This is a genomic window from Stutzerimonas sp. C6.4V (assembly GCF_058536345.1).
In genome coordinates this window covers 1075343-1190685 of sequence record NZ_JBZUBM010000002.1, presented here as the reverse complement: position 1 = coordinate 1190685, position 115343 = coordinate 1075343, and the positions used below count along the sequence as shown (strand labels likewise).

The window sequence follows — 115343 nt, the reverse complement described above, 5'->3', positions numbered from 1 at the left end:
GGCCTGGTGATTGCGCAAAGCGCCTTTGCCGTAGTCGGAGAGAATGAGCACCTTGACGCCGTCCAGCAGCGCCTCGACCTGAGCCAGCAGCGCAGCGGGGTCCGTATCGAAGGGCTCCTCGAAATCCATCCGCAACAACTGTTGATGACGACTCATCACCCGCAGCTTGATGATCGTCGGCTGATGCTCGATTGATTGGAAGTACGCCCCGACCCCAGCTGCAGCAAGGCTATCGGTAAGACTCTGCCGCGCCTCATCGACCCCGGTTACCCCGACCAATGCCACCGGCGCGCCAAGCGCGGCGATGTTCAGCGCAACGTTGGCGGCCCCTCCCGGCCGATCCTCCACCTGCTCGACCTTGACCACCGGCACAGGCGCCTCGGGCGATATCCGCGAAGTACCGCCATGCCAGTATCGATCGAGCATGACATCGCCAACCACCAGAACGGAGGCTTGGTCGAAACGAGGCATGGACAGTTTCATCAGGGGGCTCCGGAGCAAAAAAAAAAGCGGAGGATCATAACATGACGAACCGCCCAGGCCGACGCAGCGCTGGCTTGGCGGGCATTACCAGCATCGGCCGGCAACAGGCAACGCCAGCTTAAGTCGGCTCGTCACTCTTGAATTGCGTTTCGTGCAAGCGGGCGTATGGGCCGTTGGCCAGGAGCAGCTGCGCATGAGTACCACGCTCGACGATGCGGCCTTGCTCCATCACGAGGATCAGATCCGCCTTCTCGATCGTGCTCAGCCGATGGGCGATGACCAGCGTCGTACGCCCTGCCATCGCATGATCCAGCGCACCCTGGATATGCCGCTCGGACTCGGTATCCAGCGCTGACGTAGCCTCGTCCAGAATCAAAACCGGTGCGTTCTTCAGCAGCGCGCGGGCAATGGCCAGGCGTTGGCGCTGCCCACCGGAAAGCAGCACGCCATTCTCACCGACTGGGGTGTCGTAGCCCTGGGGCATCTGCTGAATGAATTCATCGGCATAGGCATCGCGCGCCGCGCGCTGGATATCTTCAAGCGGTGCGCCCGCCAGATCGCCATAAGCGATATTGTTGGCAACCGTGTCATTGAACAGCGTGACCTGCTGAGTGACCAACGCGATGTGCCGGCGCAGATTGCGCAGGGTGTAATCTTCGATCTCCACTCCGTCGAGCAGGATCTGCCCACGATCATGATGGTAAAAGCGCGGAATCAGGTTGGCCAGGGTCGACTTGCCGCTCCCTGAACGCCCAACCAGCGCCACCATCTGCCCTGGCTCGACGTTGAAACTGACGTCGTACAGCACCTGCTTGTCCGTCCCCGGATAGACGAAGCTCAAATCGCTGACATCCAGTTTCCCGGTTACCTTCTCGCGCTCGAACGTGCCCCTGTCGACTTCTGGCGACTCGTCAAGTTGCTCGAAAATACTTTCAGCTCCGGAAACGCCCTTCTGGATCGTAGAACTCACCTCTGATAGCTGCCGGATGGGTTTGGGCAGCAAACCGGCAAGCGTAATGTAGGCGACCAGATCACCCGCCGAGGCGTCCCCACGCATGTACAGAACCAGGAACATCAGCACTGCCATCGCGCTGTAGATCACCAACTGCAACGTCGGGGTGTAGACCGCATTGGTCTTGACCATGCGCAGCTGCTTGGCGGTGTTGTCGGTACTGGCATCAAAAAAGCGATTTTGCTCATACGACTCGCCACCGAAGCTACGCACCACTCGGTAACCTTGAATCGTTTCGGACGCCACATGGGTAACGTCACCCATCGCGACCTGGATCTTCTTGCTCTGCTTGCGAAATTTCTTGCTGGCACTGGACACCATTACGCCAATGACCGGCAGAATAACGACCATTACTAGTGTCAGCTTCCAGTTCATCCATAACAGCGTGGCGAACAGGAAGATCACCGTCATGCCCTCTCGCACCACCACCTTTATCGCATCGGTTGCTGCGCCGGTCACCATGGTCACGTTATAGGTAATACGCGAAATAAGATGGCCGGAGTTGTGATTGTCAAAATAAGGGTTGGGCAACACGAGCAGGTTGTTGAACAGAGCCACGCGCAGATCGTGCACTAACCCCAACGACACTCTGGCGAGAAAGTAATTACCGAGAAAAGAACCAATACCCTGCATCACCGCAATCAGCACGATTAGCAGCGGCACAGCCTGCAGCAGCTTGAGGTCGGCTAGCCACTCCAGTTCGCTCAGGTGCGGCACCTGAGCGAAAAAGCTTGCATCGGGATTGTTCAGCCCATCGACAAAGAACTTTAGGATGTAGCCGAGCATCGGCTGGGTGGATGCAAAAATCAGAAAACCCAGCAGGCTGACAGCGAACAACTTCCAGTACGGAATCACATAGCGCAGCAAGCGCAAATAAATGCTGAGACCGGATGCCGTGTCAGCGTTCAGGGATGAGCCACTCATAGAGGACTGCACTCGCGCGTTGAAGGGCGGGAATGGTAACACTTCGAGGTAGCTCGCATGCCGATTAGCCCCAGCGCCAATCCCACTGGCAGCCAGGTCAAGAACCATTCGGGTCGAGGCGAATCCCAGAGACTCGCGCCATCGAACAGCAGTGCCATGGTGCAGAACACCCATAGGCCGATAAGCATGTTGCCCAGCGTCGAAGCACGCTCGCGCACTGCTATGACGAAGCTGCGGCCCCAAATCACCAGCCAGAGAATGAGGCCAGGCAGGCCCAGCTCCAAGGCCACATGGGTGAACAGATTATGCGTGTGATCAAACAAATGCCCCAGCGCCTCGACTCGATAGTCGCTTCCCAGTCCCAAGCCCAGCCAGGGCCTATCTGCAATCATCACAACACTCGAAGCAAAGATTTCGGGACGGTATGAGGTGCCTCTGGCGACCACATACTGACCAAACAACCAATAACCGAGGATCGCCGCGACGACGAAAAGAAAGGCCATGATCAAGCCTGCGCGCCCGGCTCGCCAGAGAGGCATCAACAGTACGCTAGCCAACAGCGCGATCCACAATCCTCGGCTCTGAGTCATCACCGTGAATGTAAACAGCATCAATAGCCCGGCCGCCCAGACAAGACGCATCGCTGTCCGCTTGGGAGGCAGACATGCCCACCATATCAACGCCATTCCGGCCACATAGCCTCCGATAATCGGATGGTCAAGCAGGCCGAGCCCAACAATCCGCCACTCCCAAGGCATGCCCACTATGCCGTAGTGGTATACAAGGGCTGCTAACGCAGCGAATGCCAGCCCAAAGCCAGCCCATTGCAGCACAGCGGTCATACGATAAGGTACGCCCCCCACCAAGAGCAGGCCCAGCAGGAAGCACACGACATAGAGCAACCGCTTGGCTTCACGTGCGGGCTCGTCGGCAGCGGTCCATATCACGCTGAGTGCACTCCACACGAGCAAAGCAAACAGGGCTGATAAGAGGGGTTTTTCAAGCCGCCAGACGTCAAGGAGATACTGCCTCCGAGACCAGGACATCCATAAAGCCGGAAGCCAGAACAAAACTATCAAACCTTGCTGGTAGAGCTTCGTCGTAGAACTCCACGTTATGCCAAGCAAAAACCAGAGCAGACCCAAGGTTAACCAGGCCAGCCCCAATCGACGGCAATCCATAAAACCCCTTAAGAAAACAAGCGAAATGCGCCACTTACGGCGATGTTAGAATGCGCGCCCCTTATAACGTTCGTACGCGACCCAGGCCCAGTCATTGATGCACGTAAGCCAATTATGCCAGCGAGACTTGCAACAGCTCATCACCAACGCGGTTGTTCTGGAAGCGGACGGCCTCGGCCCGAAAGTCTTGAAACTTGAAAATGGCCAGTTCCTGAAGTTCTTTCGTCGAAAGAGATGGCTATCCTCTGCGCTTCTACGACCCTATTCGCGCCGCTTCGCCAACAACGCCGAACAGCTGCGAGCACTTGGCATCGCCACGCTGAGTGTGAATGCGCTGTACGAGCTGCCCGACAAGTCGCTCAGCGCAGTGCTCTACGCGCCCTTGCCTGGCACGTCTTTGACCCAGCTTGCCGTACAGCCCGAATTCAGCTGGGAGCAGATCCTTCCAATGCTCATCCTGTTCGTCCGCGGGTTACACGAAAGGGGTGTCTACTTCCGTTCGCTTCACCTGGGTAACATCGTTCTGACGCCGGATAACACCCTGGGCCTGATTGATATCGCGGACATGCGGTTCTTGGGCAAACCACTGCCAAATTACATGGTCAAGCGCAACCTTGCGCATTTCAGTCGGTATCTGAAGCGGGAAAAAATGCAGAACGAATTCCCGTTCGCCCAGTTCTACATGGCCTTGACCGGATCAGAGCTGCCGCCGGATAGCAGCAAGTCTGAGTAACCCCTACAAAACTGCTCCCAACTGGCTTCTGGTGCGAGCTGACGATCCTGATCCTGTGCAAGCAGTTCGCGATCCGAGCCGAGCACTTTCCCAACGGCACCGACCCAGCCAGCGATATCATCCGGTGCGACATAGATGCCGCTGGGCCCAAGCTGCTCGATGAAAACAGGCAGGTCACTGCAAACAACCGGCACCCGAGCCAGTACAGCTTCCTGCAGCACCAGACCCAACCCCTCGCTGCGAGATGGAATCAGCATGACGTCAAAGGCTCGGTAAAGCTTTGCGGCGTCGTCACAATATCCCGCCAAGGTTACCTTCGACTCCAGCCCCAAGCTCCGGATACGCTTTTCCAGCTCAGACCGTTGCGCACCTTCGCCTACGATGACGAGATGTAGATCGTTGCGGCTTTGTGACAATCTGCTCATAACCTCAAGCATCGCTAGATAGCCTTTGCCCTCAACCAGGCGCCCTACCGCTCCTAGAAGCAGACAATCCCTATCGATACCCAGCCTCGCCCTGGCTTCGGGACCAGGGATCAGCGATTGCCTGAATGAGTGTGGGTTGGTTGCTGTTCGTGCTGAAGTTACTGGCATGCCCAGCTTCAAGCGCAGCGACTCGGCGAGGGCTTCGGATACCGCAATCAGCTTCAAGCGATGCGCTGGCAAGGCGCTGAGCAGGCTTTTATCGTTTCCTCGAAGCCGGCCCTCGCCATGAAATACCACAACCACCTGCGACTCGACGGCACGTGACCTTGCGACGACCGGAACAATCAGTCGCGCCACGCCAATACCATCAAGCAGTATCGCCTTCGGGTTAACCCGGCGGATTTCCCGAGCCAGGCGCCATTGCAGTCTCCACTGAGAAAGCTTCCAAACGCCTTTACCCTTCAGCGCTCTCGCGCTTGTCTGCCAATACAACGGCCTTCCGCTCGCTTGAGCCGTCGCATCCTCCTGGCCCTGCAAAACCCAAGCGTGGGTGTCACCCCGGTTAGCAGCCAGTGACAGAATCTGGTCGTGCACCCTGTGTATCGACGCATAAGCCATGCCCGAGGACCAGACGATACTGATTGTGCTCACTCTGTCGTCTCCAGTCGGGTCGCTTTAAAGCACTTCAACGACACTGGCTTTTTCTTCAATGTCCAGACGGGGGTTATAGGGTCGAAAACCCTGCTCCGTAATACACCATGCGGGTCTAGAAGCCAGATCCGCAGGCTGGATCAATATTTCAGACTGACCACCTGACCATTTCGAGCTCTTCCAGGTTATGAAGTGGAAGTAGGGGAATTCATGTGGAGCATCCCGGTTGTTCGTAAGTCGCCCACTATTCCACATCCAGCACTCTGGGAAGTCGAAGCCACCTCCGAGCCAGGGTACACGCGCATGAGGAGTGCTGAACGCTTCGTTGAATTCACTAAGCCGGCGCCAAGGATTGAATTGATCAGCAATCCGCCGAATTCCTTCTGGCCAGTTTTTATGGCGAATAAATAACCGACTGAACGCCCCTTCATCGAACGCAAGGTGGGCGGAATCTTCAAAACGGGCCCGCCAACCAGGAACATTCATAAAGGCCTCACGCATGCGCTTATCATTGCGCAACATGCACAGGTGGCCAGAAATACGGCGCGCGTGGGTAGAGATTAGATCGTATCTGGAGAGCCGCTCATCAGAAAAATATTGTCTTAAATCTCCGTAGATAAGATCGATATCGCTGAAGCCCCAGAAATCGAAACCCTCCAAATGCTCGGAATGCAAATATCCCAACGCCGGTTTGATATCGCAGAGTTTGTAAGGGCTGGTTGGGTTGAACGAGATGCCGAGGCCCTTACTGACCAACTGACAGTAGCCTGTGAAAGACATTGGCTGAATCTTTACGTTGTCGGGCAAATCATCTGGCGCGCCACAATCCGTAAAAAAAAGCCACTCGATGTCAGGGTTCCATCTGCACGTTTGCAGAAAGAATGGCATCCAAAACGGCCAGTTTCCGAAATAAGGAATTAGCAAACGAATACGCATGTTCACCTCACCCCTAATCGCAGGCGCAATCGTTCTAGCAGCCCCATCGCCTGGCGCTCTCGAAGCGGTTCCTTCAGAGCCTGAACAATAAGCCGCCCAATGTGCGAGAAGCTATATCGCTCCTCCGCCAATGCTCGCCCCGCAGCAGCGATATTGGCAGCCAGTGCGGAATCGGAACGCAGTATCCCAAGTTTGCTTCGCAGCTCATCGAGGCTTCGATACAACACTAGATTTTCCATATCGACGAAACCTAACGCCTTGTTTTCGGATTCGCCCTGATCCCAAGCGAATAATACGCAGCCGCAGGCCATGGCCTCGAAGTTCTTGATCATGTATTCGCCCATGCCAACATCGGCACTGACGAAGAATCGAATGCGATTGAGCATGGCCCGATAATCCTCACCGGAGTTGGTGCGCGTCACCACCAGATCTTCGACCTTCGCCAGCTCCGTCAGCAAGGCTTTGCGTTCGCTATAAGCGCCGCTTTTTATGCTGCCGATGAAACCGAGTTCAATATCTCGCGCCAGCCCCATGTCAGCCAAAGCGGTCTGGTCATAGCCTTTTGGAACAAAGACTGCATCGAACCCTTCATGACGCAATCGCTCACTTACCGTATAACCGGAACTGATGACCCGCGCCCAGGGTAACTTTGCATAATATTTGCTGAACTTGCCGGCATACTTACAAGAGATGTAATTCTGATAAGCATCGTGTTCGAGAATTACCAGATTCGGTACGGTACGGATAAACGAAACCTGACGGATCTCCTGCTTGAAGCGAAGGAAAAAGAGGATCCGATCATAGCGACCCACGTCGACTTCCCGACGAAAATAGCCGCGCAGATCCGCCTGATCCTTGCGGCTCAACCAACGGAGATCGCAGTTGCAATGTGTGGCGATGCCCTCATACAAGCGGTCGAGGATTGCGCGCTGTTCGGCCTGAACAAGCAACAGAACATTCATAGAGTGTGGCAGCCATCCTGCGTTATGCACAAAGTTCTAGGTCTGATCCCAGCGCCAGACGTTCTTTCGCCAAGTTCGCGCAGAAAAGCCTCAGGATTATTGAGTGGCAGGCGGGTTAGGTCGGCTATCGGAAGGTCCCACCATTTCGACGCCAGCAGTTGCTCCGCCATGAATTGCGGGTGCCGCTGCGCGACGATCCTGGCTGGAACGCCGGCGGCAATCGAGTAAGGCGGAAGGTTTTTAGTGACTACCGAGCGAGCTGCCACTATACAACCAGTACCTATATCTACGCCTTCCATGACCATGGCGTCGCGCCCTATCCACACGTCATGCCCGACGCAAGCCGGGGTGGCAGTTGCCTGGTAATGCCAGGCGGTTTCGGAATACTGGAACGGGTGGGAGCTGACCCAATCGCTAGGGTGGGTATTGCGTTCCTGGCCCAGCACGACGTTCGAGCCAATCGAGCAGAAGCGCCCGATCGAGGTGATGTTCTGCAACTCACCTCCGCTTCGCATATAGGTACGGGTGCCAATGCTCAATTCACTAAAGAGCATCTGGACGTACCCAATTTCGGCGCCAGCCTCGATGGTCAAGCGACTTCCCTTGCGCAAAGCCGATACTCCGCTTGCCAACTTGCACCCGTGCCGACGAATCCAGCGCTTCCAATATTCATTTTTAAGCCAGGTAATCATGCAACCGGGAACTCCTAAACTGGCCCGCCCCAGGAAGCCGTGGCCGACCCAGCGATAGAAGAAACGATATCCATCCGCCAGAAAGATGAGCGTGCAGCGCCGTCGGAAAAGACATCGCCCAGTCGATAGAGCATTCTCTTGGAGCACAAAGCGCGTTGCTCAGGGCTCATATACGAGATTTGGATCAACTTGTCCGCAAGGGCTTTGCTTTCGCCGAATGAGAATACAAGGCCAGCGCCATCAATCACTTCTCGCCCGCCACCACAATCGCTCGTAACAACCGGTACCCCGGCCGCCATTGCTTCCAGCAACACCATGCCGAACGGCTCGTGGTCAGAGGTCAGCGCGAACACGTCGAAGGCTTTGAAATAGCGACGGCCAAAAGCGACTTGCCCAAGGAAGCGAACGTGCTCAGCGATATTCAAATCCATCGCCAGTTGGCGAAGAGAGCGCTCTAGGCGACCGCTGCCCATGATCGCCAGCAGGCTTCCTTGCGGCAGCTGAGGCAACGCTTGTGCGAAACCACGAATAAGGGTCGCCTGATCCTTGTCAGGGTGCAGCCGACCAACATTGCCCGCAACCCAGACATCTTCCGGCAGGCCGAGCGTTTTGCGTGCATCTTCCTGGGAGAGCTGCTCGGCTTGTACCGCGGCTACATCAATACGGTTATACAGCGTCTCGATACGCGCCGGCTCCCAGTTCGGCAGATGGATGCGTATCTCGTCGCGCACTGCGTTAGAGACGCCCAGCAATAACAGGCGTGAGCGGAAGCGATTGACGAACCAACGGCGCATCGGCCGGCTGTAAACGCCGAAAGCATGATGTACGCCGATCACCGGCAGACGAGTTACCAACAATGCGATGTATATCGGCTTGAATCGATGGGCAATACAGAAGCGGAAGTTTCGCCCAGCTACGATCGCGCGCAATCGTCGCATGGCGCCGAGCTTGAGGCCGCGCACATCCTTGCTGCCAAAGTCGAGAAAAATCACCTCATCGGAAGCCGAACCGCGGGCGACCTCTTGGCTCGGCGCGCCAGTCAGATAGACAGTGCACACTTTGTAGGGGCTTCCCCGAAACAGCACTGCATACTGACGCGCGCAGTCCAGGAACGGGCCGTCATAGCCATGGCAAAACTGCATTACCCACTGCTGGCTAACGGGACCTGCCGGGGGACTCATAGCTACTTTTCCCCGCCCTTCACCACCAACACATCCTCCATGATCAGATATTGCAGATCCGATCCATAGAACATGTTCAGCGCATCGGTTGGCGAGCAGATCATTGGCTCGCCGCGACGGTTCAGCGAGGTATTCAGCGACACGCCGTTGCCGGTGAGTTTCTCCAGCTCCAGCATCAGGTCGTACCAACGCGGGTTGAAGCGACGCTCCAGCACTTGAGCACGCGAGGTGCCGTCCTCGTGCACCACTTCACCCACACGCTCTTTCCAGCCCTCGTTGACCTCGAAGGTGAAGGTCATGAACGGGCTCGGGTGGTCGACCTTGAGCATTTGCTCAGCAACCGTATCGAGCATAGACGGGCAGAAGGGTCTCCAACGCTCGCGGAATTTGATCTGCTCATTGATTCGATCGGCCACGCCGGGAATGCTTGGGCAACCAATGATTGAACGCCCGCCGAGGGCGCGCGGACCGAATTCCATGCGGCCTTGAAACCAGGCGACCGGATTGCCCTCGACCATGATTTGAGCGATGCGCTGAGGAACATCATCGATCTGCTGCCAGGCAGGCTTGTTCGGGTGTCTAGCACAGGCAGCAATTACATCCTCGTTCGAGTAGGACGGTCCGAGATAAACATGCTCCATTTTCTCGACCGGCACGCCGCGCTGATGCGAAACATAGGCCGCCGCGCCTACCGCTGTCCCTGCATCGCCTGAAGCGGGCTGGACGAATAGCTCTTTAACCTCGTCGCGGGCAATGATCTTCTGGTTCAGCTTCACATTCAGTGCGCAGCCTCCGGCGAACGCGATCTTGCCGGTCTCGCGGATGATATCGCCCAGGTAGTGATCCATCATTTGCAGCGCCAGCTTTTCGAACAGGGCCTGCATGCTGGCGGCGTAATGAATGTACGGATCGTCAGCGATATCGCCTTCTCGTTTCGGTCCCAGCCACTCGATCAGCTTGGGCGAGAAGTAGTAGCCCTTGCCCTTCTCCTTGTACCGGCGGAAGCCGATGACATTGGCATAGTCGGTATTAATGGTCAGCTCGCCATTCTCAAACGTTGCCAGCCGGGAGAAATCATATTTGGCCGCGTCGCCATAGGGTGCCATGCCCATGACCTTGAATTCGCCGTCGAGCATTTCGAAGCCGAGGAACTCGGTGATCGCGCCGTACAGCCCGCCGAGGGAGTCCGGGTCGTAGAACTCCTTGATCTTGTGGATCTTGCCGTTTTCGCCGTAGCCAAAGAATGTCGTGGCGTACTCCCCCTTTCCATCGATACCGAGAATCGCGGTCTTTTCCTGGAAGCCCGAGCAGTGGTAGGCGCTCGACGCATGGGCCAGATGGTGCTCAACCGGCTCGATCCTGATTTTTTTCAGATCGAAACCCAGCTGCTGCAGGCACCACTGGATGCGCTTGTGATATCGCTTGTAACGCCGGTTGCCGAAGAGTATCGCGTCGAGTGCACGATCCGGTGCGTACCAATAACGCTTGGCGTAGTGCCAGCGGGCCTTCTCGGAAATGCTGATTGGAGCAAAGGGTATGGCCACCACATCAACGTCAGACGGCTTGATGCCCGCTTGCTCCAGACAGAACTTCGCCGACTCGTAGGGCATGCGGTTCTTGGCATGCTTGTCGCGCACGAAGCGCTCCTCCTCCGCTGCGGCGATCAGCTTGCCGTCGATATACAGGGCGGCAGATGGGTCATGACTGAGGGCGCCGGAAAGGCCGAGGATTGTCAGTGCCACTGGAAAAAGCCTCTAATAAAAAGCGGTCTGGAGCTTAAAGCCGGAGCTCGAAGCAATAGCGCGTGTGTAGTTCTAGCCCGAGGGCTTCTCTCCCAGCTTCGAGCGTCCTGCTTCTAGCTGCCTTTCGGTAAACGCTGGTCCAGCAAACGATACAGGGCGCTATCCGCTGGCCAGTTGCGCAGCAACCGCGCGCGATCCCTGGCGAAAGCCTGACGAAACTGCGCCAGGCTACGGTGCTGTTGCAATGCATCGAGATCGATCAGCGCCCAGCTCTCGTCCTGCCAAAGCAGATTGGTGCCCTTCAGATCGCCATGACTGATATGGGATCGAAGCATCGCCGCGAGCAACTGTTCCAGCGCGATCAGCTCCTGCTCCGGGGGCGCCGAATCCACATAGGCGCCGAAACGCGTGAGTATATCCTGCCCATCCACGTGCTCGGTAACCAGATAGCTGCGCCCGCGCAGTCCGAGTCTGCGAGTCTCTATCACCGCCAGTGGCAGCGGCGTAGCGATACCCAACTGGCGCAAGCGGTGCCCCTCGACCCAACTGTGCCAGGCGCGCGAAGGACGCCAGAACCGCTTGAGCCAGTGAACCAGGCCCTTGATGTTGTACCGTTTGACCACCAACGGACGGAGCCCTAACTGCACCTTTGCGACCGTGGCGCTTGCGCCTTGCTTGAGGAAGATGCCATTGGCAACGAACCGATCAGGCTCATCGAGCAGCGCCGCCAGTTGCGTATCGCACTCACGCCGAACCGCGACCAGACCGCTGAGGCTCCGGCGGACACTGAAAGCAGTGCAGTCCCGGCCGATCTTCTTCAGGTAGTCGCTGAGTCGGCGGGATCGTGCTGCCTCGACCTTGCTCATCAGAGCTTCGACCGGCAGCGCATGGGCGTTGTTGACGAGCAGATAGCTCACCAGAAGCTCTTCGATGAAAGGATCAAACGCTACCGGCAACTGAGCGAAAAAAACCGCCAGATTATCCAGCGCACCCTCGCGGGACAGGGGACTCCCTGGCCTCTGCGCACGGACACCGCCTCCGTCAATCAGGTAAAGCTGCTGTTGATGGCGCATCAGGTTGTCCAGGTGCAGGTCACTCTGCCAGAGCCCGCCTGCATGAAGCCGTGCGATCTCCGCGAGCGCGATGTCCAGCACGTCGCGCTGGCCATCGCTCAGCGGCACCTGACCAGACACGTCAAGCCAGGCGTCCTGAAGACTCTGCGCCCCGCTCAGAAACTCGAAGATCAGCCATCCACCGTTCTGGCCATCGAAACCTTGCTCAAGCAACTCGGGGGTCGCAAGGGCCTGACCAGCCAGCAGCTTCGCGCCGTTGAGCTCACGTTCGAAATGTCGTCTGGCGCGATCGCCAACCAAAAGCTTGGCCAAGACGGTGCGCCCTTGCCAACGGGCTCGCGCCACATAGCGCTGCCCCGGCAAAACGCGCAGCCACTGCTCAAGACATAGTTCACCCCTTTCGCCTAGCGAGACGGACAGAGGCAACACCGGCGAGCGCCCGGCCGAGCGGAGTTGTTCGAGTTTCACGACCATCCTCCATCGGGCCGGCAGCACGGCATACCCGGCGCACCGCGAACAAAAACAAGCCTGCCGAGAAGACTGGCGGCATCAGCCGAAGCGGAAACCATCATTCACGCCCCTCGAAATAAACGAGTGTCTTTCTGATGATGGCTTTGTCTTCGGGAATCATGCGTGCTCGCTGCTGATAGCACAGATAAAAACGTAGGCGCTGCGTGCGGGACAATGTGTAGCGCGCCACCTTATCCAGACATGCCAGGTCCTTGATTATCCGGTGGCGCAGAACGGGGCCCCACCAGAAGTCGCCTGACGGGCAATCGATCAGGAACAGCCTGCCATCATCGTCGACCAGCAGGTTGCGCCATTTCAGGTCGTTGTGCGCGAAGTGGTGTCCGTGCATCTTGCGCGTTGCGTCAGCCAGCTGTTCGCTGACATGGCGCACCCACTCCGGATCGGCCAGGCGAGGGTCATCGGCCAGAGCCATCGCCGCCATATCGGTAGTGCCGGGCACCTCTTCAGTAATCAGAGCGCCGCGCCGGAACAAACCTGCCCGTCGCTGCAGTCCCCAGGCAACCACAGGCGCGACAGCGATCCCCCAGTCATCGAAATGTTGAAGATTCTGCCATTCTGCCTTGACCCGGGGCCGCCCCACGAAACGCCGCAGGCCTTTGCCAGCAGCCCAGTACCGCTTCACATAGAAATGCTGCCCGGCAATTCCGACGCGGATGACCTCGGAAAGCGGATCGCTAGCGATCGCCTCGCCTGCCAGCGCAAACACCGATTCCAGGCTTGAGAATGCATCGGCGGCCTCAGGTGGGAGATCAGCAGCGACCTGCCAATTACTCACTGCTCGGCACCGCGCGCGTATTTGCGTTCGAAACGGCTCTGCAACTGGCCAGCCTTGCGTTCCAGATACGCCAGCAATGGCGCTTCGTCGCGCATGATCTGACGCAGCGGCTGCTGAAAATAGCCGGTGAGAAAGCGCAGCTTGTCGCCCCTTGTCAGACCAATCCCGAGCGCCGAAAAGTACAACCCGGCCAGGTCCTTGTCGCGCCAGCGTCGCGGCGTTTCGCTGCGGACCTGGGCGCGATGAAGATCTATCAGCGACAGGCGGAAGCTTTCAGCCGAGACCGGCGTGTCCGTATGCAGCAGGAAATGGCAGATATAACAGTCTCGGTGGTTAACGCCGGCGCGGTGCATGGTGCCGGTCATGCGTGCGACTTCGGCGATCAGTGCGCGCTTGAGGCGAGGCTCGGGCGGATTCTGCAGCCAGTCGGCACTGAAATCCTCAAGGCTTACCGTCGGCGCCAGCTCCTCGGTGATGATGAACGAATGCTGCGTGGCCGGATTGCCGCCGCGCTCACCATAGGCCACGGCGGTCATGGTCGGTACGCCCACCTTGTGCAGGCGCTTGATCGCACGCCACTCCTGCCCTGCTCCGAGCACCGGGAGTTTGGCGGTGCTGAGATTCTTGATGATCTCGCCCCAGCCGATGCCACGATGGATCTTGACGAAATAGCCGCGTCCGCTCACTTCGGTGCGCAGGGTGCGGCGGCCCTCGAGCTCACGATACACCTGGCCCTGCAACTGTTCGACGGCCTCGAAGGGGTCACGTCCGGCCCAGAGCGTCTTGAAGGGTTCAGCAAGGACCAGCTTCATGAACGTTCCGCCAGGATCACGTCGGCAGCCCGCTCGGGCATGCTGTAGAGGTCGGCGCGGTCGGCATACGCCAAGGCGTTCTGCGCCCAGCGGGTGCGATGCTCATCGTCAGCCAGCATTTCCGCCAGCATGCCATCGAGCTGGCTTTGCTGGAACGGACTGGAAACGACGCGTCCGCAATCGGCCTCTTCGATGTAATGGGCGTAACCGCAGACATCGGTGACCAGCACAGGCAATCCGGCAACCAGCGCCTCCAGCAGAACGGTGCCGGTATTTTCGTTGTAGGCCGGATGGATGAGCAGGTCGGCGCCGAGCAGGAAGCGGGGTATATCACTGCGGCCCTTGAGAAACTCGACATGCGCAGACACGCCCAAAGCCCTGGCTTGCAGCTGGAAGGGCTTCGGGTCGTCCTGGCCGATAACGAACAGCCGCGTGCGCCGCTTCAACTCCTGCGGAAGCGATGCCAGGGCCTTGAGGCTGCGGTCGAGCCCCTTGGTCTTGAAGCCCGAGCCGATTTGCACCAGCAGCAGCTCGTCGCTACCCAGCTCGAATTCCTCGCGAAACGTCTGGCGGATCTCACCCGCGTTGGCCGGCGCGCGCCGGTCCTGGGCGATGCCCGGCGGCAGTAGATGAAAGCGCTCGGCAGGCGTCGCATAGTGTTTGACGAACAATGGCTGCTGCACTTCGGAGATCATCAGGATGTCGGTACTTGCCTGCGGCTCGAACACCGCCCGCTCATACTCGGCAAAGTGCTTGTAGCGCCCCCAGCGGCGGTAGATGGGGTTGCGCAAGGTCTGCGCCTTGTCCTCGAAACAGGGGTCGGCCGCGTAATAGACGTCGAGCCCGGGCATCTTGTTGAAGCCGATCACCCGGTCAACCGGACGGCTGGCCAGGTCTCTGTCGACCCAGGCGGTGAAGCGTTCGTTGCGGGTGTGGTTGAAGATCGCCTTGACCGGCGCGATCAGCACCTCGAAGCCTTCGGGCACCTCGCCCTCCCAGATCATCGCGTAGACCCGGACACCATGACCGCGGCGCTGGCATTCGAGCGCAATGCGCAGGAAGTCGCGCTGCAGCCCGCCGAAGGGGAAGTACTTGTAGAGAATGAAGGCCAGCTGCATCAGGGTGTCTCCGCGGACCGCAACAGGGCCTTGAGTTCGCTGGCGACGCGCTCAGGTGGCAATTCGTCGAAGCAGGGTGTATGGCGATCGCCCTTGCCGGCGTTCGGTCCGGGCGCACAGAGATGGACCTGTGAGCGACCGTAGGCGCCAACGCGCCCGGGCAGGGTCGGACCGTAGAGCGATATGCTCGGCACGTCCAGCGCCGCAGCAAGATGGCCAAGGCCCGTATCGACCGCGACACAGGCCCGTGCACCGGCGATAACCTTGGCGATCCCGCCAAGGTTGAGACGCGGCAATACCGAAGCGCCGGACAATCCCTGGCCGATTCGCTCCGCGCGGGCCTTCTCGTCTGCATTGCCCCAGGGCAGGCGAATTGCCCAACCGAATTCGTTCATCCGCTCGGCCAGCTCGCGCCAGTAGCGTTCGGGCCAGTGCTTGCTCGGCCAGGTCGTGCCATGGAGAAACAGGAGATAGGGCTGCTCACCCGGCGCGGCCAGCTGACTGCGATCCAGGCCATAGTCAGCGGTCGTCTCTGGAGCCGGATAGCCGAGCGCCTGGGCGAACAGCTGACGGACCCGCTCCAGGGCGTGCTGCTCACGGGGCACGGCATAACGTCGATCATAGAAACGTGACGCCAGCGGCTCGCGTATCGAATCCCGATCCAGCCCGGCAACCGGCGCCTCGACGTAGCGCGTCAGCCAGGCGCTTTTCAGCAGCCCCTGAGCATCGATCGCGAGGTCATAACGGGTTTCGCGCAGCCGCGCCTTGAAACGCCGCCATTCACCGGAGCGAAGGGTCTGCAGCGGCTGCTTGCGCCAACGTCGAATCGCTACCGGGATCACCTGGGCGACTGCTGGGTGCCAGGCCGGGATCTCAGCGAACCCCTCCTCCACCACCCAATCAAACTGGATACTGGGCACGAGACGGCGGGCATCGGTGAGCGCCGGCAGCGTGTGGACCACGTCGCCCAACGAAGAGGTCTTGACCAGCAGGACCCTCATCTAGCGCACCTCGACCGGCTGCGGAACCAGGCGCCCCAGCGCCTCGATGACAGGCCTTGGATTCAATTCGCGCATGCAGTTGTTGTGACCGAAACGGCAGGTGCGCTCGAAGCAGGGGCTGCAATCAAGCCCCAGCCGCACCACTTCCACCTGGTCGGACAGTGGCGGTGTGAAGGCCGGAGAGGTCGAGCCGTAGACGGACACCAGCGGCCGCCCGAGCGCGGCGGCGACATGCATCAGCCCCGAGTCGTTGGAGACCACCGCATCCGAGCATGAAAGCAGGTCGATCGCTTCGGCAAGACTCGTCTCGCCCGCCAGATTCACCGCCTCCTCACGCAGCCCCGGTATCAGACGCTGGAGGATGTCCTCGCCAACCGAGTGATCATTTTTCGAGCCGAACAACCAGACCTGCCAGCCTTCGCGGATCTTGACCTCCGCGACCTTGGCAAAATGTTCAGCCGGCCAGCGCTTGGACTCGCCAAACTCGGCGCCGGGGCAGAGCGACAGCACCGGCCGATCCAAAGACAGCCGGAAACGCGCCAGCGCCGCAGCGCGCGTTTGCTCGACGATGCGCAGGGACGGCTTCGGATAGGGTTTGGGCAGCTCTGCGCCGGGCTCATAGGCCAAGGCCATGAAACGCTCGATCATCAGCGGGTAGCGCCCTTTGTCCAACTTGCGCATGTCGTTGAGCAAGCCGAAGCGCATTTCCCCACGCCAACCCGTGCGTTTAGGGATGCCCGCAAAGAACGGTACCAGTGCCGATTTCATTGAGTTTGGCAACAGGATCGCCTGTTGATATTGCCCTCGCAGACTTTGCGCAATGGTGCGGCGGGTCGCCATGTCGAGCACGCCATGCCCCACCGGAAAACTCAGCGCCTGGCGCACCTCGGGCATGCGATCGAGGATGGGACGGCTCCACTCCGGCGCGAGCACGTCGATCTGGCAAGCGGGATGGCGCTGTTTCAGGCAGACGAACAGCGTCTGCGCCATCACCATGTCGCCTACCCAGCTGGGACCCACGATCAATATATTCATAAGCTGGAAGCCATGAGCCTGAAGCTGGAAGCGAGCGCCGGAGTGGTCTTCACTTCCAGCTTCTGGCTTCCAACTTGCGGCTTACTTGACCAACGTCCGCCATTCGGCATGCGCATCGGTCTTGCCTGACACCAGATCGAAATACGCCTTCTGCACCCGTTCGGTGACCGGGCCGCGGCGGCCGATGCCGATGTTGCGCCCATCGACTTCACGGATCGGGGTGACTTCGGCGGCCGTTCCGGTGAAGAAGGCTTCGTCGGCGATGTACACCTCGTCACGGGTGATGCGCTTCTCGACCACCTTGATGCCCAGCTCGTCGGCCAGGGTCAGGACGGTTGCGCGGGTGATGCCGTTTAGGCAGGCAGTCACTTCAGGGGTATAGATCACGCCATCCTTGATGATGAAGATGTTCTCGCCCGAGCCTTCGGCGACGTAGCCTTCCGGATCCAGCATCAGCGCCTCGTCGGCGCCACCGGAGATGGCTTCCTGCAGGGCCAGCATGGAGTTGATGTAGGCACCGTTGGATTTGGCGCGGGTCATGCTGATGTTGACGTGGTGGCGTGTGAAGGAACTGGTGCGCACCTTGATGCCCATCTCCAGGGCCTCATCACCCATGTAGGCGCCCCAGTGCCAGGCGGCGACGATCACATGCACCTTCAGTCCGGAGGCACGCAACCCCATGCCTTCGGATCCGTAGAAGACCATCGGGCGGATGTAGGCGCTTTCCAGATTGTTCTCGCGAACGGCGGCGCGGGTCGCCTCGTTAATTTCTTCCTTCGAGTACGGCATCTTCATGTTCATGATGTGTGCCGAATCGAACAGGCGATCCGTATGCGCCTGCAGGCGGAAAATCGCAGTACCGGCTGGCGTGTTGTAGGCGCGCACGCCTTCGAAGACGCCCATGCCGTAATGCAGGGTGTGCGTCAGGACGTGGGTGGTCGCATCGCGCCACTGAACCATCTCACCGTCATACCAGATCACGCCATCACGATCGGACATCGACATCAGTTGCCACCTCAAGATTCGGATAAATACTGTTTGACGAGTTCAGCCGAGCCCCAGCTCGCGCCAGATGCGCATCACCGCGCGACGCTCGTCATGGAATTGGTCCCCACTCACCACGCCAGTCAGTTTCTGCAGTGATTGCCGGTGAGCCGCGGCGCGGTAAGCCTTGTAGGCATCCTGCAGCAGCCGAACCTCATCGCCGGTCATCAACCCGGCCTGCTCCAACCCGTCAAGAATGCGGATGTTATCGGTATAGCGCAGCAGTTGCGGATGCTGGTGCGACCACGCCAAAGCCGCGTATTGCACCATAAATTCGATATCCACGATACCACCGGCGTCCTGCTTGAGATTGAACTCGCCGTCCGCCTGAAAGGCCTTGTCGGCCATTCCGGCCTGAGTTGCCCGGGTTCCGAGGTTGTCCCGCATCTTGCCGCGCATCTCGCTGACTTCGCGGCGCAGCTGATCAAGATCGCGAGGGCGACCCAGCACCGCAGCACGTACCTTCTCGAAGTCGGCCGCCAGCTGCGGACACCCCACCAGCACCCGCGCACGCACCAGCGCCTGGTGCTCCCAGGTCCAGGCCTCGTTGCTCTGGTAACGCTCGAAGGCACTCAGCGAGCTGACCAGCAACCCGGATACCCCCGACGGCCGCAGCCGCATATCGACTTCGTAGAGCTGGCCGGAAGTGGTCTGCGTGGTCAACAGGTGGATGATGCGCTGTCCCAGCCGCGTGAAAAATTGCGCGCCATCGATTGGCTTGACGCCATCGGTTTCGGCATCAGGATCGCCGTCGTGGATGAACACCAGGTCCAGATCAGAGCCGTGACCCAACTCGATACCACCTACCTTGCCGTAACCCAGGATGATGAAGGCCGGATCGCAAGGCGAGCCATCCACGCGACGGGGTTGACCGTGCCGCGCCACCGTATGCCGCCAGGCCAATGCCAGCACCTGCTCGAGGATCGCCTCGGCGAGCCAGGTCAGATAGTCGCTGACTTTCATCAGCGGCAGGGTGCCGGCGATCTCGGACGCGGCCACCCGCAGGCGGTGCGCCAGCTTGAAATGCCGCAGCGCCTCCATCTGCTGTTCCAGATCATCCTCGGGAATGCGAGCCAGCCGTTCCTGCAGCTCAGCGACAAGCTCCGGCGCCTGCGGCGGACTGAACAGGCGCCCGGCATTGAGCAACTCATCGAGCAACAAAGGGAAGCGCGCGATCTGCTCGGCAATCCAGGGGCTGCCGGCGCAGAGTTCAAGCAGGCGCTGCAACGCGCCCGGATTTTCCGTCAGCAAGACCAGATAGGCCGAACGCCGCGCCACGGCCTCTACCAGCGGAAGCACGCGTTCGAGCACCAGGTCCGGATCGTCCTGTTCGACCGCCTGCGCCAGCAGCCGCGGAATGAAGGCATCGAGCCGTTCGCGACCCAAGCGCTGCATGGTGCGCACCTGATTGCCGCTGCGCAGTGCCGCAAGGCGCTGGCAGGCAGCCTGACCATCGCGGAAACCTGCGTCGCTCAGCTGGCGGCAGGCAAAGTCCTCGTCCCAGTCCTGCTCCCAAAGCGGCAGCCACTCGCCGCCCACCAACGTTTCGCCTTCGGCGCTTTCGTCTTCGTCGGGATCGGCGATCACCTGTCGGAAGTGCCAGTCGACTCGACCGCGCCAATAGAGGAGTTGCCGGTGAAAGCCCTCCCAGTCACCGAAGCCCATGATGAAGGCGACACGATCACAATCGGTTTCATTTTCAGGCAGCATCTGCGTCTGCCGATCATCGATCGCCTGCAGCGCGTGCTCGGTGTAGCGCAGAAACTCATAGGCCTGGCGCAGTTCGTCAACCGCGTCGGCAGGCAGATAACCCTGGCCGGAAAGGGTAGCGAGGACCTTCAGCAAAGGGCGCTGCTGCAGGCTCAGATCGCGCCCGCCGTGGATCAGCTGGAAGGCCTGGGCAATGAATTCCACTTCGCGGATGCCGCCCGAGCCCAGCTTGATATTGGCGGCCATGCCCTTGCGCCGAACCTCCTGCTGGATCAACTGCTTCATGGTGCGTAGCGCGTCGATCGCGGAGAAGTCGAGATACCGCCGGTAAACAAATGGCCGCAGCATGTCCAACAGCTCTTTCCCCGCGGCCTGATCACCACCGACCACCCGGGCCTTGATCATGGCGTAACGCTCCCAGTCCCGCCCCTGGTCCTGGTAGTACTGTTCCAGCGCGTTGAAGCTGAGCACCAGCGAGCCGGACGAACCATAGGGCCGCAGGCGCATGTCGACGCGGAATACGAAGCCATCGACGGTCGGCGCATCCAGTGCCTTGATCAGGCGCTGGCCGAGGCGGACGAAGAACTCCTGGTTGTCCAGCGAGCGTTTCGCGCCAACGGTTTCGCCACCTTCCGGATAACCGAATATCAGGTCGATGTCCGACGACAGGTTGAGTTCACGCGCACCCAGCTTGCCCATGCCGAGTATGACCATATGCTGGGCCTGCCCCGTGCGCCGGCCCGTCGGAACCCCGAACTGCTCGCAGTGGCGCACGTGTAGCCAGTGGTAGGCCAAGTCGATGCACGCATCGGCCATGTCGGACAGGTCGCCGCAGGTTTCGGCGAGATCCGCCTGGCGGGTCAGATCGCGCCAGATGATCCGCACCTGCTGGCGGTTGCGGAAGCGCCGCAGCAGGCGTGCCAGGCTTTCTTCATCGGGACAGTCGACGAGCAGCTCGGCCAACGCCGTCCGCATCTCCCCACCAGCAAGCGATCGCTCCAGCAAGCCGCCGTCGGCCAGCTGGAGCAGCATTTCGGGATCTCGGCTAACCTGTTCGCAAACGAAGTCACTGGCGGCACACACTCGACCGAATGACGACCGACGCTGCGCTGGCCAGGCGGAAAACCGACGCGCTGCCTCCGACGAGTCGCGCATCGCGGCGAGGAACGTCTCCTCTGCACGGGTGACCAAAGGTTGAAGAGACGTCGGCAGTGGAACCAGTGATGGAAGACTCATAAAGTTCCCTTAGCGCAAAAATGACTACAGGACCGCTGGAGCGCCCGGAACAGAGCCCTTGGCGCCCGAACCAGCAAACGGAGCGGACCCGCACTGGATGTAGTTTTACTACTGATGAACGCAACAGGGGGCTGCCTCTAGTGCTGTTTTGTAGTAAAACTACAGGGCCCGGCTCTACCCCCGGCATCACATCCAAGAACATATACGCACCGGCCCACAAAGCCGGCAGCGAAGCAGGCAACCGATTCTGGAAGCCTTTCCGCCCTGGAGCAAGCCATGCAAGATCTCGATCCCGTCGAAACCCAGGAATGGCTGGACGCCCTCGAGTCAGTTCTCGACCGCGAAGGTGAAGACCGCGCCCACTATCTGATGACCCGGATGGGAGAGCTGGCCACCCGCAGTGGCACGCCGCTGCCGTATGGCATCACCACGCCCTACCGCAACACCATCCCCGTCACCCGCGAAGCCAAGATGCCCGGCGACCTGTTCATGGAGCGGCGTATCCGCTCCCTGGTCCGCTGGAACGCACTAGCGATGGTGATGCGCGCGAACCTGAAGGACCCGGACCTGGGTGGCCACATCTCCACCTTCGCCTCCAGCGCCACGCTATACGACATCGGTTTCAACTACTTCTTCCAGGCGCCAACGGAAGAACACGGCGGTGACCTGATCTACTATCAAGGCCATGCCTCCCCCGGCATCTACGCCCGCGCCTTCCTCGAAGGCCGCCTGAGCGAAGACCAGATGCTCAACTTCCGTCAGGAAGTCGATGGCCACGGCCTGTCCAGCTACCCGCACCCGCACCTGATGCCGGACTTCTGGCAGTTCCCGACGGTATCCATGGGCCTCGGCCCGATCACCGCGATCTACCAGGCGCGCTTCATGAAGTACCTGGAAAACCGCGGCTTCATCCCGAAGGGCAAGCAGCGCGTCTGGTGCTTCATCGGCGACGGCGAGTGCGACGAGCCGGAAACCCTCGGCGCCATTTCCCTGGCCGGCCGCGAGAACCTCGACAACCTGGTGTTCGTCATCAACTGCAACCTGCAGCGCCTGGACGGCCCGGTTCGCGGCAACAGCAAGATCATCCAGGAACTGGAAGGCGTGTTCAAAGGCGCCAACTGGAACGTTAACAAGGTCGTCTGGGGTCGCCTGTGGGATCCGCTGTTCGCCGCCGACGAAGACGGTCGCATGCAGCGCCGCATGGATCAGGCGATCGACGGGGAATACCAGAACTACAAGGCCAAGGACGGCGCTTACGTACGCAAGCATTTCTTTGGCGCCGATCCCGAGCTGCTCAAGCGCGTAGAGAAGATGTCCGACGAAGAAGTCTGGAAGCTCAACCGTGGCGGCCACGATCCGTACAAGGTCTATGCGGCCTATCACCAGGCGGTCAACCACAAGGGGCAGCCAACTGTCATCCTGGCCAAGACCATCAAGGGCTACGGCACGGGTGCCGGTGAAGCGAAGAACATCGCCCACAACACCAAGAAAGTCGATATCGACAGCCTGAAGAAATTCCGCGACCGCTTCGACATCCCGGTCAACGATTCGCAGCTTGAAGAGCTGCCGTTCTACCGCCCGGCCGAAGACAGCGCGGAGATGCGCTACCTGCGCAAGTGCCGCGAGAAACTCGGCGGCTCGCTGCCGCAGCGCCGGCCGAAGAGCTTCAGCATCCCGACGCCGCCGCTGGACACGCTCAAGGCCGTGCTCGACGGCTCCGGGGATCGCGAGATTTCCACCACCATGGCGTTCGGTCGGATTCTCTCGCAGCTGGTCAAGGACAAGGACCTTGGCAAGCGCATCGTGCCGATCCTTGCTGACGAGGCGCGCACCTTCGGTATGGAAGGCATGTTCCGCCAGCTGGGTATCTACTCCCCGGTGGGGCAGCTGTACGAGCCGGTCGATCGCGACCAGGTGATGTACTACCGCGAGGAAAAGGACGGCCAGATCCTGCAGGAAGGCCTGAACGAAGCCGGCGCATTCTCCTCGTTCATCGCTGCCGGTACCGCCTACAGCAACTACAACCAGCCAATGCTACCGGTCTACATCTTCTATTCGATGTTCGGCTTCCAGCGCATCGGCGACCTGGCCTGGGCGGCTGGCGATGCCCAGACTCGCGGCTTCCTCTTGGGCGGCACCTCCGGTCGCACCACCCTGAACGGCGAAGGCCTGCAGCACGAGGACGGCCACAGCCATATCCTCGCCAGCACCATCCCCAACTGCCGCAGCTATGACCCCACCTACGGCTACGAGCTGGCGGTGATCATGCATCACGGCATGCACGAAATGATGGAGCTGCAGAAGAGCGTCTACTACTACATCACCGTGATGAACGAGAACTACCAGCAGCCCGCCATGCCGCAGGGTGTCGAAGAAGGCATCATCAAAGGCATGTACCTGCTCGAGGAAGCCAAGGGCGACTTCAAGCACCGCGTACAGCTGCTGGGCTCGGGCACCATCCTGCGTGAAGTGCGCGCCGCGGTGGATATCCTCGCCAAGATGGGCGTGGGCGCTGACGTCTGGAGCGTCACCAGCTTCAACGAACTGCGTCGCGACGGCCTGGCCGTGGACCGCTGGAACCGTCTGCATCCGACCGAAGAGCCGCGCAAGAGCTATGTCGAGCAGTGCCTGAATGGACGTGAAGGCCCCGTCGTGGCCTCAACGGACTACATGAAGCTGTTTGCCGATCAGATTCGCCAGTGGGTCCCATCGCGCGAATACCAGGTACTGGGTACAGACGGCTTCGGCCGCAGCGACTCGCGCGCCAAGCTGCGTGACTTCTTCGAAGTCGATCGTCGCTGGGTCGCCGTTGCCGCCCTGCAGGCACTCGCCGATCGCGGCGCCATCGAACGCACGGTCGTGGCCAATGCCATCACCGAGTTCGGTATCGACCCCGAGAAGCGCAATCCGCTGGATTGCTGATGCGTGCGCACAGGAGAACCTATTGTGAGTGAAACCATACGCGTACCCGACATCGGCAGCGGTGAGGGTGAAGTAATCGAGTTGTTCGTCAAGGTCGGTGATCGCATTGACGCCGACCAGAGCATCCTGACGCTCGAGTCCGACAAGGCCAGCATGGAAATCCCGGCGCCCAAGGCTGGCGTGGTGAAGGCCTTGAAGGTCAAGCTGGGCGACCGCCTGAAGGAAGGTGACGAGCTGCTGGAGCTGGAAAGCGAGGAAGGCCAGACCAGCGAGGCACCGGGAGAATCCGCCGCCGAGCCCGCTGGCGCAGCAACCGGCGGCCCAGCCGACGAAGCTGAAGCGCCTACGCCTCCGGGCGATGACAACCCCTCGGCCTCCGCCGCAGAAGGTGAATCGCAGGAGATCAAGGTGCCGGACATCGGCTCCTCTGGCAAAGCCAGCGTCATCGAGATTTCCGTCAAAGCGGGCGACACCATTGCCGCCGAGCAGGCGCTGATCACCCTGGAATCCGACAAGGCCAGCATGGAGATCCCCTCTCCCGCCGCCGGCGTGGTCGAAAGCATCTCCGTCAAGGTTGGCGACGAGGTCGGCACCGGCGATCTGATCCTGATTCTCAAGGGTGCGGCAACAGGCAAATCGGCTGCAGCCAGCAGCGCGCCGCAAAGCCAGCCGAAGGAAAAGCTCACCGAGCAGGCCGCCGAGGCACCCGCCGAGACCGGCGGCGAGTCGGTTGAAGAAGTTCGCATCCCGGACATCGGTTCCAGCGGCAGCGCCAATGTCATCGAAGTGATGGTCAAGGCCGGCGACAGCGTTGAAGCTGATCAGTCGTTGATCACCTTGGAGTCCGACAAGGCCAGCATGGAGATCCCGGCCCCCAAGGCGGGCGTGGTGGAGTCGTTGTCGATCAAGGTGGGCGACGAAGCCAAGACCGGCGATTTGATCCTGACGCTGAAAGTGGCAGGCGCAGCCCCAGCGAAGAAGGCCGAGCCCAAGCCGCAGGAAGCCGAATCGCAACAGACCGCTGTAGCGCCCAACAAACAGGGCGTGCCGGAAGCAAAGGTGTCGGCGACTCCCGCTCCTGCGGTAAGCGGACCGAGCAAGGCAGGTACCAAGGTGCACGCCGGGCCCGCGGTGCGCATGACGGCACGCGAGTTCGGTGTCGAGCTGGCCGATGTTCAGGGCACAGGCCCGAAGGGACGGATTCTCAAGGAAGACGTCCAGGCCTACGTCAAGAACATGATGCAGAAAGCCAAGCAGGCGCCAGCTTCAGGTGCTGCTGGCGGTTCGGGTATTCCGTCGGTTCCGGAAGTCGACTTCAGCAAGTTCGGCGAAATCGAAGAAGTGCCGATGACCCGCCTGATGCAGGTCGGCGCCGCCAACCTTCATCGTAGCTGGCTCAACGTGCCGCACGTGACCCAGTTCGAGTCATCCGACATCACCGAGCTGGAAGCCTTCCGCGTAGCGCAAAAGGCTGTTGCTGAAAAGGCTGGCGTCAAGCTGACCGTACTGCCGCTGCTACTCAAGGCCTGTGCGCATCTGCTCAAGGAACTGCCGGAGTTCAATGCCTCGCTGGCGCCAAGCGGCAAGGCAGTGATTCGCAAGAAGTACGTTCATATCGGCTTCGCCGTGGATACCCCGGACGGCTTGCTGGTACCGGTCATCAAGAACGTCGATCAGAAAAGTCTGCTGCAATTGGCGGGGGAAGCCGCGGAGCTGGCCGAGAAGGCCCGCACCAAGAAGCTGTCCCCGGACGCGATGCAGGGCGCCTGCTTCACTATTTCCAGTCTCGGTCACATTGGCGGCACCGGCTTCACGCCGATCGTCAACGCGCCGGAAGTGGCGATCCTGGGCGTCTCCAAGGCGACCATGCAGCCGGTCTGGGACGGCAAGGCCTTCCAGCCTCGCCTGATGCTGCCGCTGTCGCTGTCTTATGATCACCGTGTCATCAACGGCGCTGCGGCAGCTCGCTTTACCAAACGCTTGTCCGAGCTGTTGGCGGATATCCGAACGATGCTGCTGTGATCGTTTGATACCGCAAGGCCTTGCCGTCAGGCAGGGCCTTGGCGAAGCTTCAAGCCTCAAGCCTCAAGCCTCCTCGAAGCCTGGGGCTTGTCGGCTTCTGCGGCAACTTATCCCTTCTGCAAGTCGCGAAACAGGTACGACAGGGCCTTTGCCAGCTCTTCCGCGCCGCTGGGGTCACGCAGGATGGTCAGCCAGGCGTCCCCTCCAGCCGAGCTGCTGAATACGCACACCATGCCCTGCGCCGGGCATTGGTACTGGATATAGGGGTCCATCCCGAATACGGAAAAGCTTCGATTGCTCACCGCTACATTGCCGGATGCATCACGCCGCTCTTCCCGAATGCGCAATTCACCAGGCGCACCCAGCCCGAGTTGGTACTGAAGGTCCTCAGGCTTGGCCTGGCCGATTTGATAAGCAGCCCGCAACGCATAGGTGTCAAGCAAGGCGTTGGCATGGGCGAGCAGGGCATTTCGTTCATCCGAAGTCAGATAGAGACTTTTGAGCCTGCCCAGATATCGGGTCGATTCGCTGGAGTCCAAAGCACTTGTCTCAGAGGCTTGCAACTGGCCGCTGGCAATGGACAGAAAGGCTATCAACAGTAACTTTGTAAGCTGACTTGTCAGTCCCTGCTGCATGATGCACCCTTGCAGTAATTAATATTATTTAGCCACCGTCTCGCCCCGAAAGGCGTCTGCGCTGCGGCTAGCCAAGTGACTGTCGCAGCATACTGGAAGCAAACCGCTCGATGAAAATACATGCCGATGCCGCCAACCGAATGGCGACCGAGGTTGTGACGCAGTTGCCAGTGCCCTCACGGCTAGGCATGTTGCGCTTCGAGCGTTTGAATGAATCCAGCTGGGCATTCCTCTACCTGGACCCTGCCTGTGAACGCTACCTGGGCCAGCCCGCCCATGACCTCTGCTCCCTGATCGATTCGCCCTATGCCAGCCTCATGGAACCTCAGGTTCGGCTTCGTCTCCATGACGTCGTGCAAGCGCAGCTGGCGAGCCAGGGCCATTACGCGGTTCGTTATTGCCTACACACGGGTAACGGGCCGCTGGACATGCTGGAGATCGGCGAGCTCTGTCAACAGTATGGCCGGGAACTGGTTAGAGGCTTCCTGATCGCCGAGCCCCATTCGCCGGGAGCTTCACCTGCGCTGGAATCGCAAAATGCAAAGCTGCGCTCTTCACTTGAGTATTACCAGCAAGCTCAGGACGAACATCTGGAGCACCTGATTCGCTCCCGTGCCCAGCAGAGCCTGATCGTGCGCCTGGCCCGCCATCGCTATGGTTCTGCCAACCCGCAGCTCGAAGCCGCGCAGCTGATCACCCAGGCCGCCAGCGATGCCTATGGAATCGCCCGAGCCTCGATCTGGCACCTCGATGGTGACCAACTGGTCGCCATTGCAGCCTATTGTCGAGACAAAGGCGGCCTGGAATATCCTCGCGCGCTGGACCTGTCCGCCTGTCCTCGCTACGTGGAGGCGCTGCACAGCGGCCGCGTGATCGATGTGCGCAACGTGAGCGAGGATTCTCGCACCCAAGAACTGGTGCAAGATTTTTTCAAGCCAAGGGGTGTGACATCCATTCTTGACGCCACCATTCGCGTGGGTGGGGAAGTGATAGGCGTACTTTGTCTCGAGCACTCCGACGGTGCCCGGACCTGGCATACCGACGAAATCGCTTTTGCGGGCGAACTGGCTGATCAGTATGCCCAGGTATTGGCCCATCAACAGCGCGTCAGCGCGACACACACGCTGCACCTGTTCCAGCGCGCCGTAGAACAGAGCGCCAGTGCCTTCATCCTTGTCGACCGGAACGGCACGATCGATTACGTCAACCCCAGCTTCACCGCCATCACCCAGTTCACCGCCGACGAGGTTCGCGGTCGCCGACTGGCCGACCTCACTGCGCTGGAAAATCTCAGCGAGCTGCTGTTCGACACCTCGTCGGCGTTGGCACAGGGCAATAGCTGGCAGGGCGAGTTTCGGAGCCGACGCAAGAATCTGGAGCCCTACTGGGGTCAGCTGTCGATCTCCAAGGTGTTCGGTGAGAGCGGCGAGCTGACGCATTACATCGGCATCTACGAAGACGTCACCCATGCCAAGCAAGCCCAACAGCACATCGAGCGGCTGGCCTATACGGACAACCTGACCAACCTGGGCAACCGTCCGTTCTTCATTCGCAGCATTGAGGAGCGATTCAGCAGGGACAAGCATCCACGGCTGTGCCTGTTGCTGGTGGACATCGACAATTTCAAGCGGATCAATGACAGCCTTGGGCACCAGACCGGTGACAAGCTCCTCATCAGCCTGGCGCGCAGGTTACGCAACAGCCTCAACCGCGACAGCGTGCTGGCCCGCTTCGCCAGCAATGAATTCGCCCTGTTACTCGACGACATGGATCTGGAGGGCGGGCAGCGCCTGGCCAACCAGGTACTGCGCATTCTCGACAAGCCCCTGTTTGTCGACAAGCAGCTGATCAGCGTCAGCGGTTCGCTGGGGCTGGCCTGTGCACCGATGCACGGACGCGATCCGGAAACGCTCATGAAGCACGCGGGACAGGCGTTGCACAAGGCGAAGGCCAACGGCAAGAACCAGGTACAGGTCTTCACCGAGCAGTTGCATGCCGAAGCCAACTACAAGCTGTTCGTGGAAAACAACCTGCGCCGAGCGCTGGTGCAGAATGAACTTGAGGTGTACTACCAACCCAAGCTATGCCTGCGCACCGGCCGATTGCAGGGGCTGGAAGCACTCTTGCGTTGGCACCATCCGGAAAAGGGCATGATCCGCCCGGACCAGTTCATCAGCGTTGCCGAAGAAACCGGGTTGATCATCCCGATCGGTAAATGGGTGGCGCGCGAGGCCTGCCGAATGGGCGTACAGCTCTCTGCGCTTGGCCTGGGCACGCCCCAGATGGCGATCAACCTGTCACCCAAGCAGTTCTCCGACCCCGACCTGGTCGGCTCGATCGCAGCCGTTCTAGCCGAGGAGCAGCTGCCAACCGAACTGCTGGAACTGGAACTGACCGAAAGCCTGCTGCTCGAAGCCACAGAGGAAACGCGTCAGCAGCTCATCGGCCTCAAGTCACTTGGCGTGACACTGGCGATGGACGATTTTGGCACAGGCTACTCGTCGCTGAGCTACCTGAAGAAATTTCCCATCGATGTCATCAAGATCGACCGGAGCTTCATCAAGGATATTCCGGGCAACCAGGACGACATGGAGATCACGTCCGCGGTGATCGCCATGGCCCGCAACCTGCGACTCAAAGTGGTCGCCGAGGGGATCGAGACCAGCGAGCAACTGGCATTCTTGCGCCACCATCGCTGCGATATCGGGCAGGGCTACCTGTTCGACAAACCTATCCCGAGCGGCCAGCTAATCACCTCGCTGCGCCGCTATCAGCGCTGGGTTTGATACGTCTTCCACTCGGCAGGGATAGAACGCCAGGGCCTGCTCAGCTGTTAACCTTGGTATCGAATAACCAAGACCATCAGGCCCGAGGAAGCAACCATGACCCTGCGCTCCCAGATTCTCGTCCATAAACAGGCGCTCCCCGATGCAGAGCAGGCTCTGCCTGGCCGCGCCACGCCTGTTCCGGTGCCGAACGCTCACTATGTCAACGGCAACCCCTTGAAGCCGCCTTTCCCTGCAAACTTGCAGCAGGCGGTTTTTGCCATGGGCTGCTTCTGGGGAGCGGAGCGACGATTCTGGGAGCAACGCGGCGTATGGACGACCGCGGCAGGCTACGCCGGAGGTCATACACCCAACCCAACCTACGAGGAAGTCTGCTCCGGCCTGACCGGACATACCGAAGCCGTGCTGGTTGTGTTTGACCCGCAGGTGATCTCTTACGAGGCGCTGTTGAAGCTGTTCTGGGAATCCCACAACCCCACCCAAGGCATGCGCCAGGGCAACGATACCGGCACCCAGTACCGATCGGCGATCTATTGCCTGGATGATGGGCAGCTTAAACAGGCCCGAGACAGCGAAATCCGTTTCCAGGCGGAGCTGAACAAGCAGGGGCTTGGAGCGATCACTACGGAAATAGATGCGGCTCCCGCCTTCTACTATGCAGAGGCATACCATCAGCAGTATCTGGCAAAGAACCCAGGAGGCTATTGTGGCCTGGGCGGTACGGGTGTCTGCATGCCAGCGCGGTAGGCCAGGACCGACCTTCCACTGCCGCGACCAGATCGAAGGCACCCGAAAAGAAAACCCTGCCGAACAGGCCGTGATGAATCCGCCGTGCGCGGTCAAGCTGAGCTAAACCGTTAACGGGCTCATCTGCTGCCTGCAGACTGCGCCCCTTGGCTGGTTTTGTCGTGGCCTGACTTTGCTCGCTACGTCTTCATACGGCCTGCGTGGCAGGGCCTTTGCAGACTGAATCCTGACATCCGTGATAGGCGCCGTCCTGGCGTCGCTCCGTGGGCATCCCTATCTTTTGCTGCGCTTCCCTACGCGACGTCCATAACGCAGAGACTACCGAGCGGCTTGGCAAGCCTGTAGTAGCCAACTGCGCCACGCCTTGTAATCCATCGCTTACAGCTGACCGTCCGTGGCTCAGCCTTGTAAGCAATGGATTACAAAGGTAGCAGTGCTATGACTTGCGTAGTGGCGCGTTGTTCCCAAGGTATGGCGATATAGTTTCAATGTGCCTGCATGGTTAATCCTGCATCAGAACTGTCGCGCATCGAGCAGGTAAAGGGATTCGCTACCGGCCTTGACCGACGCACTCAATGAATGGATGCGTGGCAGGAGGCGCGCAAAATAGAACCGAGCGGTGCCGAGCTTGCTTGCATAGAAGTCGTCCTGGCTTTCTTTACCCAGGGCCGCTTCCGCCATTCTTGCCCACATGTAGGCATAGGCCGTGTAACCGAATACATGCAGGTACTCGACGGAGGCCGCGCCGATTTCGTTGGGGTTGTTTCTGGCCTCGGCCAAGACGAATGCGGTCAGGTCATCGAGGTTATCGAGCGCCGCAATGAGGGGTTTGATGAACTCGCCGAGTTCTGGAGCTGCGCTGGCGCAATAGCTGCGTATCTCCCCGATAAAGGTGTTGTACAGCTCGCCTCCACTGCCAACGACTTTACGTCCCAGCAGATCCAGCGCCTGAATGCCGTTGGTACCCTCATATATCTGGGTGATCCGACAGTCGCGTACCAGTTGCTCCTGCCCCCACTCGCGAATGAAGCCGTGACCACCGAACACCTGCTGCCCATGCACCGTTGTTTCCAGACCCATATCGGTGAGGAAGGCCTTGGCGACCGGTGTCAGCAACGCCACCTGAGCCTCGGCACGCTGACGGGCTTCGGCATCGTCGCTGAACTTGGCGATGTCCAATTGCAGGGCCACGTAACTGGAGAAGGCGCGACCGCCTTCGTTCAGTGCTTTCATGGTCAGCAGCATCCGGCGCACATCGGGATGCACGATGATCGGATCGGCTGCCTTGTCCTGCGCCACCGGCCCGGTCGGCGCGCGGCTCTGGATGCGCTCACGGGCGTACTCGATGGCGCTCTGATAGGAGCGCTCGCCGGTCGATAGCCCCTGGATACCGACGCCCAGACGCTCGTAGTTCATCATGGTGAACATCGCGGCCAGCCCCTTGTTCGGCTCACCGACCATCCAGCCGGTGGCGGCGTCGAAGTTCATGACACAGGTGGCCGAGGCCTGGATGCCCATCTTGTGCTCGATGGAGCCGCAGCTCAGGCTGTTGCGCTCGCCCAGGCTGCCGTCCTCGTTGACCATCACCTTGGGCACCAGAAACAGCGAGATGCCGCGCGAACCGGCTGGTGCGTCTGGCAGCTTCGCCAGTACCAGATGGATGATGTTTTCGGTGAGGTCGTGTTCGCCACCGGTGATGAAAATCTTGGTGCCGCTGACCTTGTAGGAACCATCGGCTTGTGGCTCGGCCTTGGTGCGAATGATGCCCAGATCGGTGCCGGCGTGAGGCTCGGTCAGGCACATGGAACCGGACCAGGCACCGGCATACATGCTCGGCAGGTATTTCTGCTTCAGCTCTTCGCTGGCATGGGCATAGATCGACAGGCAAGCGCCTGAGGTCAGCATCGGATACAGGCCGAACGCCAAGCTGGCGGAGTTCATCATTTCCTCCACCTGGGCCGAAATCGCTTTGGGCATGCCCATGCCACCATAAGCCGGATCGCCGCCTACACCTACCCAGCCTCCCTCGGCGTAGAGCCGATAGGCTTGCGGATAACCCGCTGGGGTCGAGACCATCCCATCCTTCCAGTGACAACCTTCTTCGTCACCGCTGCGATTGAGCGGTGCGATGGTATTGGCGGTGATCTTGCCCGCCTCCTCCAGAATCGCTTCGGCGGTTTCGGCATCCACGACTTCTGCCAGCGCTGGCAACGTCTGCCAGAGCTTCGGGGCGTCGAAGACTTCGTTCAGGACGAAACGCATGTCGCGCAGCGGTGCTTTGTAGTCAGCCATGAAAAAGACCTCGCAAAACGTGTCACCCGGCCACCTGGCCGTAGCAGTTGCCGGAGTCTAACGGAAGACTGAGCGACGCCCGAAGCGTCTTTAAATGACTTCCCGGTTCTCGTTGCGACAGTACGGTCATGCGAAATTGCCGGCCGCATCCATGAGGCGTAACTGCGCGAGGCGCCCTGCGCTGTTGTGTCCCGGTGCGCTTTGGCGCTGCCCTGGCAGCTCATTGTGTTGCGAGGAAACGAAGCGCCTGCACTACCTCTCGGCTCCAGCAGCCGTGCGCCGGCCGGTACGCACCGCACCGCGCCGGTTGTCACCATCCGAACGGATGCAGTTGCGCCCCGCGCCTTTGGCGCTATAGAGCGCCTGATCGGCTTTTTTGATCACCTCCTCGGGGCTGCGCTGGGTCATCAGTCGCTCGGCAACGCCGATGCTGATGGTCACGGAGACCGTGGCTGCCGAAGCAATACCGCGGCGCTGCCGCCCCTGATCCGCATCCTTTGGCCGGCTGGACTTGTCACGCAACCGCAGCGGATAACTCGCGACAGCCTCGCGCACCGCCTCCAGATACGGCAAGCAGTGTTCCAGGTCACGCCCAGGGAAAACCAACGCAAACTCTTCCCCACCATAGCGATAGGCACGGCCACCGCCACCGACCTTGCGCAGCCGGCTCGCGACTAGGCGCAGCACCTCATCGCCGACATCATGCCCATGGGTGTCGTTGAAGGCCTTGAAGCGATCCACGTCGGCCATGGCGATCACATATTGGCGTCCCAGGCGCTGCAGCCGTTCGTTCAAGGCGCGGCGCCCCGGAAGCCCGGTCAGCTCGTCACGAAAGGCCATCTGATAAGCCTCCTGAGCAATCGAGACCACCAGCATCAGCATTATCAAGCTGCTCATGATATTGAGCGCCCCCGGACGACTGAACACCTGTGGCAGCATCAGCAGCAGCCCTGTCAATGCCGCCAGCTGCGCGGCGTGCACCGGGCGCGGGCGTCTCAGGTACTGCGCCAACAACCCCAGAAGTGCGATCAGGAATACCGGGTAAGCCAGCTGGATGAGCTGCAGCCAATCTGCCTGCAAAGACGGCCAGCGGACCTCAGCCAGCCAATCAAGCATCGAGTCGGGGAATCGTCGGGCCAGGGCGAACGCGGATACCGACACGGCAAACAGCACGGCGAGGCGTGCCAGGGCATCCTGCACCAGGTGCGCGCGCTCATGCCAGAGGGCGAACAGCCCATACAAAGCAGGCACTAACAGGCTACAGAGATGAAAGGTCAATGCGGCCTCCGGCAACGGCGCGCCCGTGAGCCGGAAGTGATCGACCTGGGTATCGAGCAGGAAATAGACGAGGTAGACCACCAGCAGCAGAAAGGTCTCACGCACCCGCGCATAGGCGATGCAAAAAGCCCCGCCGAGCAGGAGCAGTACCGTGGGCAATACGTTGAACAGCGAGATGAAGAACTCGCTCAGGCTCGGCTGCCGTGCAGCCGCCAGCCCGCCGGCCAATAAAGCCAAAGGCGCATAGAAGTGGCTCAAGCGTGCAGGATTCAGGCGATGCACGACGGCTCCGGTTCGGCCGCAGAAAAGCAGGCATTTTGCCTGCACTCGCTCAGGTATTCACACCGAAGCGCGCAGGAAGCCTAAAAAAAACCGCTGCCAGAGCAGCGGTTTTTCATGACGACGACCTCAGTAGGCCAGCTCGAAATGAGCCTCATCCATGTCCATCAGGTTGTCAGCCCCCGATAGCATGGCTTCGACGTGAGTGCGGGTACGCGGCAGGATGCGCTGGAAATAGAAGCGTGCGGTCTGCACTTTTGCGGTGTAGAAACCGTCGGCGTCTTCACCAGCAGCGATCTTTTCCGACGCCAGGCGCGCCATGTCCGCCCAGAAGTAGGCCAGGCAGGCGTAACCGCAATACATCAGGTAATCCACCGAAGCGGCGCCCACTTCTTCGCGGTTTTTCATCGCGGCCATGCCGACCTTCATGGTCAGGTCGCCCCACTCCTTGTTCAGCTTGGCCAGCGGCTCGACGAACTGCTTGACCGCCTCGTTGCCTTCGTTGGCCTGGCAGAACTTGTGCACGACCTTGGTGAAGCCTTTCAACGCCTCGCCCTGAGTCATCAGCACCTTGCGGCCCAACAGGTCCAGCGCCTGGATACCGGTGGTGCCCTCGTACAGGCAGGAAATACGGCTGTCGCGAACGTTCTGCTCCATGCCCCACTCGGCGATGAAGCCATGGCCGCCATAGATTTGCACGCCGTGGTTGGCCGCCTCGAAACCGACTTCGGTCATGAACGCCTTGGCGATCGGAGTAAGGAAGGCCAGCATCGAATCAGCCGCTTTGCGCTCGGCTTCATCCTTGCTGCGCTGGGCGATATCGACCTGCTTGGCAGCGAAATACATCATCGCCCGGTTGCCTTCGGCAAAAGCCTTCATGGTCAGCAGCATGCGGCGCACGTCCGGATGCACGATGATCGGGTCAGCAGCCTTTTCAGGCGCCTTCGGACCGGTCAGCGAACGCATCTGCAGACGCTCACGCGCATACCTGATGCCACCTTGGAAGCCGATTTCAGCGTGTGCCAGGCCCTGCAGCGCAGTACCCAGACGCGCCGTGTTCATGAAGGTGAACATGCAGTTCAGGCCCTTGTTGGGCGGGCCGATCAGGAAGCCAGTGGCGCCATCGAAGTTCATCACGCAAGTGGCGTTGCCGTGGATACCCATCTTGTGTTCCAGGGAGCCACAAGACACGCCATTGCGCTCGCCCACGCCGCCTTCGGCGTTCGGCAGGAATTTCGGCACGATGAACAGGGAGATGCCCTTGGTGCCAGCCGGCGCATCGGGCAGACGAGCCAGAACGATATGGACGATGTTATCGGCCATGTCGTGTTCACCCGCGGAGATGAAGATCTTGGTACCGGATACCTTGTAGCTGCCATCGGCCTGAGGCTCGGCCTTGGTGCGCAGCATGCCCAGGTCGGTACCGCAATGCGGTTCGGTCAGGCACATGGTGCCGGTCCACTCGCCAGAGACCAGTTTGGTCAGATAGGCCTGCTGCTGCTCGGGGGTGCCGTGCGCGTGCAAGGTATTCATCGCGCCGTGCGACAGGCCGGGGTACATGCCCCAGGACCAGTTGGCTTCACCGATCATTTCGCTGATGGCCAGGCCCAGCGATTCCGGCAGGCCCTGGCCGCCGTGCTCGACGTCATGGGCCAGGCTCGGCCAGCCTCCTTCGACGAACTGCTGGTAGGCTTCCTTGAAGCCGGTCGGCGTCTTCACGCCGCTTTCGCTCCAGGTGCAGCCTTCGATGTCACCCACACGGTTCAGCGGCGCGATGACCTGCTCACAGAATTTGGCGCCTTCGTCGAGGATGGCATTGACCATGTCCGGAGTGGCGTCTTCACACCCCGGAAGGCTCTGATAGTGCGCTTCGTAGCCGAGCAATTCATCACGTACAAAGCGGATATCGCGCAAGGGGGCCTTGTAGTCAGGCATAGCGTAAACCTCAGCGGTGGGTTCTTGATTCAGGTGGCCGACAGCTCAGCCACGCTTGATTTGGAATGGACCATCCGGCTTTGCCCCGGCAGGTCAAACAGGCGTTTGAAACATACGTTTAGGCCTGATCGATGTCAAGCAGCGCCCGTGACGCCATTCGTCGGCGCCTCGGTAACTATAGGTATGAATGGCTGCCCATGACGGGAGCCTCAGCCGGCCAGGACGGCCGGTTAGGGTCAGGCTTTGGTGTTGATCAGCGTGCCAAGCACTTCGTCAGCCGTCTGCAGCAGGCGGACGCCTGCGTTGGCCTGATGCTCGCCCACCTTCATCTGTACGAGCTGCTCGGTCAGCTCGACCGAATCGGCCACCGCCTGGGAGGTTTCAGCTGCCGGCAAGGTGCGGCCCGCTATGGCTGCGCCGGAATGATCGACTCGTTGCTGTCCGGCCTGGTAGGCACCGAGGCCAGCGGACAGGAGACTGCTGTTGATCTGCATGGTTGGACTCCTGCGATGATCACCTGGCCATCATTGAAGCAGAGCCGTCCCGCTGGCGCCAGTTCACGTCGCTATAACGAAGGCGCCTTCATTGCAAGGAATGACCGGAGCGCGTTCATCGCCGTGTCGAAAAGCCTTGGAACGAGACCGATCGAGATGCAGTCAGCTGTTCACCAATACCCAACCGGAGGATCGCCATGAACCCCTCGCAGCCGCCCCTTCTTTCCATGCGCAGCGCTTCAGCTAAACCCGGCGTTCCCAACCTTAATGGCGTCGAACGCCTGTTCTCGGGCTTTATGGGCGGATGGCTGGTGGCACGCGGACTTCGCAAAGGCGGTGTTTTCGGCCTGTTGGAGCTGGCAGCCGGGGGCATGGCCATCGCTCGCGGGGGGTCAGGGCAATGCAACGCCAAGCGCGCCCTGTCGCCAACGCTCTATGAAAACCAGGTGGCGGACGAGCACCACTGGGGGCGTGCCCGAGCGTTATCCAAGAGCATCACGGTAAACAGGCCGCGCGAGGAGGTTTACCGTTACTGGCGTGACTTCAGCAACATGCCGACCTTCATGGAGTTCATCGAGCGCGTCGAAGCGCGGGACGATCACCATGCCCACTGGGTCGCGCGAGTACCGATGCTGGATAAGCCCATCGAGTGGGATACCTACGTCACCGAGGACATACCCGGGGAACGCCTGGCCTGGATGTCCGAGCCCACCGCTCCGGTGCGCAATCTGGGCTGGGTGACCTTCCGTGATGCCCCCAACGGCAGCGGCACTGAAATCCAGGCGGTAGTGGCCCATGAAGTGCCAGGCGGTCAGTTGGGTTATGCGCTGGCCCGTGGCGTCAGCACGTTCACGGGCTTCAAGGCCGAGCAGAACCTGCGCCGCTTCAAACAGTTGATGGAAACCGGAGAGATCTCGACCGGCCAGGTGAACCGCGAACCGGCCGACAAGCACACCGGCATCGCTGCGACCGGGGAGGCTCGATAATGCGCGCACTGACCTGGCAAGGCCCGAACATGCTGCAAGTCGACACCGTACCGGACCCGGAAATCGTCAACCCGAAGGACGTGATCCTCAAGGTCATCATGTCCTCGGTCTGCGGCTCCGATCTGCATCTGGTCGATGGCTACGTGCCGACCATGCATCCCGGCGACATCCTCGGCCACGAGTTTCTTGGCGAGGTAGTGGAAACCGGGTCAGCGGTGACGCGCTTCAGCAAGGGCGATCGCGTCATCGCCATCTCCATCATCGGTTGCGGTGAATGCAGCCACTGCAAGGCCAAAGACTTCAATTGCTGCGACAACTCCAACCCCAACAGCGCGGAAACCGAGCTCGCCTATGGCTACACCTGCTCAGGCATCTTTGGTTACAGCCACGCCTTTGGCGGTTATGCCGGCAGCCACGCTACCTATATCCGCGTGCCCTACGCTGAAGTGAACCTGTTCAAGGTGCCGGAAGGTGTCAGCGACGAGCAGGCCGTGTTTGTCTCCGACGCTGTGCCGACGGGGTATTTCGGTGCAGACCAGGCCGACATCCAGCGCGGCGATACCGTGGCGGTGTGGGGCTGCGGCGGGGTTGGTCAGATGGCGATTCGCAGCGCCTACCTGATGGGGGCTGAACGCGTCATCGCCATCGATCGTTTCACCGATCGTCTGGCGCTTGCCGAGCAGAAAGCCGGCGCGATCACCATCAACTATGAAACCACCGATGTGCACGAGGCGCTGCTGGAGTTCACTGGCGGACGCGGCCCGGACCGTTGCATCGATGCCGTCGGCATGGAGGCCCATGGCACCGGCATCGAGCACGCTTACGACAAGGTCAAGCAGCAGCTGCGGCTGCATACCGAGCGTGGCGTTGCGCTGCGCCAGGCCATCCACTCCTGCCGCAAGGCCGGCACCGTGTCGGTACTGGGCGTGTACGGCGGCCTGATGGATAAATTCCCCATGGGCGCCATCGTCAACAAGGCGCTGACGTTGCGATCCGGCCAGCAACCAGGGCAGCGCTACGCCGAGCGCATCTTCCAGCACATTCTGGATGGCGAGATGGACCCGTCCTATCTGCTGACGCACCCGATGGATCTGGAGCAATCACCGGAGGGGTACAAGCTGTTCAAGCACAAGACCGAGCAGTGCATGCGCGCTGTGTTCAAGCCTTGAGCGGCAGAACCTTGAGCGGGGCGAGATCGAGATAGCTCGCCACCTCGGCCGGGCTTGCTGTCTGCAGTCGCGGCACCTGGCCGAGGCAGGGCGCCGCGAGACGCTCGCTCAAGGTTTCGAGGTTTTCCTGCAGCCGCGAGGTCTCCGGCTCGACAATATTGGCGACCCAGCCGGCCAGTTGCAGCCCATCGCGCTCGATCGCTTCGGCGCTGAGCAGCGCATGGTTGATGCACCCCAGGCGCACCCCGACCACCAGAATCACCGGCAGGCCCAGCTGCACGGCGAGGTCCGACAGGTTTTCTCTGCCAGTGAGCGGCACTCGCCAGCCACCTGCCCCTTCCACCAGGGAGAAATCCGCTCCGAACCCCAGCATGTCACGCGCTGGCTGAAGCAATCTCGCGACACTCAGCTCGACGCCCGCTTCACGCGCAGCCAGATGCGGGGCTATGGCCGGCTCGAAGGCGAACGGGTTGACCTGCCCGTAGCGCATCGACAGCGAGCATTCCTCCAGCAGCGCCAGGGCGTCGCTGTTGCGCAACCCTTCGGCCGTCTTCTCACACCCGGACGCAACAGGCTTTGCCGCCGCCGTGCTGAGCCCCTTCAGCCGCGCTGCGTGCAGCAACGCCGCGGCGATGGTGGTCTTGCCGACTTCAGTGTCAGTTCCGGTGACGAAAAAAGCAGCCGTCATATCAATCCTTGTGAAGTACGCCGTACAGGACCTGGTAGGTCGCAGGCAGCCCATTCGGCGTGCGATATCGCTCGTAGGCCTCAACCAGGGCGCGGATTCTCGCCCTTCCGGTCAGCCCGCCCGGGCGGCCGGGGTTGAGATTGTGCGCACCAAGTGCCTTGAGTTCATGGGTCAGCTGGCGCAGCTCTGAAAAATGCAGGACCTCTGGCCGGACCTCCAGCCGCCCCAGACGCAAGCCACTGGCAGCGCACAGCTGTTGATACACCTCGATGGGGCGAAAGCGGTTGACGTGGGCAAAGCCATCCACGGTTACCCAGCTGGCACGCAGCTCTTGCAGCGTACCCTTGCACAGGCTGCTGAAGGCCAGCACGCCACCCGGTCGCAACACGCGCTTCGCCTCGCTGAGCACCGCGGAAAAATCGTCGCACCATTGCAACGCGAGGCTGGAAAAGATCAGGTCGAACGCCCCGTCGCGCGCCGGCAGGCACTCGGCGTCCCCGGCAACGAACGAAGATGCTCCGCCCTGGGCACGGGCATGTCGCAGCATGCCTTCGGCAATATCCAGCGCGACGCCACTGCCGGCCGGGAACCGGTTCGCCAGCACCCGCGAGAAATAGCCGGTGCCGCTACCCAGATCCAGCCATCGCTCAGGTTGCAGGTCACCGGGCAGGTATTCGATCAAGGCGCCGCCCACCGCTCGCTGCAATTCGGCAACGGCGTCGTAGCTGGCGGCAGCGCGGGAAAACGAGGCGGCAACCAGACGCTTGTCGGGCAGCTCGTTCTTTGCGCTGGGCGCCTCGACCTTGACCGCATCGCTCATTCCACGTTGCCCCTGATAAAGGCGGCTATCGTCGACGCCACGTCATCGGCTCGCTCGAGCGGCAGTGCGTGGCTCGCACCAGTCACCAGCTCGGCTTCGATGCCCGGCATCCAGCGCCGCAGCGCATCGAGAGCCGCGGCCGGGACCAGCGCATCGCTACCGGCAAACAGATGTAGCTGGGGACCAAAGTAGCCATGCAAGGCGCTGCGGCCATCTAGCTCGGCCAGCAGTTGAAGGCCTGCGCTCAGCACTGCAGGTGCGGACGCCGATCGGCTGACTTCCAGCTGGCGCGCCAGGGTCCGCGGATCATACCCACCCCGGCTGCAGAGCAGACGAAAGCGCTTGAGGGTTTCGTCGGGGTCCAGGCGGAACGCCTCGTGAAAGGCATCGAAGATTTCCGCAGCCATCGCTTCAGGCCATTGCGGGCGCGCACGGAAGCAAGGATTGCTGGCGATAGTGATCAGCCCCCGACAGGTATCGACGCGCCGCGCCGCCAGCTGGGTAGCCAGCATGCCGCCCAAAGACCACCCGCCGAGCCAGCTGTCATGCGGCAGGCGACGATCCAGTTCATCGAGCCAGGCGCCGGCGTCAGCCAGTTCCGGCAGAGGTTCGACGACCACGTCGAGATCCGGCACGAGTTCGGCCAGCGCCTCGCACAAAGGCTGCAAAGCAGCCGGGCCAAACGCCCAACCGGGCAGCAATATCAGCTGATCACGCATGCGTTTCTGGCTCCTCGGCCAATCGATTCCAGCATTCGGCCAGGATATCCAGCAGTCGTTCCACCTGCGCCTCGGTATGCGACGCGCTGAAGGTCACGCGCAGACGCGCACTGCCGGCCGGAACCGTCGGAGGGCGAATGGCGCCCACGAGAATCCCACGCTCACGCAGCGCCGCAGAGAGTTTCAGGGCGCGCTCGCTGCTGCCGACCAGAATCGGCTGGATCGGCGTCGGGCTGTCCATCAGCCTCAGGCCGATCTCGGCGGCGCCCTGTCGGAAGCGGCCGATCAGCCGGTTCAGGTGATCGCGTCGCCAGCTCTCGCTGCGCAGCAGCTCGAGGCTTTTCAGCGTTGCACAGGCGACCGCCGGTGGCTGGCTGGTCGTATAGATGTACGGGCGGGCGAACTGGATCAGCGTCTCGATCAGTTCCTCGCTGCCCGCTACGAAGGCCCCGGCGGTACCGAAGGCCTTGCCGAGCGTGCCGACCAGGACTGGCACGTCATCCACGCCCAAGCCGAAGTGCTCGACGATGCCGCCCCCAGTCTTGCCCAACGGGCCGAAGCCGTGGGCGTCGTCGACCATCACCCAGGCATCACGGGAGCGGGCGGTGGCGCACAGGGCTGGCAGGTCTGCCAGATCTCCATCCATGCTGAACACACCGTCGGTGACCACCAACGTATCGCCGGTGGCCTTGTCCAGCCGCTTGGCCAGGCTATCGGCATCGTTATGCAGATAGCGCGAAAAGCGTGCGCCGCTGAGCAGCCCGGCGTCGAGCAGGGAAGCGTGGTTGATCCGGTCTTCCAGCACCGTGTCGCCCTGCCCTACCAGCGCGGTGACGGCCGCCAGATTGGCCATGTAGCCAGTGGAGAACAACAAGGCCCGAGGACGCCCGGTGAATTCGGCCAGTGCTTCCTCGAGCTGGTGATGTGGCGTGCTGTGGCCCATCACCAGATGCGAAGCGCCGCCACCAACCCCCCAGCGTTCGGCACCCTGCTGCATGGCCCTGACGACCTCGGGGTGACTGGCGAGCCCGAGATAATCATTGGAACAGAACGCCAGCAGCGCCTCGCCGTCGACCCTGACATCCGGTCGCTGGGGCGTTTCCAGCAGTGGGCGCTGACGATAGAGGTGCGCGGCGCGGCGCTCGGCGAGACGGGAGTGCAGGTCGAAGGGCATAGGGAAGCTCGAAGCTGGAAGCTGGAAGCTGGAAGCACCGCCGAATCGCTTCAAGCTTCCGGCTTCAGGCTTCCAGCTCGCCGTCGTCAGACAGCCGAATAGAACAGCTTGGAATCCCGCTGTTCGACCAGGGCCTGCTCGATCGCCGCCTGGTGAACCTCATCGTCGTGCTCCTCGCGCGCTTCGGGCTTGATGCCCAGGCGCTGGAACAGCAGCATGTCCTTGTCTGCTTGCGGGTTGCCAGTGGTCAGGAGCTTCTCGCCGTAGAAGATCGAGTTGGCACCGGCAAGGAAGGCCAGGGCCTGCATCTGCTCGTTCATCTGCTCGCGGCCGGCGGACAGGCGCACATGGGATTTCGGCATCATGATGCGCGCCACGGCGAGCATGCGGATGAAGTCGAACGGATCGACGTCCTGCTCTTCGGCCAGGGGCGTGCCCTTGACCTTGACCAGCATGTTGATCGGCACCGACTCGGGGTGCTCGGGCAGGTTGGCCAACTGGATCAGCAGGCCGGCACGGTCGTTCAGCGACTCGCCCATGCCGAGAATGCCGCCAGAGCAGATCTTCATGCCGGCGTCGCGAACGTAGCTCAGCGTCTCCAGCCGGTCGGCGTAGGTGCGCGTGGTGATGATGTTGCCGTAGAACTCCGGCGAGGTATCGAGGTTGTGGTTGTAGTAATCCAGCCCCGCCGCGGCCAGTGCCTTGGTCTGCTCCTGATCGAGCTTGCCGAGGGTCATGCAGGTTTCCAGGCCCAGGGCCTTTACGCCCTCGACCATCTTCAGCACGTAGGGCATGTCCTTGGCGGACGGGTGCTTCCAGGCGGCGCCCATGCAGAAGCGCGTCGAGCCGATGGCTTTGGCTTCGGCGGCGGCTTCGAGCACTTTCTGCACTTCCATCAACTTTTCTTTATCGAGACCGGTGTTGTAATGCCCTGACTGCGGGCAGTACTTGCAGTCTTCCGGGCAGGCGCCGGTCTTGATCGACAGCAGGGTAGAGACCTGCACACGGTTGGCATCGAAATGCTGGCGGTGTACGGCCTGAGCCTGAAAGATCAGGTCATTGAAGGGTTGCTCGAAGAGCGCCTTGACCTCGGCGAGACTCCAGTCGTGACGGGTAACGGAAGCGGCGGTAGCGCTCATGGGCAATCCTTGTAATTAAAAAGCGGCTCGGCAGCCTGGCACGGATGCGAAATGGTTAGCCAAGGCCGAGACGCTGTCAACCTGGAAAGGAATCATGGTCAACAATTGGCTGAAATTTGAGCATTACTGTGCGCTGTGTGACGAGCGTTGCGAAACGGGTCAATCCATATGCGGAGCCTGCGAGGCCGAGTTGCCGTGGCTTCGCGAGCAGTGCAGCGTTTGCGCACTGCCCCTGCCGATGTCCCACCTGACCTGCGGTGAATGCCAGAAGCGACCGCCCGCCTTCGATCAGGTGGCTGTGCCATGGCGCTTCGCCTTTCCTGTCGATACCTTGATCAGCCGCTTCAAGCATCAAGCGCAATGGCCGTCTGGCAGGCTGCTGGCCGAGCAGATGGCACGCCACCTGCTGTATGCGTTCGATGAAGGCCTACCGCGACCCGACATGCTCCTGCCGGTCCCGCTGGCACCCAGGCGACTGCGCCAGCGCGGCTTCAACCAGGCGCAGATGCTTGCCGACTGGCTGCGCCCGGCGCTTGACATCGGCGTCCGGGCCGATCTGCTGCAACGTGTCCAGGACACCCAGTCCCAACAGGAACTGGATGCCGCTGCCCGACGCCGTAATCTGCGCCAGGCCTTCGCCCTGTCCGACGAGGTGCAGGTCCGGGGTCGCCACGTCGCGGTCATCGACGATGTACTTACCACTGGCGCCACTGCCGAGGCCCTGGCGCGCCTGTTGAAACGCGCAGGCGCGGTGAGGGTCGATATCTATTGCCTGGCGCGTACGCCAAAGCCGGGCGACTAGGCGGCGGAGCCGCGGTTGTGTAAACCCGCCAGTGCAATACACTGGCCGACCCTTTTACGGAGCCGACCATGAGCCACCCCTTCGACACACTCACGCCTGATCTTGTGCTCGATGCGGTGGAAAGCGCCGGCTTCATCAGCGATGCCCGCGTGCTGGCGCTGAACAGTTACGAAAATCGCGTCTACCAGGTCGGCATCGAGGACGAGACGCCCATCGTGGCGAAGTTCTATCGCCCGGGTCGCTGGAGCAACGAAGCCATTCTCGAGGAGCATCAGTTCACCCGGGAGCTGGCGGATCGCGAGATTCCCGTGGTGGCGCCATTCGAACGCGACGGCAGGACGCTGTTCGAACACAGCGGTTTTCGCTTCGCGCTCTTTCCTCGCCGCGGCGGTCGTGCGCCCGAGCCGGGCAACCTCGATCAGCTCTACCGGCTCGGCCAGCTGCTGGGACGCATGCATGCGGTCAGCGCCAGCCGCCCGTTCGAGCATCGCGAAACACTCAATGCGCAGCATTTCGGCCATGAATCGCTGGCGACTCTGCTTGAAGGCGGTTTCGTGCCGAAGAGCCTGCTGCCTGCTTACGAGTCGGTGGCTCGTGATCTACTGAAGCGCGTCGATGATGTATTTGCCAACACCGACTACCAACCGATCCGCCTGCATGGCGACTGCCATCCCGGCAATATCCTGGCCCGTGACGACGCCTTTCACCTGGTGGATCTGGACGATTGCCGGATGGGGCCGTCGGTGCAGGACATCTGGATGATGCTTGCCGGAGAACGTCATGAGCGCCTCGGGCAGCTGTCCGAGCTGGTGGACGGCTACAGCGAATTCCACGACTTCGCCCCGCGCGAACTGCCACTGATCGAAGCGCTTCGTGCCCTGCGACTGATGCACTACAGCGCCTGGCTGGCCCGCCGCTGGGACGACCCGGCCTTCCCGATGAGCTTCCCGTGGTTTGGCAGCGAGCGCTACTGGGGCGATCAGGTGCTGATCCTGCGCGAGCAAATGTCCGCGCTGCAGGAAGAGCCGTTGAAGCTGTTCTAGCTGAAAGCTGGAAGCTGAAAGCTGGAAGCTGGATGGTTTCGTAGGGTGGATCACGCTTCACCGATCCACCGGGTGGCGTTCCAATCAGGTGGCGACCCACCGGGCGGCGCCCTACCAAACGATGCACGGTGGATGTAAAAAGCGACATCCACCCTACGAGCCTCGTCCAGCCTTCAAGCCTCCAGGGCTTTATTCGGCTTTACGCTCTTCAACCAACCAAAGCTGGAAGTTTCGTAGTGTGGATCACGCTTCACCGATCCACCAGGTGGCGTTCCAATCAGGTGGCGGCCCACCGGATGGCGCCCCACCAAACCATGCACGGTGGATGTAAAAAGCGACATCCACCCTACGAGCCTCGTCCAGCCTTCAAGCCTCCAGCGCTTTATTCGGCTTTACGCTCTTCAACCAACCAACCAACCAACCAAAGCTGGAAGCTGGAAGCTGGAAGCTGGAAGCTCATGTAGGGTGGGTCACGCTTCACCGACCCACCGGGCGGAGTCTCAGTAGGTGTAAAAACCGACATCACCCCTGCGCCGCTGGAGGCTGGAGGCTGGAGGCTTCCTGCTTCAGGCTTCCTGCTTCCGTCTTACAGCTGCTTCTCTTCAACCAACCAGTCCAACCGCCAGCCACCCTCGCTCTGCCCGAGCAGCTCTGCCAGCCAGGGCAGTAGCTCGCGCAGTTCTTCCTCCAGCCCCCACGGCGGATTGCTGATCGCAAGACCCGAGCCATTGAGCCGCAGTGCATCATCGGTGGGGTGAACGAACAGCTCGGCTCGCAGCAGCTTTGGCGCACCGCTACGTGACAGGTCCTGGTAGAAGCGCTTGAGCTGGCGCTCATCCTTGATCGGATACCAGATCACGCTGATGGTCTGGCGCATGCGCCCCAACGCCTCGCTCAACGCCTGAACGCACCGGCTCAGTTCGTCAGCCTTTTCGAACGGTGGATCGACCAGCAATACGACGCGTTTTTCTTGAGTCGGCATCAAGGCCCGGGGCACATGCCACCCCTCGCCCAGATGCACCGCAACACGTCGATCGCCGGCCATATTGTCCTTCAGCAGACGGCCGTCTTCGGGGTGTTTCTCGTTGAGCTGCAGGCGATCCTGCGGGCGCGTCAGCTGTCGCGCCAGCTCCGGAGAGCCGGGGTAATAACGCAGTTCTCCGTCGGGATTGAGCGCGCGGATTACATTCAGGTAGTTCTCGGCCATTGCCGGGACGCCCCCGGCCTGCCACAGGCGCGCAATGCCTTGCAGCCATTCGCCGGTGCGGCTGGCCTGGTCGCCCGCCAGGTCATACAGGCCGACGCCGGCATGGCTGTCGAGATAGGCGAACGGCGCCTCTTTGCGGGCGAGCATGGCAAACAGGCGGGACAAGACGAGGTGTTTGAAGACGTCGGCGTGATTGCCGGCGTGAAAAGCGTGGCGGTAGTTCATCGGGCACTCCTGAAGAGCGCACAGTCTAACTGCGCCGGCCAGGATTCGCAGGGGCTGGACGAAATGCATGGCGGCCAAGGATGCATAACGTCGACAGGTGGCTGCTACAGTGTCTACCCGCCAGCCAACCAGGACGCTTTGATGGACATTCGAGACCTCTTCCAGATCGCCCTACCCATCATCCAGGCGCCGATGGCCGGCTCGCAGAACCATCAACTCGCCGCCGCGGTGTCCGGGGCCGGCGGGCTGGGATCGATTCCGGCCGGCATACTCAACGCCGAGACGCTGGACGTCGAGCTGACTGCCATGGCCGCGCTGACGGCCAAGCCCTACAACCTCAACTTCTTTTGCCACAAGCCGCCAGCTCAGGACGCCGCACGCAATCAGGCCTGGCTGATGCTGCTGGCACCATATCTTGAGGAGCATGGGATCGACCCCGCCAGCATTCCCACCGGCGCGACCCGCAAGCCTTTCGACACGGCAATGGCCGAGGTGCTGGAGCGGCACCGTCCTGCGGTCGTCAGCTTTCACTTTGGCTTGCCCGACCCGCAGCTTCTGCAACGCGTGAGGGCCACCGGCGCCAGTATCCTCTCCAGCGCTACAACCCTTGAAGAAGGCCGCTGGCTGCAGGCGCAGGGTGTCGATGCGGTGATCGCTCAGGGCCTGGAAGCGGGAGGCCACCGCGGCATGTTTCTCAACGACGATATCGACGGCCAGGTCGGCACCTTTGCTTTATTGCCGCAGCTGGTGGGTGCGCTGGATATCCCGGTGATCGCCGCCGGTGGCATCGCCGACGCCTCTGGTGTCGCCGCTGCTAAAGCCCTCGGCGCAGCCGGCGTGCAGGTTGGCACCGCTTACTTGCTATGTGATGAGAGCCGCGCCAGCCCATTGCACCGCCAAGCGCTGCAAAGTCCGGCCGCAGAGCACACCTTGCTGACGACCTTGTTCTCGGGCCGCCCTGCCCGCGGCATCGTCAATCGGCTCATGCGCGAGCTGGGCCCCAGGCCCGCAGAGGTGCCGGCCTTCCCTCTGGCCGGCAACGCCATCGCCAGCCTGCGCAGCAGTGCCGAGCCAGAAAGGATCAACCACTTCTCGCCACTATGGGCGGGACAGAACGTCAGCGGCTGCCAAGCCATTCCAGCTGCACAATTGACCCAGGCGCTGGCCATCGGATGGCAAGGCTGAACGAGCAAAATCGAGCGCACGCCAAGCGTCGGCACCGGTCTCGACTGGCGCCGCGCAAGGCGTAGACTAGGCCCACCTGCAAACGAACGGATCGAATATGACCGTGCTGACCAATACACTGGTTTTTCTCGCCACCCTGGCCGGCATGGAGCTGTTCGCCTGGTGGGCGCACAAGTACGTCATGCACGGCTGGGGCTGGGGCTGGCACAAGTCGCACCATGAGCCGCGTACGGGGTGGTTCGAGAAGAACGATCTGTATGCGGTGGTGTTTGCCGGGGTCGCGATCCTGCTGATCGCCCTCGGCACGGCGGGTTATCACCCGCTGGAATGGATCGGCGCCGGGATGACGGCCTATGGCTTTCTCTATTTCGTCGCCCATGATGGCCTTGTCCACCACCGCTGGCCGCTGCGCTACGTGCCGCGCAACGGTTATCTCAAGCGCCTGTATCAGGCGCACCGCCTGCACCACGCGGTGGAGGGCAAGGAGCGTTGCGTGTCCTTCGGCTTTCTCTACGCGCCGCCATTGCCGGTCCTCAAGCGCCAGCTGCGCGAGCTGCACGACGGGCCGTTGCGCAAGAACCAGGACGCTGCTAGCGCGGGCGCTGCCACAGCTCGTCGGGACGCGGCCTGACCTGCATCCGCCGCGAGGCCAGCGCCAGCACCCCGCCGCCCAACAGGAATTGCAGCTTCTGCCCTTTGCTGGTCGACACCCGCGCATCCCAGGCCGCCGCACCGCGCGCCTTCACCTCGACACCGATCTGCCGATAGACGCCATGGGCCGTGGCGATGGACCAGGCCGAGCGCAACGGCAGGTCGCGCAACCCCTGGGAGGCCGACTGGTAGTAGGGCTCGGCCAGATCAACCAAGCGCGCGGAGAGCATCGACAGCGCGGGCCGATGGTAGAGCTGGGCGATCTCATCCCTGGGAATGCCGGCTTCGTTCAGCCAGGCCGCCGGCAGGTAGACGCGCCCGATCCGGGCGTCCTCGACGATATCCCGGGCAATGTTGGTCAGCTGGAATGCGAGACCGAGATCACAGGCCCGATCCAGCGTCGGCTCAGCTTCGGCGCCCATCACCCGCGCCATCATCAGGCCCACCACGCCGGCAACCCGGTAGCAGTACAGCAAGGTGTCGTCGAGTGTCTGGTAGCGATAGTCCAGCACGTCCATGCGAAAACCGGCGAGATGCTCAAGCGGGTATCGCTTGGGGATCTGGTGGCGCTGAACGACCTGCTGAAACGCAGCAAAGGCCGGGTCGCTCATCGGCTCACCGGCATAGGCGCGCTCCGTGAGGTCCACCAGCTCGGCCAATCGCGCTTCGCCGGAGGAGCGATCACCCTCGACCTGGCCGTGCCCCAGGGTCTGCCCGTCGATCACATCATCGCAATGACGGCACCAGGCATAGAGCATCACGGCGCTCTGGCGAGTACGCTCGTCGAACAGCTTCGCCGCTGCGGCGAAGCTCTTGGAGCCGACATTGATCGCCTGGGTCGAGTGGTCGATTACCCGGTCGTTCATCCGGCCTGCTCCTTCAACATGAAGTCCTCCAGCATCAGCCCCGCGGTGGCCTTGGCCGAACCCACGACGCCCGGCACGCCGGCGCCGGGATGCGTGCCGGCGCCGACGATATAGAGGTTGGGAATCACATCATCGCGGTTGTGCGGGCGGAACCAGGCGCTCTGGGTGAGGATCGGCTCCAGCGAAAACGCCGAGCCGAGATGGGCGTTGAGCTCGTCGCGGAAATCATGCGGGGTAAAGATCCGGTGGGTGACCAGATCCTCGCGCAACCCCGGGATGTAGTGGCGCTCGAGGTACTCGAAAATGCGGTCGCGGTACTTCGGCCCTTCCACCGCCCAGTCGATATCCGCCGTGCCCAGGTGCGGCACCGGCGCCAGCACGTAATGGCTGGCGCAGCCTTCCGGCGCCAGCGAAGGATCGGTGACGCAGGGTGCATGCAGATAGAGGGAAAAATCGTCGGCCAGGGTTTCCCGCTTGAAGATCTCGTCGATCAGCTCGCGGTAGCGCGGGCCGAAGCACACCGTGTGATGCTGCAGGTGCTCATGGCGGCGCTTGAGGCCGAAATGGATGACGAACAACGACATCGAGAAACGCTTGCCTGAGAGCCGTTTGGCCTCGTCGCGACCACGCTCCTCATGCCCGAGCAGCTGCTTGTAGGTGTTGACCACATCCGCGTTGGAGGCCACTGCATCGGTGTCGAAGCGGCGACCGTCACCGGTGATCACGGCCTTCGCGCGTCCAGCCTCCAGCTCGATCCGCGCGACCTCGGCATTGAGCTCCAGCGTGCCGCCCAGATCCTCGAACAGCCGGACCATGCCCTGCACCAGCGCCCCGGTGCCGCCGCGGGGAAACCAGACACCGCCCTGACGCTCCAGCGCATGGATCAGCGCATAGATCGAGGAGGTCTCGAACGGATTGCCACCCACCAGCAGCGAGTGAAAGGACAGCGCCTGGCGCAGCCGATCGTTCTCCACGAACTTGGCCACCATGCTGTACACGTTGCGCCAGGCCTGCAGCTTGGCCAGCTGCGGCGCGACGCCAATCATGCTGCGAAACGACAGGAAGGGCACGGTGCCGAGCTTGACGTAGCCCTCCTCGTACACCGCCCGCGAATAGGCGAGAAAGCGCTGATAGCCGGCGACGTCACGAGGGTTGAGCGCGTGAATCTGCCGGTCCAGCTGGGCCTGGTCGTTGACGTAGTCGAAGCTGTAGCCGTCCTCCCAGCACAGCCGGTAGAAGGGGCTGACCGGCAGCAGCTCGACGTAGTCGGCCATGCGCTTGCCGGCGCCGCTGAAGAGTTCTTCCAGTGCCGGCGGATCGGTGATCACCGTCGGGCCGGCATCGAAGGTAAAGCCCTGGTCGTGATAGACGTAGGCGCGGCCGCCCGGCTTGTCGCGCTTCTCCAGCAGCGTGGTCTGGATGCCGGCGCGTTGCAGGCGAATAGCCAGCGCCAACCCGCCGAAACCGGCGCCGATGACCACGGCCCGCCGCACACCGCCTGTTCTCTCGTTCATCCTTTGTCCTTTTGGTGCAAGTTGCCAGCGGCCAGCGCACGCAGCGCTTCACCCACCGGCACGGGAGGTTTGCCCGAGACGATGCGCAAGCGGTCCCAGGTCGTCAGGTCTGCTGCGTAGAAGCGCCGGATCAGGGGTTCACGCAGGCGGTAGAAGCGCTGCATCACGGCCCAGCGGCGATCCGCCGGGCCGGCCATGAACAGCATGCGGTTGAGCAAACGGAAGAATCCGCGCTGCCGCCATTGCAGCATCGAATAATCGCGAATCGCCGCGAACAGGCTGTCGGCATCCCAGCGATCCAGCGCGATCAGGTGATCGGCCAGGCGCACCGCATCGGGCAACGAGTAGCCGGTGGTGGGATGAAACAGGGCAGCAGACAGCCCGGTCTGCGGCACGCCGCGCGCCTCTTCCCAGAACGCCGGCAGGTCACCGGATAGCACGATGGGCAATACGCCCTGCTCTTCACGCAGCACCTCGGCGATCGCCCAGCCGTGACCGCTGGCATAGCCGGCAATGTTGTCACGCAGCGTATCGAGCGCCACGGCATCGCCGTCGGCGTAGTAGGTGTCTTCGATCAGCAGCGTGTCGGTGCTGAGCGGCAACACGTAGACGAAGCGATAGCCGTCGTGCTGGGCGACGCTGGCATCCATGATGATCGGCTCGCGTACGCCGTGCGGCTGTTGCAGGCGCAGTTCCTGGCCGAGAAACTTCTGGAAGCCCAGCGCCAGCGTCTCCGTCTGCCGCACCCCGCGCCCATTGATCACCGCGCCAGCCCGTAGCACCTCGCCCGAAGCCAGCCGCACCTGCCGCGGTTCGATCTGCGTGACCCTGGCATTCAGCTGCACGCCATCGGCCAGCTCAGCCATAAGGTGCTGATGGAATCTGTGGGAGAACACACTCGCATAGCTGCTATCCAGACGCCGTCGATGTTCCGGAAAGATCACTTCGTAGCCCGGCCAGCGATTGCATATCAAAGGCTCCAGCCACGCGTGTTGCGAAGCTGCCAGGTCGTGCTGGTGAAAGGACCAGGTGTGGTTGCCGCCCAGAGTTTCACCTTGCTCCAGTATCAGCAGACGCAGGTCGGGGCGCTGCTGACGCAGGCGCAGGGCCAACAGGCCATTGGCCAGACCACCGCCAACCAGGATCAGGTCCGCATCAGCCATGGCCGGCCCCCTGCGCAACCGGCGGTTCGGTCCACAGCGCCTGCTCGATCAACTGCGCCGCCCGCGGTGCACCACCGGCAGCGCGAACCTCGTCGCCCAGTTCCCTGGCGCGCTGTGCAAAGCCGGGTTCGCGCAGCAGGCGCCGCAGCGCCTGCACGATGCGTCGACGACTGGCCAGGCGAGGATTGAGCTTCAAGCCCACACCGGCATGCACCACGCGAGCGGCAACGCCGGGCTGATCGAAAGCGATCGGCAACGCCAGGCTCGGCACCCCGGCTTCCAGCGCATCGAGCACGGTGTTGAGCCCGGCATGGGTAATCACGGCATCCGCCCGCGCCAGCACCGCGCGCTGCGGCGCGAAATCGGTGACCCAGTTGGCGCCCGCTTTGACCAGTCGACGTTCCTGCGCCGCATCGAGACGCCCGCAGTGGGCAATCAGTAGCTGCACATCCAGCTCGCGACACGCTTCGGCTATCCGATGGAACAGGCCGAAGCGATCACCCTGAAGGGTGCCCAGCGAGGCAAACACGAACGGCCTGCCGGTTGCGACCGGGATATCCATCGGCGGCTCGTCAGCCAACGCCGAACGCAGAGGGCCGACGCCATGGCAGTGCTCAGGCCACACGGTACGCGGGAAATCGAAACCGGACGTCGTCTGGCTCAGCTGCAGCAGCGGTGAGAGGCATTCATCGAGGCGCTGGCGAGGCGGCAGACCAAACGCGACGGCGTGGCGTGCGATGACCGCAGCGTGCGCCTGCATGGCCCGGTCATAGACACCGCTGCTGTGCAGGTTCAGTTGCTCGCCCCAAGGGGTGGGCTGGTAACGCCAGGGCATCACCGGCAGCGGCACAAGCGGCTCGCGATTGACCGGCAATGCGCAGGCCACGGAGACAAAAGGCAGGCCAAGGTACTCGGCCACCATTCCACCACCCGGCTCCATCTGGTCCGCAAGGATCACCTCTGCACCGATGGAGCGAAGCACCGCGGGCGCCTCGCGACAGAACATGTCGGTCGCCGCAGCCATATCGGCAATGACCCGGCGTATTCCCCAGGGCCCGCCGGGCTTCGCGGCGCGGTCGATCACCGAGCTGAGCGAGCCTGGTGGATGGGAGGCGGCGCCAACCTGGGCAAAACCCAGCTGAGGATGGCGCAACGCCGCTGCAACATCCGCCTGCTGCACCAGGGTCACGCGATGACCGCGGGCGATCAACTCGCCAGCGATCGCCTCCATTGCCCGCAGATGGCTGAGAAACGGCGGCGAAATCACCGCGAAGTGCGTCATCGAAAGTAACCCGTCCGGGCAAGGGCAGTCTGCAAGCGCATCAGAAATCGTTCGGATCGAAGGTTGGCAACAGTGGCGCGCGCGCCAGGGCCACCAGATCAGCCGAACCGGTGCAGAAGCAGGCGATGCGAAGCTGCTCGATCAATACCTGGAAATGTTCCACTACCGCCTGCGGCCCGATCAGCGCCGCGTCCAGCACGCCTGCAGCCTGGCCGACCAGATCGGCACCGAGACGAATCGCCTTCGCGGCATCGATGCCGTCCCGGATACCGCCCGAAGCAATCAGATGCGCGCCTGGGCAGGCACGGCGTACCGCAGCGATCGCCTGGGCGCTGGGGATGCCCCAGCCGGCAAACGCCTGGGCGATGGCGCGCCGCTGTGGATCGCGGGTACGTTCGGCCTCCACGGCTGCCCAGCTGGTGCCGCCCGCACCGGCCACGTCGATGATCGACACACCAGCGTCGAGCAATCGCTGCGCCACGCCAGGCGAGATTCCGGCACCGACCTCCTTGGCCACCAACGGCACGGGCAGGCGCAGCGCCAGGGCCTCGATCGCCAGCAGGACGCCGCGCCAGTCACGATCCCCGCCCACCTGGACGGCCTCCTGCAGGGGGTTGAGGTGGATGATCAAGGCGTCAGCCTGAATCATCTCCACTGCACGCTGGGCCTCGATCAAGCCGTAACCGGCCACGAGTTGCGCCGCACCGAAATTGGCCAAAAGCGGGATAGTCGGCGCGAACTGGCGCAGCTGTCGGGTCAGTCCCTGGTCGGCACCGGTTTCCAGGGCAATGCGTTGGGAGCCGACGGCCAGGGCGATACCCAGCGATTCGGCGGCTTCGGCCAGGTTCAGGTTGATCTGGGTAGCGCGCGCTGCGCCGCCAGTCATGGAGCTGATCAGCAGCGGAGCGTTGAGGGTCTTGCCGAACAGCGCCACCTGAAGATCGATATCGTCCAGACGCAACTCAGGCAGCGCGCAATGCTCGAAGGTCAGAGCGGCAAAGCCCGACGCCACCCGGGAGCAGGCACGTTGCGGGTCGAGAACGATATCCAGGTGATCGTTCTTGCGTTCCGCGAGTAGTTCTTTGCTCATGCAGCGCCTCGTTCCAATGACCTTATGTTGACGGATATGGTCAGTAAAAGTGCCAAGCCCTTATACAGACTGTACAATTCTTGTCACGGTTTCTACAAAAATCTATACAGGAGGTCGCGATGGCCACTGCTATGCCGAGCACGCAACCCGACTTCGAGCAGCGGCTCAGTGCGTTGCGTGCGCAGGTCGACACCAGGCTGGACCTATGGCTACCCCAATGCCCGCCGCAAGACCTGATCGGCACGGCCATGCGCAATGGCACACTCGCCCCCGGCAAGCGCGTCCGTCCGCTGCTGCTGCTACTTGCGCTGAAGGACCTGCGGCCGAACTCGGACGACAACGCCGCCTTCGACCTGGCCTGCGCCCTGGAAATGGTACATGCCGCCTCGCTGTTTCTTGATGACATGCCCTGCATGGACAACGCCGAGTTGCGCCGTGGTCAACCGACCATCCACCGGCAGTACGGCGAAGACGTCGCCGTGCTCGGCTCGGTCGCCCTGCTCAGTCAGGCATTCAGCATAGTCGCCTCGCCCGTCGAGATTCCTGCCAGCACCCGCAATCAGCTGGTGTGCCTGCTGGCGCAAGCCACCGGTGCACAGGGCCTGGTGCGCGGCCAGTATCACGACCTGCGCGAGGGCCAACGCGCGCGTCCGCTGGAGGCGATCGCCCATACCAATCGCCTTAAAACATGCCCGCTGTTTACCGCTGCCGTGGAGTTCGCCGCACTGCTGGCTGAAGCCAGTGCCAGCTGTACGCGCCATCTCAACGGTTTCGCCACCGAACTGGGGCTGGCCTTCCAACTGCTCGATGATCTGGCGGATGGCTTGAGCGCCCAGCAAATCGGCAAGGATGCAGGCAAGGACGCAGGCAAGAGCACCGTGGTCGCCCTGCTTGGCCCTGAAGCGGCACGCCAGCACGTCAAGGAGCACCTGGCGCGCGCCGAACAGCACCTGATTGACGCGGGCATCGGCGACGGCCATCTGGCACAGCTACTGGAATACTTCAGCGCGAGGCCACACTGAGGCCGCCGGGGCAAGATCCAAAAGACGCTGCTGTGTCGGCCCATCACTCGAATGTATGGTGCTAGGCAGCCGTCTCGCCGGCTCCTTAGACTCGAGCGCATGTAAACGGAGGAATTTCCATGCCCGAGACTCTGCTCTGCCCGCGTAACCTGGCATTCGAGCTTTACGAAGTGCTGGATGCCGAGAGCCTGATCCAGCGCGAGCGCTTCGCCGATCACAGTCGCGAAACCTTCGATGCGGCCATCGACACCGCCCGCAGCATCGCCGAAAACCTGTTCGCGCCGCACAACCGCAAGGCCGACGAAAACGAGCCGATCTACAAGGACGGTGAAGCCGTACTGATTCCGGAAGTGAAGCCTGCGGTCGATGCCTTCATCGAGGCCGGCTTCCACAATGCGTCGCGCAGCTTCGACGATGGCGGCATGCAGTTGCCGAACCTGCTGTCGCGGGCCTGCTTCGCGCATTTCCAGTCCGCCAACATCGGGACTTCCTCTTACCCGATGCTGACCATGGGCGCCTCGCACCTGATCGAAGTATTCGGCAGTGACGAGCAGAAGCAACGCTTTCTGCAACCGATGATCGACGGTCGTTTCTTCGGCACCATGGCGCTGACCGAACCGCACGCCGGCTCCTCGCTGTCCGACCTGCGCACTCGTGCCGAGCCGGCCGGTGATGGCACCTATCGTCTGAAGGGCAACAAGATCTTTATTTCCGGTGGGGACCATCCGCTGTCGGAAAACATCGTGCACATGGTGCTGGCAAAACTGCCCGACGCCCCGCCCGGGGTAAAGGGCATCAGCCTGTTCATCGTGCCCAAATTCCTGGTCAACGACGACGGCAGCCTCGGCAAGCGCAATGACGTGGTCCTGGCCGGCCTGTTCCACAAGATGGGCTGGCGTGGCACCACCTCCACGGCGCTGAACTTCGGCGATAACGGCGATTGTGTCGGCTATCTGGTGGGCGAGCCGCACAAGGGCCTGTCATACATGTTCCAAATGATGAACGACGCGCGTATCGGCGTCGGCATGGGCGCCATCATGCTCGGCTACGCCGGTTACCTGTACTCGCTCAACTATGCACGCGAACGTCCACAGGGCCGCCTGCCGGACGGCAAGAACCCGGCTTCGGCTCAGGTACCGATCATCCAGCACACCGACATCAAGCGCATGCTGCTGGCGCAGAAAGCCTACGTCGAAGGCGCCTTCGATCTTGGCCTGTATGCGGCACGCATCGTCGATGAACAGCAGACTGCAGCGACCGAGGAAGAGCGTAAGAATGCCCACGAGCTGCTGGACCTGCTCACCCCCATCGTCAAATCCTGGCCCTCGGAGTTCTGCCTCAAAGCCAACGAGATGGCGATCCAGATCCTCGGCGGCCATGGCTACACACGGGAGTACCCGGTGGAGCAGTACTATCGTGACAACCGCCTCAACCCGATCCACGAAGGTACCCACGGTATCCAGTCGCTTGACCTGCTGGCACGCAAGCTGACGCAGAACGGTGGCGCCGGGCTGCGTCAGTTGCTCGGCCTGATTCAGGGCACCTGCAAGCGTGCAGGCGAGTTCAGTTCGCTGGATGCGCTGCGCCAACCGCTGGAGCAGCTGCTGGCGCGCCTGACCGAAGTGACCCAGGCGCTGCTCGGCGACCTGATGGCAGGCAAGATCAATCAGGCACTGGCCAACTCGGCGCTGTACCTGAAGGTCTTCGGCCACGCCGTGATCGGCTGGCGCTGGCTGGAACAGGCGATTCGCGCCGAACAGGGACTGGCAAAGGGCAACGAGGCGGATGTCGACTTCTATCGCGGCAAGTTGCAAGCCGCACGCTACTTCCTGACCTGGGAAGTGCCGGGCTGCCATCACGAGCTTGACCTGCTGGCCGCGCGCGACGACACCTGCCTGGGCATGCAGGAGGACTGGTTCTGATCCAACCCCCGGCACGCACCGGATAGGCCCGTGCCGACCTCCACCAGCTCGCAGGACCATAAGCGGCTCCGTCTTTTCCGAAACGCCCGTCGCTCCGCCGGGCTTTTTTGACAGCACGTCAAAACCGCGGGTTAGAATCGCTGGCATGCGCCCTGCATGTTCGTAGCGGCACTAACCTCGGAGAGCGCGCTTGGATATCGGCAACATCAACCAACTGTTCTTTGTTGGCGCCCTGTTGGTTGCGGCAAGCATTCTGATGAGTTCTCTGTCGGCTCGGCTCGGCGTGCCTATCCTGGTGATCTTTCTTGCCGTCGGCATGCTCGCCGGCGTCGATGGCATTGGCGGCATCGTCTTCGACGATTACTCGCTGGCCTTTCTGATCAGCAACCTGGCCCTGGCGATCATCCTGCTCGACGGCGGCATGCGCACCCGCGCCGCCACCTTCCGGGTAGCGCTCTGGCCGGCCTTTTCCCTGGCGACCGCCGGTGTCGTGGTCACGTCCGGCCTGACCGGGCTGGCGGCGGCCTGGCTGTTTGATCTTCCCATGATGCAGGGCCTGCTGATCGGCGCCATCGTTGGCTCGACGGACGCTGCGGTGGTGTTCAACCTGCTCAACGGCCGCGGGCTCAACGAGCGGGTCGGCTCCACGCTGGAGATCGAGTCGGGCAGCAACGACCCGATGGCCATGTTCCTGACCGTCGCGCTGATCGACATGCTCGCCTCAGGCCAGACCGGCTTCGGCTGGGGCTTCTTCGTCAGCCTGCTGCAACAGTTCGGCATCGGCACCCTGCTCGGCCTGGCCGGTGGCTGGCTGCTGCTGTATCTGATCAACCGCCTTTCGGTCGCGGACGGGCTCTACCCGCTGCTGGCCGTAGCCGGCGGCATCATGATCTACGCGCTGTCCGGCGCCATCGGCGGCAGCGGAATCCTCGCGGTCTACGTCTGTGGTCTGCTGCTGGGCAACCGTCCCATCCGTAACCGCCACGGCATCCTGCACATGTTCGATGGTCTGGCCTGGCTCAGCCAGATCGGGATGTTCCTGGTGCTCGGTCTGCTGCTGACACCCAGCGAACTCTTGCCCATCGCCCTGCCGGCGCTGGCGCTGTCCCTGTGGATGATCCTCTTTGCGCGGCCACTGGCCGTATTCATCGGCCTGGCGCCCTTTCGCAGCTTCCACCTTCGTGAACGCCTGTTCATTTCCTGGATCGGCCTGCGCGGGGCGGTGCCGGTGATCCTCGCGGTCTTCCCGTTGATGGCAGGGCTGGAGAACGCCCAGCTGTTCTTCAACGTGGCGTTCTTCATCGTGCTGGTGTCCCTGCTGCTGCAAGGCACGACGCTGACCTGGGCAGCCAAGAAGGCCAAGGTCGAGGTCCCGCCGTCGCCTCTGCCGATTTCACGTGCGGGCTTGCAGATCCACACCACCAGCCAGTGGGAACTGTTCATCTATCGCCTGACGGCCAAGAAGTGGTGCGTCGGCGCAGCCCTGCGTGAACTGAAGATGCCGACCGGCACCCGCATCGCCGCGCTGTTTCGTGGCAAGGCACTGCTGCATCCGTCGGGCAGCACCCGCCTGCAAGTCGATGACATTCTCTGCGTGATCGGCCATGAGGAGGATCTCCCCGCGCTCGGCAAGCTGTTCAGCGAAGCGCCACAGCGCGGCCGTGACATGCGCTTCTTCGGCGATTTCATCCTGGAAAGCGAGGCCGAGATGAGCGCACTGGCCGCCCTCTATGGGTTGAAACTGGGCGAAGTCGACGGTAACCAGCAGATCGGACAGTTCATGGCCGAACGCGTCGGCGGCAAGCCGGTCATTGGCGACCAGGTGGAGTGGAACGGCCTGACCTGGACCATCGCCGCCATGGAGCACGGCGAGGTGCGCAAGGTCGGCCTGAAGTTTCCCGAGGGCGACAAGCCCGGGCCGTCGCTGCATTTCTAGCCGACTGCACGGCGGCGGAGCACCGTCGCAGAGCGTTCCGATCTATGGGCTCGCCTAGGCTGGCGGCAGCCCTTAGACTCCGCACTCTTTTGTCCATCTCGATAGTATCCATGGCACCCTTGCGCACCCTCCTGCTGGCGACCTTGCTCGCCTTCGCTCCGGCTTCGATCTTCGCCCAATCCATCCCCGGCCTAACAGCCAGCCAGCCCGCCGAAGAAGAGGCGAAACCGGCCCAGCCGAGCGCTGGCGAGCGCACCCAGCGCCTCGAGGAACAAGCCGCCACGGCGCAGCAAAAGCTGACCGATCTCAGGGCCCAGCTGGCCAGTGCACCAAAGGAAATCGCTGAATCCCAGCGCGAGCTGAACAAGCTCAAGGGCAGCGACTCCACCGACCTTGCCGCAAAGCTGGCGAAACTAAAGGTTCCGGCGCTGGAGCAGCGGCTGAGCGAGCGCGTGGAGGAACTGTCCGCGTGGCAGACCGCCCTCACCGCGGCCAACAGCATGATCATCAGCGCGCAGACCCGCCCCGAACGTGCGCAGGCCGAAATCAGCAAATCCCAGACGCGTATCGACGAAATCAGCAACCTGCTCAAGGCCGGCCGCGAAAGCGGCAAGCCGCTAAGCGAAGAACGCCGGGCGCTATTGACCGCCGAGAAGAGCGCGCTCAACGCGCTCATCGAACTGCGCCGGAACGAGCTGGCAGGCAATAGCCTGCTCCAGGACTTGGGCATCGCCCGCCGCGACCTGTTGTCCGAACGTATTGCCCGTGCCGAACGCGAGACCATGGCGCTGCAGACCACCATCAACAACAAGCGCCGGGAGGAATCCGAACAAACCGTTGCCGAGTACTCGTTAAAAGCCGAAAAGGCCGGCTCCGACAAGCTGCTGCCGGCTGAAAGCGCGGAGAACCGACGCTTGTCCGGCTATCTGCTGCGCGCCACCGAGCGCCTGAATGACCTGACCCAGCAGAATCTGCAGACCCGCCAACAGCTCGACACCCTCAACCAGTCCGATCAGGCGCTCGAGGAACAGATTGCCGTGCTTGAAGGCAGCCTGTTGCTGTCGAAGATTCTCTATCAGCAAAAACAGGCCCTGCCGCAACTCTCCCTGGACAAGGACCTGGCCGACGAGATCGCGGACATCCGCCTCTATCAGTTCGAGCTGAACCAGCGCCGTGAGGCTGCCGGCAACGTCGAGGACTACGTCGAACAGCAGCTGGCGGGCCAGCCTCCCGGCGAAGTGACGCCGGAACTGCGCAGCGCCCTGCTTGAACTGGTCCGCACCCGTGGCGAGCTGCTTGACCGGCTCAACCATTCGCTGAATGCCCTGCTCAGCGAGTCGATTACGCTGCAGCTGAACCAGCGCCAACTGCAGAGCAAGGCCGAAGCCCTGCGCAACACGCTGGATGAACAGATGTTCTGGATCCCCAGCAACCGGCCGCTGGACCTGGACTGGTTCAAGAGCGTGCCGACGCTGCTCGACCGCCAGCTGCGTGCGATGCCCTGGGGCTCGGTGTTCGACGCACTGGGCGCAGGCTTGCTGGAACGCCCGCTGTTCTTTGTTCCCCTGCTGCTGCTGATCGGTCTGCTGCTCTGGCGCAGAAATGCCATCAACGCAAAGCTCGACTCGCTAAGTGCGGACATTGGCCACTTCCGCCATGACAGCCAGTTGCATACCCCGCTGGCGTTGCTGCTGAACCTGCTATTGGCATTGCCGGGCGCTCTGTCCCTCGCCTTGTGCGGCTACCTGCTGCAGATGGACGGACGCGGGCAGAACATCAGTCTTGGCGCCGCGTTCTATCAGATGGCCCAGGCCTGGCTGGTGTTCTACAGCGCCTACCGAATGCTCTCGCCCAATCGGGTCGCCGAAGCACACTTCGGCTGGTTCCGCCCGCAGGTGACATTCCTGCGCAACGAGATCCGGCGGCTGGGGCTGGTGGTCATGGCGCTGGTGGCCGTGGTGGCGATTGCCGAACATCAGCCGGGCGGCCTGGTCGACGATGTGATCGGCATCGTGGTGGTACTGGTCTGCTTCGCCCTGATGAGCTGGCGCCTGACCCGCCTGCTGCTCAAGGGCCCTTCGAGCCAGAATGCGCCACCGGTCAGGCGCTTCATTGGCCTGCTGTTCAGCGTGCTGCCGCTGGCGCTGATCGTGGTGGTGGGCCTCGGTTACTACTACACGGCGCTGAAACTCACCGGGCGGCTGATCGATACCCTGTACCTGCTGCTGGCCTGGATCGTCATCGAGGCGGCGCTGATTCGCGGCCTTACCGTCGCGGCTCGGCGGCTCGCCTATCAGCGCGCCCTGGCCAAGCGTGAGACCCAGACAGACGAAACGATGGACAGCAGCGAGTCTGCGGGCGAGGCAGGCCTCGATATCGAGCAAGTCAACCAGCAGTCCCTGAGACTGACTCGCCTGGCGATGTTCGGCCTGTTCTTTGCGGTGCTCTACTGGGTATGGTCGGACCTGATCAGCGTGGTGTCCTACCTGGATCACGTAGTGCTCTATGAATACGTCAGTGGCACGGGCGACGCGGCCACGACCAACGCGATCACCCTGAACAACCTGCTTGGCGCACTCTTGATCGTCGCCATCACGATAGCGGTGGCACGCAACCTGCCAGGCCTGCTGGAAGTGCTGGTGCTGTCGAAACTGCACCTGGCGCAGGGAAGCGCCTATGCCACCACTACCCTTCTCTCCTACTTGCTGGCCGGCATCGGCATCGTTTCAACGCTATCGACTCTGGGCGTGAGCTGGGACAAGCTGCAATGGCTGGTCGCAGCCCTCTCGGTGGGCCTTGGCTTCGGCATGCAGGAAATCTTCGCCAACTTCATCTCCGGCCTGATCATCCTGTTCGAGCGACCGGTGAGGATCGGCGACGTGGTAACCATTGGCAACCTGTCCGGTACGGTCAGTCGTATCCGCATCCGCGCCACCACCATCACCGACTTCGACCGCAAGGACATCATCGTTCCAAACAAGACCTTCATCACCGGACAGCTGGTGAACTGGTCGCTGAGCGATACCGTCACGCGGGTGACGATCAAGGTTGGCGTGGCCTACGGATCGGATCTGGACCTGGTCAAGACGCTGCTGTACAAGGCCGCACAGGACAACCCCCGCGTGCTCAAGGACCCGGAGCCGCTGGTGTTCTTCCTCAACTTCGGCGAAAGCACGCTGGATCACGAATTGCGCATACACGTGCGTGACCTGGGCGACCGCAACCCGGCAACTGACGAAATCAACCGATTCATCGATCGCGAGTTCAGCAAAGCGGGCATCAATATCGCGTTCCGCCAGGTCGACGTGTTCCTGAAGAACCTCGACGGCAAACTGCTGCAACTGGGTGCCTCTCCCCGGCTGAACCAGCCTGAAAACAAGCCCGGCGCGCCAGCGGCCGATGGTCAGGCCTGAGGAACGTCGCCTTCGGCTTGGCCTCCAAACCATGAGTGCGCCTCCCCCCAGGCGCTTACCCGCACAACGCCGGAGCCCACGTGAAGACGCTGACCGAGCTGCATTTCGACAACCGCTTCGCCCGCCTTGGCGAGGTGTTCTCCACCGAGGTGACACCTCAGCCGTTGGAAGCACCGCGACTGGTGGTTGCCAGCGAATCAGCCATGGCCTTGCTCGATCTAGAGCCGGCAACCAGGGACGATCCGCTGTTCACCGAACTGTTCTCCGGCCACAAGCTCTGGAGCACGGCGCAGCCGCGCGCGATGGTCTACTCCGGGCACCAGTTCGGCAGCTACAACCCGCAACTGGGCGATGGCCGCGGTCTGTTGCTCGGTGAAGTGATCAACGAGGCCGGAGAGCACTGGGACCTTCACCTCAAGGGCGCCGGCATGACGCCCTACTCGCGCATGGGCGATGGCCGCGCCGTGCTGCGTTCCTCGATCCGCGAGTTCCTGGCCAGCGAGCACCTGCATGCGCTGGGCATTCCCAGTTCGCGGGCGCTCTGCGTAACCAGCTCGGATACGCCGGTCTACCGCGAACGCCAGGAACGCGGCGCCATGCTGATGCGCCTTGCGCCCAGCCACGTCCGTTTTGGTCATTTCGAATTCTTCTACTACACCAAGCAGCATGACGAGCTGAAAAAGCTGCTCGATCATGTTGTCGAGAGCCACTTCCCCGATTGTCTTGAACACCCGGCGCCGTACCACTCCTTCTTCCGTGAAGTACTGGAGCGCACCGCCGAGATGGTCGCAAAATGGCAGGCGTACGGCTTCTGCCACGGCGTGATGAACACCGACAACATGTCGATCCTGGGCATCACCTTCGACTTCGGCCCCTACGCGTTCCTCGACGACTTCGATGCACGCTTCATCTGCAACCACTCCGACCATGCCGGCCGCTACTCCTACGAGAACCAGGTGCCGATCGCTCACTGGAACCTCGCCGCGCTGGCGCAGGCGCTGACGCCCTTCATCGCCATCGAACAGCTGCGCGCATCCATGGACCTTTTCCTGCCGATTTACGAAGCGGCGTGGCTCGACCTGATGAGCAAACGGCTCGGCTTGCAGACGGCCGAGGAAGGCGATAAAGCGCTCATCCAGCGCTTGCTGCAGTTGATGCAGAGCAGCGCCATCGACTACACGCGCTTCTTTCGCGAGCTCGGTAGCAGCTCGCCCGAGCAAGCGGCAACTCGCCTGCGGGAGGAGTTCATCGATATCCGGGCTTTCGATGACTGGGCATCAGCCTACCGTCAGCGGGCCGACCGCGAGAGCGGCGACCAGCTGGCGCGTCAGCAGCGCATGCATGCGGCCAATCCAAAGTACATCCTGCGCAACTACCTCGCCCAGCAGGCCATCGAGGCCGCAGAAGGCGGCGATTATGGCCCGGTGCGTGAGCTGCATCAGGTGCTCAGCAGCCCCTACGACGAGCAGCCAGGTATGGAGCGCTACGCCGAGCGGCCACCTGAATGGGGCAAACATCTGGAAATCAGCTGCTCGTCCTGAGCCATAGGCTGCGCAAGATGCTGCGCAGACTCTGGCTCGTGTCGCCCGGTTTATCGAGGTGAAGCGAGCAATGGAGGGCCGCGATACAATCTGCGCCATTTCCTGCGCAGCTGCTGGCAGGATATTGCCCAACTAAATGTGAGCGACGGCCCAGAGCAGATATCCGGGCTCTCAATAAAAGTTGTAACCCGCTGAATATAAAAGATTTATCATAGTTGGCACGCCGCTTGTAATTGTTGAGGAGCCATTCCGGCATTCAACAAGGCAAGGAGAGCGTTCATGCCAACACCCGCGTATCTGTCCCTCGAAGGCACCAAGCAAGGCCTGATCACCGCAGGCACCTTCACCGAGGACTCGGTCGGCAATATCTTCCAGGAAGGACACGAAGACCAGATTCTGGTGCAGGCTTTCCAACACCAGGTCATCATCCCGCGCGACCCTCAGTCCGGCCAGCCCACCGGCCAGCGCGTGCACAAGCCCCTGATGATCACCAAGGTGTTCGACAAGTCGTCGCCGCTGATCTTCAACGCCCTGACCTCGGGTGAACGCCTGAACAAGTGCCGCCTGGAGTGGTACCGCACCTCCTCCACCGGTACCCAGGAACACTACTTCACCATCGAACTGGAAGATGCAGTCATCGTCGATGTGCAGTCGCGCATGCCCAATTGCCAGGACCCGAACATGTCCCACTTCACCCATCTGGAAGACGTGTACTTCACCTACCGCAAAATCGTCTGGACTCACGAGGTTTCCGGCACCTCCGGCTCCGACGACTGGCGTACCCCGATCGCCAGCTAAGGCGATCACCGCGTGAATGGCTTGGCCGGGCATTCCCGGCCAAAGCCTTTTTTGCGAAGCAGTAGCAGAAATTCTAATCACGGCGAAGCAATGCGCGATCCAGCGCACTGCAACTCCGCCGGCGCGTGGTACATCAAGGCCCCGCATGCGCCCTGGCGCACCTCAGGACGGATCCAGGAGGAACAAGGATGTTCGCCCCCGCCAACCAGACCCATTTTTCACTGCACATCGAGGGCGTCAAACACGACCTTCAGGTGCTCCAATTCCATGGCCGCGAGGCCGTCAGCCAGCCCTACCGCTTTGAACTAGAGCTGGTGAGCGAACGCCCGGACCTGGACCTGGAAAGCCTGCTGCAACGGTCCGCTTTTCTGGCTTTCAACAGGGACGGTGCCGGCATTCACGGCCAGGTCTACCACGCCGCAGTGGGGGAGTCCGGCAAGCGCCTGACCCGCTATCGACTGGTCCTGGTACCGGGGCTCGCCTATCTGGCGCACCGGACCAATCAGCGTATTTTCCAGAATCTCTCGGTGCCACAGATCGTCGGCCGGGTACTCGAAGAGCACGGCGTCCTTGCAGGCGACGGCCACCGTTTCGACCTGGGCCCGGTGATCTATCCCGCGCGCGACTATTGCGTCCAGTACGACGAAACAGACCTGCACTTCGTCCAGCGCCTCTGCGAGGAAGAAGGCATTCACTACCACTTCCAGCACAGCAGAGCCGGCCACGTGCTGGTGTTCGGCGACGACCAGACCGTGTTTCCCACCCTTGCTCCGGTCACCTATCAGCAGGACAGCGGCCTGGTGGCCGACGAGCCGGTGGTCAAGCGCTTCGGCGTGCGCGTCGAGACCCGAACCAACCGAGTCACCCGCCGCGATTACGACTTTGAAAAGCCTCGCCTGACCCTGGAGGCAACTGCTCAAGGCAACGAAAGGCCGGACCTTGAGGATTACGACTATCCCGGTCGCTTCGTCGATCGCGAGCGCGGCAAGCACCTGTCCCGCCGCGCCCTTGAGCGACACCGCCACGACTTCGAATTGGCGGAAGGCGATAGCGATCAGCCGCTGCTGTCGAGCGGGCATTTTCTCCCGCTCAACGGTCATTCACGCAGCGACTGGAACCAACTGTGGTTGCTCACGCAGATCGTCCATGAAGGCAAGCAACCTCAAGTGCTGGAGGAGTCGGTAACCAGCGACACCCAGCCCGCCGGCGGCTTCACCCAGGGCTACCGCAACCACTTCACCGCCACGCCCTGGACGATCCCATTCCGCCCTGCGCTCGGCCACCCCAAGTCGCGCATTCTTGGCAGCCAGAGCGCCGTCGTCACCGGCCCTGCCGGGGAAGAGATTCACTGCGACGAATACGGCCGGGTAAAGGTGCAGTTTTTCTGGGACCGCGAAGGTAAGGCAGACGAGCACACCAGTTGCTGGTTGCGCGTCAGCTCAGGCTGGGCCGGGGATCGCTACGGCGGCGTTGCCATCCCACGTATAGGCATGGAAGTGCTGGTCACCTTCCTTGAAGGCGACCCCGACCAGCCCCTGATCACCGGTTGCCTGTACCACAAGGAAAACGCCGTTCCCTACGACCTGCCGGCGAACAAGACCCGCACGGTGTTCAAGACCCTGAGCTCACCGGGCGGTGGCGGCTACAACGAACTGCGCATCGAAGACCGCAAGGGCGCCGAACAGATCTACCTCCACGCCCAGCGCGACTGGGACGAGAACATCGAGCACGACCAGAAGATCCGCGTCGGCCATGAACGCCACGACACGGTGGAAGCCAACAGCTACAGCGAATTCCGCGCCGAAGAACACCGCACCACCCACCTCGACCGCAAGACCGAGATCCGCGCCAACGACCACCTCACCGTGGGCAACAACCAGCACTTGAAAATCGGCAGCGGCCAATTCATCGAGGCGGGCAACGAAATCCACCTCTCCAGCGGCCTCAAGGTCGTGCTCGAAGCCGGCAGCGAACTGACATTCAAGGCCGCAGGAAGCTTTATCAAACTCGATGCCAGCGGCATCACCATGGTCGGGCCGGTGATCAAGATGAACTCCGGGGGAAGTCCGGCGAAAGGGTCGGGCGCGGCGCCGATATTGCCGGGCAAGGTAAAGGCTGCGGATACGGATAAGGCGGGCAAGCTGCTGGTACCTGCTCAGCGGCAGGCGCTGTTACGAGCGACGCCACGGTGCGAAATCTGCGAGAGAGCCAAACAGGAAGCCGACGCATGAGCCGCGACTTCCTGCTCGTGGATGGAGTGCTTCGTCAGGACGCCATGCAATGGCTTTATGGGGCAGGTGAGTCTATCGAGGTCATTCCTCTCTACAACGGCACCCGCTGGGATGGCGTCAAAGAGCTCGGTCCAATTCTGGTCGGGCTGGACAGCCATTCGTCCTTGCTGGGTGAATGGCAAAGTAATCCTTACCTTCAGAGGCAGGCCAGCAAACTACAAAGTCCGGCAACGCTGAACGATGTCGCCGACCACCTGAGCCAGTTCATTACCATCACGGACAATTTAGGCAGCTACAGCCTCTTCCGCTTTGCGGATCCGCTGGTGACCTCTTACTGGCTGAGCAGCTATTCCCAATCTGCTTATCAAAGCCTTCTAGGCCCCATAAGTGAATGGCTCATAGCCTTACCCCCGCCCAAGTGGGCTCCCTCACAGGCAGTCGAATGGCAGTCCTATCGCTCACAACCCAACCGCGCCAGGTTGGATGGCAAGTTCAACCATCTCGCTGATGATCAGGTTCAGGCGCTCGAACAGGCCTATCGGCGCAGCTTCAAGGAGCGGCTCTACGGTTGGTTGATCGAGGATTACCCCCAAACCCTTTCGAGGCTCAGCGAGCAGGAGCGAGGCCAATGGCTAGAGCAACGCTTGCTCAATGCCGAAGCCTGGGGACTGACCAACGAGCGGAGCATGGCGATCTGGCTCGAGCGCTGCGCCTGCTGGGGCGACGACTTCGCTACACGCCCCAATGGCCCCTACCTGGCCTGGTTTGCCAGGACACCAGATGCCCAGAAACTTGCACCAGACGAGCGTATCCAGGCCTTGGATGAAGACTGCCTTGCCGGCTAAAGGAACGGATTTCCATGAGCGCGACAACCACCGACAAAACCTTGCAACAAGCCAAACGCAATCAGGCCTTTGAAAACAAGCCGGCAAATGCGAGTGGTCAGTGCCCATTGAAAGCGGGCGAAATTGCGATCCACCCCGTTCGCTATGCGATTGATGAGTCACCGGCCCGCGGCAGCGCCCAAGGCCCAAATCCGCTACCCAACGACTGGAGCACCAGTCATCTGCCGATGCTCACGACGCGCAGCTATACCCTGCGTCAACTCCGCAACGGCTGGCTATACGTGTGGGATGAAACGGATCGCACGCTTCACGAGTATCAGGTCAAGGGCCACCAATTCATTCGCCATCAGTGGGGTGGTGCGCAACTGGGCCAGGATGAACGAAACAACCCCGGTGACAGCAAGCCCTATCTGCTTTATCCGAAACGCAGTCGCCTGCTGATCGCATACTCTCCCGTGCAGTGGACCTGGCGACTATGCGAAAAAATGCGCAGCAACCCCCAGGAGCAAAAGCGCTGGATGCGCGCACTAAACTTGCCGCAATACTGCACCCAGATGCGGGCAGCACATGTCGCGCCTATCCGCGAAATAGGCGGTGCGGTCGCCGATATCCTGGCAGGAGGAGAAGCCCCGACCTTCAAGAGCTGCCTGGTAGCGGCGAATAAAGACGATTCGTCCCGCCCCCGCAAACAGCCGATTGACCAGGCCCTCATACTCGGCAGCGTGCCCGATCAGGACAGCGCCCTCTTCGTTGCTCTGGACGACCCCATTGCCATCGTCGATGACCTGGCCATGAATCTGCAGGGCCGCTGGCTGGAACTGGCAGCCGCAGACAAACAGCACGCCAACAAGATCAATAGCGCTACGCTCATACAGGGGCTTTGCGGCGTCAAACTAGACCCCTTTTTCCCCAAGTCGGTATCAGCCAACCCAAGCCGCAGGCAGGCTTTCATCAAGGATGCTCACAAGCTGCTCGATAGCGAAGCGCAGCTTCTCAATCACAGTGGCAGTGACGCGACCCTGACACTCGAATCATTGAAAGTGCAACAGGCCCAACAGCAGTTCCGCACAAATTGGGGCACCACACCGTCGGGGCCGGAATGGTACGCGCTGGTAGAAGAATGGCAGCAGAAAAAGATCTGGCGCGAGGATGTTCGCTTCGATGAGGCCTGGAGTTATCTGCATGAGCGCTCCGACGAAATGGAGCGCCTCAATACGCACATCCAACGTAGCGAAAGCGACCTGCTCGCCTGGCTGAAAAATCTCAGCCCGAAAGCAGAAGAGGTTTTTTATGACCCCTGCCACCCACAGCAATCGACCGAGCTGCTGGACACCATGGCCAACCTTTACGAGCAATTGGGCGCGAGCGACACGGGTAAGATTTGGCTCTGCGAGCAGTACGGCAAACCCACCACACTGGCAGGCCTCGCGCTGTTCAATTTCAGCGCCGAGCTTTCCGTACTGATCGACAAGATTTCCTCCAACTTCACCACATACGGCACCATCGACAACCAAGGGCGGCAGGGCGACGGCAGCGGACAGGCCCACGGCGGGCTCTCCGACATCACTAGCGAAGTCAGCCGTGCCAACGAGGTGAAATCGGTACTTGACCTGCCGAGCGTACAAGCTAGCAACCTGTACAACAGCCTTTCCGAGCCTGGCAAGCGGGCCTTCGAAACCCTGCGCAACGTAGTGGGGCAAAAGGCCAAGGACAGCTGGAACCTGATGGCCTTTGTTCTGTTACCTGCCTTGAGCGAGAAATTCGCACCCAAGGGTCGAATCTTTGCCTTCAGCGTCACCCAGGTCTTGGTCTCTACGGAAATTTCCACGCAGACGCGTTTGATTCTGGATCCTGAGTTCGGGAGGAAGAACCGTCAATGGCAAATGCAGGTTGCCCAGCTCGAGAAGAACATCAAGGGCCTGCGACGCGCTCTTTCTCTACCGGGTAAAGGCCCCGACAAACGCTCGGCGCGCATACAGTTGCTCGGGCTTGAACAAAAGCGTGAGACGCTGAACCTGCAAAGGCCTAATGAAGTAATCGGCAGCGTCGCCACCGAAACAAAGATCAGCAACGTACAAACCCGCCAAGTGAACGCATGGCTCGCGACACTGGGCCAGTCAGAGCTGCTCGAGCAGTTGCAGCTCAAAGCAAAAAACTCGGCAGGCTATGCAGCCCGCAGCCGTCAGTGGATGAACCAGGAGCTCGGCGGCAGCTTGCCTGTGCTGGTCGCAGGGCTGAATATCTGGAATTTCATCAATAGCCTGGATAAGGCAAGTAATGACGGCATTTTCAGTGCGGATGAGCTGCGCACGGTCGGCGCCAACGCCGCCTATACCGCCAACGCACTGATGGCGCTCTGGACGGTGCCGGCCTGGAACAAATGGGCCAACATGCAGGGAACCCTCAGAACACGGACAACACAGCTAGCGAAAGCAGGGGTCAGCACTTGGCTGAAAGCTGGAAGTGCAGAGTTTTCAGTCTTGGCCCGGCAGTTGGTTTTGCGCACCATGGGTATGGCCGCATTTGGCGCCATCGCTGCAGGAGTAGAAGCCTGGCAGGTTTCCAAAGATATGGCTAAAACGGCCAGCACAACTGAGAACTTAGCTTTAGGCGTAAAATTCTACACATTGACTGCAATGGCAGGACTGGCAGGAGCCCAACTAATAGGCAGCGCCTTGGGCTTCTGGTTCGGTTTTGCCTGGGTCATGTCCAACCCGGTCACCATCATCATCGCGCTACTCGGCGTGATCTACCTGATCGCCAGCATGGTCGCCAACCAATACAAACGTGAGGGTCTGCGGTTATGGCTCTATCGCAGCAGTTGGGGCAAATCCCCCACCTGGACGCACAGTGACGAGGACCATAAGAAGGAACTGCGCACCCTGAAGGAAATCTGTTTGCGCCCCAGCCTGGCGGCTCGCGCCTCCACCTTGCCTTACTACGGGCGTGGCTCGCGTGTCTATACCGGATTCTGGCTCCAGCTCCTGCTACCGTCAGAACTGGCGGGAAAAACCGTAAAACTGCAACCGGCCATGGTCGACAGCGGCTGGTTCTCCGACAGCCTGATGCAAGGCATGGCGGACAAGCTCTACGACCAGTTCCTCGAAGGCCACTGGGCGCCCATCGAACAATTTGGTCAACCGCCCGCACAGCGCCCGAACGGGCCGCTGCCTGGTGACACCCTCTATCCCGAGGGCACACAGCACCGCCTCTGGCAAACCTGGATCGCCTACCAGCGCCCCCCCGTGCTGGAGCTGGAAGTTCGCTACCCGGAGCAGATTCTGGAAAGCGCCAACGGCCAAGGCTATATGTTCCGCGTGGATATAGGCACCTCGTCCTCCGAGGCGGATCTGAAAAGCGATGCGTTCAGCAAGGAGCCTATTGCCGATATGGTGCTCTCTTCACAAAGCACCCGTTTGCTCTCCTTGCAGATACCACATATGAGTGAATGATTGCTTATGAGCAGTAACTTGAACAAACTTATCCAGACTCTGCCCTGGAACCAGCCCATCGAACTTCCAGCACACCACCATTGGAAGCACGCCAACCAACCTGCCTTACTGGAATGGAGCCTTAAAGCAAGACCCTACAACACAAGAGTCGCAAATATTATGTTTTTCTCCCTACTAACAATTATAACTTTAGTATTTGTTGGTGCTGCTCACAAGATAGCCGCTCAGTCATTGCTTGAAAAGCTTATGGGCATTCCGTTCTATCTATTGACAATGGGGGGGATATATAGCATGACGCATCAAAAAACAAAATTCGCTTATCGATTTACCCAGAGGGGCATAGAGGTCTGCGAGTGGAAAGCGCCAGGCAAAGGCTGGATGATCGCTTTGAAGTGGCTGACGGTTATCGCAGCCATCGCCGTTCTATTCGTTGTTGCACTTGACCCATCGGCCTTTTGGGTAGCACTCGCCGGGCCTGGCGGCATGGGTTTAATTTATCTAGGCCTAGCTAACTCAAAGCGATTCCAAGAATTACACACAAGCTACCACACGTATGAGTACCAATGGAGCGAGTTCAAAAATATCACTTTGGACCGGCCTAAGAAGATAATTTGCCTTGAGGCACCCTGGCTCAGCCCGCACTCAAATGAATATGTAGACTGGCCGTTCTACATTTTCTCGGATAAACGTAATTTCGACAAACACGCCACTCTCATCCAAGAACAGCTAAAAGAACTCCCCCTCAACAAAGAAAGCGTCTCAGTACTGCAATTCTAGCTTCGTAGTGCCAAATTACTCTCTTGCAGGCGCACATTCGAGTAGATGGTTACTTATGTGCAGCACCTTGATGCAGATCCCTACAGGCTCTTCCCTTGGTTTTCCAAACAGGCTGATGCAAGGCATGGCAGACAGGTTCTACGACCAGCTCCTCGAAGAGCACTGGGCACCCATCGACAAATTTGGCCAACCGCCCGCACAGCTCCCTAACGGGCCGCTGCCTGGTGACACCCTCTACCCCAAGGGCACACAGCACCGCGTCTGGTAAACCTGGATTGCTTACCAGCGCCCCCCGTGCTGGAGCTGGAAGTTCGCTACCCGGAGCAGATTCTGGAAAGCGCCAACGGGCAAGGCTATATGTTCCGCGTGGATATAGGTGCCTCGTCCTCCGAGGCTGACCTGAAAAGCGATGCTTTCAGCAAGGAGCCCAATACCGATACGGTTCTATCTTCACAAAGCACCCGCTTGCTCCCCTTGCAGGTGCGTAAGCGCTCCATAAACCCCTTCCGCCAAGACGGGGTTTGTTTTCAGGAAGCCGAGACAGAGGCCGGCGAGCAGTTCCACGGCAGCAGCGCTTCGTAGTCTTCGACGTTCCGTGCCGTTGGCAAACGTTCGAGGATGTAACGCAGCCAGGCGTAAGGTTCCTGCTCGTTGGCCTTGGCGGTTTCGATCAGGCTGTATATCTGGGCGCTCGCCGTGGCACCCTTGGGTGTGTCGCGGAACAGCCAGTTCTTGCGGCCAATGACGAACGGGCGGATGGCGTTCTCCGCGCGGTTGTTGTCGATGGGCAGGTGTCCACCTTCGACGTAGCGCACCAGTTTGTTCCGGTTACTGGCCAGGGAATTCACCGCCTTGCCCAGGGCCGTCTGCCCGGCGACCTGCGGCTGGGTTTTGTCGAGCCAAGCCTTAAGTTGTGCGAGTAGTGGCTGGCTGCGTTGCGGACGGGTGGTTAGGCGCTCGCTATCGTTGGCCTCTTTCAGGTCACGCTCGATGCCGTAAAGCTTGTTGATCAAGATCAGCGCCATGTCGGCCCGGCCGGTCTTGCCCTTGGGCTGCACCTTCTGCGCCTCGACGAACTTGCGCCCCGCATGCGCCCAGCAGGCTAGGCGTTCGATGCCCTCTTGCGCGGCCACGGCGTTGTAGCCGGCGTAGTCGTCGGTCATCAGCGAGCCGCAATGGCCGTCGAGCAGGCGCAAGGGCACCTCCTGCGCGCGGCTGGCGCTACCCTGGGCCTGGCCGTCAGCGAGTGGGAGGCCATTCGCGCCTATATGGAGGAAAGCCCCTCGGCCTCCTGCGCTTATCTGTTCGGCTTTCTCGCCATCCAGTTCTTCAGCGGTTGGCACCTGCCGTGCCATGTCTCCGCCTGGGTCAACCGCCGGCCCAGGGCCAGCTTCCCCAAGGAAGTACTGGACTGGTCGCAACCCCTGCCATCCGAGCAATGGGCCGTGCCTAGCGAAGCCCTGAAGAAACAAAGCGCCGACATCCGCAAAGCCTTCGCCAAGGGGCAAGACCTGGTGGACTACTTCAAGGTGCCGTTGAGCAAACCCGAGACTGAAGTACGCGAAAGCTTGCCTAGCGCTTGAAGGTCAAGCGAGGAATGATAGAAGTTTGCGGCCATTGGGCCCCCCTTCTCTGCTCGATTGCCCGGCCATGCGCGTCAAGTAGTTGGCCAAGGTCAATCTCAAGAGGCCAACCACCATCCCGCCCCGTTGCGATCTGCGACTTGCATACGAAGAGCAGCAAATCGACGTTCGCCCCTCACTCCGGCACCTCCACACACACATGAATCGCATCGTGCCGCCAGTACTCCACGTCACAATCGATCAACCGCTCGTGCTGGTCGCGGTTGAGGCGGGTGATACGTAGCGCCGGGCTGCCAGGGGCGGTGCGCAGGATTGTGGCGGCTTCGGGGTGCAGGGCCGTGGGGACCATGTCGAAGCGGACCCGGCCGTAGTGAATGCCGTATTCGCTGGCGTAGAGCTCGGTCAGCGAGCGGGTCAGGTCATCGTCGAGGATGCCTGGGAAGTAGCTGGAGTTCAGATAGTGTTCGACGTAGAGCACCAGACGACCGTCGATGCGCCGCGCCCGGCGGATCTGGATGACGCCGGACAACGCCGGCAATCCCAGCCGCGCGCAAATGTCTGCCGCGGCGGGTACCAACCGGGCCGATAACACCTCGGTCGCCGGAATCCGCCCTTGCTCGCTAACCATGGCGTGGAAATGGCTACGTACGAGCGGGTTGTAGGCGATCCGAGGCGGTGAGACAAACCAGCCGCGGCGATCCTCCCGGTAGATCAACCCCTGCGACTCGAGCTGGCCTAGCGCTTCTCGCAGCGTGATACGTGTGGTGGCGAAGAGCTCGCTGAGCTTGCGCTCGGACGGCAGCTGCCGGCTGGGCGGCAGCAAGCCATGGGCGATCTGCTCCTGCAGCGATCGACAGATCACCGTAACCGCCCGAGGTGCCTCGTCGCGCATCAATCTCTCCTCCGCTGGGCTAGTCCAGCACTAGATCGGAGCCTTTGCTCTCGTTACCTCGACCGTGAATACCATTCAGATTAGGTAAGCCGAATGACCGCCGCGTGACATTGGCACAGAAAAAACCGGACCCGCTGAGGTTGTTTCGAATCATCAAGCGCATCGGCGAATTTCGTCAGCCCACGCCAGGTAAGGCTCTCAGCCTGAGCTAGGCTTGCTACGGCACTCCTGTCGCGGTGTCGTCCCAAGGGCGGCGGCGGAGACAACGACATCAATATGTCATTTGTACCCGCTAGATTGGCTCGAGATCTTGCTGATCTAGACCAACGACCTGCGAAAGGAGCTTCTGATGAAACGACTGCTGCTGGCATCAATGCTGGGATCGGCGATCGCCCTGGCGACATCGGCGAACGCTGCACAAACGGACCTGAAAGGCCTCGAAGAGGCGGCGCGCGCGGAAGGTGAGGTCAACAGCGTCGGCATGCCGGACAGCTGGGCCAACTGGAAGGACACCTGGCAGGACCTGGAAAAGAAGTACGGTCTCAAGCACATGGACACCGACATGAGCTCGGCCCAGGAGATCGCCAAGTTCGCCGCTGAGAAAGACAACGCTACGGCCGACATCGGTGACGTCGGCGCCGCGTTCGGGCCCATCGCTGTTCAGCAGGGCGTGACGCAAGCCTACAAACCGAGCACCTGGGAGCAGATTCCCGACTGGGCGAAGGACAAGGACGGCCATTGGATGTTGGCCTACACCGGCTCGATTGCCTTCATCGTTAACAAGCAGCTGGTCAAGGAGGTGCCGACGTCCTGGGCCGAGCTCAAGAACGGCGGGTACAAGGTCGCCATCGGTGACGTCAGCGCGGCCGCCCAGGCCGTGAACGGTGTGCTGGCGGCTGCCATCGCCAGCGGCGGTGACGAGACGAACATCCAGCCGGGCCTGGATTATTTTGCCGAGATCGCCAAGCAGGGTCGCCTGTCCCTGTCGAACCCGACGATCCAGACGCTGGAGCGCGGCGAAGTGGAAGTCGGTGTGGTGTGGGACTTCAATGGCCTGTCGTATCGCGACCAGATCGACCCAAGCCGCTTCGAAGTCGTGATCCCGTCGGATGGCTCGGTGATTTCAGGCTACACGACCATCATCAACAAGTGGGCCAAACACCCCAACGCCGCCAAGCTCGCCCGCGAGTACATTCTTTCCGATGCCGGGCAGATCAACCTGGCCAAGGGCAACGCCCGGCCGATCCGCGCAGAGCACCTGACCCTGCCGGCCGAGGTGCAGGCGAAACTGCTGCCGAACGAGCAGTACGCCAAGGTCAAGCCCATCGAGAATGCCGATGCCTGGGAAGCGACCTCCAAGGCACTGCCGCAGCAGTGGCAGGAAAACGTGATCATCGAGATGGAATGACGGCGTCGAGGCGTAGGGTGGACTGATGCACACCCTACGCGCCCACTGCCTTCAACAGGAACGTCTCATGCGCAAAGCCATCCTTGTGATCCTCGACGGCCTGAGCTATTCGGTGGCCGAGCATGCCATGGGGCACCTACATGCCTTGAGCATCGCCGGGCGTGGCGCCTTGTACCGCACGCAGTGCGAGCTGCCGGCACTGTCCCGGCCGCTGTACGAGTGCATCCTCACCGGCGTGCCGCCCATCGAAAGCGGCGTTGTGCACAATGATGTGGTGCGCCTGTCCACCGAGCGCAGCGTTTTCCACTACGCCCGAGAGGCCGGGTTGAGCACAGCCGCCGCGGCTTACCATTGGGTCAGCGAGCTGTACAACCGCGCGCCGTTCCATGCAGCAAGCGACCGTCACAGCGAGACGCCCGACCTGCCGATTCAGCACGGGCATTTCTACTACGAAGACCTCTACCCGGACTCGCACCTGTTCGCCGACGCCGAAAGCCTGCGGCTGCGGCATCGCCCCGACTTTCTGCTTGTACACCCGATGAACATCGACGACGCCGGCCACAAGCACGGTCTGGATTCGTCTCGGTACCGCAACGCGGCGCGCCGCGCCGACGTCCTGCTAGCGGAATACCTGCAGCGTTGGCTGGATGACGACTACCAGGTTTTGATCACAGCCGACCACGGCATGAACGGCGATCGCTCCCATAACGGCCTGCTACCGGAGGAACGAGAAGTGCCGCTGTTCGTGCTCGGCTCGGCGTTCAGCCTCGATCCGGCCGCACAACCAAAACAGACCGAGCTGTGCGGCACGCTATGCGAATTGCTCGGCGTACCGCATGACAAACCGGCGTGTCGGGAGCTGCTGAAATGACCGCGCCGCTCGAAGACAATCTCAAGACCGCAGCCATCCGAGACGGTGCCAGCCCTACCGCGGCAAGCCGTCGCGCACCGCGCGGCAGTTGGCTGGCGCTGCTCTGCCTGCTGCCGTTCGCCCTGTTCTTTTTCGCCTTTCAGATCGCCCCGCTCTTATGGGTGACGGTCAACAGCCTGAACACGCCCGACGGTTGGGGACTGGCCAATTTCCAGAAGATCTTCGGCTCGAAGTTCTACCTGCAGGCCATCAAGCACAGCCTGCAGATCGCCTTCTGGTCGAGCCTGTTCGGCATCCTCATCGCGATTCTGGGTAGCTACTCGCTGCGCCAGGTCGACTCGAAGTTGCGCGACTTCGTCATGGCCTTTTCCAACATGACCAGCAACTTCGCCGGGGTGCCGCTGGCGTTCGCCTTCGTCATCCTGCTCGGTTTCAACGGGGCGTTGACGATCCTGCTCAAGCAGGCCGGGATCATCGAGGACTTCAACCTCTACTCCAAGACCGGCCTAATCGTGCTCTACACCTATTTCCAGATCCCGCTGGGCGTGCTGCTGCTCTACCCCGCCTTCGATGCGCTGCGCGAGGACTGGCGTGAGTCGGCCTCCTTGCTGGGCGCCGGGACCTGGAGCTACTGGCGCCATATCGGCCTGCCGGTCTTGACGCCGGCACTGCTCGGCACGTTCGTCATCCTGCTGGCCAATGCACTGGGGGCCTATGCCACCGTCTATTACCTCACCACGGGTAACTTCAACGTATTGCCGATCCGCATCGCGGCGATGATTTCCGGTGACATCTCGCTGGACCCGCACATGGCCAGCGCCCTAGCGATGGTGCTGGTGGGGCTGATGGCGGTGATCACCGTGGCGCACCAGCTGCTGCTCAGGAGGAGCTACCATGCGAGCCGCTGAAGCCAGGCGCGGCGTGCTCTACCACCGCGTTGTGGTGTGGCTGCTGTTCTTCATCCTGCTGCTGCCATTGGCGGCGACCTTTCTCTACTCGATCTCCAGCAGCTGGTCGGCCACCATCCTGCCGGACGGGCTGACCTTCGACTGGTACCTGCAGCTCTGGAGTGAAGAGCGCTTCCTGCACGCGTTCGCCCAGTCGTTGCTGGTCTGCCTGGGTGCGCTGGCCCTGGCGGTGGTGCTGATCCTGCCGCTACTGTTCGTGGTGCATTACCACTTTCCCAAGCTCGACGGGCTGATGAACATCCTGATCCTGTTGCCCTTCGCCGTGCCGCCGGTGGTGTCCTCGGTCGGCCTGTTGCAGCTCTATGGTTCGGGTCCGCTGGCGATGGTCGGCACACCATGGATCCTCATTGGCGCCTACTTCACCATCGCGCTGCCATTCATGTACCGCGCGATCAGCAACAACCTGCAGGCGATCAATCTGCGCGACCTGATGGATGCCGCCCACCTCCTCGGCGCCAGCACTTGGAAGGCGGCGTTCCTCGTCGTGCTGCCGAACCTGCGCAAGGGGTTGATGGTGTCGCTGTTCCTGTCGTTTTCGTTTCTGTTCGGCGAGTTCGTCTTCGCCAACCTGCTGGTCGGTACCCGCTACGAAACCTTGCAGGTCTACCTGAACAACATGAAAAACAGCAGCGGCCATTTCAACAGTGCGCTGGTGATCTCCTACTTCTTCTTCGTGCTGGTGTTCACCTGGGCGGCGACCCGGTTGAATCGCGAACGCACGGCGTGACGCTGCTGACCGACGTGACCCACCCAGACAGGAATTTCCCATGAGTTACCTTTCCATTCGTGGCCTGCATAAAGCTTTTGGCGACACTCGGGTCTTCAGCGATATCGACTGCGAGATTGGCAAGGGCGAGCTGATCACGTTGCTTGGCCCCTCCGGCTGCGGCAAGTCCACCTTGCTGCGCTGTATCGCCGGGCTGACCGAGGTCGAAGGCGGGCAAATCCTGCTGGACGGCAAGGACCTGGTGCCAACCCCACCGCAGAAACGCCAGATCGGCATGGTTTTTCAGAGCTATGCGCTGTTCCCCAACATGACGGTGGAACAGAACGTCTCCTTCGGCCTGCGCATGCAGAAGGTCGCAAAGGATGAAAGCGCGCGGCGGGTGGCCGAGGTGCTGGCGATGGTCGAGCTCGGTGAGTTCGCCCGCCGCTACCCGAGCCAACTCTCCGGCGGCCAATGCCAGCGTGTGGCCCTGGCGCGCTCGCTGGTCACGCGCCCGCGCCTGCTGTTGCTCGATGAACCTCTATCGGCTTTGGATGCGCGAATCCGCAAGCATCTGCGTGAACAGATTCGCGCCATCCAGCAGGAGCTGAGGCTGACCACCATTTTCGTCACCCATGATCAGGAAGAAGCGCTGACCCTTTCCGATCGCATCCTGCTGATGAATGACGGATGCATCGTACAGAGTGCCGATGCTGAAACCCTCTACACCGCGCCGGTGAATGCCTTTGCCGCTGGCTTTATTGGTAACTACAACCTGCTCAGCGCCGATATCGCCTCCCGATTGTTGCAACGCCCTGTTCATTCGAAAATGGCGATCAGACCGGAAGCCATTACGCTGGTGAACGCAGCCGTGAATGGAGATGAGATTGCTGCGGTCATCAAAGGCCATAGCCTGCTGGGCAACGTGATCCGCTACAGCGTGGTGGCGCGCGACGTCGAGCTGATGGTTGACGTTCTCAATCGATCTGCCGCCGATCTCTATCCCCGCGGCCGCCAGGTAAGCCTTACCATCGACGCTTCGGCACTTCACGAGGTGGCTTGATGGCACTGGCAATTTTTGACCTGGACGAAACCTTGATCGACGGCGATTGCGCCAGCCTCTGGGCCCACGAAATGGCCAAGATCGGCTGGGTGGACGGCGAGTCCTTTTTGCGCAAGGACGCCGAGCTGATGGCCGAATACGCCTTCGGCACGTTGGCGATGGAGGATTACATGACCTTCAGCCTGGCGCCGCTGGTGGGCCGCACGGCCGAGGAAGTGGCTCATGTGGTCGAGCCCTTCGTTGAAGATGTGATCGAGCCGCTGATCTACAGCGACGCCATGCGTCAGGTCGCTCAGCACCGCATGGCAGGTGACCGCATCCTGGTGATCTCCGCTTCGGCAGCGTTTCTGGTCGAAGCAGTGGCCAGCCGACTCGGCATCGGGGATGTGCTGGCGATCCAGCTGGAGGAACAGCACGGTTTCTACAGTGGCAACACCCGAGGCGTGCTCACCTACCGAGAAGGCAAGGTGACGCGGTTACGCGAGTGGGCTGAGGCCCAGGGAGAGTCGCTGGAGGGCGCGTCCTTCTACTCCGACTCGATCAATGACCTGCCACTGCTCGAGCAGGTGGCGCATCCGTTCGTGGTGAACCCTGACCCGCTGCTGCGCGAGCAAGCCGAGGCGAAGGGCTGGCCTCAACTGGCCTGGCGTTGAAGCAGGACGCCTGGATCAGCCCTCGGCACTCAAGGGCAGCAGAACGCGGAACAGTGCGCCGTTGCCCTCTTTGCTCTCGACGTGGATCCGGCCTTTGTGCGCCTTGACGATCTGTTCGGCGATGAACAGGCCAAGCCCCAGGCCGGCACTGCTTTCGCTGCCTTCGGCGCGCTCGAACTGACAGAAGATTCGCTCCAGGCTCTTCTGGCTGATGCCGATACCCTGGTCGCGCACTTCGATGCAGGCATCGTTCTCCCAGACGCTGACGCTTACCTGCACCGGCTTGCCCGCGCCGTAACGCATGGCATTGGTCAGTAGGTTGGCCAGAACCTGCTCGATCCGGAACTCGTCCCAGAATCCGATCACCGGTTCCGGGCGCTGAAACAGCAGCGTGCAGCCGCTGGCCTCCATCTGCGGAGCGAAATTTTCCACCACATTGGAGACCAGGACGCCGAGATCCAGGCGGGTTGGCCGAATCGACAGCTTGCCAGTGCGAATCCGCGAGACATCGAGCATATCGTCGATCAGGCGGATCAGGCTCTTGATTTGCCGTTCATCCTTGTCGACCATCTGCCGCAGCTTGTCCTCACTGAACGCGGCAAAGTTGCTGCGACCGAGCTGCATCTTGCGCAGTTGTACTTCCAGGATCAGGGTGTTGAGCGGCGTCTTCAGCTCGTGGGAGACGATCGACATGAAGTCATCGCGCATGCGCACGGCATCTTCCAGATCAGCCTTGGTGCTGCGCAACTCGTCGAGCAACACTTCCTGCTCCCGACGGCTCTGCTCCAGGGCCTCGAGCTGGCGCGCCAGACGTTTGCGGTTGCGATACAGATCGACGAAGACGCTGACCTTGCTGCGCACGGCATGGGTATCGAGCGGCTTGTGCATGAAATCGACCGCGCCACTTTCATAGCCCTTGAATGCGTAGTTGAGCTCGCGTCCGGCGGCGCTGACGAAGACGATGGGGATCTGCTTGGTCCGCTCGGTTCCACGCATCAGCTCGGCCAGCTGAAAGCCGTCCATGCCGGGCATCTGCACATCGAGGATGGCAAGCGCGAACTCATGTCGCAGCAGCAATTCAAGCGCCTGCTCGGCCGATTCGGCCTGATGCACACGGATACCCGGCGCCTTCAGCAGGGCATCGAGAGCCAGCAGATTCTCGGGCAAATCATCGACGATCAGGAGGTTCGCTTCATCCGTTCGGTCAGGCATGGGTCACTCCAGTTCGCGCAACAGTCGATGAATATCGCACAAGGGCAAAATATGATCCGGCGCGAAGCGCTGGAGTGCTGCGAGGGGCATGGTTGGGACTTCGGCTTCCAGCGGATCCTGAACGACGGTCAGGCCGCCGGCCTGCTTGATGGCCTGGAGGCCGGCGGCACCGTCCTCGTTGGCGCCCGTCAACAGGATACCCGCCACACGCTCGCCCCAGGCATCGGCGGCGGATTCGAACAGGACATCGATCGAAGGCCGGGAAAAATGCATCGCGTCGTCCTGGCTGAGGGACAGGCTCAGATCCTCCTCCACCAGCAAGTGATAGCCTGGGGCAGCGAAATAGAGGGTGCCGCCCCGCACCGGCTCCTTGTCATCCGCTTCCTTTACCTTCAGGTCCGTCTTGCGCTGGAAGATCTCGACCAGCTGCGTAGGCCCGGTAGGTGGCACATGCTGAACCATCAGCAGCGGCAAGCGGAACGTGCGCGGCAATCCGGTCACCAGCGCACTGAGCGCGGCCAGACCACCCGCGGATGCGCCGATCACCACGGCGTCCAAGGACCGGCCAGACGGCCTGGCAGAAGCATCAGCTGCGTGCGTCATAGCTTGCGGAACACCCTTTCCTGCTTGTCGAAAGCCTCGAACCGCTCGGCAAAGCCGGAAAACTCAACGGTTTCCTTGCTGCCGAGGCCGAGAAATCCCCGATGACAAAGTGACTCGTGAAACAGGCCAAAGGCCCGGTCCTGCAATGGCTTGTTGAAATAGATGAGCACGTTGCGGCATGAAATCAGCTGCGTCTCGGCGAACACGCTGTCGGTTGCCAGGCTGTGATCGGCGAAGGTCATCCTTTCCTTCAGCGACTTGTCCATGATTGCTGAATCATAGGCGGCCGTATAGTAATCGCTAAGGCTATGCCTACCACCGGCACGCTGGTAATTGTCGGTGTACTGCTGCATGTCGCCAATGTCGAAGATGCCCTGCCGCGCGCGTTCGAGCGAGCGCGGATTGATATCGGTGGCGTAAAGGATGGTGCGCTCCAGCAGCCCCTCCTCCTTGAGCAGGATCGCCATCGAATAGACCTCTTCCCCCGTGCTGCAGCCGGCAATCCAGATCTTCAGTGACGGATAGGTGCGCAGCACCGGGACAACCTGCTCGCGCAGCGCCCGGTAATAGCCGGGATCCCGGAACATCTCGCTCACCGGAATGGTGAGGAACTGCAGCAGTTCCATGAACGCCGTTGGATCGTGGAGGATCCGCCCCTGCAGGTGCGAAATGGTCTCGCAATTCATCTGCTTGAGCGCCAGCAAGACGCGGCGTTTCAGAGAGGCGCTGGAATAGTCGCGAAAATCGTAGCTGTAGCGCAGATAGATCGCTTCGATCAGCAGCTTCAGTTCGATGGCCTGGTTGCGGTGCGGCATCTCACAACAGCTCCACTTTTGGCAGCCAGACACGGATCAGCGAAAACAGGCGGTCCAGGTCGATGGGCTTGGCCAGGTAATCATTGGCCCCGGAACTCAGGCAGCGATCCTGATCATCCTTCATCGCCTTGGCGGTCACGGCGATGATCGGCAGCTTGGCGAAACGCGCATCCTTGCGGATTTCCTGCATGGCGGTGAAGCCGTCCATCTCCGGCATCATGATGTCCATTAGCACCAGGTCGATGTCGCCGACCTGCTGCAACTGGGCGATGGCCTCATGGCCGTTGCGGGCGATCTCGATCAGTGCGCCCTTCTGCTCCAGCGCACTGGTCAGGGCGAATACGTTGCGTACGTCGTCGTCGACCACCAGGATCTTGCGCCCCTCGAAGGCCTTTTCTCGACTGCGCACGCTTTTCAGCATCTTCTGGCGCTCCGGCGGCATGTCGGATTCGACCTTGTGCAGAAACAGCGTGACCTCGTCGAGCAGCCGCTCCGGTGAGCGCGCGCCCTTGATGATGATCGACCGTGAATACTTCATCAGCGCCGCTTCTTCATCGCGGGTGAGGTTGCGGCCGGTGTAGACGATCACCGGAGGGAAGGAACAGATCTCCTCGCGCGCCATCCGCTCGAGCAGCTGATGGCCGTCCATGTCAGGCAGCTTGAGGTCGATGATCATGCAGTCGAAGACCGTCGAGCGCAGCAGTTCGAGGGCCTGCTCACCGAACTCCACCGCGGTAATCTCGATGTCGACATCCTCGATCAGCCGGGACACGCTCTCGCGCTGGCGGGCGTCGTCCTCGACCAGCAGGATGCGTTTGACCTTCTGCGCCAGCTTGGCTTCGAAACGGCCGAACACCTCCTTGAGGTCCTCGCGCGTCGTCGGTTTGGTCGCGTAGCCGATGGCGCCCATCTGCAACGCGGCTTCCTTGCGGTCTTCCACCGAGACGATATGCACCGGAATGTGCCGGGTGATCGAGTTTTCCTTGAGTCGCTCCAGCACCGTCAGGCCTGAATGATCGGGCAAGCGCATGTCCAGCAGGATCGCATCGGGACGGAACTGCAGGGCTGTGTCGAAGCCGTGATCAGCGTTCTGTGCAATCAGACAGCTGTACTTCAGCTCGTGGGCAAGATCACGAAGGATGCCGGCGAACTGCGGCTCGTCCTCGATCACCAGTACCGAGCGCTCGAACGGGAAGCCCTCCCGGTCGTCGGAGAGGCCCGGCGCGCTCAGCTCCGGAGCGCGAAGCGGAGCTGCCTGAGCCGGACTGACCTGCACCGGTGCTGGCGCTGGCGGGACCTCGGGAACCTGTGAGACCGGCAGCGGAGTGGGCGCTTCGACGGCCACCGGGGCGCTGTAGTTTTCCGGCACGATCAGGGTAAAGACGCTGCCTGCCCCCGGCTCGCTGCTGACCTCGATGGTGCCGCCCAGCAGTTGCGCCAGCTCGCGTGAGATGGACAGGCCCAGGCCAGTGCCGCCGTAGCGGCGATTGGTTGTGCCGTCCGCCTGACGGAAGGCTTCGAAAATCACGTCCTGCTGATCGACCGGAATGCCGATGCCGGAATCGCGGACGGCAAAGGCGACCTGGCCCTCGCCGTGGCGGGTCACGTGCATTTCCACCGATCCCTTCTCGGTGAACTTGAAGGCATTGGACAGCAGGTTCTTGAGTATCTGCTCCAGACGCTGGCGGTCGGTATAGAGACTCGACGGCAGGTCGTCCGCCAGTTCCACGTTGAACTGCAGCGACTTTTCCAGCGACTGGGCCAGAAACAGGCTCCTCAGCCCGTCAGCCAGGCGAGAGAGGACCAGTAACTCGGGATGAACGTCGAGCTTGCCAGCTTCGACCTTGGAGATGTCGAGGATGTCGTTGATCAGGTTCAGCAGGTCGTTGCCTGCAGAATAGATGGAGCGCGCGAACTGCACCTGGTCGTCGTGCAGATTGCCGTCAGGGTTGTCTGCCAGCAGCTTGGAGAGGATCAGCGAGCTGTTCAGCGGCGTGCGCAGCTCATGGGACATGTTGGCGAGAAATTCGGATTTGTAGCGGCTGGCGCGCTGCAGTTCCTCGGCGCGCTCTTCGAGCATCAGCTGCACTTCGTGCAGGCGGTTGTTCTTCCGATCCATTTCGTCGCGTTGGCGGGCCAGCTCGGCGGAGTGCTCGGCCAGCTGCTCGTTGGTCTGTTCCAGCTCGGCCTGCTGTTCTTCCATGTGCGCCTGCGACTCGCGCAGTGCGTTGGATTGTTCTTCGAGCTCTTCGTTGGCGGCGCGCAGTTCTTCCTGCTGCACCTGCAGTTCTTCGTTGAGCTGCTGCGTCTCGGCCAGCACCCGCTGCAGGCGCTGGCGGTAGCGTGCAGCCTCGATGGCCGAGCCGACGCCATCACTGATGCGCCGCAGCAGCTCGCCATCCTCATCGCGCAGTGGCCGCAGGAAACCGATCTCCAGCACCGCGTTGAGCATGCCGCTGTCTTCGACGGGTGCGATCAGTACGGACCTGGCATCGGCATCACCCAGCGCCGAGCTGACCTTGAGGTATCCGGGCGGTACGCTATCGATCGTCATGGCACGGCGTTCCAACGCCACCTGGCCGACCAGCCCCTCGCCCAGCTCGAGTGTCCGCCCGTTGTTCAGGCGATCCTTGTCCCAGCCGAACTCGGCGACCCGTTGCAGCTTGCCGTCCTGTGTGACGTAAAGCGCCCCGACGGCCATTTCCAGGTAACGCGAAAGGAAGCTGAGAATGTTCTGGCCCAGGGTCGGCAGCGCCTGCTCACCGATGATCGACTCGCTGAGCAGCGACTGGCCGGTGCGGTACCAGGCCTGTTTTTCCAGTGCCGCGGCGTGGGCTTGCTGTTTCTCCAGCGACTCGGCGTAACTGTCGGACAGGCTCAGAAGATCGCGACGGCCGAAGTAAACCAGCAAGCCGCTGAACAGGAGGCTGAACAAGAGGAACGCGCCGATCAGAGCGGTGGTGATTGTCTCGGCCGTATCGGTGCGTTCCTTGCGCACCTGCCGCTCGTAGGCGATAAAGCTGTTGAGCAGCTGTCGCTGTTCTGTCTTGAGCTCCAGCCCTCGGCGGCTACGTACGTACTCTGTCACCGTCTCGCCCTGGCCACGGCGAGCGATAGCACCGTTGGCGTAGTCAAGCCATTGCTGGTGCAGCGCCCTGACGCGCTGCACACGGTTGAGCTGGACCGGGTCGTCGCTGGCGTAGTCATGCAGCCGCTCGAGCTGCTCTTCCAGCAGCGGAAGCTCTCGCCGGTAGGGGTCGAGGAACGCCTCCTCACCGGCAATCAGATAACCGCGCATAGACGCTTCGACGTCGCCGATCAGCTTGAGGGCTTCGTGGGCGTAGGACACGCCGACGACGGACCGCTCTACCCAGTGGCTGACATTGAGCAGGAAGTAGACGATGGCGCTGAAAAAGAATGCGCTGAGAAATCCGAAGCCAAGCGGGACCGCCACGTTGCGGTTGAGAATGCGCCTGAAGTTGTTCTGATCGATGTAGGAGTCGCCCATCCGCTTTCCTTTTCGAGCGCGCCCATGGCGGCTACTCACAGCAGCACGAGGAAGCTGCAAGGCGTCAAGCCGTGCACCATTCCCGGCACGTTCAAGGTGATTCGCGTGAAATAGAAGCTCACGCATGCAAGTCGACCCGGGACTTTACACCGCCTCGCTTTCAATCACAAAAAAGCCCGGCCGAAAGGCCGGGCTCAGAATTCTGGTTGCTGCGGGCTAGCGACGGGCAATGATCCAGACCGCGTGGATGATGCCCGGGATGTAGCCAAGCAGCGTCAGCAGAATGTTCAGCCAGAAGGCGCCGCCCAGGCCTACCTGCAGGAATACCCCCAGCGGCGGCAGCAGTATCGCGATGATGATGCGGATCAGGTCCATCGTGGTTCCCCTAAGGTCTGGTTTTGGCCAATTAGGCCTACTGTGAATCGACAGGATCTCCTGCCATGGGTTCCTTCTGCCTGGAGCCGACAGACCGCAACGGGCTAACGAAGGAAGGGGATCCGGCCATCACGGAGCGCGAGGCGGACCTGGCCTGCTGCGCTGGCGGCGGATGTTGATCCAAGAGAGCACGGCCAGCGCCAGCATCAGGCCGGTCATGTTGAAGTTACCCATCGCACCGTAGCCCAGGGCCGCCAGCGAACAGGCGACCAGGCCGATCCAGCGCACGTAGCCCATCAGGGTGCGAACGGTTCTGCCGACGCGATCGTCATCGGGCGACGTCATCTTGCCGGCCTCGCCCGCATGCGCTCGAGCTCCTTGGCATCATGGCTGCAGAACAGCGTGACCTCGTCCCGGTGCTCCAACGACAGGGTCCAGAGCCGATGCTGGTTGGCCAGACGCGCCGTCCGGTCGACCTCCATCATGCGTTGATAGAAGCGCAACCCCGGCGTGCAGTGCCGCTCGGTCTGCCCGACTTCCTCTCGATAGAAATAGGCATCTCCGGCATGCAGCAGCCAGCCGGCATCGGTCTGCAAGGCCACGCCGGCATGCCCGTGGGTGTGCCCCGTCAGCGGAATCAGCATGATTTCCGGCGGCAGGCCGCGCAGCTCCCGCACCGCCTGGAAGCCGAACCAGGTATCGCCGCCCGGCTCGTAGAATTGCCAGTTGCGCACCCCGTCCCACTGTTGATGACGATAACGCCGGTGACCCAGAAAACTGCGCGTTGTACGCGCCGCGTCCATTTCCCGCTGCAGGACATGAACCTGGGCGCCGGGAAAATCCTCCAGACCGCCAGCGTGGTCGAAATCCAGATGCGTCAGCACGATATGCCGTACATCTTCGGCCGCGAATCCAAGCTGGCGTACCTGTTCCAACGCTGTGAACCGGCGCTCGAACTGGATGTTGTTGAAGGCGATGAAGAAGCTGCTGAGACGCTTGCGAGGCTCCAGCACATCGCAAGTGCCGAAGCCCGTATCGACCAGCACCAGGCCATGAGTGTCGGTTTCGATCAGCAGGCAATGGCACACCAGGCTGGAGGTAAGCCCATGACTGAAGCCATCGAACAGCTTGCCGCCCAGCGGACACATGCAGCCGCAATTGAGGTGATGAACGCGCATGACACAACCTCCTCGGGAGACCGATGCCACGCAGCAGCTGGCTGCGCCATCGGACATCTTGATCATCTATCTATGTGTGAGGTCCAGGAGCGCAGCAGAGTTCAGGAACGCTCTGGCACCGGGGAAGGCTGATTCCGGCGCCGTAACAGGAACTACCCGCAGTTGAACTATCCTCAGGGGACCGAACAGTTCCATCGCTGTCTAACGCTGACACCGGGAGGCCACACCGATGTCCCAGCCCGTTAACCGGCTCGCCTGGCTGCTGATGCTGTTGCTGGTCCTCGCCAGTTCAACCCTTGCTGCGGCGCCGGTGATGGTGCTGCGTGTCGACGGCGTCATCGGGCCAGCCAGCGCCGACTACGTCATTCGCGGCATCCAGCGTGCCCGGGAGGCCGATGCGCAACTGCTGATACTGGAGCTGGATACGCCGGGCGGCCTGGATATCTCGATGCGCGCGATGATCAAGGAGATCCTCGCCAGCCCGGTGCCGATCGCCACCTACGTCACCCCCAGTGGCTCTCGGGCGGCCAGCGCAGGCACCTATCTGCTCTATGCCAGCCACGTTGCCGCCATGACGCCGGGCACCAATCTAGGCGCCGCCACGCCGGTTCAGATCGGCGGAGGCGGCAGCCCGCCCGCACCTTCGCCCGACACAGAAGAGGATGGCAAAGGAGGTGGCGACGCCATGAGCCGTAAACAGGTCAATGATGCAGCGGCCTATATCCGCGGCCTGGCGCAACTGCGTGAGCGCAACGCCGAATGGGCCGAGCGGGCAGTGCGCGAAGCGGTCAGCCTGTCAGCCCGCGAAGCACTGGAACAGAACGTGGTCGACTACCTGGCCGATGATCTTGGACAGCTGCTGAGCAGGCTGGACGGCAAGACCCTCCAGACCAGCACCGGCATGCACAGGCTGCAGACGGCCGGCGTCACCGTCGAACGCCATGATCCCGACTGGCGGGTCCGCATGCTGGCGGTCATCACCAACCCCAGCGTGGCGCTGGTCCTGATGATGATCGGCATCTACGGCCTGATCTTCGAGTTTTCCAACCCCGGCACTGGAGGCGGTGGCGTCATCGGCGGGATCTGCCTGCTGCTGGCGATGTTTTCGCTGCAGCTGCTGCCCGTCAATTACGCCGGTGTCGCGCTCATTCTGCTGGGCCTGGCGTTCATGGTCGCCGAGGCCTTCGTACCCAGCTTCGGCGTGCTCGGCCTGGGCGGCGTTGCCGCGTTCGTCACCGGTGCGGTGATCCTGATGGATACCGAGGTGCCGGGCTTCGGCATCCCGCTGACACTGATCGGCACGCTCGGCGTGATCAGCGCCCTGCTGGTCTTTGCCATCGTCAGCATGGCCTTGAAAGCCCGGCGACAACCGGTGGTCACCGGCGATGGCGAGCTGATCGGGCAGCTGGTTCGCATCACTGGCGTCCAGGCGGACCAACCCGGCAACGGCTGGGTACTGCTGCACGGCGAACATTGGCAAGTACGCAGCTCGGCACCGCTGGTGGTGGGACAGGAGGTCCGCGTGAAGGCACGACGCGGCCTGCAATTGGACGTGACGGCCGCCAACGAGCCGTCAATCGAGAAGAGGTGACGCATGGGTCTTGAAATGAGTTTTATCGCCGTCGCGGTGGTGGTTGTCGCATTGCTCGCATCGACGTTCCGCATCCTGCGCGAATACGAGCGCGGCGTAGTCTTCCAGCTGGGCCGCTTCTGGAAGGTCAAGGGGCCGGGCCTGATCATGATCATCCCCGGTATCCAGCAGATGGTACGGGTCGATCTGCGCACCCTGGTGCTCGACGTGCCGACCCAGGACGTGATCTCGCGGGACAACGTCTCGGTCAAGGTCAACGCGGTGGTCTACTACCGGGTGCTGGACGCCGAGAAGGCCATCATTCAGGTCGAGGACTACCACTCGGCGACCAGTCAGTTGGCGCAGACGACCCTGCGCGCGGTGCTTGGCAAGCATGATCTGGATGACATGCTGGCCGAGCGTGAGCAGCTCAACAACGATATCCAGCAGGTACTCGATGCGCAGACGGACGCCTGGGGCATCAAGGTCGCCAATGTGGAAATCAAGCATGTGGATCTGGATGAGTCGATGATCCGCGCCATCGCCAGGCAGGCCGAGGCGGAACGCGAACGACGCGCCAAGGTCATTCATGCTGAAGGCGAACTGCAGGCTTCGGAAAAACTGATGCAGGCTGCTGAAATGCTCGGCCGCCAACCGGGCGCCATGCAACTGCGCTACATGCAGACGCTGAGCAACATCGCCGGCGACAAGAACTCGACCATCGTCTTCCCGCTGCCCATGGAGCTGCTACAAGGCCTGGGTAACCTCACCAAGAAATCTGAATAGAGACCTTATATGCCCTTGCGCTCAGCCGTATCCGTTGTTCGCCTGCTCTCAGCCGTGCTGCTGACGCTCATCCTGGCGGGCTGCGCCGCGTTCTCCCAACGTGACCCGCTCAACGTGCAGGTTGCCGGCATCCAGCCGCTGCCCGGCGAAGGGCTGGAGCTGCGCATGGCGGTCAAGCTGCGAATCCAGAACCCCAACGACATGGCGCTGGATTACAACGGGGTGGCGCTGGACCTGGAAATAAACGGCCGGCGCCTGGCCAGTGGCGTCAGCGATGCAAGCGGCAGCGTCCCGCGCTTCGGTGAGACCGTGCTCAGCGTGCCGGTGACCATCTCGGCGTTTTCCGCCGCACGCCAGGCCCTCGGGCTGGCCGAGCACATCGGCCTCGATGAGGTGCCCTATGTGCTGCGCGGCAAGCTGGCCGGTGGATTGTTCGGAACCCAGCGTTTCGTGGAGAAGGGCACTCTGGACCTGAATGGCGCCCTGGCCGGTCCCTATCGACGGCCATGAACCGCGCAGCTGCGGATCGAAACGACAGGTCTGGCTGCCGCGCCTAGCCTCAGTCCGGGGCGCGCCGAGCCTGCATCGCTCAGGAGGCGCCCTGTTTCCCCCCGTCCAACCGACAGCTCCCGGCCCGGCAGCGATGGGCCTCATGATTCGGATCTTCCTGCATCAGTTTGCGCGTCACGCCGTTGGTCCAGCCGAATCCGTCCTGCAGCGGGTACTCGCCTCCGGTGGCATGCTCGACGCACGGCCTGAGCACGTATTTTTCCACCAGCTTGCTTTCCTGCTCGAACAGGTGCGAGACGATGCTCAGCCAGCGCTCTTCGATCTGCAGCGCCAGTGCATGATGACCGTAGCGCTGCAGCCCGCGGATACCCATCCATTGCAACGGAGCCCAGCCGTTCGGACGGTCCCACTGCTCACCACTGCCACTGACCTCGGTGGTCGACAGCCCGCCGGGTGCAAGCAATCGCTCCCGCACGATGTCGGCGACCTGCGCCGCCTGTCGTTCGCTGGCGAGCTCCACGAACAGCGGCGTCAGCGTGGCGGCCGTCAGGTTGTCGCGCGGGGATTGCAGGGTCCAGTCGTAGTCGAAATAGGCGCCGCGTTCATCGCTCCAGAGATAGCGGTCAATGGCCGCCCGGCGCGCCTCGGCACGGCGCTGGAAGTCCGCAGCGCAGCCATGACGCCCCTTTACCTCGCTGAGGCGGGCGATCTGACGCTCGAGATAGTGCAGGAAGCAGTTGAGATCCACCGGGACGATGTTGGTGGTGCGGATGCTCGACAGGCGGTTGGGATCGCCCAGCCAGCGCGAGCTGAAGTCCCAGCCGGACTCGGCCCCGGCGCGCAGGTCCCGATAGACCTCGTGTGCCGGCCGGCTGGATGAGCGCGCCGTCTCGATGTCCTCCAGGTAGGACTCTTCGCGCGGCGTGTCGCGCTCGTCCCAATAGCGATTCAGCACGCTGCCGTCCGGCAGGCAGACACAGCGCCGGTGCGCCTCGCCAGGACGCAATTGCGCGTCGCCTTCGTTCCAGAAGGCATGCTCCTTGAGCAGCTGAGGCAGGTAGTCGCTGGCGCGATGGACGCCGGTCTCCTCGAACAAATCGGTCATCAGCGCGAACACCGGCGGCTGGGAACGGCTGAGGTAATAGGAGCGGTTGCCATTAGGCACGTGCCCGTAGGTGTCGATGAGATAGGCGAAGTTGTCGGCCATGGCGCGCAGCAGCTCGCAGTGCCCGCTTTCATCCAGGCCGAGCATGGTGAAGTAGGAATCCCAGTAATACATCTCGGTGAAGCGGCCGCCCGGCACCACGTAGTCGTGCGGCAACGGCAACAGTGACGAGAATTCCGGATGCTTGCGCGGCTGGCGGGTTAGCACGGGCCAGAGTCGATCGATATGTTCGGCCAGGCTGTCGTCCGGGTTGGCGACGAATTCGGTGGGCTTCATTTCGTAGAGCACGAAATGCTCCATCACGAACCGCCTGAGGTCGAAGCCAGGCGTGCCGCTTTCTGCTCGATACGCTTCAAGAATGCGCTCCGGATGCTGGCGCGGCGCGCAGTCGACGAACGTCTTGCTGTCCGGGAACACCCGCTGCGTCTGCACCGCGACAAAGAGTTCCTGGTAACGATCGGCCGGGGTCAGGGTATCGGCCGCGGATACTGCACGGGTGTCATAGCTGAAGGGGCTCAGGTCGCTATCGGTCATTGCTCGCTGTAGTTCCATAACAGGCCACCGTCGATAACCAGTGTAGTACCGGTAACGTAGTCGGCGTCGTCCGAGGCAAGAAAGGCCACCGCACCCGCCACATCGTGGGGCTGACCAAGACGTTTGGCCGGGATGTTTTCCAGCAGCCCGGCAAGCTTCTCCGGCTGGTTCATCAGCGCCTGGTTGATTGGCGTCTCGATGGCACCCGGTGCAACGTTGTTGACGGTAATGCCCAGCGGCGCCAGTTCGATGGCCAGGTTGCGAGTCAGCATCTTCAGCCCACCCTTGCTGGAACAGTAGGCACTGAAATTGGGAAACGGCAGCTCTTCGTGAACCGAGCTGTTATTGATGATCCGCCCGCCCCGTCCACTGTCACGCAGATGCCGGGCGAACGCCTGGGACAGAAAGAAAGGCCCGCGCAGGTTGACGTTCAGGACCTGGTCGTAGTCCGCCTCGCTGACATCGAGAAAGCCCGCATGCTTCTGCACCCCGGCGTTATTGACCAGGATGTCCAGCCGCCCCATCTGCTGGATCGCCTGTTCGACCAGCCGGTAGCAATTGGCTGGCTCCGCTACATCCGCAGCGATAAAGCAGGCGCGACGGCCCTCGGCTCGCACCTGCTCGAGTGTCTCGCGGGCCTGGTCGTCATCATGCCGCCCATTGATGATCAGGTCAGCGCCTTCCCGTGCCAGGCGCACCGCAATACCCCGTCCGATGCCCTGGGAGCTGCCGGTCACCAGTGCAACCTTGTTCTGCAGTTTCATCGAATACCTCGCGTTGGCCGTTCAGTCGCAACGGCGTTTCCCTTCGTCAAGGTGAGACGGATCACAGCCGGTGGCGTTCAACCACGCTTGTTTGGAGATGCTTCAAACCCACGCGTATGTCGCGCGCCGGCAGACAAACACCCATGCGAGGGCGCAAAATGGCCGGCTTTCCGCCGCCCCGTTCCAGGACATCCATGGCCACCGCCGATTTGCGCAAGGGTTATCTACTGGGTCTGACGACCTTCTCCATCTGGGGCCTGTTCCCGCTCTATTTCAAATCCATCGAGCAATACGCCGCGCTGGAGATCGTCACCCAGCGGGCGATATGGTCAGCCCTGTTCGGCACCCTGGTGCTGATGCTCTGGCGTCACCCCGGCTGGTGGCAGGAGTTGCTGGCCCATCCGCGGCGGATCGGCGTGCTGATGATTTCCAGCGTGCTGATCGCCAGCAACTGGTTGATCTACGTGTGGGCGGTGAACCACGACCATATGCTCGAAGCGAGCCTGGGCTACTACATCAATCCGCTGGTCAACGTGCTGCTGGGGCTGATCGTGCTGCGCGAGCGCCTGCGCCCTCTGCAATGGCTAGCCGTCGCTATGGCAGCCATCGGCGTTTCCCTGCAGCTGATCACGCTCGGCGAATTTCCATGGGTTTCCATCGTGCTGGCCTTGAGCTTCGGCAGCTACGGCCTGCTGCGCAAACAGGCACCTGTCGCCGCGCTACCAGGCCTGGTGGTGGAGACCTGGCTACTGCTGCCGATCGCGCTGGGCTGGCTGTTTTTCTTCGGCACCGACCCGAGCACCGAATGGTCGTTCTGGACCGAGCCGCAGGCACTCTGGCTGGTGGCCGCCGGGCCGGTGACGCTGTTGCCGTTGCTGTGTTTCAACGCCGCGGCGCGCCACCTGCCTTATTCGACCCTGGGGTTCCTGCAATACATCACGCCAACCCTGCTGCTTATCCTGGCGGTGTGGGTATTCAACGAGCCCTTCCCCGCTGACCGTCAGGTCGCGTTCATCTGCATCTGGGCCGGCCTGGCGGTGTACAGCTACGACGCGTGGCGACTGATGCGCAGGGGCGTCGTTCGCTGAGACTCGGTCAGTCGGTCGGTTGCAGCTTGAGCTCCACCATCAGATCGTCGGCAAGCGTCTCGAGGTGCCTCTGCAGATCATCGAGGGGCAGCTCGGCAGGCACCGCCAGTCGCGCGACAGCGTGAAACAGCAGCTCGTTGGTCATTGGCGCCGGCATCACATCGGTGTCCAGGCTTTCCAGGTTGACACCATGACGCGCCAGCAACTGGGTGATGTCGCGAACGATGCCTGCCCGGTCATTGCCTACCAGCTCCAGCTGGATCATGCGCCAGCTGCGCTGCGGCTCGACACCGCTGTGAGCGAACAGCACGCGAATGCCCTCACGCTCCAGTTGCTGCAGCGCCTCGATGAGTCCGGGATGGGCCTGCGCCGGCACGGCGACACGAAGAATCCCGGCGAACTGCCCGGCCATGCGCGACATGCGGCTCTCCAGCCAGTTACCGCCATGCTCGGCGATGCACTTGGCGACACGCTCGACGAGCCCGGGCTGGTCTTCGGCGATGACGGTTAGGACGAGATGATCCATCAGTAGCTCCTTCATTGGGTTACGGCGACCGACGCCGAGGGTGCGGATGGTGAACGCCAGGGATCGCGCCGCCTGCGTCCGGCTCCATAGGTATAGAACAGACCGCTCAAACTACTACGTCCGACGCCCAGTGGCAGCACCAAGTCGGCCCTCGCCGCGCTTCTGCGGGCCCAAACGTGACGGACTGATTTTCCAAACAGCTTCATGTAGTATCCGGCGACCCGGACTACAAGAAGAAGCTGTCCGACGGATTTGAAGAAAAACCAAGTGAGGCGAGAGATGACTGAGCGCGTTCAAGTCGGTGGCCTGCAGGTCGCCAAAGTCCTGTACGACTTCGTGAACAACGAAGCGATTCCTGGTACCGGCGTCGATGCCGACGCCTTCTGGGCCGGCGCTTCGGGCGTCATTCATGACCTGGCGCCAAAGAACCGCGCGCTGCTGGCCAAGCGTGACGAGCTGCAGGCGCAGATCGATGCCTGGCATCAGGCCCGCGCCGGTCAGGCCCACGACGCAGCGGCGTACAAGAGCTTCCTGCAGGAGATCGGTTACCTGCTGCCGGAAGCCGAAGATTTCCAGGCCACTACCCAGAACGTCGACGAAGAAATCGCCAGCATGGCCGGCCCGCAGCTGGTGGTGCCAATCATGAACGCGCGCTTCGCGCTGAACGCCGCCAACGCGCGCTGGGGCTCGCTGTATGACGCGCTCTACGGCACCGACGCCATTTCCGAAGAAGGTGGCGCCAGCAAAGGCCCGGGCTACAACGAGATCCGCGGCAACAAGGTCATTGCCTATGCCCGCGCCTTCCTCGACGAAGCCGCTCCATTGGAAACCGGCTCGCATGCCGACGCCACCGGCTACCGCATCGAAGATGGCAAGCTCACCGTCGCGCTGAAGGACGGCAGCACCACCGGCCTGCAGAACCCCGCGCAGCTGCGCGGCTTCCAGGGCGACGCCAATGCGCCGATCGCCGTGCTGCTCAAGCACAACGGCATCCACTTTGAGATCCAGATCGACCCGTCCAGCCCGATCGGCCAGACCGATGCGGCCGGCGTGAAAGACATCCTGATGGAATCGGCGCTGACCACGATCATGGACTGCGAAGACTCCATCGCCGCCGTCGACGCCGACGACAAGACCATCGTCTACCGCAACTGGCTCGGCCTGATGAAGGGCGACCTGGTCGAGGAACTGGACAAGGGCGGCAAGCGCATCACCCGCGCCATGAACCCGGACCGCGTTTACACCCAGGCCGACGGCAACGGTGAACTGACCCTGCATGGCCGCTCCCTGCTGTTCATCCGCAACGTCGGGCACCTGATGACCAACGACGCCATTCTCGACAAGGACGGCAACGAAGTACCGGAAGGCATCATGGACGGCCTGTTCACCAGCCTCGCCGCGATGCACAACCTCAAGGGCAACTCCACCCGCGCCAACAGCCGCACCGGCTCGATGTACATCGTCAAGCCGAAGATGCACGGCCCGGAAGAAGTCGCCTTCGCCACCGAGCTGTTCGGCCGCGTCGAGGACGTCCTCGGCCTGCCGCGCAACACGCTCAAGGTCGGCATCATGGACGAGGAGCGCCGTACCACGGTCAACCTCAAGGCCTGCATCAAGGAAGCGCGTGAGCGCGTGGTGTTCATCAACACTGGCTTCCTCGACCGCACTGGCGACGAAATCCACACCTCTATGGAAGCCGGCCCGATGGTGCGCAAGGCCGCCATGAAGGCCGAGAAGTGGATCAGCGCCTATGAGAACAACAACGTTGACGTCGGCCTGGCCTGCGGCCTGCAGGGCAAGGCGCAGATCGGCAAGGGCATGTGGGCCATGCCTGACCTGATGGCCGCGATGCTCGAACAGAAGATCGGTCATCCCATGGCCGGTGCCAACACCGCCTGGGTGCCGTCACCGACCGCTGCCACCCTTCACGCCATGCACTACCACAAGGTAGACGTGCAGGCGCGCCAGGCCGAGCTTGCCAAGCGCGAGAAGGCGTCCATCGACGACATCCTCACCATCCCGCTGGCGCAAGACACCAACTGGAGCGAGGAAGAGAAGCGCAACGAGCTGGACAACAACTCGCAGGGCATCCTCGGCTACATGGTCCGCTGGGTCGAGCAAGGCGTCGGCTGCTCCAAGGTGCCGGACATCAACGACATCGCACTGATGGAAGACCGTGCGACGCTGCGTATCTCCAGCCAGCACGTGGCCAACTGGATGCGCCACGGCGTGGTAACGGAGGATCAGGTGATCGAGAGCCTCAAGCGCATGGCCCCGGTGGTCGACCGTCAGAATGAGGGTGACCCGCTGTACCGTCCGATGGCGCCTGACTTCGATAACAGCGTGGCCTTCCAGGCAGCCCTGGAACTGGTGCTCGAAGGCACCAAGCAGCCGAACGGCTACACCGAGCCGGTCCTGCACCGCCGCCGCCGCGAGTTCAAGGCCAAGAACGGGCTATAACCCGCAACCTCCCGCCACATGAACCGCCCCTCGGGGCGGTTTTTTTTTGGGCCGGCCGTGCTCAAGTTCGAACCATTTCATCCGATAGCGTAACGCTATGCCATTCATAAAATTAATAACCGATGTATGGCATTTCGCTATCACGCGTCATCCCGTAGTATCCGCCGCCCGCCGTGGAGTCGATGCATGTTCAAGAATTTCTCACTGACCGCCAAGTTGTCGCTGGTGCCCGCTGTCGCCCTGCTCGGTCTGATTCTCTATGTCGGCTATACCTCGCTGCAGCTGTCTGCGACGGATTCGCGCCTGGTCAGCATCGAGACACAAAGCTATCCGACATTGGAAAAAACCGACGCGGTGATCTTCCAGTTTTCCCGCATACCGGGCCTGCTTAACAACGCGGTGGCAGCCGGTGAGCCAGGCATGCTCGACGAGGCGCGTGGAGTGCTAGGCGAAATAGATGCGCAGCAGGCGTCGCTCGCGTCGCTTCTGAACGCTCAACCGCAACGGCTACAGTCGCTCGACAATTGGCGCAATGCGGTCAAGGCCTATGCCGACAATGCCCTCCAGGCTTCAGCGAAGCTGATCGATGGCAGCGCCTCGTTCGATGACTTGCGCCCGAACCTGGATCGTATGGCCAGTGATCTTGCCCAGGCACAGACTCTGGCAACTGACTTCCGCGCGGGCGCCTACCAGCAGTTCCAGGAGACCCTCGCCGAGACCCGCGTGGCCAACGGACACACCACGCGGCTGGGCATCATTCTTTCCCTTGTGCTCATCCTGGTGGTCGGCCTCGGCGCCTGGCTGGTCATTCGAAGCGTCATGGCCAACGTGCGCGGCGTGATCGCCTCGCTGCAATCCATTGCACGCGGCGATGGCGATCTCACGCAGCGAGTGAACGTCAAATCGAATGACGAAATTGGCGCCATGATCGAGCTGTTCAACGGCTTTCTCGACAAGTTGCAGCAGACCATCCGTCAGATCATCGAGGCCGCCAGCCCACTCGGCCAGGTATCCAAGGAGCTATATACCCTGACCCAGGGCTCGGAAGAAAACGCCAAGTCGCAGCAACATCACACTGAGTCCATTTCTCGCGACATCCTCACCATGACCGGCAGCATTCAGGAAGTGGCGCAGCGCTCGCAGCAGGCCTCCAACGAGGCCAACTCGGCTGCTCGCCAGGCCGCCACTGCTCGCGAATATATCGGCAGCCTGTCCAGCGGCATCAGCGACTTGGGCGACAGCGTGATGAGCGCCGTGCAGGCAATGGAACAGCTGGAAGAGGAAACCCAGGAGGTCGGCTCGGTACTGACGGTTATTCGCAGCATTGCCGAACAGACCAATCTGCTCGCGCTGAACGCAGCCATCGAAGCCGCACGCGCTGGCGAACAGGGCCGTGGCTTTGCCGTGGTGGCTGACGAAGTGCGCAACCTGGCGCAGAAGACCGCCGCCTCCACCGCGGAGATCCAGCAGATCATCCAGCGCCTGCAAAGCAGCGCCAATACCGTGCTCAACGTGATGAACAGCAATGGCGAAAAGTCCAGGGCCAGCATCGATCGTTCAGTCGAGGCAACCCAGCTGCTCGAGACCATCGCCCAGACCGTCAACCAGATCGACGAACTCAACGCCGGCATCGCCCAGTTCACCCAGGAGCAGATCGGCCTGTCGAGTTCCATCAGACAAGAAACCCAAGTGTTGCAGCAGGACGCACAAGCAACCGCAAACGGCGCCGAAGCCACTGCCCGTCTGGGTGAGCAATTGGTCAGCACGGGCGATCACCTGCGTGCGGCCACGGCCCAATTCCGCGTTTAAATGCTTTAGGAGCACACCTGATGACCGCAGTACGTGTTATCAGCCTGGCAGCCGTCTGCCTGGCAACCACCCCAGCCTTTGCCCTGGATCAGGGCGAGCATCGCTTCAATGGCTTCGGCACCGTCGGATTCACCCACCTGGGTGGCGAAGATGACGGTCGCAGCTATGGTGTTCAAGGCCAGACCAACGATTCCTGGCGCGGCGACCAGCTGTCCAAATTCGGCGCTCAGTTGAGCTATGGCATCACCGACACCGTAGGCGTCACCGTTCAGGCTACCGCCAAGGCGCAGCAGGATGAGTGGAAAGCCAATCTGGAGTGGGCCTACCTGTCCTGGCAGACCAATGACCAGCTGATGCTCCGCGCCGGCCGCCTGCGTAGCCCGGTCTACATGTATTCCGAGAGTCTTGACGTCGGCTACAGCTACCCCTGGCTGCGCCTGCCCGATGAGGTCTACAGCCAGGTTCAGGTGACCAACTACGAAGGCGTCGACGCCGTCTACACCTTGCCGCTTTCCTACGGATCGGTGACCGTTCAGGTTGCGGGTGGTCAGGCGAAGAACCGTGACTACTATGCCTACGACGAGCAGTTCGATATCGACTACGGCAACCTGTTCGGTGCCAGCATAAGCCTGGCTACCAATGATTTCGGCACGCTGCGCATCGGTTATGTCGAGGCGGATATCAAGACGGACATCCGCGGTACCGTTACTGTCGCGCCTGGCATCACGGCACCTCTGAGCCTGCTGACTCTTGACAAGGAAAAAGGCAAGTTCACCTCCATCGGCTACCAGTACGACAACGGCACCTGGGTCAGTAGCAACGAGTGGACCTCGCGCATGATCGAGAACGACGGCATGGAGTCGATCGATTCCTTCTACCTGATGGGTGGCCGTCGCTTTGGCGATTTCCTGCCGCATGTAACCTATGCGCAGCTCGACGACAACGGCGGGCGCCAGAATTCGTGGACGCTGGGCCTGAACTATCAGGCCGCTCCGACCGTTGTGGTCAAGGGTGAATACAAGCGCGTCGATACGTCCAACGGCTTTGATGGCGTGTTTACCCGCAACGCTCAGGAAGTCTATGAAAACGCTGTGTACGAGCGCTTCGGTGGCGCACGTGGCGGCGTTCCAGCCCGCAACTACGACGGTGACATCGTTTCCGTCGGCGTCGATTTCGTATTCTGAGGAGCGACAAGATGAAAACATCCCTTCGCATTCTCACCGGCGCAGCCTCGCTCAGCATGGTTGTCATGGCTCAGGCCGAAGTCGCTGTGATCGTCAATGCTGCCGCGGCCAAGGCGCCCTCGCAGTCCGACGTGGCCAACATCTTTCTGGGCAAGGACAAATCCCTGAAAGGGGTCGACCAAGCCGGCTGGACGCCTGCCAAAGAGGCCTTCTATGCAGGTGTCGCCAGCAAGAACGAGTCGCAACTCAAGTCGTACTGGTCAGGCCTGATCTTCACAGGCAAGGGCCAACCCCTGCCCAGCGTCGCTGATGACGCAGCTGTAGTCGCCAAGGTTGCTGCCGAAGCCGATGCCATCGGTTACGTCGACAGCGCCGCGGTCAACGATTCGGTCAAGGTGTTGTTCACGCTTCCGTAGTTGTTGCACCTGAACAGAAACCGCCCCTCGGGGCGGTTTTTTTATGGGCGTGAACATCCCCGAATGGCCCGCAGGGGCAATGACCCGTGTCAGCCCGATAAGGCGCGCTGGCGACTAGACTTACGTCCAATGTGCCCCTCCGGACCCACAGCCCACCATTGGGCTTAAAAAATGGACACGAACCATGAGCAAAGCCGATGCTTTCGCCGAGGCAGGCAAAACTGCCGTGCTGCAGAACGTTCACGGAACCATGGAGTTTCTGCGCAAGTATCCTCCTTTCAACCAGATGGAGCCGGGTCATCTCGCCTATCTGGTGGAAAACTGCCAGCTGCGCTTCTACAGCGAAGGGGATTGCATCATTTCGCCTGATGACGGCGTCGTCGAGCATTTCTATATCGTCAAACAGGGCCGGGTTCACGGCCAGCGACCACACACCAGCAAGCGCGGCACCGATACCACTTTCGAGGTGATCGTCGGCGAATGCTTTCCAATGGCCGCGCTGATGGGCGAGCGCGCCACTCGCACCGGGCACTTCGCCGCCGAGGACACCTTTTGCTTCCTGCTGAACAAGCCCGCCTTTATCAAGCTGGTATCGAAATCCGCTTCGTTCCGTGACTTCGCCATGCGCGGGGTCAGCAGCCTGCTGGACCTGGTCAACCAACAGGCGCAGATGCGTGCAGTGGAAAGCCTGGGCGAACAGTACTCGCTGGAAACGCGCATCGGTGAGCTGGCGCTGCACCATCCCGTCTCCTGCCTGCCCTCAATGCCGTTGGCCGAGGCGGTAGGATTGATGCACGAAAATAACGTCGGGAGCGTCGTGATCACTGACCTCGAGCTGCACCCGCGAGGCATTTTCACGTTGCGCGACCTGCGTCGCGTGATCGGGAGCGGCACGACCGACCTAGCCGCGCCGATTGCCAATTTCATGACCCAGGACCCGTTCTATCTGCCGCCGGACGCCACGGCCTTCGATGCGGCAATCGCCATGACCGAGCGACACATAGCGCATGTCTGTGTGGTAGAGAAGGGCCTGCTGCGGGGCGTCATCTCCGAGCGAGACCTGTTTTCCCTCCAACGGGTGGATCTGGTCCACCTCGCGCAGGCGATTTCCCACGCCGACAGCGTCGAGACACTGGTCATCATCCGCAGCCGCATTCAGCAGCTGGTAGACAACATGCTGGCGCACGGCGCTTCGTCCACTCAGATCACCCATATCATCACGCTGCTCAACGACCACACGGTATGCCGGGTCATCGAGCTGGCTATCGAAGCGCTGGGCGACCCAGGCATCCCCTTCACCTGGCTGTGTTTCGGCAGCGAGGGACGCCGCGAGCAGACGCTGTATACCGATCAGGACAACGGCATCCTGTTCGAAGCCGCCGATGCTGCAGACGCTGCGCACCGCCGTGGTCGCTTGCTGCCACTGGCCGAACGCATCAACCGGGATCTCGACACCTGCGGGTTCACCCTGTGTAAGGGCAACATCATGGCCAGCAACCCGGAGCTGTGCCTGTCGCGTCAGGAATGGAACCGGCGCTTTTGCTCGTTCATTCGCGAGGCGACGCCTGAAAACCTGCTGAGCAGCACCATCTTCTTCGATCTGCGGGCGGTCTGGGGACCATCCGAGGGCTACGAGCAGCTGCGCAGCAATCTACTCCATGAGATCGGTGACAACCGTCTCTTTCAGCGCATGCTGGCCGAAAATGCGTTGCGCCACCGCCCTCCGGTAGGTCGCTTCCGCGATTTTGTCGTTGCTCGCCAGAGTGAGGGCAAGGCGACGCTCGATCTGAAGGTGCAGGGCCTGACGCCTTTCGTCGACGGGGCGCGGCTGCTCGCGCTGAGCCATGGTATCTCTACCTGCAATACGCTGGACCGGCTGCGGCAGCTGGTTGAAAAGAATGTCATCGACGAAAAGGACGGCGCCGCGTACGAAGAGGCCTATCATTTCATCCAGCAGACACGCATGCAGCAACATCAGCAGCAGGCCCGCGACGGCCGGCCCTACTCGAACCGACTCGACCCTGACAGCCTCAATCATCTTGACCGCCGGATCCTGCGCGAGTCCTTTCGCCAGGCCCAGCGTTTACAAAGCAGCCTGACGGTTCGCTATCAGCTATGAATATGCCATGGTTCAACCTACGCGGTCCGACGCTGGATTTCGATCAGCTGCAGCGCCGCGATCAGCTAACCCCGCCCGCCGCAGTTGATGCCACGCCGCTCTGCGAACAGCGCCTGGTGGTGCTGGATCTTGAAACAAGCGGACTGGACATGCGCCGCGATATCGTTCTTTCCATCGGAGCAGTAGTCATCGAGAACGGCGGCATCGACCTAGGCGATCAGTTCGAATCTACGCTGCTGCGTCCGGCTCAGAAAGTGAGCGAAAGCGTGCTTATCCACGGTATCGCGCCAAGCGAGCTGGAGGCCGGGGATGACCCCGCCGAAGCGCTACTGGATTTCATGGCGTTTGTCGGCAGCAGCCCGATCCTGGCGTTTCATGCTCCTTTTGACCGACGCATGCTGACCCGCGCATTGAAGGCGACACTGGGATACAAGCTGCGACACCCATTCTTTGATGTCGCCGAGCTTGCACCCATGCTTTGCCCGGACAACCGACCCCGGCAGAACGGGCTGGACGAATGGTGCAGGCACTTTGGCCTGCAGGTGCTGCAGCGTCACCACGCCAGCGCCGACGCCTTGGCAACCGCCGAACTGGCCCTGATCCTCTTCAGTAAAGCGCGCCGCCAGGGCCTGGACAGCCTGGTCGCCCTGAACCAGCGCCTGGCCAACTGGCGCCAGCGGCAACAGGCCAGCTTGATGTAACGCGTCCTCTCGCAGAGCTGAAACAGCCAATGACTGGCCGACACACAATCTCGCCGCATCAATAGTGGCGAGCTACGGCCATCCCGAGACATCACGCTACCTGCATTGAGGCCTTGTCAGGCTCTGGCCCAGCGGCCTGGCCTCCCCGGCCAGGCGCCGTCTCAAACGCAACGCTGCGCCCCATCAGCGGTGGCAGCGAAGGAAAGACAGATCGATCTCGCCCAGGCTTAGCGCGAATCAGCACCGCAGATGCGCTGGAACAGCGGCGAATCGGCATCCAGCTCGGTCAGGGTTTCAACTTTGGCCTGACCCGCATCGTTCAATCTGAACATGGCCTTCTCCGCGCAGATCAGTTGATAAGACTGGCTGGTCACGGTGGACATCAGATGCTGTTTATCGAAGCGATACAGGACAAAGCGGGCGATGCGGCCCCGATCGGTGTCCTGGACCTGCGCGTTTGCCTGATCGAGGACCGTATAGCTCAAGGGCATCGGGTACATCATGGTCCAAGGGCGCCACAACATTTCCCCATCTTCACTCGAAACGACCACGGTCCCTTCCGGTAGGCGCGCCTGCTTGGCTTCAAACCAGGTGTATTCGTAATGGATGGTGTAACTCAGCATTCCCAGCCCAGCGAATACAGGAATGATCCATTTCGGCACTCGCTTACGCGTCAGTGAGCGCAGCAACAGTCCGATGCCGGCTCCCGCCACACCAGCGACGATTGCCGCAATTAGATGCCAGAACATAAACAACTCCCCTAAAAAAATCGGGCTTCCATATGGAAGCCCGACTCTACCTCGGCGTCAGACCTGGTCTGACAGTTGGCGCATTATCAGTTAGTGATCAAGCGCAACGCCAGCACCTTTCGGGGTACGAACGCTCTCGACCAGATCCTGAATCTCCTGCGGCGGAGCCTCGGTAGCCATCGACACGACGTAGGCAACAGCGAAGTTCAGAATCGCACCTACAGCACCGAAGGCCTGCGGGGAGATGCCCATCCACCACTGATCAGGCGTGTTGGGGATGCTTGCAGTGCCTGGGATGAAGAACCAGCCCAGGTAGAGGAAGATGTACACGGCGGTGGAAATCACACCAACCAACATCCCTGCTACCGCACCCTTGCTGTTCACACGCTTGGAGAAGATGCCCATCATAAGCGCCGGGAACAGGCTCGCTGCTGCCAGACCGAACGCCAGGGCCACCACCTGAGCCGCGAAGCCCGGAGGATTCAGGCCCAGCCATGTGGCCAGCAGAATCGCTGCCGTCATGGACAGACGGGCGGCCAGCATCTCGTTCTTCTCACTGATCTTAGGATTGATCAGCGTCTTGATGAGGTCATGACTGATGGCAGAGGAGATCGCCAGCAGCAGACCTGCAGCAGTCGAGAGCGCAGCGGCGATAGCACCCGCGGCGATCAGACCGATGACCCAGCTCGGAAGATTGGCGATTTCAGGGTTGGCCAGAACGATGATGTCATTGTTCACGGTCAACTCGTTGCCGTTCCAGCCACGCTCAGTAGCGGTCGGAGTGAAGGCGGCGTTGGCGTCGTTATACATCTGCACACGACCGTCGCTGTTCTTGTCTTCCCACTTGATCAGACCGGTCTGCTCCCAGGTCTGCACCCACTCCGGACGATCTTCGTAGCGAATCGCTTCGGCCTGCGGGCCTTCCGGATAGATGGTCTGAACCAGGTTCAGGCGTGCCATGGAGGCAACAGCCGGCGCGGTGAGGTACAGCAGCGCGATGAAGATCAGCGTCCAGCCAGCGGACCAACGGGCATCAGCTACCTTCGGTACGGTGAAGAAGCGGATGATGACGTGCGGCAGACCAGCGGTACCAATCATCAGCGACAGGGTGAACAGGAACATGTTCAGCTTGTTGTCGACGTCAGCGGTATACGCGGTGAAACCGAGGTCAGTAACCACCTGGTTCAGTTTTTCGAGCAGCGGCAGCCCGGATTCGGTATGGGTGCTGAACATACCGAACATCGGGATCGGATTGCCCGTCAACTGCATGGCAATGAACACGGCCGGAATGGTGTAGGCGATGATCAGAACCACATACTGTGCCACCTGGGTATAGGTGATGCCCTTCATGCCGCCGAATACCGCGTAGGCAAACACGATGGCAGCAGCGATCCAGATACCGGCGGAGTTGCTCACTTCCAGGAAGCGGGAGAACGCCACGCCAGCACCGGCCATCTGGCCGATTACATAGGTAACGGAGATGAGGATGAGGCAGACCACAGCTACCAGGCGAGCGCCACGGCTGTAGAAACGGTCACCGATGAAGTCCGGTACGGTGAACTTGCCGAACTTGCGCAGGTAAGGCGCCAGCAGCATTGCCAGCAGCACGTAGCCACCAGTCCAACCCATCAGGTAGACGGAAGTAGCATAACCGCCGGAGGCGATCAGACCTGCCATGGAGATGAAGGAAGCTGCAGACATCCAGTCTGCCGCCGTGGCCATACCGTTGGTTACAGGGTGAACACCACCACCAGCGACATAGAATTCTTTAGTCGAACCGGCGCGGGCCCAGATCGCGATCCCGATATAAAGCAGGAACGACGCGCCCACGAACAACATGTTGATCCAATATTGGCTCATTGTGGTTACTCCTCAACCCCGAATTCCTTGTCCAGTTTGTTCAGCCGCCACGCGTAGTGGAAGATGATCAAAATGAACGTGATGATGGAACCCTGTTGAGCGAACCAGAACCCCAGGTCAGTCCCCCCGACCGGAATACCGGCGAGTAAAGGGCGCAGCAGGATGGCGAAACCATATGAGACAAGAGCCCAGACCACCAGGCTCCAAGTTATCAGGCGAACATTCGCCTTCCAGTACGCAGCAGCATTTGTTTTATCGGCGTCGGCCATGACGTTCTCCGTCTTATTTTTATTACGGGTAAAGGGAACTACATCGTGAATCTAGCAAGGATGTGTCGTGGAAAGATAGCCCCGACTTTAGTCTGACAGGCTCTAAATCGCCTGCTGAATGCGATCCCGCCGCCCCTGGAGCGGAACCGTCATGCGCTTGCGAAGGCGGGAGTCTGGGTTATCGAGCAGGCGCGCCACGAATAGGCCTCAATCCAACCAGGACCGGGGCCTTGGCCGCTCCCGCCTCAAGGAGCAGGCAATCTCCCCGAAGGTCTCCCAGGCAGAAGTAGCTCCGGACGGCTTGACCGACCGGTCACGAAACAAGCGAACCTCATCAGGAGCGGACTACGAACTTGTTAAAGTTTAACGGGCGGAACTTATAGTTACTTAAAGATGCGCCTGCATAGTTGTTGCACTGCAGTAATTAGTATTGCCCAGCATCGGCCTGATTAAATAAAGAACACTTCCTTATTCTCAACACGAATAATTAAAAGTTGATTACATGGCTAACTATTTGCTGCGCTTAGCAACAGTAAATACTTCAAGGGACACGGCAACGCCTGATCGATCGCATGGCATGTTCTCTTGCCCTGCCGACTAGATGGCGACTAGCGGTAGCCCTGACATTGCAAGCGCCGGACGGTTGTCCAACGCGAGACGAATCCACCGCCAGCCCAATGCCGCCTTAGCAGGCCGGACGTCCCGCCGTGTATTTCTGCGCCGGATCGATGGCCGCTTCCAGGTCGCGGATCGCCGTGGCACCGATCAGCAGGGGATAGCGGAAATGACTACGGTCGGTCAGGTTCACTTCGGTTTCGCGTAGTTGATCGCCGATGCACAGTTGCATCTCGACCACCGGGCGTTCGGCCACGTCCGGGCCACGCTCGACATCCGTATCATCGTCCGGGTCGACCGCTTCTTCTTTTCGGGTCTTGATTTCCGCGATGCGCGCCAGGCGATGCTCATAGACCGTGTCGTCAGCACCCTCCACAGCCAGGCGGAATCTCACCCAGTCCTCGCCGTCACGCTCAAAGAGATCGATGTCTCGCGCCGACAGCGAGGCGGTCATCGCGCCAGTATCCATCTTTGCTTTCAGCGTTTTGCCGAGGTCTTCGATCTTGATCTGCTCGTAGCGTCCGAACAGGGTGGGCTCGGCAGCGACGGCGGGAAGGGTTAGCGCACTCAACAGCAACAACAAACGGGACAAAACGGCCTCCGGGATCAGCACTGACCCCTCTGGGACCAGACCCATTGAGCATCCGTTCCGCCTCCGTGCTGCCGCATGACCTGCTGCACGCGAGGAATGCGGCCGCCTGTTAGACTGCACCTCACCTTTTCCTGCAGATCACTACCGTGCCCAGTTCAGCCTTCGCCACCCTGTCCCTCAGCCCTGCAACGCTGGCCAACCTCGACGCCCTCGGCTACACCGAGATGACGCCGATCCAGGCGCAAAGCCTGCCAGTCATGCTCAAGGGCATGGACCTCATCGCGCAGGCCAAGACCGGCAGCGGCAAGACCGCCGCCTTCGGTATTGCACTGCTGGAGCCGATCAACCCCCGCTATTTCGGCTGCCAGGCACTGGTTCTCTGCCCGACGCGCGAGCTGGCCGATCAGGTGGCCAAGGAGTTACGCCGCCTGGCGCGCTCGGCCGACAACATCAAGATCCTGACGCTCTGTGGCGGTGTGTCCATTGGCCCGCAGATCGGCTCCCTGGAGCATGGCGCACACGTGATCGTCGGCACGCCCGGGCGAGTTCAGGAGCATCTGAAGAAAGGCACGCTGAAGCTTGACGGTCTCAACAAACTCATCCTGGATGAAGCCGACCGCATGCTCGACATGGGCTTCTACGACGCGATAGCGGAAATCATCGGGCAGACCCCAGGCAAGCGCCAGACGCTGTTGTTCTCGGCGACCTACCCGGCCGGCATCAAGCAGCTCGCCTCGACCTTTATGCGCGACCCGCAACAGGTGAAGGTCGAGGCGCTGCATGACGATTCGCAGATAGAACAGCGCTTCTACGAGATCGATCCCGAAGAGCGCATGCAGGCGGTAATCCAGGTGCTGGCCAGCTTCCGACCGGAGACCTGCGTGGCCTTCTGCTTTACCAAACAGCAGTGTCAGGACCTGGTCGATGCCCTTAGCGCGAAAGGCATCTCTGCCATGGCGCTGAACGGCGATCTGGAGCAGCGTGACCGCGACCAGGTGCTGGCCATGTTCGCCAATCGCAGCCTTTCGGTGCTGGTAGCCACGGACGTCGCGGCCCGTGGGCTGGATATCGACGCGCTGGATATGGTGATCAATGTCGAGCTGGCTCGTGATTCGGAGATTCACGTTCACCGTGTCGGTCGGACCGGGCGTGCCGGCAAGAAAGGAATTGCGGTCAGCCTGGTTGCCCCCGCTGAAGCCCACCGTGCCCGAGCCATTGAGGAGCGGCAGAAGGCACCCCTGAACTGGCAGCCGTTAAGCGACTTGAAAGCCCAACCGGGTGGTCCATTGCAACCTCCAATGGTGACCCTGTGCATCGCTGCCGGGCGCAAGGACAAGCTGCGCCCCGGCGACATTCTTGGTGCGATGACCGGTGATGCCGGAATCCCCGGTACCCAGGTAGGCAAGATCGCGATCTTCGACTTCCAGGCGTTCGTCGCCGTCGAACGCGACATCGCCAGGCAGGCGCTGAATCGCCTCAACTCCGGCAAGATCAAAGGCCGGTCGTTGAAGGTAAGGCAGCTATAAGCGGGGAGCTGGAAGCTTGAAGCCAGAAGCCAGAAGCCAGAAGCCAGAAGCCAGAAGCCAGAGCTTTTACTTCAGGCTTCCAGCTTCAAGCTTCCAGCTGCTTCTTCTACAACGAACCGCGAGCCCAGGGGCCCCAGATGGCAAAGGTAATGCCCGGGGTCTGGATATTGACGAAGAGGAAATGCCCGCTCGGATCGAAGCAGGCGCCGCAGAATTCCCGGCTGCGGTAATCACCGCCTGAAACGCTCTTGCCAGCCGCCGCGGCCTGGACGTCATCGAAGACCACGTTGTTCTTGGCGAAGATATAAGCCTCCCCCGCGGCAGTCAGGCCCAACAGGCGTTCACCAAACCCGTAGGCGTCCTGCACGCCACCCCCGTCTTCGCAGAGCAGCACGCCGCCCCGTGGGCTGACAGTGATGTTGTCAGGATTGTTGGCGATTTCAGCATCAGTCGAGGCGAAGATACAGGTCAGGCGGTCATTGGCCAGGTCATGCATCCACACTGCACCATTGCCATAACCGGCACGCCCCTGGCTGTCGGCACCAGCGCTGGTGTCGACGATATAGAGCTTGCCTTCGCTGTACCAGATGCCTTCGCCGCGGCTCATGCTCAGCCCCCCGGCGCGACGTGCCTGGGCGAACGGACCACTGCCTTCGGGCTGCGGATCCATGTCGGGGTTCGGCACTTCGACCCATTCCAGCTGATAGCTGTCGCCCTGCTTCGGCGCATGCAGATCGACCAGTGCCCGGTCACGTACACGCGCCGCCTGCAGGATGCCGCCGACGGCGAGCGAGCCGGGCTGCTGGCTGGAGTCGGTGGGAATGTAGCGGTAGTAACCGGCGCGGTTGCGCGCGTCTTCGGTCAGGTAGACGTAACTGTTGCGCGGGTTCACGGCCACGGCTTCGTGGGCGAAGCGGCCCATCTGCACGATCGGCTGGCCGCTGGTCAATGCCGGGTCGGCGGCCACCTCGAACACATAGCCATGGGCACGACCGCCGACGCTGCGATAGTCCGCCGTTGTCTCCTCACACGACAGCCAGGTGCCCCAGGGCGTCACCCCGCCGGCGCAGTTGGTACGGGTGCCTCCGAGGCTCGGGACGGTGCGTACAGGCCTGGAGATATCCCGCGATACGTACAGGTTGGTGGTGCCGCCAGCGGGGCGCTGGCCATTGGACAGGGTGACGTCATCGTAGATGCCGGGGGCATCGATCAACGGACCGGTGCTGGCCTCATGGTTGCGCACCAGCACGATTTCCTGGCCATGCTGGCCACGACGCACATCGATGACACCCATGCCGTCATGGGATGTGGGGACTGGCTGACCGTTCTCCATCAGGTCACCCGTCCAGGAGAAGCTTTTGTACTGGAAACCGTCGGGAAGCTGCAGCAGCTCCAGGCCAGTGCTCAGATCCTTTACCGGACGCACCGGACCATAGCTGCTACGGATCAGACCAGCGCCACGACCCTGGGCGTTACGCGCGGCAAAGGCCTCAAGCGTGCCCAGAAAGGGCGTGCTGGCGACGACGGCGGCGGTGATGGCGCCACCCTTGAGCAAGCTGCGGCGACTGGCATCATGTTCACGGTTCATGCGGTGTCCTCGTTATAGGAATGGGAGGTGCGGCATGAATGAAGCCAGACGAATACGGCTAAACGATGACCAACCGGTTGCGTTCCGGTGATGCGGGACGAGCGGACGGTATAAGCTTTGCTAGGTTGCCGTGACGTCAGTAGCCGACGGACGTCCAACTCTCTTTATCGCCAGGCCCTGTTCCTTTATGCGCTCATCCCCGCTCAGTCATTCTTTGCGCCGACTCTGGGCAATGGACAAGTTCGGCTACAGCCTGCGAGTGCTGATCGCGCTGGCCGGCAGCATGGGACTGAGCTGGTACCTCTCGCAGCCGTCGATGGCCATTCCGCTGTTTCTCGGCATCATTGCCAGCGCGCTGGCAGAAACCGATGACAGCTGGTCTGGCCGGCTCTCCGCTCTCCTGGTCACGCTGCTGTGTTTCAGCGTCGCCGCGGCGTCGGTGCAGGTGTTGTTCCCCTTCCCCCTGCTGTTCGCCCTTGGCATGGCGGTAGCTGCGTTTGGCCTGGTCATGCTCGGCGCACTGGGCGAGCGTTACGCGGCCATCGCCCAGGCGACCCTGATCCTGTCCATCTACAGCATGATCGCGGCGGATCAACGGGGCGGCGAGGCGCTGCATCCGTGGCGCGACCCCCTGCTGCTGATCGCCGGTGCGAGCTGGTACGGCCTGTTGTCGGTGTTGTGGAATGCACTGTTCGCTCATCAGCCTGTGCAGCAAAGCCTCGCCCGGCTTTATCGCGAATTGGGGCAGTACTACAAACTCAAGGCGGCGCTGTTCGAACCCGTCCGTCAGCTGGACGTGGAGGAGCGGCGCCTGCATCTGGCGCAGCAGAACGGCCGGGTGGTCAGCGCACTGAACGTCACCAAGGAAACCCTGCTGCATCGCCTGGGCAATGGTCGTCCAGGCGTGAAGATCAGCCACTACCTCAAGCTCTATTTCCTTGCCCAGGACCTGCATGAGCGTGTCAGTTCCTCGCACTACCCTTACCAGGAGCTGGCGGAGGCCTTCTTCCACAGTGACGTGCTGTTTCGCTGCGGCCGGCTGTTGCGCCTGCAGGGGGTTGCCTGCGCCGACCTGGCCAATGCCGTCCAGCTGCGCCAGCCGTTCCGCTACAGCGATGCCAACGCGCAGGCGCTGGCCGATCTTGAATCCTCACTGGAACACCTGCGCATGCAGAGCAACCCCGCCTGGCGAGGTTTGTTGCGCTCGTTGCGCGCCCTGTCCGGCAACCTGTCGACGATGCAGCGCCAGCTTTCCACGGCCAGCAATCCCGACGCACTGGAAGGCGAGCAGGATAGCAGCCTGCTGGACCGCCAACCGCAATCGCTGCGCGACGCCCTCAATCGTATTCGCCTGCAACTGACGCCCACCTCGTTACTGTTCCGTCACGCCCTGCGCATGAGCCTGGCGCTGCTCTGCGGCTATGCCGTGCTGCACACGATCCATCCGGAACAAGGCTACTGGGTGTTGCTGACCACGGTTTTCGTCTGCCAGCCCAACTACGGCGCCACGCGGATCAAGCTGGTCCAACGGGTGACGGGCACGGCGCTAGGCCTGATCGCCGGCTGGGCGCTGTTCGACCTCTTTCCCAGCCAGCAGGTGCAGGCACTGTTTGCCGTGGTGGCCGGTGTCGTCTTCTTTGCCACCCGCAGCAGCCGCTACACCCTGGCGACAGCGGCAATCACCTTGCTGGTGTTGTTCTGTTTCAATCAGGTCGGTGATGGTTACGGGCTGATCTGGCCGCGCTTGGTCGACACACTGCTGGGCAGTTTGATCGCGGCGGCGGCGGTCTTTTTTGTCCTGCCGGACTGGCAGGGGCGGCGTCTCAATCAGGTGGTGGCCAACACGCTTGCCCGCAGCGCCGATTATCTGCGGCAGATCATGGCGCAGTACGAGAGCGGCAAGCGCGACGACCTGGCCTATCGTCTGGCCCGCCGCAATGCGCACAATGCCGACGCAGCGCTGTCGACCACGCTGTCGAACATGCTTCTGGAACCCGGCCATTTCCGCAAGGACGCCGAGACCGGTTTCCGCTTCCTGATCCTTTCGCACACCCTGCTCAACTACCTGTCCGGGCTTGGAGCCCACCGCGAGAGCCTGCCCGACGACGCCCGCGACGAATTGCTGGAAAGCGCAGCGCGGCAGCTGGCGAGCAGCCTCGACGAACTGGCCGACGGTCTGCAGCACAACCAGCCGGTGGCGGTTTACAGCGAGGCAGAGGAAGCCCTGGCGCAGCAGCTGGAACAGACCGCCGAAGAAATGGATGACAGCCACCGGCTGCTACAGACCCAACTGGGGCTGATCTGCCGGCAACTTGCACCGTTGCGCAGCATGGCCGCGCATCTGGTCAGACAGCCGCAACCAGGTCATTAGGTGATGCTCCGGGCTGCAGCAGCAGGGCGGCAGGAGTACCATCTCGCGTTTTCGGGGCGAGGTGCAGGGTGCTGAAGATGGATGTGGTAGTGATTGGCGCTGGCGCTGCCGGTCTGATGTGCGCCTTCACGGCTGCTGCGCGGGGTCGTCGGGTTCTGCTGCTCGACCACGCCAACAAGGCCGGCAAGAAGATCCTCATGTCTGGTGGCGGGCGCTGCAATTTCACCAATCTCTATACTGAACCGGCCAACTTTCTTTCCGGCAATGCGCATTTCTGCAAATCGGCGCTGGCTCGCTATACCCAGTGGGATTTCATCGAGATGGTGAGGCGCCACGGCGTGCCCTACCACGAGAAAAAGCTGGGCCAGCTGTTCTGCGACAACAAGGCCAGCGACATCCTCGCCATGCTGCTTGAGGAATGCGAAAAGGCCGGCGTCGAACTGCGGCTCGACACTGCCGTGCAGGCCATCGAGAAAACAGAGGATGGCTACAGCCTGCAGAGCGACATTGGCACAGTCAGCTGCGGGTCGCTGGTCATCGCCACCGGCGGCTTGTCGATCCCCACGCTTGGGGCCACTGGGTTCGGTTATCAGATTGCCCGGCAATTCGGTCACAGGGTGCTGCCGACCCGCGCCGGCCTGGTGCCCTTCACGATCACCGAACCGCAACTGAAGTCGATATGCGAAGCCCTGTCGGGCACATCGGTCGAGGATTGCCTGGTCAGCTGCAACGGCCAGAGCTTTCGCGAAAACATCCTGTTCACCCACCGCGGCCTGTCGGGGCCGGCCATCCTGCAGATTTCATCCTACTGGGAGCCCGGCGATGCCATCGAGATCAACCTGCTGCCGCATCTGAACCTGACCGAATGGCTGGAAGAGCAGCGGCGCGAGCGCCCCAATACCGAGTTCAAAACCCTGCTCGGCGAGCTGTTCACACGCAAGATGGCCGGACTGCTGGCTGAGCACTGGTTTGCCTCGAGGCCGCTCAAGCAGTACTCGGCCAGTGAGCTGACCGAGATGGCCGAACGACTGGCCTGCTGGCGCCTGGTACCGGCCGGCACCGAGGGCTACCGGACCGCCGAGGTTACCCTTGGCGGAGTTGATACACGTGAAGTTTCATCCAAGACGATGGAATCGCAGAAATCGCCGGGCTTGTATTTCATCGGCGAAGTACTGGATGTCACCGGTCACCTCGGTGGTTTCAACTTTCAGTGGGCTTGGGCCTCGGGCTACGCCGCTGCTCAGTTCGTTTGAGCGCCCTACTCATTGGCCATGTTTGAAGGTGGCGAAAGCTCACGCGGCCCCGCCGGATCGGTCGCGGTGTTCTGGAATTCCTGCTGATTTCGTTCGTTGTTACGCAGCGCGGACGGCTCCTCGTCAGGGGAGCAGCCGCTCAGGGTCAGCGCCAGGGGCAGTGCGGCCAGGGTGGTCATGATCAGTCGGGTAGTCATGTTCGGTACTCCTGATTCAGGCGGTGTGACTTGCAAGCCACCACGGTTAGCGAAGCCTGCCGGCTCATTGAGAGGCGCCTGTCGCACCAGGCGTAGTGTTCGGCGCGGTCCCCGCACCCGACGAGGTACCCAGCCCGCTGCCGTTGTCAGCGGGCGCCGTATCCATGGCGCCTTCGGCACCCGTACCGAGCGGCGCTCCGGTTTCAGGGCCGGCGCCGGCGCCATCATTGGAGGGCGGCGCACCGGTGAAGGGCGGCTCGGCCTGCTCGGTGGCAGGCGCGGGAACGGGTGTCTCTCGCTCGATTTCGTCATCCGGTCCACAACCGACCAGTAGCAGGCCGAGAACGGGGGCGGACAGATAGGCCAATCGCATCAGTAACCTCCAAAAGTCATTGCGCATGTCGCCAGCGGACATGCTCGATCCTTATGGAGTTGACCCTGCCCGGGATGGGGAGTGCCCCAGGCGTGCGGCGACCCGCCCAGCGGAGCAGACTGCCGCCTTGCCCTTAAGCAGGTACGGGCGAAGCCAGGCACCATAGCCCATCGACC

At 61.6% G+C, this 115343-nt stretch carries 94 protein-coding genes and 1 pseudogene (2 of these 95 running past the window's edge); 42 read left to right on the top strand and 53 right to left on the bottom strand.

The genetic code is table 11. From position 1 onward, the window contains the following. The 3 genes from hldE to AC4LFW_RS21240 form a co-directional block, all read right to left on the bottom strand. Window positions 1–483: the beginning of a bifunctional D-glycero-beta-D-manno-heptose-7-phosphate kinase/D-glycero-beta-D-manno-heptose 1-phosphate adenylyltransferase HldE gene (gene hldE / locus AC4LFW_RS21250; RefSeq protein ID WP_491821882.1), read on the bottom strand. It extends 939 nt beyond the left edge of the window; only the first 483 of its 1422 coding nucleotides appear in the window; its start codon is at window positions 481–483; the stop codon falls past the left edge of the window. 118 nt (window positions 484–601) lie between these two features. Beyond that, window positions 602–2419: a lipid A export permease/ATP-binding protein MsbA gene (gene msbA, locus AC4LFW_RS21245; RefSeq protein WP_491821880.1), complete on the bottom strand. Its 1818-nt coding sequence runs from the start codon at window positions 2417–2419 to the stop codon at window positions 602–604. Continuing rightward, complete coding sequence (locus AC4LFW_RS21240) at window positions 2416–3585, bottom strand: O-antigen ligase family protein (RefSeq protein ID WP_491821878.1); 1170 nt, start codon at window positions 3583–3585, stop codon at window positions 2416–2418. Before AC4LFW_RS21240 ends, msbA begins: the two co-directional genes overlap by 4 nt. Window positions 3586–3697: 112 nt before the next feature. Here AC4LFW_RS21240 and AC4LFW_RS21235 point away from each other — a divergent pair, with 112 nt between their 5' ends. After that, on the top strand, window positions 3698–4333 hold the full coding sequence (locus tag AC4LFW_RS21235; RefSeq protein WP_491821876.1) for a BUD32 family EKC/KEOPS complex subunit: 636 nt from the start codon (window positions 3698–3700) through the stop codon (window positions 4331–4333). Here AC4LFW_RS21235 and AC4LFW_RS21230 read toward each other — a convergent pair. From AC4LFW_RS21230 to glnE, 14 genes are all read right to left on the bottom strand, one after another. Next, window positions 4279–5376, bottom strand: a complete 1098-nt coding sequence (locus AC4LFW_RS21230) for a glycosyltransferase (RefSeq protein ID WP_491821874.1) — start codon at window positions 5374–5376, stop codon at window positions 4279–4281. The two genes, AC4LFW_RS21235 and AC4LFW_RS21230, sit on opposite strands and share 55 nt — an antisense overlap. Window positions 5377–5433: 57 nt before the next feature. Continuing rightward, on the bottom strand, window positions 5434–6345 hold the full coding sequence (locus AC4LFW_RS21225) for a DUF6625 family protein (RefSeq protein ID WP_491821872.1): 912 nt from the start codon (window positions 6343–6345) through the stop codon (window positions 5434–5436). Window positions 6346–6347: 2 nt separating this feature from the next. Continuing rightward, window positions 6348–7307, bottom strand: coding sequence for a glycosyltransferase family protein (locus AC4LFW_RS21220; RefSeq protein WP_491821870.1), 960 nt, complete (start codon window positions 7305–7307; stop codon window positions 6348–6350). Continuing rightward, window positions 7304–7999, bottom strand: a complete 696-nt coding sequence (locus AC4LFW_RS21215; RefSeq protein ID WP_491821868.1) for a CatB-related O-acetyltransferase — start codon at window positions 7997–7999, stop codon at window positions 7304–7306. The genes AC4LFW_RS21220 and AC4LFW_RS21215 overlap by 4 nt, the downstream gene beginning before the upstream one ends. 14 nt (window positions 8000–8013) lie before the next feature. Then, complete coding sequence (locus AC4LFW_RS21210) at window positions 8014–9141, bottom strand: glycosyltransferase (RefSeq protein WP_491821866.1); 1128 nt, start codon at window positions 9139–9141, stop codon at window positions 8014–8016. Window positions 9142–9182: 41 nt separating this feature from the next. Beyond that, window positions 9183–10922, bottom strand: a complete 1740-nt coding sequence (locus AC4LFW_RS21205; RefSeq protein ID WP_491821864.1) for a carbamoyltransferase family protein — start codon at window positions 10920–10922, stop codon at window positions 9183–9185. Window positions 10923–11035: 113 nt separating this feature from the next. Further along, window positions 11036–12463: a lipopolysaccharide kinase InaA family protein gene (locus tag AC4LFW_RS21200; RefSeq protein ID WP_491821862.1), complete on the bottom strand. Its 1428-nt coding sequence runs from the start codon at window positions 12461–12463 to the stop codon at window positions 11036–11038. A gap of 100 nt (window positions 12464–12563) precedes the next feature. Beyond that, a complete protein-coding gene (locus AC4LFW_RS21195; RefSeq protein ID WP_491821860.1) occupies window positions 12564–13301 on the bottom strand; it encodes a lipopolysaccharide kinase InaA family protein in 738 nt (245 codons plus the stop codon). Further along, a complete protein-coding gene (rfaP, locus tag AC4LFW_RS21190) occupies window positions 13298–14113 on the bottom strand; it encodes a lipopolysaccharide core heptose(I) kinase RfaP (RefSeq protein ID WP_491821858.1) in 816 nt (271 codons plus the stop codon). Before rfaP ends, AC4LFW_RS21195 begins: the two co-directional genes overlap by 4 nt. After that, complete coding sequence (locus tag AC4LFW_RS21185) at window positions 14110–15231, bottom strand: glycosyltransferase family 4 protein (protein ID WP_491821856.1); 1122 nt, start codon at window positions 15229–15231, stop codon at window positions 14110–14112. Before AC4LFW_RS21185 ends, rfaP begins: the two co-directional genes overlap by 4 nt. After that, the gene (waaC, locus tag AC4LFW_RS21180; protein ID WP_491821854.1) at window positions 15231–16232 is read right to left on the bottom strand and encodes a lipopolysaccharide heptosyltransferase I; all 1002 of its coding nucleotides are present in this window, start codon (window positions 16230–16232) and stop codon (window positions 15231–15233) included. The genes AC4LFW_RS21185 and waaC overlap by 1 nt, the downstream gene beginning before the upstream one ends. Next, window positions 16233–17267: a lipopolysaccharide heptosyltransferase II gene (gene waaF / locus AC4LFW_RS21175; RefSeq protein WP_491821852.1), complete on the bottom strand. Its 1035-nt coding sequence runs from the start codon at window positions 17265–17267 to the stop codon at window positions 16233–16235. It abuts the gene before it with no gap. An 81-nt stretch (window positions 17268–17348) separates the two neighbouring features. After that, on the bottom strand, window positions 17349–18272 hold the full coding sequence (gene ilvE / locus AC4LFW_RS21170; RefSeq protein ID WP_491821850.1) for a branched-chain-amino-acid transaminase: 924 nt from the start codon (window positions 18270–18272) through the stop codon (window positions 17349–17351). 42 nt (window positions 18273–18314) lie between these two features. After that, a complete protein-coding gene (gene glnE / locus AC4LFW_RS21165; protein ID WP_491821848.1) occupies window positions 18315–21257 on the bottom strand; it encodes a bifunctional [glutamate--ammonia ligase]-adenylyl-L-tyrosine phosphorylase/[glutamate--ammonia-ligase] adenylyltransferase in 2943 nt (980 codons plus the stop codon). 276 nt (window positions 21258–21533) lie between these two features. Here glnE and aceE point away from each other — a divergent pair, with 276 nt between their 5' ends. Beyond that, window positions 21534–24179: a pyruvate dehydrogenase (acetyl-transferring), homodimeric type gene (aceE, locus tag AC4LFW_RS21160; protein WP_491821847.1), complete on the top strand. Its 2646-nt coding sequence runs from the start codon at window positions 21534–21536 to the stop codon at window positions 24177–24179. Window positions 24180–24203: 24 nt separating this feature from the next. Further along, the gene (gene aceF, locus AC4LFW_RS21155; RefSeq protein ID WP_491821845.1) at window positions 24204–26201 is read left to right on the top strand and encodes a dihydrolipoyllysine-residue acetyltransferase; all 1998 of its coding nucleotides are present in this window, start codon (window positions 24204–24206) and stop codon (window positions 26199–26201) included. A gap of 107 nt (window positions 26202–26308) precedes the next feature. Here the strand turns inward: aceF and AC4LFW_RS21150 are convergent, their stop codons facing one another. Next, window positions 26309–26836 (bottom strand): hypothetical protein, encoded by a 528-nt coding sequence (locus AC4LFW_RS21150; protein WP_491821843.1) that lies wholly within the window; start codon window positions 26834–26836, stop codon window positions 26309–26311. Window positions 26837–26946: 110 nt separating this feature from the next. Between AC4LFW_RS21150 and AC4LFW_RS21145 the strand changes: the two genes are divergently transcribed. Together AC4LFW_RS21145 and msrA are read left to right on the top strand one after the other, a co-directional pair. Next, window positions 26947–29622 (top strand): putative bifunctional diguanylate cyclase/phosphodiesterase, encoded by a 2676-nt coding sequence (locus AC4LFW_RS21145; RefSeq protein ID WP_491821841.1) that lies wholly within the window; start codon window positions 26947–26949, stop codon window positions 29620–29622. Between the two features lie 96 nt (window positions 29623–29718). Further along, window positions 29719–30369 (top strand): peptide-methionine (S)-S-oxide reductase MsrA, encoded by a 651-nt coding sequence (gene msrA, locus AC4LFW_RS21140; protein ID WP_491821839.1) that lies wholly within the window; start codon window positions 29719–29721, stop codon window positions 30367–30369. 513 nt (window positions 30370–30882) lie between these two features. Here msrA and AC4LFW_RS21135 read toward each other — a convergent pair. The 4 genes from AC4LFW_RS21135 to AC4LFW_RS21120 form a co-directional block, all read right to left on the bottom strand. Next, the gene (locus tag AC4LFW_RS21135) at window positions 30883–32661 is read right to left on the bottom strand and encodes an acyl-CoA dehydrogenase C-terminal domain-containing protein (RefSeq protein ID WP_491821837.1); all 1779 of its coding nucleotides are present in this window, start codon (window positions 32659–32661) and stop codon (window positions 30883–30885) included. A gap of 252 nt (window positions 32662–32913) precedes the next feature. Continuing rightward, entirely contained in the window at window positions 32914–34221 is a 1308-nt protein-coding gene (locus tag AC4LFW_RS21130) for a GGDEF domain-containing protein (RefSeq protein ID WP_491821835.1), read from the bottom strand. A 126-nt stretch (window positions 34222–34347) separates the two neighbouring features. Further along, complete coding sequence (locus AC4LFW_RS21125; protein ID WP_491821833.1) at window positions 34348–36153, bottom strand: phenylacyl-CoA dehydrogenase; 1806 nt, start codon at window positions 36151–36153, stop codon at window positions 34348–34350. A 236-nt stretch (window positions 36154–36389) separates the two neighbouring features. Further along, window positions 36390–36647 (bottom strand): hypothetical protein, encoded by a 258-nt coding sequence (locus tag AC4LFW_RS21120; protein WP_491821831.1) that lies wholly within the window; start codon window positions 36645–36647, stop codon window positions 36390–36392. A 197-nt stretch (window positions 36648–36844) separates the two neighbouring features. Here AC4LFW_RS21120 and AC4LFW_RS21115 point away from each other — a divergent pair, with 197 nt between their 5' ends. Both AC4LFW_RS21115 and AC4LFW_RS21110 read left to right on the top strand, forming a co-directional pair. Beyond that, complete coding sequence (locus tag AC4LFW_RS21115; protein ID WP_491821829.1) at window positions 36845–37633, top strand: SRPBCC family protein; 789 nt, start codon at window positions 36845–36847, stop codon at window positions 37631–37633. Next, entirely contained in the window at window positions 37633–38802 is a 1170-nt protein-coding gene (locus tag AC4LFW_RS21110) for a zinc-dependent alcohol dehydrogenase (protein WP_491821827.1), read from the top strand. The genes AC4LFW_RS21115 and AC4LFW_RS21110 overlap by 1 nt, the downstream gene beginning before the upstream one ends. Here AC4LFW_RS21110 and bioD read toward each other — a convergent pair. From bioD to bioB, 5 genes are all read right to left on the bottom strand, one after another. Further along, a complete protein-coding gene (gene bioD, locus AC4LFW_RS21105) occupies window positions 38792–39490 on the bottom strand; it encodes a dethiobiotin synthase (RefSeq protein ID WP_491821825.1) in 699 nt (232 codons plus the stop codon). The two genes, AC4LFW_RS21110 and bioD, sit on opposite strands and share 11 nt — an antisense overlap. 1 nt (window position 39491) lies before the next feature. Continuing rightward, window positions 39492–40310: a malonyl-ACP O-methyltransferase BioC gene (gene bioC, locus AC4LFW_RS21100; protein ID WP_491821823.1), complete on the bottom strand. Its 819-nt coding sequence runs from the start codon at window positions 40308–40310 to the stop codon at window positions 39492–39494. Continuing rightward, the gene (locus AC4LFW_RS21095) at window positions 40307–41029 is read right to left on the bottom strand and encodes an alpha/beta fold hydrolase (RefSeq protein WP_491821821.1); all 723 of its coding nucleotides are present in this window, start codon (window positions 41027–41029) and stop codon (window positions 40307–40309) included. Before AC4LFW_RS21095 ends, bioC begins: the two co-directional genes overlap by 4 nt. After that, a complete protein-coding gene (gene bioF, locus AC4LFW_RS21090; protein WP_491821819.1) occupies window positions 41022–42203 on the bottom strand; it encodes an 8-amino-7-oxononanoate synthase in 1182 nt (393 codons plus the stop codon). Before bioF ends, AC4LFW_RS21095 begins: the two co-directional genes overlap by 8 nt. A gap of 86 nt (window positions 42204–42289) precedes the next feature. Then, on the bottom strand, window positions 42290–43342 hold the full coding sequence (bioB, locus tag AC4LFW_RS21085) for a biotin synthase BioB (protein ID WP_491821817.1): 1053 nt from the start codon (window positions 43340–43342) through the stop codon (window positions 42290–42292). A gap of 94 nt (window positions 43343–43436) precedes the next feature. Here bioB and AC4LFW_RS21080 point away from each other — a divergent pair, with 94 nt between their 5' ends. Beyond that, window positions 43437–44144, top strand: coding sequence for a phosphoribosyltransferase family protein (locus AC4LFW_RS21080; protein WP_491821815.1), 708 nt, complete (start codon window positions 43437–43439; stop codon window positions 44142–44144). Between the two features lie 68 nt (window positions 44145–44212). Then, window positions 44213–45187, top strand: a complete 975-nt coding sequence (locus tag AC4LFW_RS21075; protein WP_491821813.1) for a serine/threonine protein kinase — start codon at window positions 44213–44215, stop codon at window positions 45185–45187. A gap of 586 nt (window positions 45188–45773) precedes the next feature. Here AC4LFW_RS21075 and AC4LFW_RS21070 read toward each other — a convergent pair. Next, window positions 45774–46619, bottom strand: a complete 846-nt coding sequence (locus tag AC4LFW_RS21070; RefSeq protein WP_491821811.1) for a 23S rRNA (adenine(2030)-N(6))-methyltransferase RlmJ — start codon at window positions 46617–46619, stop codon at window positions 45774–45776. 141 nt (window positions 46620–46760) lie between these two features. Between AC4LFW_RS21070 and AC4LFW_RS21065 the strand changes: the two genes are divergently transcribed. Beyond that, window positions 46761–47804: an NAD(P)H-dependent flavin oxidoreductase gene (locus tag AC4LFW_RS21065; protein ID WP_491821809.1), complete on the top strand. Its 1044-nt coding sequence runs from the start codon at window positions 46761–46763 to the stop codon at window positions 47802–47804. 97 nt (window positions 47805–47901) lie between these two features. Further along, complete coding sequence (locus tag AC4LFW_RS21060) at window positions 47902–48435, top strand: sterol desaturase family protein (protein ID WP_491821807.1); 534 nt, start codon at window positions 47902–47904, stop codon at window positions 48433–48435. Here the strand turns inward: AC4LFW_RS21060 and AC4LFW_RS21055 are convergent. The 5 genes from AC4LFW_RS21055 to fni are packed head-to-tail and all read right to left on the bottom strand — an operon-like array spanning window position 48395 to window position 54370. Next, a complete protein-coding gene (locus AC4LFW_RS21055) occupies window positions 48395–49321 on the bottom strand; it encodes a phytoene/squalene synthase family protein (protein WP_491821805.1) in 927 nt (308 codons plus the stop codon). The two genes, AC4LFW_RS21060 and AC4LFW_RS21055, sit on opposite strands and share 41 nt — an antisense overlap. Continuing rightward, window positions 49318–50835: a phytoene desaturase gene (locus tag AC4LFW_RS21050; RefSeq protein WP_491821803.1), complete on the bottom strand. Its 1518-nt coding sequence runs from the start codon at window positions 50833–50835 to the stop codon at window positions 49318–49320. Before AC4LFW_RS21050 ends, AC4LFW_RS21055 begins: the two co-directional genes overlap by 4 nt. Further along, a complete protein-coding gene (gene crtY, locus AC4LFW_RS21045; protein ID WP_491821801.1) occupies window positions 50832–51998 on the bottom strand; it encodes a lycopene beta-cyclase CrtY in 1167 nt (388 codons plus the stop codon). The genes AC4LFW_RS21050 and crtY overlap by 4 nt, the downstream gene beginning before the upstream one ends. Further along, window positions 51991–53280, bottom strand: coding sequence for a glycosyltransferase (locus AC4LFW_RS21040; protein ID WP_491821799.1), 1290 nt, complete (start codon window positions 53278–53280; stop codon window positions 51991–51993). The genes crtY and AC4LFW_RS21040 overlap by 8 nt, the downstream gene beginning before the upstream one ends. Window positions 53281–53320: 40 nt before the next feature. Further along, complete coding sequence (fni, locus tag AC4LFW_RS21035) at window positions 53321–54370, bottom strand: type 2 isopentenyl-diphosphate Delta-isomerase (protein ID WP_491821797.1); 1050 nt, start codon at window positions 54368–54370, stop codon at window positions 53321–53323. Between the two features lie 119 nt (window positions 54371–54489). On the opposite strand from fni, the gene AC4LFW_RS21030 reads away from it, so the two are divergent. The 11 genes from AC4LFW_RS21030 (at window position 54490) to AC4LFW_RS20980 (ending at window position 72889) form a co-directional block, all read left to right on the top strand. After that, window positions 54490–55392: a polyprenyl synthetase family protein gene (locus tag AC4LFW_RS21030; protein ID WP_491821795.1), complete on the top strand. Its 903-nt coding sequence runs from the start codon at window positions 54490–54492 to the stop codon at window positions 55390–55392. A 119-nt stretch (window positions 55393–55511) separates the two neighbouring features. Next, window positions 55512–57314, top strand: a complete 1803-nt coding sequence (locus AC4LFW_RS21025) for an acyl-CoA dehydrogenase (RefSeq protein ID WP_491821793.1) — start codon at window positions 55512–55514, stop codon at window positions 57312–57314. A 190-nt stretch (window positions 57315–57504) separates the two neighbouring features. Further along, window positions 57505–59250 carry a potassium/proton antiporter gene (locus AC4LFW_RS21020; RefSeq protein ID WP_491821791.1) on the top strand — a complete coding sequence of 582 codons (1746 nt, stop codon included), beginning with the start codon at window positions 57505–57507 and terminating at the stop codon, window positions 59248–59250. Between the two features lie 110 nt (window positions 59251–59360). After that, window positions 59361–62663 carry a mechanosensitive channel MscK gene (gene mscK / locus AC4LFW_RS21015; protein WP_491821789.1) on the top strand — a complete coding sequence of 1101 codons (3303 nt, stop codon included), beginning with the start codon at window positions 59361–59363 and terminating at the stop codon, window positions 62661–62663. Window positions 62664–62743: 80 nt separating this feature from the next. After that, window positions 62744–64204, top strand: a complete 1461-nt coding sequence (gene selO / locus AC4LFW_RS21010) for a protein adenylyltransferase SelO (RefSeq protein WP_491821787.1) — start codon at window positions 62744–62746, stop codon at window positions 64202–64204. Between the two features lie 279 nt (window positions 64205–64483). Then, a complete protein-coding gene (locus AC4LFW_RS21005; protein WP_021206448.1) occupies window positions 64484–65002 on the top strand; it encodes an Hcp family type VI secretion system effector in 519 nt (172 codons plus the stop codon). A 188-nt stretch (window positions 65003–65190) separates the two neighbouring features. After that, window positions 65191–67233, top strand: coding sequence for a type VI secretion system Vgr family protein (locus AC4LFW_RS21000; protein WP_491821785.1), 2043 nt, complete (start codon window positions 65191–65193; stop codon window positions 67231–67233). Then, a complete protein-coding gene (locus AC4LFW_RS20995; protein ID WP_491821783.1) occupies window positions 67230–68078 on the top strand; it encodes a DUF4123 domain-containing protein in 849 nt (282 codons plus the stop codon). The genes AC4LFW_RS21000 and AC4LFW_RS20995 overlap by 4 nt, the downstream gene beginning before the upstream one ends. 14 nt (window positions 68079–68092) lie before the next feature. Then, window positions 68093–71530, top strand: a complete 3438-nt coding sequence (locus AC4LFW_RS20990) for a T6SS effector BTH_I2691 family protein (protein ID WP_491821781.1) — start codon at window positions 68093–68095, stop codon at window positions 71528–71530. An 18-nt stretch (window positions 71531–71548) separates the two neighbouring features. Then, a complete protein-coding gene (locus AC4LFW_RS20985; RefSeq protein WP_491821779.1) occupies window positions 71549–72307 on the top strand; it encodes a hypothetical protein in 759 nt (252 codons plus the stop codon). A gap of 294 nt (window positions 72308–72601) precedes the next feature. After that, window positions 72602–72889 carry a hypothetical protein gene (locus tag AC4LFW_RS20980; protein WP_491821777.1) on the top strand — a complete coding sequence of 96 codons (288 nt, stop codon included), beginning with the start codon at window positions 72602–72604 and terminating at the stop codon, window positions 72887–72889. On the opposite strand, the pseudogene tnpC reads toward AC4LFW_RS20980, so the two are convergent. Then, window positions 72835–73530, bottom strand: a pseudogene (gene tnpC, locus AC4LFW_RS20975) (IS66 family transposase); the annotation flags it as partial. The gene AC4LFW_RS20980 and the pseudogene tnpC overlap by 55 nt on opposite strands. Here tnpC and AC4LFW_RS20970 point away from each other — a divergent pair. Next, entirely contained in the window at window positions 73483–73890 is a 408-nt protein-coding gene (locus tag AC4LFW_RS20970) for a hypothetical protein (protein WP_491821775.1), read from the top strand. The pseudogene tnpC and the gene AC4LFW_RS20970 sit on opposite strands and share 48 nt — an antisense overlap. 175 nt (window positions 73891–74065) lie before the next feature. Here AC4LFW_RS20970 and AC4LFW_RS20965 read toward each other — a convergent pair whose 3' ends face one another. Continuing rightward, the gene (locus tag AC4LFW_RS20965; protein WP_491821773.1) at window positions 74066–74782 is read right to left on the bottom strand and encodes a UTRA domain-containing protein; all 717 of its coding nucleotides are present in this window, start codon (window positions 74780–74782) and stop codon (window positions 74066–74068) included. Window positions 74783–75131: 349 nt separating this feature from the next. Here AC4LFW_RS20965 and AC4LFW_RS20960 point away from each other — a divergent pair, with 349 nt between their 5' ends. The 6 genes from AC4LFW_RS20960 to AC4LFW_RS20935 all read left to right on the top strand — a co-directional run bounded on the left by AC4LFW_RS20960 (window position 75132) and on the right by AC4LFW_RS20935 (window position 80451). Then, complete coding sequence (locus tag AC4LFW_RS20960; protein ID WP_491821771.1) at window positions 75132–76190, top strand: ABC transporter substrate-binding protein; 1059 nt, start codon at window positions 75132–75134, stop codon at window positions 76188–76190. 67 nt (window positions 76191–76257) lie between these two features. Beyond that, the gene (locus tag AC4LFW_RS20955) at window positions 76258–77061 is read left to right on the top strand and encodes an alkaline phosphatase family protein (RefSeq protein WP_491821769.1); all 804 of its coding nucleotides are present in this window, start codon (window positions 76258–76260) and stop codon (window positions 77059–77061) included. Next, on the top strand, window positions 77058–77969 hold the full coding sequence (locus AC4LFW_RS20950) for an ABC transporter permease (RefSeq protein ID WP_491821767.1): 912 nt from the start codon (window positions 77058–77060) through the stop codon (window positions 77967–77969). The genes AC4LFW_RS20955 and AC4LFW_RS20950 overlap by 4 nt, the downstream gene beginning before the upstream one ends. After that, window positions 77956–78756, top strand: a complete 801-nt coding sequence (locus tag AC4LFW_RS20945; RefSeq protein WP_491821765.1) for an ABC transporter permease — start codon at window positions 77956–77958, stop codon at window positions 78754–78756. Before AC4LFW_RS20950 ends, AC4LFW_RS20945 begins: the two co-directional genes overlap by 14 nt. Window positions 78757–78796: 40 nt before the next feature. Further along, a complete protein-coding gene (locus AC4LFW_RS20940) occupies window positions 78797–79798 on the top strand; it encodes an ABC transporter ATP-binding protein (RefSeq protein ID WP_491821763.1) in 1002 nt (333 codons plus the stop codon). Further along, entirely contained in the window at window positions 79798–80451 is a 654-nt protein-coding gene (locus AC4LFW_RS20935) for an HAD family hydrolase (RefSeq protein WP_491821761.1), read from the top strand. The genes AC4LFW_RS20940 and AC4LFW_RS20935 overlap by 1 nt, the downstream gene beginning before the upstream one ends. Window positions 80452–80466: 15 nt before the next feature. Here the strand turns inward: AC4LFW_RS20935 and AC4LFW_RS20930 are convergent, their stop codons facing one another. From AC4LFW_RS20930 to AC4LFW_RS20900, 7 genes are all read right to left on the bottom strand, one after another. Then, window positions 80467–81663, bottom strand: coding sequence for a hybrid sensor histidine kinase/response regulator (locus AC4LFW_RS20930; RefSeq protein ID WP_491821759.1), 1197 nt, complete (start codon window positions 81661–81663; stop codon window positions 80467–80469). A 3-nt stretch (window positions 81664–81666) separates the two neighbouring features. Further along, window positions 81667–82266: a chemotaxis protein CheB gene (locus tag AC4LFW_RS20925; RefSeq protein ID WP_491821757.1), complete on the bottom strand. Its 600-nt coding sequence runs from the start codon at window positions 82264–82266 to the stop codon at window positions 81667–81669. After that, window positions 82263–83081 carry a CheR family methyltransferase gene (locus AC4LFW_RS20920; RefSeq protein ID WP_491821755.1) on the bottom strand — a complete coding sequence of 273 codons (819 nt, stop codon included), beginning with the start codon at window positions 83079–83081 and terminating at the stop codon, window positions 82263–82265. Before AC4LFW_RS20920 ends, AC4LFW_RS20925 begins: the two co-directional genes overlap by 4 nt. A 1-nt stretch (window position 83082) precedes the next feature. Further along, complete coding sequence (locus tag AC4LFW_RS20915) at window positions 83083–86589, bottom strand: response regulator (RefSeq protein WP_491821753.1); 3507 nt, start codon at window positions 86587–86589, stop codon at window positions 83083–83085. Between the two features lie 216 nt (window positions 86590–86805). Next, window positions 86806–86964 (bottom strand): YqaE/Pmp3 family membrane protein, encoded by a 159-nt coding sequence (locus AC4LFW_RS20910; protein ID WP_045423855.1) that lies wholly within the window; start codon window positions 86962–86964, stop codon window positions 86806–86808. Between the two features lie 129 nt (window positions 86965–87093). Further along, complete coding sequence (locus AC4LFW_RS20905; protein ID WP_491821751.1) at window positions 87094–87309, bottom strand: hypothetical protein; 216 nt, start codon at window positions 87307–87309, stop codon at window positions 87094–87096. After that, a complete protein-coding gene (locus AC4LFW_RS20900) occupies window positions 87306–88142 on the bottom strand; it encodes an MBL fold metallo-hydrolase (RefSeq protein ID WP_491821749.1) in 837 nt (278 codons plus the stop codon). The genes AC4LFW_RS20905 and AC4LFW_RS20900 overlap by 4 nt, the downstream gene beginning before the upstream one ends. Window positions 88143–88371: 229 nt before the next feature. Between AC4LFW_RS20900 and AC4LFW_RS20895 the strand changes: the two genes are divergently transcribed. The 3 genes from AC4LFW_RS20895 to AC4LFW_RS20885 are packed head-to-tail and all read left to right on the top strand — an operon-like array spanning window position 88372 to window position 91008. Further along, window positions 88372–89733 carry an NfeD family protein gene (locus AC4LFW_RS20895; protein WP_491821747.1) on the top strand — a complete coding sequence of 454 codons (1362 nt, stop codon included), beginning with the start codon at window positions 88372–88374 and terminating at the stop codon, window positions 89731–89733. Window positions 89734–89736: 3 nt separating this feature from the next. Beyond that, window positions 89737–90498, top strand: coding sequence for a slipin family protein (locus AC4LFW_RS20890; RefSeq protein WP_491821745.1), 762 nt, complete (start codon window positions 89737–89739; stop codon window positions 90496–90498). Between the two features lie 9 nt (window positions 90499–90507). Beyond that, entirely contained in the window at window positions 90508–91008 is a 501-nt protein-coding gene (locus tag AC4LFW_RS20885; RefSeq protein WP_491821743.1) for an LEA/WHy family protein, read from the top strand. Window positions 91009–91087: 79 nt separating this feature from the next. Here the strand turns inward: AC4LFW_RS20885 and treF are convergent, their stop codons facing one another. Beyond that, on the bottom strand, window positions 91088–92707 hold the full coding sequence (gene treF, locus AC4LFW_RS20880) for an alpha,alpha-trehalase TreF (RefSeq protein ID WP_491821741.1): 1620 nt from the start codon (window positions 92705–92707) through the stop codon (window positions 91088–91090). Further along, window positions 92704–93471: an SDR family oxidoreductase gene (locus AC4LFW_RS20875; protein ID WP_491821739.1), complete on the bottom strand. Its 768-nt coding sequence runs from the start codon at window positions 93469–93471 to the stop codon at window positions 92704–92706. Before AC4LFW_RS20875 ends, treF begins: the two co-directional genes overlap by 4 nt. 194 nt (window positions 93472–93665) lie before the next feature. On the opposite strand from AC4LFW_RS20875, the gene rarD reads away from it, so the two are divergent. Continuing rightward, complete coding sequence (gene rarD, locus AC4LFW_RS20870) at window positions 93666–94559, top strand: EamA family transporter RarD (protein ID WP_491821737.1); 894 nt, start codon at window positions 93666–93668, stop codon at window positions 94557–94559. A 7-nt stretch (window positions 94560–94566) separates the two neighbouring features. Here rarD and AC4LFW_RS20865 read toward each other — a convergent pair whose 3' ends face one another. Beyond that, the gene (locus AC4LFW_RS20865) at window positions 94567–95085 is read right to left on the bottom strand and encodes a glycine cleavage system transcriptional repressor (RefSeq protein ID WP_491821735.1); all 519 of its coding nucleotides are present in this window, start codon (window positions 95083–95085) and stop codon (window positions 94567–94569) included. A 279-nt stretch (window positions 95086–95364) separates the two neighbouring features. On the opposite strand from AC4LFW_RS20865, the gene AC4LFW_RS20860 reads away from it, so the two are divergent. From AC4LFW_RS20860 to AC4LFW_RS20835, 6 genes are all read left to right on the top strand, one after another. Beyond that, entirely contained in the window at window positions 95365–97545 is a 2181-nt protein-coding gene (locus AC4LFW_RS20860; protein WP_491821733.1) for a malate synthase G, read from the top strand. 186 nt (window positions 97546–97731) lie between these two features. Then, the gene (locus AC4LFW_RS20855) at window positions 97732–99354 is read left to right on the top strand and encodes a methyl-accepting chemotaxis protein (protein WP_491821731.1); all 1623 of its coding nucleotides are present in this window, start codon (window positions 97732–97734) and stop codon (window positions 99352–99354) included. A gap of 20 nt (window positions 99355–99374) precedes the next feature. Next, a complete protein-coding gene (locus AC4LFW_RS20850; RefSeq protein ID WP_491821729.1) occupies window positions 99375–100538 on the top strand; it encodes a hypothetical protein in 1164 nt (387 codons plus the stop codon). An 11-nt stretch (window positions 100539–100549) separates the two neighbouring features. Further along, complete coding sequence (locus tag AC4LFW_RS20845) at window positions 100550–100954, top strand: phosphate ABC transporter substrate-binding protein (RefSeq protein ID WP_491821727.1); 405 nt, start codon at window positions 100550–100552, stop codon at window positions 100952–100954. A gap of 184 nt (window positions 100955–101138) precedes the next feature. Then, window positions 101139–103073: a putative nucleotidyltransferase substrate binding domain-containing protein gene (locus AC4LFW_RS20840; protein WP_491821725.1), complete on the top strand. Its 1935-nt coding sequence runs from the start codon at window positions 101139–101141 to the stop codon at window positions 103071–103073. Then, window positions 103070–103774 carry a 3'-5' exonuclease gene (locus AC4LFW_RS20835; RefSeq protein WP_491821723.1) on the top strand — a complete coding sequence of 235 codons (705 nt, stop codon included), beginning with the start codon at window positions 103070–103072 and terminating at the stop codon, window positions 103772–103774. Before AC4LFW_RS20840 ends, AC4LFW_RS20835 begins: the two co-directional genes overlap by 4 nt. Before the next feature lie 227 nt (window positions 103775–104001). Here the strand turns inward: AC4LFW_RS20835 and AC4LFW_RS20830 are convergent, their stop codons facing one another. From AC4LFW_RS20830 to rloA2, 4 genes are all read right to left on the bottom strand, one after another. Next, complete coding sequence (locus AC4LFW_RS20830) at window positions 104002–104523, bottom strand: hypothetical protein (RefSeq protein ID WP_491821721.1); 522 nt, start codon at window positions 104521–104523, stop codon at window positions 104002–104004. Window positions 104524–104613: 90 nt separating this feature from the next. After that, the gene (locus tag AC4LFW_RS20825) at window positions 104614–106383 is read right to left on the bottom strand and encodes a sodium:solute symporter family protein (RefSeq protein ID WP_491821719.1); all 1770 of its coding nucleotides are present in this window, start codon (window positions 106381–106383) and stop codon (window positions 104614–104616) included. A 5-nt stretch (window positions 106384–106388) separates the two neighbouring features. Then, entirely contained in the window at window positions 106389–106652 is a 264-nt protein-coding gene (locus AC4LFW_RS20820) for a DUF4212 domain-containing protein (RefSeq protein ID WP_491821717.1), read from the bottom strand. A gap of 685 nt (window positions 106653–107337) precedes the next feature. Continuing rightward, entirely contained in the window at window positions 107338–107859 is a 522-nt protein-coding gene (gene rloA2 / locus AC4LFW_RS20815) for a retropepsin-like aspartic peptidase RloA2 (RefSeq protein ID WP_491822221.1), read from the bottom strand. Window positions 107860–108005: 146 nt separating this feature from the next. Between rloA2 and dbpA the strand changes: the two genes are divergently transcribed. Beyond that, on the top strand, window positions 108006–109385 hold the full coding sequence (gene dbpA, locus AC4LFW_RS20810) for an ATP-dependent RNA helicase DbpA (RefSeq protein ID WP_491821715.1): 1380 nt from the start codon (window positions 108006–108008) through the stop codon (window positions 109383–109385). Window positions 109386–109491: 106 nt separating this feature from the next. Here the strand turns inward: dbpA and AC4LFW_RS20805 are convergent, their stop codons facing one another. Next, window positions 109492–110973: a PhoX family protein gene (locus tag AC4LFW_RS20805; protein WP_491821713.1), complete on the bottom strand. Its 1482-nt coding sequence runs from the start codon at window positions 110971–110973 to the stop codon at window positions 109492–109494. Between the two features lie 187 nt (window positions 110974–111160). Between AC4LFW_RS20805 and yccS the strand changes: the two genes are divergently transcribed. Together yccS and AC4LFW_RS20795 are read left to right on the top strand one after the other, a co-directional pair. Beyond that, the gene (gene yccS / locus AC4LFW_RS20800; RefSeq protein ID WP_491821711.1) at window positions 111161–113344 is read left to right on the top strand and encodes a YccS family putative transporter; all 2184 of its coding nucleotides are present in this window, start codon (window positions 111161–111163) and stop codon (window positions 113342–113344) included. Between the two features lie 77 nt (window positions 113345–113421). Next, the gene (locus AC4LFW_RS20795; protein ID WP_491821709.1) at window positions 113422–114597 is read left to right on the top strand and encodes a BaiN/RdsA family NAD(P)/FAD-dependent oxidoreductase; all 1176 of its coding nucleotides are present in this window, start codon (window positions 113422–113424) and stop codon (window positions 114595–114597) included. A gap of 5 nt (window positions 114598–114602) precedes the next feature. On the opposite strand, the gene AC4LFW_RS20790 is transcribed toward AC4LFW_RS20795, so the two are convergent. The 3 genes from AC4LFW_RS20790 to AC4LFW_RS20780 form a co-directional block, all read right to left on the bottom strand. Next, window positions 114603–114794 (bottom strand): hypothetical protein, encoded by a 192-nt coding sequence (locus AC4LFW_RS20790; RefSeq protein WP_491821707.1) that lies wholly within the window; start codon window positions 114792–114794, stop codon window positions 114603–114605. Window positions 114795–114858: 64 nt separating this feature from the next. Next, complete coding sequence (locus AC4LFW_RS20785; protein WP_491821705.1) at window positions 114859–115209, bottom strand: hypothetical protein; 351 nt, start codon at window positions 115207–115209, stop codon at window positions 114859–114861. A gap of 91 nt (window positions 115210–115300) precedes the next feature. Next, window positions 115301–115343, bottom strand: partial view of a putative bifunctional diguanylate cyclase/phosphodiesterase gene (locus AC4LFW_RS20780; RefSeq protein ID WP_491821703.1) — the 3' portion only. 2174 nt of this gene lie beyond the right edge of the window; only the last 43 of its 2217 coding nucleotides appear in the window; its start codon lies off the right edge, out of view — the gene reads right to left on this strand; its stop codon occupies window positions 115301–115303.

Bases quoted from the DNA above. Each gene is read 5' to 3' on its own strand.
- bioC (WP_491821823.1), bottom strand. From the start codon at position 40,310: ATGAGCGATGCGGTCAAGGTCGAGGCGCCCAGCGCAAAGAACGAGCTG.
- AC4LFW_RS21075 (WP_491821813.1), top strand. From the start codon at position 44,213: ATGAGCCACCCCTTCGACACACTCACGCCTGATCTTGTGCTCGATGCG.
- AC4LFW_RS20885 (WP_491821743.1), top strand. From the start codon at position 90,508: ATGCCCTTGCGCTCAGCCGTATCCGTTGTTCGCCTGCTCTCAGCCGTG.
- AC4LFW_RS20905 (WP_491821751.1), bottom strand. From the start codon at position 87,309: ATGACGTCGCCCGATGACGATCGCGTCGGCAGAACCGTTCGCACCCTG.
- waaF (WP_491821852.1), bottom strand. From the start codon at position 17,267: ATGAATATATTGATCGTGGGTCCCAGCTGGGTAGGCGACATGGTGATG.
- AC4LFW_RS20820 (WP_491821717.1), bottom strand. From the start codon at position 106,652: ATGGCCGACGCCGATAAAACAAATGCTGCTGCGTACTGGAAGGCGAAT.
- AC4LFW_RS20825 (WP_491821719.1), bottom strand. From the start codon at position 106,383: ATGAGCCAATATTGGATCAACATGTTGTTCGTGGGCGCGTCGTTCCTG.
- AC4LFW_RS20990 (WP_491821781.1), top strand. From the start codon at position 68,093: ATGAGCGCGACAACCACCGACAAAACCTTGCAACAAGCCAAACGCAAT.
- AC4LFW_RS20950 (WP_491821767.1), top strand. From the start codon at position 77,058: ATGACCGCGCCGCTCGAAGACAATCTCAAGACCGCAGCCATCCGAGAC.
- AC4LFW_RS21185 (WP_491821856.1), bottom strand. From the start codon at position 15,231: ATGCAGCTGGCCTTCATTCTCTACAAGTACTTCCCCTTCGGCGGGCTG.
- AC4LFW_RS20945 (WP_491821765.1), top strand. From the start codon at position 77,956: ATGCGAGCCGCTGAAGCCAGGCGCGGCGTGCTCTACCACCGCGTTGTG.
- AC4LFW_RS21000 (WP_491821785.1), top strand. From the start codon at position 65,191: ATGTTCGCCCCCGCCAACCAGACCCATTTTTCACTGCACATCGAGGGC.
- AC4LFW_RS20875 (WP_491821739.1), bottom strand. From the start codon at position 93,471: ATGAAACTGCAGAACAAGGTTGCACTGGTGACCGGCAGCTCCCAGGGC.
- AC4LFW_RS20855 (WP_491821731.1), top strand. From the start codon at position 97,732: ATGTTCAAGAATTTCTCACTGACCGCCAAGTTGTCGCTGGTGCCCGCT.
- AC4LFW_RS20830 (WP_491821721.1), bottom strand. From the start codon at position 104,523: ATGTTCTGGCATCTAATTGCGGCAATCGTCGCTGGTGTGGCGGGAGCC.
- AC4LFW_RS20790 (WP_491821707.1), bottom strand. From the start codon at position 114,794: ATGACTACCCGACTGATCATGACCACCCTGGCCGCACTGCCCCTGGCG.
- AC4LFW_RS20960 (WP_491821771.1), top strand. From the start codon at position 75,132: ATGAAACGACTGCTGCTGGCATCAATGCTGGGATCGGCGATCGCCCTG.
- AC4LFW_RS20890 (WP_491821745.1), top strand. From the start codon at position 89,737: ATGGGTCTTGAAATGAGTTTTATCGCCGTCGCGGTGGTGGTTGTCGCA.
- glnE (WP_491821848.1), bottom strand. From the start codon at position 21,257: ATGAGTCTTCCATCACTGGTTCCACTGCCGACGTCTCTTCAACCTTTG.
- AC4LFW_RS20850 (WP_491821729.1), top strand. From the start codon at position 99,375: ATGACCGCAGTACGTGTTATCAGCCTGGCAGCCGTCTGCCTGGCAACC.
- AC4LFW_RS21120 (WP_491821831.1), bottom strand. From the start codon at position 36,647: ATGCAGATCAACAGCAGTCTCCTGTCCGCTGGCCTCGGTGCCTACCAG.
- AC4LFW_RS21050 (WP_491821803.1), bottom strand. From the start codon at position 50,835: ATGAACGAGAGAACAGGCGGTGTGCGGCGGGCCGTGGTCATCGGCGCC.
- AC4LFW_RS21005 (WP_021206448.1), top strand. From the start codon at position 64,484: ATGCCAACACCCGCGTATCTGTCCCTCGAAGGCACCAAGCAAGGCCTG.
- AC4LFW_RS21055 (WP_491821805.1), bottom strand. From the start codon at position 49,321: ATGAACGACCGGGTAATCGACCACTCGACCCAGGCGATCAATGTCGGC.
- AC4LFW_RS20895 (WP_491821747.1), top strand. From the start codon at position 88,372: ATGTCCCAGCCCGTTAACCGGCTCGCCTGGCTGCTGATGCTGTTGCTG.
- AC4LFW_RS20970 (WP_491821775.1), top strand. From the start codon at position 73,483: ATGGCCGTCGAGCAGGCGCAAGGGCACCTCCTGCGCGCGGCTGGCGCT.
- AC4LFW_RS21230 (WP_491821874.1), bottom strand. From the start codon at position 5,376: ATGGCTTATGCGTCGATACACAGGGTGCACGACCAGATTCTGTCACTG.
- AC4LFW_RS20795 (WP_491821709.1), top strand. From the start codon at position 113,422: ATGGATGTGGTAGTGATTGGCGCTGGCGCTGCCGGTCTGATGTGCGCC.
- AC4LFW_RS21235 (WP_491821876.1), top strand. From the start codon at position 3,698: ATGCACGTAAGCCAATTATGCCAGCGAGACTTGCAACAGCTCATCACC.
- waaC (WP_491821854.1), bottom strand. From the start codon at position 16,232: ATGAGGGTCCTGCTGGTCAAGACCTCTTCGTTGGGCGACGTGGTCCAC.
- AC4LFW_RS21060 (WP_491821807.1), top strand. From the start codon at position 47,902: ATGACCGTGCTGACCAATACACTGGTTTTTCTCGCCACCCTGGCCGGC.
- AC4LFW_RS21040 (WP_491821799.1), bottom strand. From the start codon at position 53,280: ATGACGCACTTCGCGGTGATTTCGCCGCCGTTTCTCAGCCATCTGCGG.
- rfaP (WP_491821858.1), bottom strand. From the start codon at position 14,113: ATGAAGCTGGTCCTTGCTGAACCCTTCAAGACGCTCTGGGCCGGACGT.
- mscK (WP_491821789.1), top strand. From the start codon at position 59,361: ATGGCACCCTTGCGCACCCTCCTGCTGGCGACCTTGCTCGCCTTCGCT.
- AC4LFW_RS21225 (WP_491821872.1), bottom strand. From the start codon at position 6,345: ATGCGTATTCGTTTGCTAATTCCTTATTTCGGAAACTGGCCGTTTTGG.
- bioD (WP_491821825.1), bottom strand. From the start codon at position 39,490: ATGACGGCTGCTTTTTTCGTCACCGGAACTGACACTGAAGTCGGCAAG.
- AC4LFW_RS21210 (WP_491821866.1), bottom strand. From the start codon at position 9,141: ATGCAGTTTTGCCATGGCTATGACGGCCCGTTCCTGGACTGCGCGCGT.
- AC4LFW_RS20965 (WP_491821773.1), bottom strand. From the start codon at position 74,782: ATGCGCGACGAGGCACCTCGGGCGGTTACGGTGATCTGTCGATCGCTG.
- msbA (WP_491821880.1), bottom strand. From the start codon at position 2,419: ATGAGTGGCTCATCCCTGAACGCTGACACGGCATCCGGTCTCAGCATT.
- AC4LFW_RS20925 (WP_491821757.1), bottom strand. From the start codon at position 82,266: ATGACGCACGCAGCTGATGCTTCTGCCAGGCCGTCTGGCCGGTCCTTG.
- AC4LFW_RS21150 (WP_491821843.1), bottom strand. From the start codon at position 26,836: ATGCAGCAGGGACTGACAAGTCAGCTTACAAAGTTACTGTTGATAGCC.
- AC4LFW_RS21220 (WP_491821870.1), bottom strand. From the start codon at position 7,307: ATGAATGTTCTGTTGCTTGTTCAGGCCGAACAGCGCGCAATCCTCGAC.
- ilvE (WP_491821850.1), bottom strand. From the start codon at position 18,272: ATGTCGATGTCCGATCGTGATGGCGTGATCTGGTATGACGGTGAGATG.
- AC4LFW_RS20910 (WP_045423855.1), bottom strand. From the start codon at position 86,964: ATGGACCTGATCCGCATCATCATCGCGATACTGCTGCCGCCGCTGGGG.
- AC4LFW_RS21025 (WP_491821793.1), top strand. From the start codon at position 55,512: ATGCCCGAGACTCTGCTCTGCCCGCGTAACCTGGCATTCGAGCTTTAC.
- yccS (WP_491821711.1), top strand. From the start codon at position 111,161: ATGCGCTCATCCCCGCTCAGTCATTCTTTGCGCCGACTCTGGGCAATG.
- bioB (WP_491821817.1), bottom strand. From the start codon at position 43,342: ATGAGCGCTACCGCCGCTTCCGTTACCCGTCACGACTGGAGTCTCGCC.
- AC4LFW_RS20785 (WP_491821705.1), bottom strand. From the start codon at position 115,209: ATGTCCGCTGGCGACATGCGCAATGACTTTTGGAGGTTACTGATGCGA.
- AC4LFW_RS21070 (WP_491821811.1), bottom strand. From the start codon at position 46,619: ATGAACTACCGCCACGCTTTTCACGCCGGCAATCACGCCGACGTCTTC.
- AC4LFW_RS20995 (WP_491821783.1), top strand. From the start codon at position 67,230: ATGAGCCGCGACTTCCTGCTCGTGGATGGAGTGCTTCGTCAGGACGCC.
- AC4LFW_RS21080 (WP_491821815.1), top strand. From the start codon at position 43,437: ATGGTCAACAATTGGCTGAAATTTGAGCATTACTGTGCGCTGTGTGAC.
- AC4LFW_RS20915 (WP_491821753.1), bottom strand. From the start codon at position 86,589: ATGGGCGACTCCTACATCGATCAGAACAACTTCAGGCGCATTCTCAAC.
- treF (WP_491821741.1), bottom strand. From the start codon at position 92,707: ATGACCGATAGCGACCTGAGCCCCTTCAGCTATGACACCCGTGCAGTA.
- AC4LFW_RS20920 (WP_491821755.1), bottom strand. From the start codon at position 83,081: ATGCCGCACCGCAACCAGGCCATCGAACTGAAGCTGCTGATCGAAGCG.
- AC4LFW_RS21215 (WP_491821868.1), bottom strand. From the start codon at position 7,999: ATGATTACCTGGCTTAAAAATGAATATTGGAAGCGCTGGATTCGTCGG.
- AC4LFW_RS20865 (WP_491821735.1), bottom strand. From the start codon at position 95,085: ATGGATCATCTCGTCCTAACCGTCATCGCCGAAGACCAGCCCGGGCTC.
- AC4LFW_RS20935 (WP_491821761.1), top strand. From the start codon at position 79,798: ATGGCACTGGCAATTTTTGACCTGGACGAAACCTTGATCGACGGCGAT.
- AC4LFW_RS20940 (WP_491821763.1), top strand. From the start codon at position 78,797: ATGAGTTACCTTTCCATTCGTGGCCTGCATAAAGCTTTTGGCGACACT.
- aceE (WP_491821847.1), top strand. From the start codon at position 21,534: ATGCAAGATCTCGATCCCGTCGAAACCCAGGAATGGCTGGACGCCCTC.
- bioF (WP_491821819.1), bottom strand. From the start codon at position 42,203: ATGCCCTTCGACCTGCACTCCCGTCTCGCCGAGCGCCGCGCCGCGCAC.
- AC4LFW_RS21115 (WP_491821829.1), top strand. From the start codon at position 36,845: ATGAACCCCTCGCAGCCGCCCCTTCTTTCCATGCGCAGCGCTTCAGCT.
- AC4LFW_RS21030 (WP_491821795.1), top strand. From the start codon at position 54,490: ATGGCCACTGCTATGCCGAGCACGCAACCCGACTTCGAGCAGCGGCTC.
- AC4LFW_RS21095 (WP_491821821.1), bottom strand. From the start codon at position 41,029: ATGCGTGATCAGCTGATATTGCTGCCCGGTTGGGCGTTTGGCCCGGCT.
- AC4LFW_RS21065 (WP_491821809.1), top strand. From the start codon at position 46,761: ATGGACATTCGAGACCTCTTCCAGATCGCCCTACCCATCATCCAGGCG.
- AC4LFW_RS21135 (WP_491821837.1), bottom strand. From the start codon at position 32,661: ATGGCTGACTACAAAGCACCGCTGCGCGACATGCGTTTCGTCCTGAAC.
- rarD (WP_491821737.1), top strand. From the start codon at position 93,666: ATGGCCACCGCCGATTTGCGCAAGGGTTATCTACTGGGTCTGACGACC.
- AC4LFW_RS21110 (WP_491821827.1), top strand. From the start codon at position 37,633: ATGCGCGCACTGACCTGGCAAGGCCCGAACATGCTGCAAGTCGACACC.
- AC4LFW_RS20805 (WP_491821713.1), bottom strand. From the start codon at position 110,973: ATGAACCGTGAACATGATGCCAGTCGCCGCAGCTTGCTCAAGGGTGGC.
- crtY (WP_491821801.1), bottom strand. From the start codon at position 51,998: ATGGCTGATGCGGACCTGATCCTGGTTGGCGGTGGTCTGGCCAATGGC.
- AC4LFW_RS20845 (WP_491821727.1), top strand. From the start codon at position 100,550: ATGAAAACATCCCTTCGCATTCTCACCGGCGCAGCCTCGCTCAGCATG.
- fni (WP_491821797.1), bottom strand. From the start codon at position 54,370: ATGAGCAAAGAACTACTCGCGGAACGCAAGAACGATCACCTGGATATC.
- AC4LFW_RS20930 (WP_491821759.1), bottom strand. From the start codon at position 81,663: ATGCCTGACCGAACGGATGAAGCGAACCTCCTGATCGTCGATGATTTG.
- AC4LFW_RS20955 (WP_491821769.1), top strand. From the start codon at position 76,258: ATGCGCAAAGCCATCCTTGTGATCCTCGACGGCCTGAGCTATTCGGTG.
- AC4LFW_RS20840 (WP_491821725.1), top strand. From the start codon at position 101,139: ATGAGCAAAGCCGATGCTTTCGCCGAGGCAGGCAAAACTGCCGTGCTG.
- AC4LFW_RS20835 (WP_491821723.1), top strand. From the start codon at position 103,070: ATGAATATGCCATGGTTCAACCTACGCGGTCCGACGCTGGATTTCGAT.
- AC4LFW_RS21125 (WP_491821833.1), bottom strand. From the start codon at position 36,153: ATGCCTGACTACAAGGCCCCCTTGCGCGATATCCGCTTTGTACGTGAT.
- AC4LFW_RS20860 (WP_491821733.1), top strand. From the start codon at position 95,365: ATGACTGAGCGCGTTCAAGTCGGTGGCCTGCAGGTCGCCAAAGTCCTG.
- msrA (WP_491821839.1), top strand. From the start codon at position 29,719: ATGACCCTGCGCTCCCAGATTCTCGTCCATAAACAGGCGCTCCCCGAT.
- AC4LFW_RS20900 (WP_491821749.1), bottom strand. From the start codon at position 88,142: ATGCGCGTTCATCACCTCAATTGCGGCTGCATGTGTCCGCTGGGCGGC.
- AC4LFW_RS21145 (WP_491821841.1), top strand. From the start codon at position 26,947: ATGAAAATACATGCCGATGCCGCCAACCGAATGGCGACCGAGGTTGTG.